The organism is Flavobacterium humi (genome assembly GCF_004745595.1).
GTDB lineage: Bacteria > Bacteroidota > Bacteroidia > Flavobacteriales > Flavobacteriaceae > Flavobacterium > Flavobacterium humi.
In genome coordinates this window covers 56,199-171,541 of sequence record NZ_SRLH01000004.1, presented here as the reverse complement: position 1 = coordinate 171,541, position 115,343 = coordinate 56,199, and the positions used below count along the sequence as shown (strand labels likewise).

103 protein-coding genes (2 of these 103 cut by a window edge) are annotated in these 115,343 nt (G+C 41.5%); 61 read left to right on the top strand and 42 right to left on the bottom strand.

Annotated elements, in window-relative coordinates; genetic code table 11:
• The 4 genes from secA to E4635_RS08350 form a co-directional block, all read left to right on the top strand.
• Positions 1–1,279: the end of a preprotein translocase subunit SecA gene (gene secA / locus E4635_RS08365; protein WP_135526184.1), read on the top strand. 2,072 nt of this gene lie to the left of the window's left edge; 1,279 of the gene's 3,351 nt are visible here — the last part of the coding sequence; its start codon lies off the left edge, out of view; its stop codon occupies positions 1,277–1,279.
• Positions 1,280–1,487: 208 nt separating this feature from the next.
• Positions 1,488–1,883 carry a hypothetical protein gene (locus tag E4635_RS08360; RefSeq protein ID WP_135526183.1) on the top strand — a complete coding sequence of 132 codons (396 nt, stop codon included), beginning with the start codon at positions 1,488–1,490 and terminating at the stop codon, positions 1,881–1,883.
• A gap of 224 nt (positions 1,884–2,107) precedes the next feature.
• A complete protein-coding gene (locus E4635_RS08355) occupies positions 2,108–4,348 on the top strand; it encodes a cation:proton antiporter domain-containing protein (protein WP_135526182.1) in 2,241 nt (746 codons plus the stop codon).
• A 115-nt stretch (positions 4,349–4,463) separates the two neighbouring features.
• Positions 4,464–6,119, top strand: coding sequence for a S41 family peptidase (locus E4635_RS08350; protein WP_135526181.1), 1,656 nt, complete (start codon positions 4,464–4,466; stop codon positions 6,117–6,119).
• 84 nt (positions 6,120–6,203) lie between these two features.
• Here E4635_RS08350 and guaB read toward each other — a convergent pair whose 3' ends face one another.
• The 7 genes from guaB to E4635_RS08315 all read right to left on the bottom strand — a co-directional run bounded on the left by guaB (position 6,204) and on the right by E4635_RS08315 (position 16,057).
• On the bottom strand, positions 6,204–7,676 hold the full coding sequence (gene guaB / locus E4635_RS08345; protein ID WP_135526180.1) for an IMP dehydrogenase: 1,473 nt from the start codon (positions 7,674–7,676) through the stop codon (positions 6,204–6,206).
• Between the two features lie 80 nt (positions 7,677–7,756).
• The gene (locus E4635_RS08340) at positions 7,757–10,207 is read right to left on the bottom strand and encodes a TonB-dependent receptor domain-containing protein (RefSeq protein WP_317133526.1); all 2,451 of its coding nucleotides are present in this window, start codon (positions 10,205–10,207) and stop codon (positions 7,757–7,759) included.
• Positions 10,185–11,552 carry an HTTM domain-containing protein gene (locus tag E4635_RS08335; RefSeq protein ID WP_135526179.1) on the bottom strand — a complete coding sequence of 456 codons (1,368 nt, stop codon included), beginning with the start codon at positions 11,550–11,552 and terminating at the stop codon, positions 10,185–10,187. Before E4635_RS08335 ends, E4635_RS08340 begins: the two co-directional genes overlap by 23 nt.
• A 2-nt stretch (positions 11,553–11,554) precedes the next feature.
• Positions 11,555–12,703 carry an imelysin family protein gene (locus E4635_RS08330; protein WP_135526178.1) on the bottom strand — a complete coding sequence of 383 codons (1,149 nt, stop codon included), beginning with the start codon at positions 12,701–12,703 and terminating at the stop codon, positions 11,555–11,557.
• An 84-nt stretch (positions 12,704–12,787) separates the two neighbouring features.
• A complete protein-coding gene (locus tag E4635_RS08325) occupies positions 12,788–14,002 on the bottom strand; it encodes a DUF4856 domain-containing protein (RefSeq protein WP_135526177.1) in 1,215 nt (404 codons plus the stop codon).
• Between the two features lie 114 nt (positions 14,003–14,116).
• On the bottom strand, positions 14,117–14,980 hold the full coding sequence (locus E4635_RS08320) for a hydroxymethylglutaryl-CoA lyase (RefSeq protein ID WP_135526176.1): 864 nt from the start codon (positions 14,978–14,980) through the stop codon (positions 14,117–14,119).
• A gap of 39 nt (positions 14,981–15,019) precedes the next feature.
• Positions 15,020–16,057, bottom strand: a complete 1,038-nt coding sequence (locus tag E4635_RS08315; protein ID WP_135526175.1) for a quinone-dependent dihydroorotate dehydrogenase — start codon at positions 16,055–16,057, stop codon at positions 15,020–15,022.
• Between the two features lie 1,253 nt (positions 16,058–17,310).
• Here E4635_RS08315 and E4635_RS08310 point away from each other — a divergent pair.
• From E4635_RS08310 to E4635_RS08290, 5 genes are all read left to right on the top strand, one after another.
• On the top strand, positions 17,311–18,180 hold the full coding sequence (locus E4635_RS08310; protein ID WP_135526174.1) for a class I SAM-dependent methyltransferase: 870 nt from the start codon (positions 17,311–17,313) through the stop codon (positions 18,178–18,180).
• A gap of 122 nt (positions 18,181–18,302) precedes the next feature.
• Positions 18,303–18,779, top strand: coding sequence for a DinB family protein (locus tag E4635_RS08305; RefSeq protein ID WP_135526173.1), 477 nt, complete (start codon positions 18,303–18,305; stop codon positions 18,777–18,779).
• 67 nt (positions 18,780–18,846) lie between these two features.
• Positions 18,847–19,326, top strand: coding sequence for a group II truncated hemoglobin (locus E4635_RS08300; RefSeq protein WP_135526172.1), 480 nt, complete (start codon positions 18,847–18,849; stop codon positions 19,324–19,326).
• Between the two features lie 26 nt (positions 19,327–19,352).
• Positions 19,353–20,456 (top strand): DNA alkylation repair protein, encoded by a 1,104-nt coding sequence (locus tag E4635_RS08295; protein ID WP_135526171.1) that lies wholly within the window; start codon positions 19,353–19,355, stop codon positions 20,454–20,456.
• A 32-nt stretch (positions 20,457–20,488) separates the two neighbouring features.
• Positions 20,489–21,271, top strand: a complete 783-nt coding sequence (locus E4635_RS08290; protein ID WP_135526170.1) for an alpha/beta fold hydrolase — start codon at positions 20,489–20,491, stop codon at positions 21,269–21,271.
• Positions 21,272–21,335: 64 nt separating this feature from the next.
• Here E4635_RS08290 and E4635_RS08285 read toward each other — a convergent pair whose 3' ends face one another.
• The gene (locus E4635_RS08285; protein WP_135526169.1) at positions 21,336–23,528 is read right to left on the bottom strand and encodes a M12 family metallo-peptidase; all 2,193 of its coding nucleotides are present in this window, start codon (positions 23,526–23,528) and stop codon (positions 21,336–21,338) included.
• Between the two features lie 258 nt (positions 23,529–23,786).
• Between E4635_RS08285 and E4635_RS08280 the strand changes: the two genes are divergently transcribed.
• From E4635_RS08280 to E4635_RS08250, 7 genes are all read left to right on the top strand, one after another.
• A complete protein-coding gene (locus tag E4635_RS08280) occupies positions 23,787–24,269 on the top strand; it encodes a hypothetical protein (protein WP_135526168.1) in 483 nt (160 codons plus the stop codon).
• 93 nt (positions 24,270–24,362) lie between these two features.
• Positions 24,363–24,587 (top strand): DUF2798 domain-containing protein, encoded by a 225-nt coding sequence (locus E4635_RS08275; RefSeq protein ID WP_135526167.1) that lies wholly within the window; start codon positions 24,363–24,365, stop codon positions 24,585–24,587.
• The gene (gene ribB / locus E4635_RS08270) at positions 24,584–25,264 is read left to right on the top strand and encodes a 3,4-dihydroxy-2-butanone-4-phosphate synthase (RefSeq protein WP_135526166.1); all 681 of its coding nucleotides are present in this window, start codon (positions 24,584–24,586) and stop codon (positions 25,262–25,264) included. The genes E4635_RS08275 and ribB overlap by 4 nt, the downstream gene beginning before the upstream one ends.
• The gene (locus E4635_RS08265) at positions 25,242–25,814 is read left to right on the top strand and encodes a Crp/Fnr family transcriptional regulator (protein ID WP_169630226.1); all 573 of its coding nucleotides are present in this window, start codon (positions 25,242–25,244) and stop codon (positions 25,812–25,814) included. Before ribB ends, E4635_RS08265 begins: the two co-directional genes overlap by 23 nt.
• 68 nt (positions 25,815–25,882) lie before the next feature.
• The gene (locus E4635_RS08260; protein WP_135526165.1) at positions 25,883–26,335 is read left to right on the top strand and encodes a DoxX family protein; all 453 of its coding nucleotides are present in this window, start codon (positions 25,883–25,885) and stop codon (positions 26,333–26,335) included.
• 61 nt (positions 26,336–26,396) lie between these two features.
• The gene (locus E4635_RS08255) at positions 26,397–26,888 is read left to right on the top strand and encodes a DinB family protein (protein WP_135526164.1); all 492 of its coding nucleotides are present in this window, start codon (positions 26,397–26,399) and stop codon (positions 26,886–26,888) included.
• Between the two features lie 30 nt (positions 26,889–26,918).
• Positions 26,919–27,350 (top strand): GNAT family N-acetyltransferase, encoded by a 432-nt coding sequence (locus E4635_RS08250; RefSeq protein WP_135526163.1) that lies wholly within the window; start codon positions 26,919–26,921, stop codon positions 27,348–27,350.
• A gap of 45 nt (positions 27,351–27,395) precedes the next feature.
• Here E4635_RS08250 and E4635_RS08245 read toward each other — a convergent pair whose 3' ends face one another.
• The gene (locus E4635_RS08245; protein ID WP_246020730.1) at positions 27,396–30,719 is read right to left on the bottom strand and encodes a VIT domain-containing protein; all 3,324 of its coding nucleotides are present in this window, start codon (positions 30,717–30,719) and stop codon (positions 27,396–27,398) included.
• A gap of 217 nt (positions 30,720–30,936) precedes the next feature.
• Between E4635_RS08245 and E4635_RS08240 the strand changes: the two genes are divergently transcribed.
• The 7 genes from E4635_RS08240 (at position 30,937) to E4635_RS08210 (ending at position 37,285) form a co-directional block, all read left to right on the top strand.
• The gene (locus E4635_RS08240) at positions 30,937–31,818 is read left to right on the top strand and encodes an SDR family oxidoreductase (protein ID WP_169630225.1); all 882 of its coding nucleotides are present in this window, start codon (positions 30,937–30,939) and stop codon (positions 31,816–31,818) included.
• Positions 31,819–32,073: 255 nt separating this feature from the next.
• Entirely contained in the window at positions 32,074–32,838 is a 765-nt protein-coding gene (locus E4635_RS08235; RefSeq protein ID WP_135526162.1) for a ParA family protein, read from the top strand.
• A 7-nt stretch (positions 32,839–32,845) separates the two neighbouring features.
• The gene (locus E4635_RS08230) at positions 32,846–33,748 is read left to right on the top strand and encodes a ParB/RepB/Spo0J family partition protein (RefSeq protein ID WP_135526161.1); all 903 of its coding nucleotides are present in this window, start codon (positions 32,846–32,848) and stop codon (positions 33,746–33,748) included.
• On the top strand, positions 33,748–34,308 hold the full coding sequence (locus tag E4635_RS08225; RefSeq protein ID WP_135526160.1) for a DUF5683 domain-containing protein: 561 nt from the start codon (positions 33,748–33,750) through the stop codon (positions 34,306–34,308). Before E4635_RS08230 ends, E4635_RS08225 begins: the two co-directional genes overlap by 1 nt.
• 32 nt (positions 34,309–34,340) lie before the next feature.
• Positions 34,341–35,045: a 4-hydroxy-tetrahydrodipicolinate reductase gene (dapB, locus tag E4635_RS08220; RefSeq protein ID WP_135526159.1), complete on the top strand. Its 705-nt coding sequence runs from the start codon at positions 34,341–34,343 to the stop codon at positions 35,043–35,045.
• Between the two features lie 67 nt (positions 35,046–35,112).
• Positions 35,113–36,669 (top strand): signal peptidase I, encoded by a 1,557-nt coding sequence (gene lepB, locus E4635_RS08215; protein ID WP_135526158.1) that lies wholly within the window; start codon positions 35,113–35,115, stop codon positions 36,667–36,669.
• Between the two features lie 4 nt (positions 36,670–36,673).
• Entirely contained in the window at positions 36,674–37,285 is a 612-nt protein-coding gene (locus E4635_RS08210; RefSeq protein ID WP_135526157.1) for a WbqC family protein, read from the top strand.
• Positions 37,286–37,442: 157 nt separating this feature from the next.
• Here the strand turns inward: E4635_RS08210 and E4635_RS08205 are convergent, their stop codons facing one another.
• From E4635_RS08205 to E4635_RS08165, 9 genes are all read right to left on the bottom strand, one after another.
• Positions 37,443–38,495, bottom strand: a complete 1,053-nt coding sequence (locus tag E4635_RS08205; protein WP_135526156.1) for an endonuclease/exonuclease/phosphatase family protein — start codon at positions 38,493–38,495, stop codon at positions 37,443–37,445.
• 60 nt (positions 38,496–38,555) lie between these two features.
• On the bottom strand, positions 38,556–39,440 hold the full coding sequence (locus tag E4635_RS08200; protein ID WP_135526155.1) for a rhomboid family intramembrane serine protease: 885 nt from the start codon (positions 39,438–39,440) through the stop codon (positions 38,556–38,558).
• A gap of 16 nt (positions 39,441–39,456) precedes the next feature.
• Positions 39,457–40,260, bottom strand: coding sequence for a rhomboid family intramembrane serine protease (locus tag E4635_RS08195; RefSeq protein ID WP_135526461.1), 804 nt, complete (start codon positions 40,258–40,260; stop codon positions 39,457–39,459).
• Positions 40,260–42,107, bottom strand: a complete 1,848-nt coding sequence (gene mutL, locus E4635_RS08190) for a DNA mismatch repair endonuclease MutL (RefSeq protein WP_135526154.1) — start codon at positions 42,105–42,107, stop codon at positions 40,260–40,262. The genes E4635_RS08195 and mutL overlap by 1 nt, the downstream gene beginning before the upstream one ends.
• Positions 42,108–42,295: 188 nt before the next feature.
• A complete protein-coding gene (locus tag E4635_RS08185; RefSeq protein WP_135526153.1) occupies positions 42,296–42,772 on the bottom strand; it encodes a hypothetical protein in 477 nt (158 codons plus the stop codon).
• A gap of 38 nt (positions 42,773–42,810) precedes the next feature.
• Positions 42,811–44,322, bottom strand: coding sequence for a SusD/RagB family nutrient-binding outer membrane lipoprotein (locus E4635_RS08180; RefSeq protein WP_169630224.1), 1,512 nt, complete (start codon positions 44,320–44,322; stop codon positions 42,811–42,813).
• Positions 44,323–44,333: 11 nt separating this feature from the next.
• A complete protein-coding gene (locus E4635_RS08175) occupies positions 44,334–47,387 on the bottom strand; it encodes a SusC/RagA family TonB-linked outer membrane protein (protein ID WP_135526151.1) in 3,054 nt (1,017 codons plus the stop codon).
• 173 nt (positions 47,388–47,560) lie between these two features.
• A complete protein-coding gene (gene ribH / locus E4635_RS08170) occupies positions 47,561–48,133 on the bottom strand; it encodes a 6,7-dimethyl-8-ribityllumazine synthase (RefSeq protein ID WP_135526150.1) in 573 nt (190 codons plus the stop codon).
• A gap of 72 nt (positions 48,134–48,205) precedes the next feature.
• On the bottom strand, positions 48,206–48,997 hold the full coding sequence (locus tag E4635_RS08165; RefSeq protein ID WP_135526149.1) for a tetratricopeptide repeat protein: 792 nt from the start codon (positions 48,995–48,997) through the stop codon (positions 48,206–48,208).
• Positions 48,998–49,137: 140 nt separating this feature from the next.
• Here E4635_RS08165 and recF point away from each other — a divergent pair, with 140 nt between their 5' ends.
• From recF to E4635_RS08120, 9 genes are all read left to right on the top strand, one after another.
• Entirely contained in the window at positions 49,138–50,217 is a 1,080-nt protein-coding gene (recF, locus tag E4635_RS08160; protein WP_135526148.1) for a DNA replication/repair protein RecF, read from the top strand.
• Positions 50,218–50,246: 29 nt separating this feature from the next.
• Entirely contained in the window at positions 50,247–50,942 is a 696-nt protein-coding gene (locus E4635_RS08155; RefSeq protein ID WP_135526147.1) for a rhodanese-like domain-containing protein, read from the top strand.
• A 1-nt stretch (position 50,943) separates the two neighbouring features.
• On the top strand, positions 50,944–51,618 hold the full coding sequence (locus E4635_RS08150; protein ID WP_135526146.1) for a DUF2461 domain-containing protein: 675 nt from the start codon (positions 50,944–50,946) through the stop codon (positions 51,616–51,618).
• Between the two features lie 29 nt (positions 51,619–51,647).
• The gene (gene murB, locus E4635_RS08145) at positions 51,648–52,661 is read left to right on the top strand and encodes a UDP-N-acetylmuramate dehydrogenase (protein ID WP_135526145.1); all 1,014 of its coding nucleotides are present in this window, start codon (positions 51,648–51,650) and stop codon (positions 52,659–52,661) included.
• A gap of 297 nt (positions 52,662–52,958) precedes the next feature.
• Entirely contained in the window at positions 52,959–54,152 is a 1,194-nt protein-coding gene (locus tag E4635_RS08140) for a tetratricopeptide repeat protein (RefSeq protein WP_169630223.1), read from the top strand.
• Positions 54,153–54,186: 34 nt separating this feature from the next.
• Positions 54,187–54,798 (top strand): FMN-binding negative transcriptional regulator, encoded by a 612-nt coding sequence (locus tag E4635_RS08135; RefSeq protein WP_135526143.1) that lies wholly within the window; start codon positions 54,187–54,189, stop codon positions 54,796–54,798.
• Positions 54,799–54,880: 82 nt separating this feature from the next.
• Positions 54,881–55,993, top strand: a complete 1,113-nt coding sequence (locus tag E4635_RS08130) for a glycosyltransferase (protein ID WP_135526142.1) — start codon at positions 54,881–54,883, stop codon at positions 55,991–55,993.
• Positions 55,984–56,532: an RNA polymerase sigma factor gene (locus tag E4635_RS08125; protein ID WP_135526141.1), complete on the top strand. Its 549-nt coding sequence runs from the start codon at positions 55,984–55,986 to the stop codon at positions 56,530–56,532. Before E4635_RS08130 ends, E4635_RS08125 begins: the two co-directional genes overlap by 10 nt.
• Positions 56,533–56,682: 150 nt before the next feature.
• Positions 56,683–57,489: an energy transducer TonB gene (locus E4635_RS08120; RefSeq protein WP_135526140.1), complete on the top strand. Its 807-nt coding sequence runs from the start codon at positions 56,683–56,685 to the stop codon at positions 57,487–57,489.
• Positions 57,490–57,558: 69 nt separating this feature from the next.
• Here the strand turns inward: E4635_RS08120 and E4635_RS08115 are convergent, their stop codons facing one another.
• Positions 57,559–58,353: a hypothetical protein gene (locus tag E4635_RS08115; RefSeq protein ID WP_135526139.1), complete on the bottom strand. Its 795-nt coding sequence runs from the start codon at positions 58,351–58,353 to the stop codon at positions 57,559–57,561.
• Between the two features lie 267 nt (positions 58,354–58,620).
• On the opposite strand from E4635_RS08115, the gene lipA reads away from it, so the two are divergent.
• The 3 genes from lipA to E4635_RS08100 all read left to right on the top strand — a co-directional run bounded on the left by lipA (position 58,621) and on the right by E4635_RS08100 (position 62,794).
• On the top strand, positions 58,621–59,493 hold the full coding sequence (gene lipA / locus E4635_RS08110; RefSeq protein WP_135526138.1) for a lipoyl synthase: 873 nt from the start codon (positions 58,621–58,623) through the stop codon (positions 59,491–59,493).
• 62 nt (positions 59,494–59,555) lie between these two features.
• A complete protein-coding gene (gene gap, locus E4635_RS08105; RefSeq protein WP_135526137.1) occupies positions 59,556–60,557 on the top strand; it encodes a type I glyceraldehyde-3-phosphate dehydrogenase in 1,002 nt (333 codons plus the stop codon).
• A gap of 35 nt (positions 60,558–60,592) precedes the next feature.
• Positions 60,593–62,794 carry a tetratricopeptide repeat-containing hybrid sensor histidine kinase/response regulator gene (locus E4635_RS08100; RefSeq protein WP_135526136.1) on the top strand — a complete coding sequence of 734 codons (2,202 nt, stop codon included), beginning with the start codon at positions 60,593–60,595 and terminating at the stop codon, positions 62,792–62,794.
• Here E4635_RS08100 and E4635_RS08095 read toward each other — a convergent pair.
• Entirely contained in the window at positions 62,781–63,593 is an 813-nt protein-coding gene (locus E4635_RS08095) for a purine-nucleoside phosphorylase (protein WP_135526135.1), read from the bottom strand. The genes E4635_RS08100 and E4635_RS08095 overlap by 14 nt on opposite strands.
• The gene (lpxK, locus tag E4635_RS08090; RefSeq protein ID WP_135526134.1) at positions 63,565–64,584 is read right to left on the bottom strand and encodes a tetraacyldisaccharide 4'-kinase; all 1,020 of its coding nucleotides are present in this window, start codon (positions 64,582–64,584) and stop codon (positions 63,565–63,567) included. Before lpxK ends, E4635_RS08095 begins: the two co-directional genes overlap by 29 nt.
• Positions 64,585–64,648: 64 nt before the next feature.
• Between lpxK and E4635_RS08085 the strand changes: the two genes are divergently transcribed.
• Genes E4635_RS08085 through E4635_RS08070 form a run of 4 tightly spaced genes read left to right on the top strand, consistent with a single transcriptional unit; the run spans position 64,649 to position 68,262 of the window.
• A complete protein-coding gene (locus tag E4635_RS08085; RefSeq protein WP_135526133.1) occupies positions 64,649–65,458 on the top strand; it encodes a hypothetical protein in 810 nt (269 codons plus the stop codon).
• Positions 65,459–65,469: 11 nt separating this feature from the next.
• Positions 65,470–66,585, top strand: a complete 1,116-nt coding sequence (locus E4635_RS08080; RefSeq protein WP_135526132.1) for a Nif3-like dinuclear metal center hexameric protein — start codon at positions 65,470–65,472, stop codon at positions 66,583–66,585.
• Positions 66,586–66,588: 3 nt separating this feature from the next.
• A complete protein-coding gene (locus E4635_RS08075) occupies positions 66,589–67,368 on the top strand; it encodes a zinc ribbon domain-containing protein (RefSeq protein WP_135526131.1) in 780 nt (259 codons plus the stop codon).
• A 45-nt stretch (positions 67,369–67,413) separates the two neighbouring features.
• Positions 67,414–68,262 carry an alpha/beta fold hydrolase gene (locus E4635_RS08070; RefSeq protein WP_135526130.1) on the top strand — a complete coding sequence of 283 codons (849 nt, stop codon included), beginning with the start codon at positions 67,414–67,416 and terminating at the stop codon, positions 68,260–68,262.
• An 8-nt stretch (positions 68,263–68,270) separates the two neighbouring features.
• Here E4635_RS08070 and E4635_RS08065 read toward each other — a convergent pair whose 3' ends face one another.
• Positions 68,271–69,938 carry a S8/S53 family peptidase gene (locus E4635_RS08065; RefSeq protein WP_135526129.1) on the bottom strand — a complete coding sequence of 556 codons (1,668 nt, stop codon included), beginning with the start codon at positions 69,936–69,938 and terminating at the stop codon, positions 68,271–68,273.
• Positions 69,939–70,058: 120 nt separating this feature from the next.
• On the opposite strand from E4635_RS08065, the gene rluF reads away from it, so the two are divergent.
• The 9 genes from rluF to E4635_RS08020 all read left to right on the top strand — a co-directional run bounded on the left by rluF (position 70,059) and on the right by E4635_RS08020 (position 75,150).
• Positions 70,059–70,886, top strand: a complete 828-nt coding sequence (gene rluF, locus E4635_RS08060) for a 23S rRNA pseudouridine(2604) synthase RluF (RefSeq protein ID WP_135526128.1) — start codon at positions 70,059–70,061, stop codon at positions 70,884–70,886.
• A gap of 9 nt (positions 70,887–70,895) precedes the next feature.
• The gene (locus E4635_RS08055) at positions 70,896–71,351 is read left to right on the top strand and encodes a GNAT family N-acetyltransferase (protein ID WP_135526127.1); all 456 of its coding nucleotides are present in this window, start codon (positions 70,896–70,898) and stop codon (positions 71,349–71,351) included.
• An 83-nt stretch (positions 71,352–71,434) separates the two neighbouring features.
• Positions 71,435–71,791 (top strand): MmcQ/YjbR family DNA-binding protein, encoded by a 357-nt coding sequence (locus tag E4635_RS08050; RefSeq protein WP_135526126.1) that lies wholly within the window; start codon positions 71,435–71,437, stop codon positions 71,789–71,791.
• A 16-nt stretch (positions 71,792–71,807) separates the two neighbouring features.
• Entirely contained in the window at positions 71,808–72,527 is a 720-nt protein-coding gene (locus tag E4635_RS08045) for a hypothetical protein (RefSeq protein WP_135526125.1), read from the top strand.
• A 37-nt stretch (positions 72,528–72,564) separates the two neighbouring features.
• Positions 72,565–73,116: a hypothetical protein gene (locus tag E4635_RS08040; RefSeq protein WP_135526124.1), complete on the top strand. Its 552-nt coding sequence runs from the start codon at positions 72,565–72,567 to the stop codon at positions 73,114–73,116.
• Positions 73,117–73,243: 127 nt separating this feature from the next.
• Positions 73,244–73,663, top strand: a complete 420-nt coding sequence (locus E4635_RS08035) for an SRPBCC family protein (RefSeq protein WP_135526123.1) — start codon at positions 73,244–73,246, stop codon at positions 73,661–73,663.
• The gene (locus E4635_RS08030; RefSeq protein ID WP_135526122.1) at positions 73,660–74,109 is read left to right on the top strand and encodes an EVE domain-containing protein; all 450 of its coding nucleotides are present in this window, start codon (positions 73,660–73,662) and stop codon (positions 74,107–74,109) included. The genes E4635_RS08035 and E4635_RS08030 overlap by 4 nt, the downstream gene beginning before the upstream one ends.
• Positions 74,081–74,545 carry a MarR family winged helix-turn-helix transcriptional regulator gene (locus tag E4635_RS08025; RefSeq protein WP_135526121.1) on the top strand — a complete coding sequence of 155 codons (465 nt, stop codon included), beginning with the start codon at positions 74,081–74,083 and terminating at the stop codon, positions 74,543–74,545. Before E4635_RS08030 ends, E4635_RS08025 begins: the two co-directional genes overlap by 29 nt.
• Before the next feature lie 20 nt (positions 74,546–74,565).
• Positions 74,566–75,150: an HD domain-containing protein gene (locus E4635_RS08020; RefSeq protein ID WP_135526120.1), complete on the top strand. Its 585-nt coding sequence runs from the start codon at positions 74,566–74,568 to the stop codon at positions 75,148–75,150.
• A gap of 2 nt (positions 75,151–75,152) precedes the next feature.
• Here E4635_RS08020 and E4635_RS08015 read toward each other — a convergent pair whose 3' ends face one another.
• From E4635_RS08015 to E4635_RS07985, 7 genes are all read right to left on the bottom strand, one after another.
• On the bottom strand, positions 75,153–75,950 hold the full coding sequence (locus tag E4635_RS08015; protein ID WP_135526119.1) for a mechanosensitive ion channel family protein: 798 nt from the start codon (positions 75,948–75,950) through the stop codon (positions 75,153–75,155).
• 42 nt (positions 75,951–75,992) lie between these two features.
• Positions 75,993–76,490, bottom strand: coding sequence for a GNAT family N-acetyltransferase (locus tag E4635_RS08010; RefSeq protein WP_135526118.1), 498 nt, complete (start codon positions 76,488–76,490; stop codon positions 75,993–75,995).
• A gap of 3 nt (positions 76,491–76,493) precedes the next feature.
• Entirely contained in the window at positions 76,494–77,378 is an 885-nt protein-coding gene (locus E4635_RS08005) for a bifunctional 5,10-methylenetetrahydrofolate dehydrogenase/5,10-methenyltetrahydrofolate cyclohydrolase (RefSeq protein WP_135526117.1), read from the bottom strand.
• Positions 77,379–77,478: 100 nt separating this feature from the next.
• Positions 77,479–78,828 carry a signal recognition particle protein gene (ffh, locus tag E4635_RS08000; protein WP_135526116.1) on the bottom strand — a complete coding sequence of 450 codons (1,350 nt, stop codon included), beginning with the start codon at positions 78,826–78,828 and terminating at the stop codon, positions 77,479–77,481.
• 385 nt (positions 78,829–79,213) lie between these two features.
• Positions 79,214–79,678 carry a DoxX family membrane protein gene (locus E4635_RS07995; protein ID WP_135526115.1) on the bottom strand — a complete coding sequence of 155 codons (465 nt, stop codon included), beginning with the start codon at positions 79,676–79,678 and terminating at the stop codon, positions 79,214–79,216.
• A 7-nt stretch (positions 79,679–79,685) separates the two neighbouring features.
• Entirely contained in the window at positions 79,686–80,771 is a 1,086-nt protein-coding gene (locus E4635_RS07990) for an HmuY family protein (RefSeq protein ID WP_135526114.1), read from the bottom strand.
• 12 nt (positions 80,772–80,783) lie between these two features.
• Positions 80,784–82,889 (bottom strand): TonB-dependent receptor plug domain-containing protein, encoded by a 2,106-nt coding sequence (locus E4635_RS07985; RefSeq protein WP_135526113.1) that lies wholly within the window; start codon positions 82,887–82,889, stop codon positions 80,784–80,786.
• Positions 82,890–82,999: 110 nt separating this feature from the next.
• Between E4635_RS07985 and E4635_RS07980 the strand changes: the two genes are divergently transcribed.
• Both E4635_RS07980 and E4635_RS07975 read left to right on the top strand, forming a co-directional pair.
• Positions 83,000–83,899, top strand: a complete 900-nt coding sequence (locus tag E4635_RS07980; protein ID WP_135526112.1) for a DUF6607 family protein — start codon at positions 83,000–83,002, stop codon at positions 83,897–83,899.
• Between the two features lie 7 nt (positions 83,900–83,906).
• On the top strand, positions 83,907–84,254 hold the full coding sequence (locus tag E4635_RS07975) for a DUF6686 family protein (protein WP_135526111.1): 348 nt from the start codon (positions 83,907–83,909) through the stop codon (positions 84,252–84,254).
• A 65-nt stretch (positions 84,255–84,319) separates the two neighbouring features.
• Here the strand turns inward: E4635_RS07975 and argS are convergent, their stop codons facing one another.
• Positions 84,320–86,095 (bottom strand): arginine--tRNA ligase, encoded by a 1,776-nt coding sequence (argS, locus tag E4635_RS07970; RefSeq protein WP_135526110.1) that lies wholly within the window; start codon positions 86,093–86,095, stop codon positions 84,320–84,322.
• A 208-nt stretch (positions 86,096–86,303) separates the two neighbouring features.
• Here argS and E4635_RS07965 point away from each other — a divergent pair, with 208 nt between their 5' ends.
• Together E4635_RS07965 and E4635_RS07960 are read left to right on the top strand one after the other, a co-directional pair.
• Complete coding sequence (locus tag E4635_RS07965) at positions 86,304–90,608, top strand: T9SS type B sorting domain-containing protein (RefSeq protein WP_135526109.1); 4,305 nt, start codon at positions 86,304–86,306, stop codon at positions 90,606–90,608.
• Positions 90,609–90,773: 165 nt separating this feature from the next.
• Positions 90,774–93,287: an outer membrane beta-barrel family protein gene (locus E4635_RS07960; protein WP_135526108.1), complete on the top strand. Its 2,514-nt coding sequence runs from the start codon at positions 90,774–90,776 to the stop codon at positions 93,285–93,287.
• A gap of 55 nt (positions 93,288–93,342) precedes the next feature.
• Here E4635_RS07960 and E4635_RS07955 read toward each other — a convergent pair whose 3' ends face one another.
• The 4 genes from E4635_RS07955 to E4635_RS07940 all read right to left on the bottom strand — a co-directional run bounded on the left by E4635_RS07955 (position 93,343) and on the right by E4635_RS07940 (position 96,715).
• Positions 93,343–94,350, bottom strand: a complete 1,008-nt coding sequence (locus E4635_RS07955; RefSeq protein ID WP_135526107.1) for a 3-oxoacyl-ACP synthase III family protein — start codon at positions 94,348–94,350, stop codon at positions 93,343–93,345.
• A gap of 130 nt (positions 94,351–94,480) precedes the next feature.
• On the bottom strand, positions 94,481–95,425 hold the full coding sequence (locus tag E4635_RS07950; RefSeq protein WP_135526106.1) for an ABC transporter ATP-binding protein: 945 nt from the start codon (positions 95,423–95,425) through the stop codon (positions 94,481–94,483).
• A 103-nt stretch (positions 95,426–95,528) separates the two neighbouring features.
• Complete coding sequence (locus E4635_RS07945) at positions 95,529–96,224, bottom strand: OmpA family protein (RefSeq protein ID WP_135526105.1); 696 nt, start codon at positions 96,222–96,224, stop codon at positions 95,529–95,531.
• Positions 96,225–96,235: 11 nt separating this feature from the next.
• Complete coding sequence (locus E4635_RS07940) at positions 96,236–96,715, bottom strand: lipocalin family protein (RefSeq protein ID WP_135526104.1); 480 nt, start codon at positions 96,713–96,715, stop codon at positions 96,236–96,238.
• Between the two features lie 181 nt (positions 96,716–96,896).
• On the opposite strand from E4635_RS07940, the gene htpG reads away from it, so the two are divergent.
• From htpG to E4635_RS07920, 4 genes are all read left to right on the top strand, one after another.
• Positions 96,897–98,783, top strand: coding sequence for a molecular chaperone HtpG (gene htpG, locus E4635_RS07935; protein ID WP_135526103.1), 1,887 nt, complete (start codon positions 96,897–96,899; stop codon positions 98,781–98,783).
• Positions 98,784–99,122: 339 nt separating this feature from the next.
• Entirely contained in the window at positions 99,123–100,973 is a 1,851-nt protein-coding gene (locus tag E4635_RS07930; protein WP_135526102.1) for a tyrosinase family protein, read from the top strand.
• Between the two features lie 20 nt (positions 100,974–100,993).
• Positions 100,994–102,031, top strand: coding sequence for a hypothetical protein (locus E4635_RS07925; RefSeq protein WP_135526101.1), 1,038 nt, complete (start codon positions 100,994–100,996; stop codon positions 102,029–102,031).
• A gap of 6 nt (positions 102,032–102,037) precedes the next feature.
• A complete protein-coding gene (locus E4635_RS07920) occupies positions 102,038–103,216 on the top strand; it encodes an SCO family protein (protein WP_135526100.1) in 1,179 nt (392 codons plus the stop codon).
• A 93-nt stretch (positions 103,217–103,309) separates the two neighbouring features.
• Here the strand turns inward: E4635_RS07920 and E4635_RS07915 are convergent, their stop codons facing one another.
• From E4635_RS07915 to E4635_RS07895, 5 genes are all read right to left on the bottom strand, one after another.
• Positions 103,310–104,269 (bottom strand): HTTM domain-containing protein, encoded by a 960-nt coding sequence (locus E4635_RS07915; RefSeq protein ID WP_135526099.1) that lies wholly within the window; start codon positions 104,267–104,269, stop codon positions 103,310–103,312.
• A 9-nt stretch (positions 104,270–104,278) separates the two neighbouring features.
• Positions 104,279–104,851, bottom strand: coding sequence for a hypothetical protein (locus E4635_RS07910; RefSeq protein WP_135526098.1), 573 nt, complete (start codon positions 104,849–104,851; stop codon positions 104,279–104,281).
• 80 nt (positions 104,852–104,931) lie between these two features.
• Positions 104,932–105,582 (bottom strand): hypothetical protein, encoded by a 651-nt coding sequence (locus tag E4635_RS07905; RefSeq protein ID WP_135526097.1) that lies wholly within the window; start codon positions 105,580–105,582, stop codon positions 104,932–104,934.
• A gap of 270 nt (positions 105,583–105,852) precedes the next feature.
• Positions 105,853–106,824 carry a toxin-antitoxin system YwqK family antitoxin gene (locus E4635_RS07900; RefSeq protein ID WP_135526096.1) on the bottom strand — a complete coding sequence of 324 codons (972 nt, stop codon included), beginning with the start codon at positions 106,822–106,824 and terminating at the stop codon, positions 105,853–105,855.
• Positions 106,825–106,902: 78 nt separating this feature from the next.
• On the bottom strand, positions 106,903–109,446 hold the full coding sequence (locus E4635_RS07895) for a fibronectin type III domain-containing protein (RefSeq protein WP_169630222.1): 2,544 nt from the start codon (positions 109,444–109,446) through the stop codon (positions 106,903–106,905).
• A 521-nt stretch (positions 109,447–109,967) separates the two neighbouring features.
• Between E4635_RS07895 and E4635_RS07890 the strand changes: the two genes are divergently transcribed.
• Genes E4635_RS07890 through E4635_RS07880 form a run of 3 tightly spaced genes read left to right on the top strand, consistent with a single transcriptional unit; the run spans position 109,968 to position 111,952 of the window.
• Entirely contained in the window at positions 109,968–110,396 is a 429-nt protein-coding gene (locus E4635_RS07890) for a hypothetical protein (RefSeq protein ID WP_135526094.1), read from the top strand.
• Between the two features lie 18 nt (positions 110,397–110,414).
• On the top strand, positions 110,415–110,768 hold the full coding sequence (locus E4635_RS07885; RefSeq protein WP_135526093.1) for a hypothetical protein: 354 nt from the start codon (positions 110,415–110,417) through the stop codon (positions 110,766–110,768).
• Positions 110,765–111,952, top strand: coding sequence for a hypothetical protein (locus E4635_RS07880; RefSeq protein ID WP_135526092.1), 1,188 nt, complete (start codon positions 110,765–110,767; stop codon positions 111,950–111,952). The genes E4635_RS07885 and E4635_RS07880 overlap by 4 nt, the downstream gene beginning before the upstream one ends.
• Positions 111,953–111,995: 43 nt before the next feature.
• Here E4635_RS07880 and E4635_RS07875 read toward each other — a convergent pair whose 3' ends face one another.
• Positions 111,996–112,583, bottom strand: a complete 588-nt coding sequence (locus tag E4635_RS07875; RefSeq protein ID WP_135526091.1) for a murein L,D-transpeptidase catalytic domain-containing protein — start codon at positions 112,581–112,583, stop codon at positions 111,996–111,998.
• A gap of 137 nt (positions 112,584–112,720) precedes the next feature.
• Here E4635_RS07875 and E4635_RS07870 point away from each other — a divergent pair, with 137 nt between their 5' ends.
• Positions 112,721–113,167, top strand: coding sequence for an SRPBCC domain-containing protein (locus tag E4635_RS07870; RefSeq protein WP_135526090.1), 447 nt, complete (start codon positions 112,721–112,723; stop codon positions 113,165–113,167).
• An 89-nt stretch (positions 113,168–113,256) separates the two neighbouring features.
• Positions 113,257–113,895 carry a GH25 family lysozyme gene (locus tag E4635_RS07865; RefSeq protein ID WP_135526089.1) on the top strand — a complete coding sequence of 213 codons (639 nt, stop codon included), beginning with the start codon at positions 113,257–113,259 and terminating at the stop codon, positions 113,893–113,895.
• A gap of 14 nt (positions 113,896–113,909) precedes the next feature.
• Here the strand turns inward: E4635_RS07865 and E4635_RS07860 are convergent, their stop codons facing one another.
• Positions 113,910–114,290 (bottom strand): nuclear transport factor 2 family protein, encoded by a 381-nt coding sequence (locus E4635_RS07860; protein ID WP_135526088.1) that lies wholly within the window; start codon positions 114,288–114,290, stop codon positions 113,910–113,912.
• A gap of 51 nt (positions 114,291–114,341) precedes the next feature.
• On the bottom strand, positions 114,342–115,343 hold the 3' portion of the coding sequence (locus E4635_RS07855) for a voltage-gated chloride channel family protein (RefSeq protein ID WP_135526087.1). Its footprint extends 315 nt past the window's final position; 1,002 of the gene's 1,317 nt are visible here — the last part of the coding sequence; the start codon falls outside the window, past its right edge; the stop codon is at positions 114,342–114,344.

Below are 115,343 nucleotides of genomic sequence, written 5' to 3'. Positions count from 1 at the left end.
CGATATCAAACTGACTCCGGAAGTTAAAGCTGCCGGTGGTTTGGCCATCATTGGTACGGAACGACATGATTCGCGTCGTGTTGACCGCCAGTTGCGTGGTCGTGCGGGACGTCAGGGAGATCCGGGAAGTTCCCAGTTTTATGTTTCGCTGGAAGACAACCTGATGCGTTTATTTGGTTCTGAAAGAGTAGCCAAAGTAATGGACAGGATGGGATTGAAAGAAGGAGAAGTAATCCAACATTCGATGATGACCAAATCTATCGAACGTGCCCAGAAAAAAGTGGAAGAGAACAACTTCGGTGTGCGTAAACGTTTATTGGAATATGACGATGTGATGAATGCACAACGTGAAGTGGTGTACAAACGCCGTCGCCACGCTTTACACGGAGAACGCCTTAAGCTGGACATTGCCAACATGATGTATGACACTTGCGAGGTAATCGTGGAGAAAAACAAATTAACGAATGATTTCAAGAATTTCGAATTTGAACTGATCCGTAACCTTTCCATCACTTCTCCGGTAACGGAAACGGAATTTGCAAAACTGACCGAAATCGAGCTGACCGGGAAAATATACAAAGCGGCCTTACAATATTACAATGAGAAGATTGAGCGAAATGCAGAAGATGCTTTCCCTATCATCCGTAATGTGTACGAAAATCCGGGGAACCATTTTGAGCGTATCATCGTTCCTTTCTCCGACGGAATCAAATCCCTTAATGTCGTAACGGACCTGAAACGCGCTTACGAAAGCCAGGGGAAACAACTTATCGCTGATTTTGAGAAAAACATAACATTGGCTATTGTTGACGAAGCCTGGAAAAAACACTTACGTAAAATGGACGAATTGAAGCAATCTGTGCAATTAGCCGTCCACGAACAAAAAGATCCGCTGCTTATCTATAAATTCGAAGCGTTCAATTTGTTCAAGGCGATGATTGACAATATCAATAAAGATGTCATTTCGTTCTTGTTTAAAGGGGATTTGCCACAACAGAACAATAACATCCAGGAAGCGAAAGAAGTCCGCAGCCAGGAAAGATATACAGAAAGCAAAGAAGAAATCCTAAACAGTGACGAAATTGCGGAACGCAACCACGAAGCCGGGCAAACGCAACAGCGTCAGGTGACCGAAACTATTGTGCGTGATGCACCGAAAATCAACCGTAATGACAATGTGACCATCAAACATGTGATGAGCGGGAAATCGGAAACCATGAAATACAAAAAAGCCGAAAGCATGTTAGCTACCGGGGAATGGGTTATCGTAAACGAATAAATCCCGCCCTGACGCAAAAGCTTAAAAGCATTATATTTTACATCCCCGGTTATGTTTTATAATCGGGGATTTTTTTAAACCTGTCAAAACAAAAGCCTGGTTTTTGTAATCGTTTTATTCGGAATAGTTGTTATTTTTGTTGTCCCGAAACACGAATAAGGAACTACCGCTAAAAATGAATACCCGGGATATTAAACAGATACGATACATGATTGACAATCCAACTTTTACGGTTCTTTTCGATGCTTTCAAAGAAAGTATTTCCAACGGTACTTTTGCAAAACTGACACTGGCCAAAACCATTGGAAACACGCCATTGATGAATATCTACGTCAAGACTGTAATGGTTGACGGCCAATTGCTGCTTGCTTTACGATTCCGGTACCAGACCGAAGAGGAAATTACAAATTACACCATAGAAGAAGCAATTCCCGTCTTGATTTCCTATATCAACAATCCTTTTTTAACAGTGTTGCTGTTTACCACAGAAGCGGATGTTACCATGAAACTCAATAAAAAAAGGAATGCCACCATAACCGAACAACCGGCTACTTTCAAAAACCCTGACCCGGTTTTACTGGATTTCCTAAACCAATCCAAATAGTTTTCTAACTAATTCCAGTCTTTTTGCCCTGCTCACTATCGCTTGGAAAATCAGGCGGTAATTTTCCGTATACCTTACGGGTTTCTTTTCATGCCCTGCTCCAATTCATATCAATTAGCTCAAAATCAATGCTATTTATGGAACGAAACGCATATTTTACCTCTTAAAAACTTGAAAAACCGGACTTTTTTTAGTATTTTACACCATACAATTTTTATAGGCCTATGCTACTAACTGCCGCAACGACACAAACCACACAACATTTGTACCCTTTGATCAGCGATTTGGGATTAATCCTGATGACAGCAGGCGTAGCGGTTTTACTATTTAAGAAAATCAAGCAGCCTCTTGTTTTAGGCTACCTTATAGCCGGTTTCCTGGCAGGCAAGCATTTTGATTTTTTCCCTTCGGTGAAAGATGTACATAGTGTTGAAGTTTGGGCGGAAATAGGGATTATTTTCCTTTTGTTTAGTTTAGGCCTGGAATTCAGCTTCAAAAAACTGATGAAAGTAGGCGGAACAGCCTCCATCACAGCTATTACTCAAATTATTATTATGGTCATCGTCGGTTATTTCGCCGGCCAGCTTATGGATTGGGGGAAAATGAACAGTATTTTCCTAGGCGTGATGCTTTCCATTTCTTCCACCACCATTATCCTTAAAACCTTTGATGAATTGGGCGTTAAATCCCAGAAATTTGCCGGAAATGTTATCGGTGCTTTGATTGTCCAGGACATCGTAGCCATTTTAATGATGGTCTTGCTTTCGACCATTGCAGTAAGCCAGCAGTTTTCAGGAACCGAATTGTTGCTTTCCGTTCTCAAATTAATCTTCTTCCTGACCATTTGGTTTATCGGAGGGATCTTTTTTATTCCAACTTTATTGAAAAAAGCCAAACACTTGCTCACGGATGAGATGGTTTTAATTATCGCGATCGCCTTATGCCTGATGATGGTTATCCTGGCTTCCAATGTAGGTTTTTCACCAGCTTTGGGCGCTTTCATCATGGGATCGATCATCGCTGAAACCACTCAGGCCGAGCATATTGAGCATTTGGTAAAACCTGTAAAAGACCTGTTTGGCGCTGTATTTTTTGTATCGGTCGGAATGCTGATCAACCCGCATACCCTGGTAGAATACGCAATGCCGGTAGCCATCCTGACTTTGGTCGTTATTTTCGGGCAATCCATCAGTGCGGCAATTGGGGCGTTGTTTTCGGGGCAACCGCTGAAACAATCCGTACAAACAGGGATGAGCCTTTCCCAAATTGGGGAATTTTCATTTATCATAGCAACCCTCGGAAGCACACTCCATGTGACCAGTGATTTTCTGTACCCGATTGTGGTGGCCGTATCGGCAGTAACTACCTTTACCACTCCTTATATGGTAAAACTCGGTACGCCTGTGGCAATTTTCCTGGAAAAGAAATTACCCCGGAAATGGGTCAAAGCCTTTGAACAATATAGTGCCAATGCCGATGCGATCAAAACCGTGAGTACCTGGCAAAAAGCGCTCCGAAGCTACCTGATGCAGATCGTGCTGCATTCCATTATTATTATTGCCATCGTACTGTTGTCGACCAAATATATATTGCCGCTTGTGGAAGGTTCTACATTCGGTCACAGTATGGCCGCCTTAATCACATTGGTACTGCTTTCTCCTTTCCTTTGGGCGCTGTCGTTCAGAAGGATAGCAGTAGAAGAAGTAACCGAGTTGTTTCAAAACCGGAAATACCGCGGCCCTATAGTCATGCTTATTTTCTTCAGGATTGCCCTTGGCTTGTTTTTTATCGGATTCATCCTCAACAACTTCTTTTCCCCTATTACCGCACTCATAGCACTGATTGCCTCCCTTATTGTTTATTTCCTTTTCCCAAAACGGTTGCAGGCCCGCTACCATCGCATTGAAAGACATTTCCTGAGCAACTTCAATGAAAGGGAAATTTCCAGGGAGCGCCAAACACGCCGCGACCTGACTCCCTGGGACGGCCACATGGCTACTTTTGATATTGCCTCCGCTTCCAATCTTACCGGAAAGACATTAGAGGAATTGCACCTTCGTGAAAAGATGGGGATCAATATTGCTTTTATCAGGCGTGGGGACATCATGATCAATATCCCGAGCCGCAACGAACGATTGTTCCCCGGTGATGAAATTTGCGTTATCGGTTCCGATACACAGGTTAAAAAATTCAAAAAATACCTGGATCAAAACGAAATCGAAGCGCCCGAATTTGTGGCTGAAACCGATATCGTATTACAGCATCTGGAGCTGAAAAACGAATCTTTCATTGGCAAAAGCATCCGACAATCCCAAATCAGGGAAAAAACAAACGGTTTGGTGGTAGGCATCGAACGGGAAGGAAAGCGCATGCTCAACCCCGATTCGCATCTTATTTTGGAAGAAGGGGATATCCTTTGGGTTGTAGGAGACAGGAAACTGATGGCCGGGCTGTTTAAAAAATAATTTAATGGCGGTTTCACAAAGTTTTCATAATGTCTCCTAAAGTTTTCACAAACGAATTCTTACATTGGAAGAATAAGAATATTTTCGGCCAACAATTAAAAAACCGTTATTCTTTATGAAAATTTATTTTCTTTTATTCTTTTCAGTTCTTATTGGAAGCCAAACCTGTTTAGCGCAGGAAAAACTAACCGAAACCGAAAAATTGATCTGTACTGCTAAAATTTGGGGATTTCTAAAATATTACCATCCCAAAGTCGCCAATGGAAAATACGATTGGGATACGCAGCTTTTTGAAATACTTCCTAAAATTGAAAAAGCGCAGGATAAAACAGCACTTTCAAGCGTATTCAGTCAGTGGATCGCATCTCTTGGAGAAATTAGCAGGTGTAATTCCTGCGGAACTGATTCCAAAAAGGAATACTTTACTAAAAATTTTGATTTGAATTGGACACAAGACCGGAATCTGTTTTCAGATGAAGTATGCAAAAAACTGAAGGATATTGAAGAAAACAGGTTTCAGGGAAAACAGCATTATGTATCTACAATCAATAATGTGGGTAACATTCAAATTGAAAATGAACCCGAATACAAAAATTTCGATTGGAATAATAAAAATTTAAGGATTCTTTCCCTTTTCAGATACTGGAATACCATTGAATATTTTTTTCCTTACAAATACCAGACAGATCAGAAATGGGATTTGGTCCTTACTGAAATGCTTCCTAAGTTTCTACATCCGGAAAACAAAGAGGAATATCATTTGTGCATGCTAGAATTAGTAGTAAAAATCAATGATTCGCATGGTTTTTTTATCACCCCGGAAACGAATGATTATTTTGGCCTGAAATGGTTGCCTGCAGATTTTTCAATTATTGACGATAAGGCCATTGTTACTAAGTTTTACAATGATAGCTTGGCACAGAAAGATGATTTGCGGATTGGCGATGTTATAACAAAAGTAGATGGAAAGCCTATTTCGCAAATCCTGGAAAAAAATTATAAATACATCAATGCCTCAAATGCTTCTTCAAAATTAAACAACGCTAAATATGCTATTTTCAATGGTTCAACCGATACCGTAAAAATAGAATATATAAGAAATGGGACTACGGAATCCAAAACCGTTAATCGGTACTTTTTTAAAGATTTCAAATATAAATTCTCTTGGGGAAAAGATAAATGGAAGATTTTGGATGGAAATATTGGCTATGTGAATATGGGCACCGTGACCAATAAGGAAATCCCGAAAATGATGGAAGACCTTAAAAACACAAAGGGAACCATCTTTGACATCCGAAATTACCCCAACGGAACCCTCTATCAGATCGCCAATTATATAAACCCTACGAAAGCAGATTTTTATAAAAAAATCATCCCTGATTTAAGCTACCCTGGGAAATTCATTTGGGGAGAAAGTGGGAAATGCGGCAACAACAGACATGAAAAATATACCGGGAAAATTATAGTCCTCGTTAATGGGCAAACCCAAAGCCATGCCGAATTTACAACCATGGGTTTTCAAGCCAATAAAAATGCCATGGTTATAGGAAGTCAAACCTCCGGTGCCGATGGAAATATAAGTCGTTTTGAACTTGTTGGCGGTTTTAAAACAATGATGTCGGGAATAGGGATATTCTATCCTGATGGAAAAGAAACACAAAGAGTTGGAATTGTTCCAAATATAGAAGTGAAACCAACCATTTTAGGAATCCAGAAAGGTCAGGACGAAGTATTGGACAAAGCCATTGAAGTCATAAATACCAAATCCTGATAAGGCAAAAATCCAAATCAACAAAAAGCCCATTTCAAATTGAAACGGGCTTTTTTATGTTTAAAAACTATTATTTTTTTTGAATTATCTCGAATAATTAGGAGCTTCCTTGGTGATGGTTACATTATGCGGATGGCTTTCCCCTATCCCGCTGGCCGTAATCCTGATAAAACGCCCTGTTTCCTGTAATGTTTCGATATCTTTGGCACCGCAATACCCCATTCCGGCACGAAGGCCTCCAATGAATTGCTGCATACTTTCGTTCAGGTCTCCTTTATAAGGGACACGGCCAACGATTCCTTCGGGAACAAGTTTTTTGACATCGTCTTCCACATCTTGGAAATAGCGGTCTTTCGATCCCTCCTGCATGGCTTCTACCGAACCCATCCCTCTATAGGATTTGAATTTCCTTCCTTCAAAAATAATGGTTTCCCCTGGTGATTCCTTTGTACCGGCCAAAAGCGACCCTAACATAACGCAATTCGCACCGGCAGCAATCGCTTTAGGAATATCTCCCGTATACCGGATTCCGCCATCTGCAATTACAGGAACCCCGCTTCCTTTTAATGCGGCAGCCACTTCCAATACTGCTGAAAATTGAGGAAACCCGACACCGGCAACTACACGTGTGGTACAAATGGAACCTGGCCCGATTCCTACTTTAACAGCATCGGCACCGTTTTGGGCCAAATATATTGCCGCTTCCGGCGTAGCGATATTGCCTACTACTACGTCAAGGTCTGGGAATTTGGCTTTCACCAACTTCAAAACATCAACCACTCCTTTTGTGTGCCCGTGTGCGGTGTCAATAATAACAGCATCTACTCCTGCATTTACAAGGGCAGTAGCTCTTTCAACAGCATCAGCAGTTACACCAAGTGCAGCAGCCACACGCAAACGTCCGAATTTATCCTTATTTGCATTGGGTTTTTGTGTCAGTTTGGTTATATCCCTGAAAGTAATGAGCCCGATGAGTTTGTATTCTGCATTGACCACAGGAAGTTTTTCAATCTTGTTTCCTTGCAAAACCACTTCAGCCTGCTCTAAAGAAGTGCCTTCAGATACCGTAACCAGGTTTTCGCTGGTCATTACCTCTACAATTGGGCGGGCATTGTTTTTCTCGAAACGCAAATCACGGTTGGTTACAATCCCTTTCAGTATTCTTTCTTCATTTACTACCGGGATTCCGCCAATACTGAATTCACGCATCAATTGCTTGGCATCGCCTACGGTCGCCGTTAATGGCAAGGTAACCGGATCGATGATCATTCCCGATTCGGCACGTTTCACCCTACGGACTTTAGCCGCTTGCTGCTCGATGGTCATGTTCTTGTGCAAAACGCCTATGCCTCCCTCCTGGGCCATGGCAATTGCCATAGAGCTTTCGGTAACGGTATCCATAGCTGCGGATACAATCGGGACGTTAAGGGTAATGTTTTTCGAGAATTGGGTTTTGATGCTTACTTCGCGCGGAAGTACTTCAGAATAATTGGGGATCAGAAGAACATCATCGTAGGTTAATCCTTCTCCGATAATTTTAGCTGTATGTGCTTTCATGTTGCAATTTGTCGTTGTAGTTAAATTGCATGCAAATATAACACAATTATCTCTCTTATAAAAACCGTTTTAACTTATCTTTAAAAAACAAATTCCAAAGTGGTATAAAACACCCTTGGCTCTGAAGGGATAATCCCCGGCCCAGGATAACCGGTAGCCCTTCTGGTAAAGTACCAATTGTTGGTCAGGTTGTTTACCCCGGCCTCCAATTTGAACTTACTCCATTTGTAGGAAGCGGAAAAATCCATTACATAATAAGCCGGAATAGGCCCGGTAACACCGCCTTTGTCTGAAGGTGAATTTAAAGCATCGGTAAATTGAGATGAAACATACGTGAGCTGCAAACTGGATAAAAAGTTCTTATACCCAATGCCCGTACCGGTCTTAAGGTTGAAAAGCGGTACGAATTCCACTTCATTGCCTTTGAATTTGATAACGTTCCCGTTCCGGTTTACTACCGAAGCATTTAAGTATTGTGAACCGGTAATGGCCAGGTTCGAAAATAAATTCCAGCTCAGGTTTTCTTTTTCTTTTAAAAATGTTTTGGCCACATTCCAATCGAACATGGTTTCGAATCCATAGGTGAAAGCCGTACCGATATTATCCCTGTACCGGACCAAAAAGGCATTGGCCCCTTTATCATTGTATTCCCCTATTTTATCGTTATAGTACAATCCGAAAATACTGGCATCAAAACTCAATTTATCTTTTATTTTTCCCCGGATACCAAGATCGGAAGTATATCCTTTTTCATCTGTAATGTCCGCGGCAATTTCCTGGCTCGGGTTGGCAGTCCTGATATCATTAAAGGTGATGGATCGGTAATTTTGCGCCACGTTCCCGTATATTTCGATACCGTTTAAAGGCTTGTAACTCACTCCCACTCCCAATAACAGCAATTGCCTGTCTTTTACATTATTCTCGTAAACGGTTATATCTTCATTGATTCCTCCGGCCAAATCAAGGCTTATTTTCCTGAAATAACCTTCGGCTCTTGTTTTGATTTTTTCAAATCGGAATCCCGGCGTAATGGAAAACGAAGGGGAAATCCTGAATATGTTTTCCCCGAAAAAAGCAAAATTCAAATTCGGGAACTTATAATCGGATTGGTTCGCGTACAAAGGGAATTCATCAGTCGCCAGATGGAAATCCGCGTTGCTTCCTGAACTTCCAGGCCCCTGGATTCCGGTATTTTCCGATTGGTAGTATTTTCCGCCAAGCAATAAAGCATTGGTATTCTGGCCCATTTTGTATTTTTTCAGATAACGGGCTTCGGCGCCCCAGTTGACAAAATCCCCCAAGATCAGGTCTCTTTCGTTTCCTGGCTTATCACTGTTATTGACACGGTTGGACCGGTATCCTAAGGCTTTCCTGCTGGCATCCAAACCAAATAATTGCAAGGAAAATTCGGCATCATGCTCGAACTTGTGCTTCAACCGCAGCGAAAATAAATTCCAGTCAACAGCAAACCAGTTCCTGTCCCGGTTGCTTTGCGTAGGATCCTGCTCGAACATGCTATCGGTTAAACCTCCCGGCTGTTTGGCCAGATAATTGAAATACGTATAATCGAAATGCAGTGAAGTCCTGTCGGTAAACTGGTAATTCAGATTGGCAAAATAGGTTTTGGCGTCAAACTGGGAATTCGGACGAAATCCTTTTCCTTGTTTGTAATTGTAAAAAGTATAATAACTGAATTTCCCTTTGGTCCCGGAAAGGCTTGTAAAATTCGTAAACAGGTCGTAAGAACCGCCGGTAGTCCTGTTGACCAATTCTATTTCTTTCTTGCTTGGGGTTTTCAACTTGAAATTGATCATCCCGCCAAACTGTGTCCCGTATTGCAGTGAAGCCGCCCCGCGTACAATCTGGATTTCTTCCAAAGCTTCTGTTGGCGTGGCGTAATAACTTTCGGGGTAACCCAAAACATCGGCACTGATGTCGTATCCGTTTTGACGTGTGTTAAAATTTGAGGTACGGTTCGGGTTCAGCCCACGGCCCCCGACTGATAACTGTAGGCCTCCGTCGCTATTCTCATTGATGGTAAGCCCTACCACCTGTGAATAAATCTGGCGGGCATTGTTGGTCGCTTTGTTAACGGTAAGTTTGTCCAAAACCACCACTTCCGATTTTCTTCCGGCGTAAATGGCCGTTTCCTCCACATCCTTTAATTTCCTGACCGCTGACAATTGCTCTCTCTGCCTGTTGATGACAACCTCTGATAATTCTTTGCTTAACGACTGTAACACGATAGCTTCATAATTAGTTTTTCCTGAAATGGCTATCTTTTTTTCTGCCATGGCATAATTCTCGGAAAAAAAGACAAAAACATATTCACCGGGGTTTTTAAGCGTGATATCAAAAGCCCCGTTGGCATCAGACGTTGTCATATTGCCGCCGGTTTTATTGTATATTTCCACTCCGGACAGTTTTTTCCCGTAGCTATCCGAAACCGTTCCCGAAAAAGTATATTGGGAATGGGCGCTGATAGTGCATAGCAGCAATACAAAATATTTAAAATCCTTTAATTTCATCATTGAAGGGAAGAATCCAGTTTTTGTGTTTGAATGAATCATTTTCTTTGGCAAGATTTATATTGGGGTCAATGTATTTTTGGCTCAGCCTTCCGTTGAGCGCTACATAACTTTCTGTTTTTACAATAGGATCGGCGTAACCTGAATTCTGATAATAATCGTGCAGGAAATGAGCATATTCGACTATAAAATCAGGCTGGAAAGACATTTGTTTCTCCTGGAACGGTGTCAGGAAATCATTATTATTGATATGGATTGTTTTCCCGGTAACGGCGTCGGTAACCGTAAATTGGGTATAGCCAGCCTTTTCCATCAACATCACCCGCCATGAAAAACGATAACCTTCTTCTGTCCAGAACAATTCATCCGGATAAAGCAGGTAACGAAACGGAAAAGCTAATTGGAAAACCATAAAAACACCTAAAACACTTAATTTCAGATAATTTGATGTATTGTTTGTGCTCTTTTCGGGCAAATTGTTTTCCCATACGGCCGGATTGATCCTCAAAAACCTTGAAATCCAAACCAGGCATTTCTGATGGAAATCCCCGCCAAAAAAGATCAAAGTACTAATGATCATCACATACGGGAAAACCCCGATCGGGAATAATATTTTAGTCAGTATATGGAAAACAACCACTGCGGCAAATGCAAAAATCCTGGTCCTTCTGTACAAAAGCAAAAAAGGGATTGCCAGGTCATACAAGGCTCCTGTCCAGCTAAAGGCATACTGGACCCATATCTTATTTAAGTAATACCCAATGATAGGCAGGTCCATATTGGCCGGCAACCAGATCCTGAGCGGCATGGCTTCGCACAACCAGTCGGAGTTTAGTTTGGCCAGCCCGGCATAAAAATAAACAATGGCCAGCATCAGCTTGAGTATGTCGATAGTCCAGCTTGGGACATTCTTGCTGGCTATTTTTGGGTTTTTCCAGGCATCTACCGAAAAAGCAGCATTGGCCGGAAGGAAAATAAGGATGAAACTCACTACCGAGATGAAGTAATAATGATTGAGATAGGTTGTTTTATCCAGCAATTCAATATAGGAAAAAGTCAGGAAGAACACACAAATTGCCATTCTGTATTGGTAACCAATTGCCACCAGAAAGGCGGCCAGCCCGCAAATAAAGAACAACAGGTAGGTGTAATCTCCGAGGGGTTTTACCCAACTGAATCCGTAATAAGTAAAATGAAAGAGCGGCTTAAGGTACAGTTTTTCAATCCAGCCATACGTGGCAAAACGGACAATACTGAAAAGCATCATTAAACCAAACGCCAGCCTAAAAAAAGCTAGCGTTGCGGCATTTGAATTCTTATGAAGATATTTATCTATTCCGAGGTTCATTACTAATCTCCGTCACTATCCACATAATCAACAGAAATATTCAGGGCCTGCATCATATCCAGTTTGAAATAAACCACATTTTGCTGCATCGCGTTAAAAGCACTAACCATTTTAGTATTATCTGCTGTTATCTGCTGGGAGAAACTGGAATTTAAGACATTGTTGGCGGTATTGATTGTCCCGAACTGATTGTTGATGACAAGGCTCAGTTTTTGGCCGTCCCTAACGGTATTAAGGTAATCCAGGTAGCTTTTTAAGCTTTGGCCTTCTGTGGCACTGTTGAAATGCTTTCCGTTGAAAAAATCCTTAGACGCCTGAATTGCTTCATTTAGCAAGATTTTGGAAACATCATTTTTATAATACGCTTCTACTTTACCTGTGAAGGTCGTTCCGCTGGAATATATCCCGGCAGGTATCCCCACTTTTCCGGCACGGATATCCTTTTCATACACTTTTACAAAAGTATTAACCGTTACATTGGTAGCGCTGTTCACCGAATTTCCGTTACTGCCAATATAGGTATTCCTGAAGTTTGAAGTCCAGTCGGCAACAATAGCATCACTAATTGTTTTAAGACGGGTAGTTAAGGCCAGAAGATATTGTTTGTAACCTGCGGCATTTCCATTGGTGGTATAAAACCCTACAATAGCAGCATTGTCAGCTCCCAATCCGTTGATCATGTAATCCAAAGCCGGGAACCCTTGTTCGTCGGCACTGGAAATCGTTGTCAGGCTATAGGTTCCCGAAGCGATATTCTCATTCACGCCACTGGTATCTCCGGTATCAACATTAGGGCCTGTTTGTACAGGATAGGTGTTAGAGAACATCCTAAGGCTGTATATATCTTCCGTTGCTTTGCCTATTTCAAAAATGGCAACGTGCTGGTAAGCTTTGTAGGCTTCGAGCCAGTTGGTTCTTAGCGTTTCCAGGTTGGCGTCATTTGGGGTAGTTGTAAAAGCAACTGATGCAGTTGAAAGCGCATTGACTTTCGACTGGTAATTTTGAAAGGAAGGAATAATTATATTATCGGCCCAATTGGTAAGCAGGGCTGTTTTATCAAAACCGTTATTTTCTTCAGCCGGATTATCGCTACTGGAAGAGCAGGATGCCAGAATTGCTATGGAACCCAGAAATAAAAGTATTTTCTTCATCTTTCTTTATTTTTTTGCAAAAGTACAAAAAAGCAGAAGAAATACATCTCCTACTTTTTTGTAATTTCATGTTATTGAATACTATTAACCTTGAGCAGCGTCAGCTACTGTAAAACCGAATTTATTGGCAACCTGAGTTGAAATCTCGTCAATTTTTGCCCCAAGGTGGTCAACATCCCATAATCCTGGCTGAGAAGCAGTACCTCCGTTTAATTTGCCCAACATCACATCTACTTCAGCTTTAGTGAAATAGGGAAGGTTTGTAGCCGGATTGTTTGTATATCTCAATGACATGATAAATCCGTATCCTTCTGATAATCCGTGGAAAGCAGCCATACCGTTAGCCAGGTTTGTTTTACCTTCTTGCAAATAGTGGACACCTCTAATGGCCGCCACTTTAGAAAAACTTGCTTTGATGATGGCGATTTGCTGGTCTCTTACTGCGTAATCATTTCCTGTGATAGCTGCTCTACCTTTAATGAAAGCGTTTAGGATGTCTGTTTTTAATGAATTGAAAACAGCAGTCTGAGCACTTACTTGATTGATGTAGCTACTCCAGAATTTTACGGTAGTACCAGAATCCAAACCGTAGATGTATCCATATGCCTGATCCCAAGCATGCTCCATTTCAGTGTAGTTTTTACCGGCAACCAATACTTTGTTTGCATTATCCAAACGATTGTTTGCAGCGTCCAAAACCGTTACGCTTAAGAAATTATTCAACACCTGGTCCATCATGTGTGCACCCATCATCCCTTTTTGGATTACCTGAGCAGGCTCAAGCCCGTTAGCGGCAAATAGTCTTTTGCTTCCTGTTGCAGGAGTATATAACCCGGCAACACCAGCTGCAGCAACAGCACCGGTCTGGCTAGCAGCTACGGCATCGGTAAAGGCACCTTGGAAAACATTCTGAACAGAAGTCGATTCTGAATTCCCTCCATTAAAATAAACAATTGAAGTAGCGGTCTTATCTTTTAAGTTGATAGAAACCGGAGCCGTTACAGTTGTAAATTGAGCATTCGTATTGGCATACATGTCTGTCAATTTTGAAGCTGTTAACGGAGTTGTTGTACCACTACCAACATAACTACCTATTTCGGTCAACATTTTAAGACGTGTGTTCTGATCTTCAAAACCTACAGAAGTTGCAGTGTTTCTTGAAAATTCATACGTAGTTGGTACGGTATAAGGTAATACTGTGATTTGTTCACCTTGAGGCTCATCGTTATTATCCGAGCAAGAAGCAAAAGTTAACATCAACACAGGTAATGCTGCTAAAAGTACATTTTTAAATTTCATAATGCCTAATTTATTTAGAATGAATTAAAATAATTTCGAGTGCAAATATAATTACTGATTCTAAATGAGGCAAATTTATTTAGATTATTTTTAAATAAGAAGGCGGGATTTTCATCAATGGTAGACCGTAAATATTTTAAGAGCTTCATTGTAAGCACTTTCAAAGCTCATCGGGCTTAAATTGGTGTCCGCTTTTTGGGCAGTAAAATACGACAGCATTTTTTCGGTAGGCATATTCCCTGTTAAGTCATCCTTGGCCATCGGGCATCCGCCAAAACCCTGGATAGCGCCATCAAAACGACGGCAGCCCGCTTTATAAGCAGCGTCAACTTTTTCAAACCACTTATCGGGAGTGGTATGGAGGTGCGCCCCAAATTCGACATGCGGGTATTTTGGGATCAGGTTGGAAAAAAGGTAGTCAATTACTTCGGGTGTAGAACTCCCAACCGTATCGGAAAGCGAAAGGATCTTAACGCCCATATTGGCAAGCCTTTCGGTCCACTCGCCCACTATCTCTACATTCCAGGGATCTCCGTAAGGATTTCCGAAACCCATGGAAATATACGTTACTACTTCCTTTTGTGTCTTGTCTGCAATGTTGAGGATTTCCTGAAGTGTTACCAACGATTCGGCAATGGTCTTGTGGGTATTCCGCATCTGGAAGTTTTCCGATATGGAAAAAGGAAACCCAAGGTATTGTATCTCTTTATGGACAGAAGCGTTTTCGGCTCCCTGCGTATTGGCGATGATGGCCAATAATTTGCTTTGTGTCTGGGACAGGTCAAGTTGTGCCAATACTTCGGCGGTATCCTGCATTTGCGGAATGGCTTTCGCCGAAACAAAACTCCCGAAATCTATGGTATCGAACCCTACACGCAATAACGATTGGATGTATTGCACCTTTTTATCGGTAGGAATAAAATCCTTGATCCCTTGCATGGCATCCCTTGGGCATTCGATAATCTTGACTTTTTCCATTACAGGTACTACAGTTGTGAGTGGCTAAGGTAATAAGATTTATAGTTTTTCTAAAATCTTTTTGTTAATGGCTTTCACCAGCGCCGGCCCTTCGTAGATAAAACCGGTGTAAAGCTGCACCAGGCTTGCTCCTGCTTCAAGTTTCTCCAGGGCATCTTCGGCCGTATGGATACCGCCCACACCAATAATCGGGAACGCTTTATTGCTCTTTTCAGACAGGAAACGGATCACTTCGGTGGCTCGTTTGGTCAATGGCTTGCCGGATAATCCTCCTGTTTCGTTTTGGTTGGAAGATTGCAAGCCCTCACGGGAAATAGTGGTATTGGTCGCGATTACGCCCGCAATTTGGGTTTCTTTGACAATATCGATGATATCCAGCAATTGCTCATCGGTTAAATCCGGAGCTATTTTAAGTAAGATAGGCTTTGCCTTTTTACCTGCTTCCGTTTTATGCCGGGCTATATTTTTGTCCTGAAGGGTCTGCAGTAATTTAGTGAGAGGTTCTTTGTCCTGCAATTCCCTTAAATTAGGTGTATTGGGAGAACTTACATTGACCACGAAATAATCGACATAATCGTACAAGGCATCAAAGCACAGTTCGTAATCCCTGACCGCATCTTCGTTTGGAGTCACTTTATTTTTACCGATGTTGCCACCGATAAGCACGCCTTTGTTTTTCTTTAGCCGTAGCACCGCCTGATCGATCCCGCCGTTATTGAAGCCCATACGGTTGATGATGGCCGAGTCTTCCTTAAGCCGGAACAAGCGCTTTTTAGGGTTGCCTTCCTGGCCTTTTGGGGTCAATGTCCCTATTTCTATAAAACCGAAACCGAAATTGGACAGCTCCTTATACAGTTTGGCATCTTTATCGAAACCGGCAGCCAGCCCAACGGGGTTCTTGAATTTAAGCCCGAAAACCTCGCGTTCCAGACGTTTGTCATTGATATGGTAAACCGATCGGAAAAGAGATGGGAAACCGGGAATCTTATTGAGGAATCTTACCGCCGAAAAGGTAAAGTGGTGTACTTCTTCCGGGTCGAACCAGAAAAGTACCGGGCGAATGAGTTGCTTGTACATGGTTTTGTTGTGTTGTGGTGCAAAAATAAAAAATAGTAGGGAGATATGGGGTATGGAATGTGAGAATATTTTGAAAGGCCTAAGACAGAGGCAAGAAGAAAGAAGAAAGAAGCAAGAGGCAAGAAACAAGAATTCAGGACCTTGCTCATGGTATAATGGAATGGCGCATAAGGTGTGCTGCACTCTAGCTGCACTCTAACTGCACTCTGACTGCACTCTGACTGCACTCTAAGTGCACTCTAGAGAAATTGAAAAAGCTTTTTCTTTTGTCTTGATACACAAGAAACAAAAAATCAAGCCTGCAAAAACAAAAGCGCAAAAACTACCTTGAAACGCCGCTCCGCGTCCCGAGCCGCTCGTCGTTCCTCCTCGATTTCGCGGAACGCTGCTGCTTTGCTTCTTCGTTGTTTTTTATGCTTTTCTTTTTAAGGGCGTTGTGGAGGGCTTGGAAAGATAACGTGGAAAGATTGGGGAGATCCCTCCTTCGTCGGGATGACAAACGTTAAAGCAAAATTATACCTGACAGCCACTGGCTGTCCTCCTTTTAATTTCAAATGTCGGGATGACAAACGTTAAAGCAAAATTATACCTGACAGTCACTGGCTGTCCTCCTTTTAATTTCAAATGTCGGGATGACAAACCTTAAAGCAAAATTATACCTGACAGCCACTGGCTGTCCTCCTTTTAATTTCAAATGTCGGAATGACAAACGTTAAGATAAAAGATTATGTATAGGCTAAAGATTACGTAATCTTGTCATGTTGACGAAGGAAACATCTCCGCTAACTTTTCTTGTACTTTGCCTTGGCACAAACCGAAGCATGAGGTTCAACCTGATATTCGTTTGTGGCAAAATTTTTTGAAACTATTTTTTTGCCACAAAAGTTGTGGCAATTTTTTCTGTTATATTTTTTTTGCCACAGTTTTTGTGGCAAAATTATTTGGGATTGCTTTTTTGCCACAAAGAAAATGCTAACAGCGGTTTTACTTGAAAAGATTCCTCCTTCGTCGGAATGACAAACGTTGAGACAAAAGATTGGACAGTAAAATTATCCCTGATTTTGTCATTCCGACAAAGGAGGAATCTCCACAAACATATTTCTTTACTCTTGTCTCTTGATTCTATTTTCTCTTTACAATTTATATAAGTATTTTTGTGTAAACCTGGCATCAACCAATGTAACAAATAAAGCAGGATCAATAAGATATCCTTTATGGCAACCAGCGGATATGTACTTTAAAACCATCAAAAAATGAAAATCGACAAAGCAAGCAGGACAGCACAATATATGGCTTTATTCCGGGCCTTGGAAACCCGCCGGAATCCGGATGACAGGCTCTTTACGGATCCTTATGCGATTCATTTTCTGGACCGTGGCTTGAGAGTCGTGGCCAGGGCGTCGAAAATACCTGTTGTGAGGTCATTTATTACACGAACCATACAGAAAAAGATTCCCGGAGCGTTTTCTTCCGGATTGGCAAGGACAAAATATATAGACGAATTGTTGCAGCAAAATATTTCGGGCGGTACGGAGCAAGTGCTGATTTTAGGCGCAGGCTTTGACACAAGGGCCATGCGGCTTGATTTCCTCAAGCAGGTTCCTGTGATTGAAATTGACCACCCTAACACTTCCAATTTTAAAATAGGGATATTCCGGCAACGCATGAATGCCTTGCCCGGAAACGTCACTTTCTGCCAGATTGATTTCAATACCCAAAGCCTTGACGAATTAGCGGCAACGCACCATTTTGATTTCACCAAGCCGACCACGATTATCTGGGAAGGCGTAACCAATTACCTGACCGCTGAAGCTGTGGGCCATACCTTTGCTTTCCTGTCGAAATTCCCGAAAGACAGCGCTGTTATTTTTACCTATGTCCATCAGCAGGTATTGGATGAGCCCGGCTCCTTTTTAGGTGGGGAAAAATTACTGAAAGACCTTGAAACAATTGAGGAACGTTGGACTTTTGGTTTCCTCCCAAAGGATCTTGCCAGTTATTTAAGCCAATATGGTTTTACCCTTGCAGAGGATTTGGGCGCAGCTGAATACCGGAACAACTATTTGCCAAAACGCAATGAGGAAGGTTATGAGTTTTATAGGGTTGCGGTTGGGAAGAAATAATTTCTAAACAGTTAGGCGTAGCAACCTGCTATTCTTTTGCAAAATAAGTCATATAGATCTGGACAACTGATACAGGCACTGTAAAAGCTTTTGAAATAATAAAACTTTATAGCATAAACAACATGGAATCAAGCGAACAAATGGCCAACCGTTTCCGGGAAGTTATCCTAAACGGCACCTGGATTGCCAACACGAACTACAAAGCACAGCTGGCCGATGTAGATTGGGTACAGGCGACTACAAAAATAGCGTCTTTCAATACTATTGCCGCCCTGACTTCCCATGTCCATTATTATATTGCGGGCATCCTGAATGTCCTGGAAGGCGGTTCGTTGGCTATACGGGACCAATACAGTTTTGATTTTCCACCCATAACATCACAAGAGGATTGGGAAAAAGTTTTGTCGCGGTTTTGGGAAGATTCCGAAAAATTTGCCCATTTGGTGGAGCAGCTTTCTGAAAGTATGCTAAAAGAATCTTTTACGGACCGGAAATACGGCTCCTACCAACGTAATATCGAAGGCATGATCGAACACAGCTATTATCATTTGGGGCAGATTGTACTGGTAAAGAAAATGACGCAGGAAATACATCGGTAAAAAATACTTCCCGGATAATAATGTATACTTTTTACTACATTTACCATCTATTACGATAGTACAAACCATGAAAAAAACACCTACTTTATTTGAACGGGCAGGCGACCACCAGACCTTTGAAATCCTTTTCAGGACTTTCTATGCCAAAGTTTTACAAGACGATTTATTAGGAGATGTATTCAAGGACATGTCACCGCACCATGTACAGCTCGTGGCACATTTTGTTGCGGAGGTTTTTGGCGGGGATAAACTGTATACGGACCAGGACAACGGAAGCCATGCGGCTATGATTGGCAAACATATCGGGAAAATGCTTACGGAAGAAAAACGCCAGCGTTGGGTACAGTTGCTGCTCCAGACCGCTGATGAAATAGGCCTGAAAAACGACCCCGAATTCCGTTCCGCCTTTGTCGGTTATATTGAATGGGGTACCAGGCTGGCTGTGATCAATTCGCAATTGACCGAAAACCCCATGGACACTAACGAACCGATGCCTGTTTGGGGCTGGGGAGAAACCGGCGGGCCTTATCTTCCGGAAGAAAATTAAAACACTAAAAAAAACACGTTCTCAACATGAGCACTTTATTAAAAGATATTTATTCGCCGGTTTTTTATGAGAAATTCTCTGCCATTGCCAGCGAAGCCCTTCCATCTTTTGACAGGCAGAAATTCATCTCTTTGCTTTTTGACGAAAACTGGAAAAAAAGGGAACTGAAAGACCGGATGAAACATACTTCGGCGGTTTTAAACCAATTCCTGCCCAAAGACTTTGAAAAAGCCGTACCTGTCCTGGAAAAGATTATTACCCTGATCCGTCAAAAGGATTTTAAGGAAACCAGTTTGGTGTTTATGTTTTTCCCGGATTATATCGAAACGTACGGGATAGACCACTATGAAACGTCTGTAAAGCATATCGAATTTGTAACGCAGTTTACCAGCTGTGAGTTTGCCGTGAGGCCTTTCATCCTGAAATATGGCGAAAAAATGCTGCAGCAAATGCACCATTGGTCGCTGCATGAAAACCATCATGTCCGAAGGCTGGCAAGCGAAGGTTCCCGGCCAAGGCTGCCCTGGGCAATGGCCATTCCTGAGCTTAAAAAAAATCCGGGCCCTCTTTTGCCTTTATTGGAAAACCTCAAAAACGATCCTTCCGAATATGTCAGGAGAAGTGTTGCCAATCATTTAAACGACATCTCAAAAGACCATCCGGGTGTTATGCTTGCCATTGCCGAAAAATGGAAAGGAAACGGGAAAGAGACGGATGCTATTATCAAACACGGCAGCCGTACATTGCTAAAGCAGGGAAACCCTGAGATATTGCATTATTACGGCCTTACAGACAGCCTTACTATTGGCATTGAGGGTTTTAAAATCCTGACACCAACGGTACAGATTGGGGATGCCTTGTCCTTTTCGTTTACCTTGCAAAATAATGAAGAAATACCGAAACCGGTCCGGATTGAATACGGTATTTATTACTTAAGGCAAAATGGACAGCTTTCCAAAAAAGTATTTAAGATTAGTGAACGCCAAATCCGGCCGGGCGAACAGTTGAAAATAGAGAAAAAGCAAAGCTTCAAAATTATTACCACCCGGAAATTCTACAAAGGACCGCAACAGCTTTCTATTATAATCAATGGAACAGAACGTGGAATAATGGCCTTTGAGCTGGCCTAAAGCCACAATTACAATACTTAAAAGAAAATGCTATGGACAATTTGAATTTCAGCAATGGGTATTCCGAAGTAAACGGGATCAGTATGTATTATGAAATGTACGGAAATGGAAAGCCGCTCGTATTGATTCACGGAGGCGGTTCTACAATACAGATCAGTTTTGGGAAAATCATACCTCAACTGGCCCAAAGCCGGCAAATCATCGCCATGGACCTGGAAGCACACGGAAGGACAAACAGCCGTAGCACACCGTTGGCCTTTGAACAGGATGCGGATGATGTGGCCCAGCTCCTGCACAACCTGGGTATTGGCAAAGCTGACTTCCTGGGCTTCAGCAATGGCGGGAATACCGTAGTGGAAATAGCGTTGCGCCATCCGCAATTGATTGGTAAATTGATCCTTTGTTCTTCCCTTTACAAACGAAGCGGTACATTCCCCCAGTTTTGGGAAGGCTTCGACCATGCTTCTTTCGATCAGTTGCCGCAGCCGTTCAAGGAGGAGTTTTTAAGGGTGAATAATAATCCCGATGCACTCCTCAATATGTTCAACAAAGATGTAGCGCGCATGAAAGCATTCCAGGATTGGACAGACGGGCAATTAGCTTCCATACAGGCACCTGCCTATATCATAAACGGCACCCAAGATGTAGCCACTCCCGAACATGCAGTGGCCATGTACCGGCTTTTCCCGAATGGCGAACTGACAATCCTGCCCAGCAACCACGGGGAATACATAGGCCAGATGGATCCGCAGGCCGGCGAGAGTGCCTTACCCGGAATGACTATCGGACTGATTGAAAGATTCCTGGACAAATAACCGGAACGGCTTTCATCCAAAATAAAAAACCCGCCCCTTTGTAAGAACAGGGCGGGTTTTGTTTTTATAGTTTCAGGATTTTAAAATTGACGACCTGGTTGTCTATTTTCATCTTAAAGAAATAAGTCCCTGCTGAGAAAGCAGCAATATCGACCTGTGTATCAAGGCCGTTTACTTCGCCTGAATACAACAGCCTTCCTTCGATATTATAGACTGAAACGTCTGAAATCGTGTTTTTGGCATTAATGGTCACTATTCCGTTGGTTGGATTCGGATAATAGGCATAATCGATATAATGGTAATCATCAACCCCTAAACTGGCCAGGCACGAAGTCGAAGCCACCCAACCCTGATCGGTCACGCCGGCATCAGAGAAAAAACGAAGGGTTAATGCGCCGTCCGGTGCAGTAGACTCAAATGGACCCGGAATCGAATTCCCGGTAAATCCGTCCGGATTGAAAGAATCTGCCGAGGTGCTGGAACCGTCATATACATACAAATAATCATAATCCTGTTCCAGGGCGAAAGCGGAAAATTCCAGTTTGACTTTCTTATTTGGAAGATTCGGGATCAATGTCCTTACGAATTGCTGGTTATTGCCATATTGCCCTGCAGCACCTCCGGTATCGGTAAGGGTAATGACGTTGCAATAATTTGCCGGGGTCAGGAAGATATATTCTTTCGTTGTTGGGGTCAAACTGCCGCAATCGGGTTTCACCCTAAATTTGTAATAGGTATTTGGCGAGAGCCCGTTGGCGGTATAGGTGTTGGCCGTAACCGAATTCCAAACCGGGGTATTGCTGGCAAAAGGCAGCACGGCAACCTGCCAGGTGCTTTCACCCGAAACATCGTTCCAGCTAATGGTTGCGCTGGTATTGGCTGTATTGAAAACCGGATCGATGGAACTTACTCCGTTTACACAAATGTTGATACAATCCGTACTTAAACACGTCCTGGCATTGACAAAATTTAAAATAGCCGTCGTTGGCTGAGGGCCGAAACCGTTGCTCAGATTGATACCGATACCACCTACCAAATGGCAGTAACTCATAATGGAACCGCCAGCCCCGCCAGTTGGGAGCGTTGCCGGATTTGTCATGCAGGAATAGCCTTCGGCAGTAGCGCCTATAGCATATGGAGCACAATTGTCTATTGCCGTATTGTTCCCGTTCCAGGCGCAGGCATGCGTATGGCGTGAGCCCACATTATGCCCGAATTCATGGGTAACCACCTGAACTGTCCAGGAATAGGTAGGAACGCTTGCATAACTTAAATATACATCCGAATACACATAATTATCAGCGGTACATAGTTTCCCGATTCCCATGGAAACACCGCCCATTCCTCCGGGATCGATTCCGACCAATTGCCCTACATCGCCATCAAATGCCGGGCGCACTTCCTTGAACTTATACAGGTAAGCCCCTGAAGTAGTACCTATTCCGTCGTATGGGTCCTGAGTGGTCCAAATGTATGTGGATTTCATCGCTACGGTTATCCCGTCATTGTTATAGAGTGTCTGCATATTATTAAAAACCGACGTCATCCAATTTAACGTAGTGGTGGTATTGCTTCCGTTTGCCACGTATAGGTTGTTATCGATTTCGAAATAAGTGGCTACGCATTTAAGGCTTTCCGGGGATTGCATTTCGTTGGATTGTTTTCCGAAATCTTCATCAACCTCATCAGAAGTATTACAAGCAGCATCATTGGCTACTTTCATTTTCTGGTCTTCGTAGATAATATACTGCTCTTTATTGCCCGGTTCATCAATTTTCCCGATGACCATATTGCTTAAGCCCGGACTGGAAACAATAGCATTGACCTCATCCCTGAAAAAATTAAACGATACCAGGGAATGCGGCTCATCTTTGATAATCCCACGGTAATAAACTCCGGGAGTATAGGCGATGTTCTTCTGCCTGTCGGTATCGGCGTGAAAGCCTTGTGCGAACAGGTTCTCTTTATAAAGCTGTACTTTGATAACGGTGCCGTGGTATGGGATTTCCACTTCGATAAAATCATAGGCCTGCGAAGCTACATCCGCAAGTACCGGAAACTTGATGGTTGCCAGCTGTGCTTCTGATACGGTATTCTGGATTTTTGCATTTGGAGTATCCTGGCTTGCCTGAAAAGGTGCAATACTCACAAATTGGGTTTGTGAATCCTGCAATACCTGGATTTTCTGGGCTACTTTCCCTTGTGCAAAAATGCAGGCACAAGAAAACAAGACTGCTAAATGGGTTAGTCTTTTCATTTTTTTAATTGCTTTTTGGTTGAGCCAAATATATTCAATAGAATTTTAATATTCTAATTTTAAAACACTTAAAAAAAATTTAATCCGAAAATATTTACAGATGTTATTTTCAGTCTTAAAGCCTCTTGCGATAAGCCCCAAATTGATGGTACTTGAATAAAACAAACCAGGAATTATCGCCGTGTTTCCTTTAGTATTTGCGGTTTTATGCTTATTTTTATCTAGCAAAAACAAGACAAACCCAAACAACTAACGGAAATGAAAAGAACAATCGTAACCATTGCGCTGCTCATCGGCGTGACTATTGTTTCCTGCAACACCAAATCGGAGGAAAAAATCCCTGAGGCCGTGATTCCGGCTTCTGTGGCAACCGATGTCCCGTATACGGAAGCCCGGAATTATTTTGTTAAGAATTCGTTCCGGGAAGCACAACTTTCCAACCCGAAAATAAGTTCCCAGGAAAAGTTTGAGGCTATTTTCGGCATGGCCAGGACAATGGCAAAGGACGGCATCCCCACTCCCATCGATTTTAGCAAACAATATGTGATTGCTATTATAAACCCCGTAACAGATATTACCACCACGTTGTCAGTGAGCACTTTAAAGCAAAAAGACAATGCCATTATCCTGAATTATGATGTGGAAGAAGGCAAAAAACAGTCTTTTTCGACCCAGCCCTTTTTGTTATTGGTGGTAGATACAACGTATCAGGGGGAAATAATTACAGAACGGAATATGTAAAAAACATCTTCCCTGTTTTAATGACATATATCAAACTTTAAGAATAATGACCGTCGCATCTTTGCAGGGTTATTAATTTTAAACGATTTGAAAATGAAACAAAAACATTTCAAGTACATCAACACTCTTTTCGTGGTTATTCCGATGACGCTCATCATGGCCTTTGTAGGATTGATGCGAAATTATGGTTTTGGGGAAGACTGGTTCCTGAAATTCCTAAAAGCCTGGAGCGTAATGCTTCCCGTGGCGTATGCTTCGGCCTTCCTGATTATTCCAAGCGCAAGAAAATTTGCCGAAAAAATGGTGCTTCAAAAATGACAGTAAATCCTCTAAACCCAGTAGGCAATGCCAGCAAAGAACGCGTGGAAATTGCCATTAGGCAACTGCAAAACGGAAAAGGCATCTTACTCACTGACAACGAAGAACGGGAAAACGAAGCTGATCTTGTGTTTCCCGCCCAAAGCATGACCGTGGCCGACATGGCACTCATGATCCGGGAATGTAGCGGTATTGTCTGCCTTTGCCTGACCCATCACAAAGCCGATACTTTACACCTGCCTTACATGGTTACGGAAAACACCAGCCATTACCAAACCCCTTTTACTGTTTCGATTGAAGCTAAAAAAGGGGTAACAACCGGTGTTTCAGCTGCCGACAGGCTTCAGACCATCCGGTCGGCCTGCAACGGGAATGCTCAGCCTTCGGATTTAGCACGGCCTGGCCATATTTTCCCGCTACGGGCGAAAGACAACGGCGTACTGGAACGCAACGGCCATACCGAAGGAAGTATAGACCTTATGAAACTGGCAAAATTAAAACCCCAGGCGGTTTTATGCGAATTAATGAATGCTGACGGCACGATGGCCAATCAAACCGAAATAGGTATTTTTGCGGCACAGCACAAACTGCCCATCGTATCCATAGCCGATATTGTGTATTACCGTAAGTTTGTCAGGGACTATAAATTAGTATATGATACAGCAACAGCTTTCTAATTACATCAAAAAAAAGATCACTATTTCGGAGGAGGAATTATCGGTTATTCTTTCGTATTTCAAACCCCTGAAACAGAAAAAAAACGATTTCCTGCTGGAACAGGGACAGGTGAGCCAACGTACATTCTTCGTTGGCAAAGGCTGTTTACGGATTTTTTTTATCAATGAAGAAGGCAAGGACGCTACGCGCTATATTGCTTTTGAAGACCAGTTTGCCACAGCATTGGTCAGTTTTATAACCGAATTGCCTTCCACTGAATTCATCCAGGCCATAGAGCCTTCCGAACTTTTATACATCAACCACCAGGATTTCCGCCATTTGATGGAAACCATACCGCAATGGAACCAGTTTTATTGTAAATACCTGGAAAAGGCTTATGTGAATAATACGAACAGGCTCATGTCTTTTACAACTTTGAGCGCCCTGGAACGGTACAACCAGCTATTGAAAGTAAATCCTACGGTCGTAAAACGGCTGCCCAACAAAATTGTGGCGTCTTACATTAATGTGTCCCAGGAAACCTTAAGCCGCCTGAAATCAAAATCCTGATTATTATTTTGCCGGATGACGGTTTAATTGATACATTTGGTGGGCTAAATTGCTTAAAAACAACAACCATGAAACCATTATTCCTCCTGCTTGTGGCTTTCCTTCTGGCTTTTTTGAGCCAGAAACTCTTCCTTGGCCAATACGGATTCCCTTTATCGGGCAGGATTGCCATGTGTGCGATGTTGTTTTTTACAGCCATAGGGCATTTTGCTTTTACCAAAGGAATGACCATGATGATTCCCGGCAACCTTCCTTTCAAAAAAGAAATGGTGTATCTGACAGGAGCTTTGGAGGTTTTCCTCGGGATAGGATTGCTTTTCGAGCCAACCCGGAATTATGCCGCGTGGGCACTGCTGCTTTTTTTCATCCTGATGTTGCCTGCCAATATCTATTCGTCCCTAAAACATATTGATTACCAAAAAGGCACATTGGATGGCCCGGGACCAAATTATTTGTGGTTCCGCATTCCTTTGCAATTGTTTTTTATGGCTTGGGTGTATTGGTTTTCGATACAATACTAAAAAAGAAACTGGTTCCCCGCCTTCTTTTCCTTACATTTACCAAAACCAATCCTTACACCCAATGGACGCATCTCTAAAAGAATCATTGTGGAAACAGTTCGGGGCTACTATCGATATGCTCGAAAACGCGATCAGGCTTTGTCCTGAAAGCGTATGGGATTCAGAGCTTAAATATTGGTATTCTGCCTACCACACGATTTTCTACCTGGATTATTATTTATCGTATGACCCTGAAAATTTCAGGCCTCCCGCTCCTTATACCTTATCGGAATTTGATCCTGACGGTGCTTATCCGGACCGGGTGTACAGCCAGGAAGAATTATTGGAATATTTGGAGTTTGCCCGGGAAAAATGCTTTACCCTCATTACTACCTTGACAGAAGAAAAAGCAAAATACAGGTTTGTAAACCCGTACCGCGATTACAGTATTTTTGAAATGCTGCTCTACAATATGCGCCATGTCCAGCATCATGTGGCGCAATTAAACCTGTTGCTCAGGCAAGACATTGATGATGCGCCCAAATGGGTCTCGCAAACCCAAAAAACATATTGATTTCTTTCTCTACCAAAAATCAAAACCAAAATGGAATTACGGATACGAAATGCCGAAACAAAAGACAGCGAGGCTATAGCAAACCTTTCCGGTCAGTTAGGGTATGAAAGCACTGAAAGCCAAATCCGGAAAAGGCTAGAAATACTATTGGCAAGCAAAGATCATTGTGTTTTGGTTGCTGTAGAAGATGGCATTGTTGCCGGATGGATCCACGCTTTTCATTCCGTGCAGGTCGAATCAGGCTTTTTTGTTGAAATCGGCGGGCTTGTCATTGACGAAAACCACCGCAGGAAAGGCATAGGGCAATTGCTTATGGAGCGGGTACTTCCGTGGGCAAAATCCAGGGGATGCCTTAAAATAAGGGTACGCTGCAATACCAAAAGGGCTGCATCCCATCTTTTTTATCGTTCTATAGGGTTTACGGAAACCAAAGAGCAAAAAATATTCGATAGGGAAATATAATTGCAAAAAGCGCGGATGGGTTGTCCGCGCCTTTTGTAAAGATTCCTAATCAATGATAATTTCCGCCAGGTTCTGGTTTTCCTTGACTTTCCCCAATTGAATGGTTTGCAACTTTCTCTCTGTTACGCCATTAGCTTTGGTAGTGTAAATTTCTACCATTACCGTGGTCGGCCCGCTTTCGGTAAGTGCCCTTTCGCCATAATAATTGGTCTTGACAAGGAATGTACCTTTTACAGCATTGCGCAGCAAATATTGTTCAGGACCGTAGCCTTGGGTAAAATCTTTGGAAAAACGTGCTCCGGCCTGCGTATCGACATGCCCGTAATAGCACTCCTCTCCGGTTGGTTCTATGACATGCATATCTATATCAGTATCCATCTGGTTCCAGTTGAGGATGATACGGACGGCAACAGGCATTTTTTTGGTGTATTTCTTATCCAGTTTCCCGGTCTTGATACTGCTATGCTCGGCAATCATACGGTTAATGTCCATTAGGATGATGTCTTCAACCCCTTCGTACTGGCCTCTCATTTCTCCAAAATAATTGGTTTCCAAGGCTTTGATCAATTCATCAAAAGCAGCCTGGTATTGTTTGTTGTCTTCCAATGCCAATGCCAAATCCCTATGGCTCTGCGGTTCGTGCTCTCTCCATTTTGCGACTTGTTTTGCCGTAAACAAAGCATCTTCAGTAGCTTCCCACTGGCGCAATTGGTACGTAAGGGATTTATACAATTGATGGTTTTCAAGGCCTAAATCTGCAATGTTGCTTAAAATCAGTAATCCTTTTTGCTTGTCGCCGTTATTGTAAAAATGGTTCGCTACATCAAAATAAAAGCTGGGATTGTTAGGCTGTTCTTCCCGTAACTGCAGGTAAACGCTGTATTTCTTATCCTGTGGTGCGGCTTCTATAGCTTTCAGGTAAGCCCTGTCAGGATTCCATTGTTTTACTTGGGTGCCGTTTGCATCCATGAACCCTGAATTCCTGTTATTTGAAATACTGTCTGTAACCCTGCTGATGGGTGCGGAAGCCATTCCTTCTACCGAAACTCCTGCAACCCTTCCTTGCAATGCCTGGTTACTATTGCCAGTTCCTGGAGCAGATTCCAGTTCCTTTGCGGTAACTCTTGTTGTCGAATACGAAACTGATGATTGTCTTCTTCTTACCTGATTATCATCTTCGTCTTCTTCCATATCTTCCCTTCCCCTGTCACTTCTATTCGAATATCCTTGTACCACGACTTCTGAGAGCTGGGCGTTGCTGTCTGTTAGGAATACCGTATAAACCCCGCTACCCCTTACGGTAAATTCTTTGGATTCCATCCCTAAAAAAGACACTTGAATAACCTCTCCCCGGGTCGCGTTGATGGAATATTCTCCGTCAAAATTAGTCTGCACGCCTCTGGTGGTGCCTCTTACCAAAACATTCGCGCCGGGAATAGGCCCTGAAGCATCCATGACTTTTCCTCTTACATTGGCCGCCGTACTGGTTTGCTCTCTTGGATTGTCTTCCCTTATTTCAACCGGCCTTCCCGTCGTACTGCTTTGACGGTTAACGACATCCCTGTTCCTTCTTCGGGGTTCTTTGACTTTTTTAGGCTTTATGTATTTTGTGTCCCTGTTCCACCAGTTTGTCAATTTATCGTGATAACTCTCTACATTTTCCCAATTGCTATGTGTTTCGGCCAATGCAGATTCTCTTTGTTCTTTCATGATACGGTCAAATTCCGCCCTTAATTCTGCCGGAGGGACAATATCATACTGGATATAATCATGGATATCTTCCAAAACAATAAGAGACGTATTTTGGGTTACAATCCCGTATTTTTTCCCTAACGTTTCTATTTCTGCTGCATTTTTCTGGTACTGAATGTCCAGGTTGGCCATTTTCTTTTGCGCCCAGAGCTTCTCAATATTAACATCGTTTGTGTTTTGGCTTTTAGCATCAATAAAGAGTTTTTTCTCTAAGATGGCTTGGTTTCCGTATCCAAAAAGCAGCACTACCTCGTTTTCGGATTTTAGCGAAATCCCGGCAACACTGAAGCTTCCGGAAGCGGCTGTGCCTGGCATGGGAAACAATTCTGTTACTGTATAATTGTCTTTAATTCCTAGAAATTTCAATTTTTGATACAACAACTGCTCTACAGCTTTGGCCCTATCCGACTGGTTCAGGTTGATGAAATTCCCGTTTGTTTTCAAGGCATTGTAATTCAGGAAAGCATAATCTGAAGAAGCTGAAGAAGTAATGGTGTACACCGGCCTGTTTATTTTCTCCAGCGTATTATCGCTTAATGACGAAAGCCCGTCTGTAAAGAAAAGGTATTCGTCGTGATTGCCAGGTTTGATTTTGGAGAAACGGGTCCCGCCATCATATACCGTATTTTCCAGTTGGGTTTTCAGTCCGGACCAATTTCCGTTGCTAATGGTAAAAACCTGTCCTTTTTCAAAAGTATAGTTTAGGTAGTACAAAGTTACCTGCGTGTTTTTTATTTCTTTAAAATAATCCTCCAGAAGCTGTAATTCTTTCCGGATGTCCCTGTTTTTGCAGCTCAATGAATTATCCCATAGCAATCCGATGGTACTGGGGCTTTTCTTTAGTATTTTGGTATTTTCAAGGAATGTATTGGCATAAAAATAATGCTGGCTGTTTACCGATTGCACCACAACCCCCGGGATTTCCTTCGGGATAGGAATAGTAACCGATATTTTTTCCGATGGCTGGTAACCTGTCTTTTTGATGGCAGTATGATAGGAATGGTTCCAGGATGTTTCGGTAAATTTTTCCACTGAAGCTATAGCGGATTCATTTAGCAACGTAGGTTCTGAAGCAGCGCCCATCACATTGATTTCCAACTCAAACCGGTCCAGCTTTTGCGGGAAACGGCTCACCAGCTGATACATCAGGTTGTTTTTGTCAAGACCTTGCAATTCCTGTTCGTAGCCTATGATTACAATTCTTTCTTTTCCGGGAAGTATCGGGTAAATACGGGTCCTGAAATTATTTCCCGCTACTTTTTCCAGCAGCCCGGGATCGACCCTTCGGTGTTCAACGGCTTCAAATACCTGCTTTCCTTTGTTTTTGTCAACAGGCACGGCTTCCCGCATTTTACCGTTTATATCGATGGCGTATCGGGAAACGGAAACGCCTTCCGGGAGCGGGAACAGCAATTCGGCTTCCATTTGGCGCGTGGCCGAATTCGCAAAATGCATTTCGGCAGTGGTATAGGCGATATTCCCCACCACTTTGACACTAACCAGCAACTGGCTCATTTTTACCCGGGCAGAATCTGCTCCTTTTACGTTTAACTGCGGGCTTTGGGCATACACAAAATGCCCAACTAAGAATAGGATAACAAGGCGTACATTTTTCATAGTTTATTTTTTTGGTTTCAAATTCCTTATATCCTTATAGAGTGCCTTTGGGCGGAAAAGGTTGGGAAAGATTCCCGTTTTTTTTCAGCTTGACTGCAAATACAGGCATTCGGAGCTTAAAAAACAAAATATCATCATTAATTCCTGAAATATTTTTTTATTATGCATGCATACCAAATTATTTTAATTACTTTTACTTTTTCTAAAAAAATAAACTATGAATTTTTCAGCAAAAATGCTTCGTGATAATGCACTTTCAGATAAAGTTATTGTAGTAACCGGTGGAGGAAGCGGTTTGGGTAAAGCCATGACCAAATATTTCATGGAATTGGGCGCCAAGGTGGCCATCACTTCCCGCGATTTGGAAAAACTGCAAACCACTGCTTCAGAACTGGAAACTGAAACCGGTGGGAAATGCCTGCCGCTGCAATGCGATGTCCGCCATTACGACCAGGTGGAAGCTATGCTGGCCGAAGTTTTGAAAGCCTACGGAAAAGTGGATGTTTTACTTAATAATGCTGCCGGGAACTTCATTTCCCCAACTGAAAGATTGTCTGCAAATGCATGGGACACCATAATAGATATTGTTTTGAAAGGATCCAAAAATTGTACGTTAGCCTTTGGTAAACACTGGATTGATGCCAAACAAACCAATTGCAACGTTTTGAATATTGTTACCACTTATGCCTGGACCGGTTCGGCGTACGTAGTACCGAGCGCTACGGCAAAAGCTGGAGTTTTGGCCATGACCAGGAGTTTAGCTGTTGAGTGGGCAAAATACGGAATCCGTATGAATGCTATCGCTCCGGGCCCATTTCCGACCAAAGGGGCATGGGACAGGTTATTGCCGGGTGATTTAAAGGAAAAATTTGATTTGTCTAAAAAAGTACCTCTGAAACGTGTTGGAGACCATCAGGAATTGGCCAATTTGGCTGCTTACCTGGTTTCCGATTTTTCAGCTTATATAAACGGGGAAGTGGTCACAATCGACGGAGGCGAATGGCTACAGGGGGCCGGGCAGTTCAATTTGCTGGAAGCTGTTCCTGATGAATTATGGGACATGCTCGAGATGATGATCAAATCGAAAGGAAACAAATAGTTCCTTCAGGTTTTACCAAGAATTTTAGTTACTAGTTGATAGGAAAAGGCTGGAGTAAAGAAATTTAGTCCGGCTTTTTTTATGAAATTTCCTTTCTGATGAAAAACCGTGTAAAACTGCGCCGGATTTCAGCATTCTGCAAACAGGATCCAATTGCGGATCGCCTGAAAGCAAAGTTTACACAATTGTTAACAAATAAGATTTTCAAAACCCATAAATAATTGTATTTTTACGGCTCAAAATTTCAAAAATCAAATGGGCAAAATCATCGCAATCGCTAATCAAAAAGGTGGTGTCGGGAAAACGACTACTTCTATAAATTTAGCTGCATCACTAGGTGTTTTAGAGAAAAAGGTCTTATTAATAGATGCTGACCCACAGGCCAATGCCAGTTCGGGACTGGGCCTTGATATCGACAGCATCGAAATAGGCACCTACCAGATCCTGGAACACAGCCATAAACCGGAAGAGGCTATTTTAAAAACAACGGCCCCTAACGTGGACCTGATAGCAGCCCATATTGATTTGGTGGCCATCGAAATTGAATTGGTCGACAAGGAAAACAGGGAATATATGTTGAAACAGACCTTGGCTTCCATTAAAGACCAATACGACTACATCATCATCGATTGTGCCCCGTCATTGGGATTATTGACATTGAACGCGCTGACTGCCGCAGATAGTGTCGTGATTCCTATCCAATGTGAATATTTCGCCTTGGAAGGATTAGGAAAATTATTGAACACCATTAAAAGTGTGCAGAAAATACACAATCCGGAACTGGACATCGAAGGCTTATTGCTAACCATGTACGATTCCCGTTTGAGATTGTCGAACCAGGTGGTGGAAGAAGTGCAGAAACACTTCAACAATATGGTTTTTGAAACCGTAATACAAAGAAATATCAAGTTGAGCGAAGCGCCAAGTTACGGCGAAAGCATCATCAATTACGATGCGACAAGCAAAGGAGCAACGAATTATTTACAACTTGCAGAAGAGATTATTAAGAAAAACAGCTAATTAATATATGGCACAAGCGGTGAAAAAACAAGCAATGGGAAGAGGATTGTCAGCTTTACTGAAAGATCCTGAAAATGATATTAAATCAGTAACCGATAAAAATGCAGACAAAGTAGTAGGGAATATCATCGAACTCGAAATCGAGTCTATCGAGATCAACCCTTTTCAGCCAAGGACGAATTTCAATGAGGAATCATTGCAGGAACTGGCTACTTCTATCCGTGAATTAGGTGTAATACAACCTATTACGGTTCGTAAGATGGACTTCAACAAATACCAGTTGATTTCCGGAGAACGTCGTTTGCGTGCCTCAAAAATCGTCGGGTTAAAAACCGTGCCTGCTTATATCCGTTTGGCTGATGATAACGAATCCTTGACTATGGCCTTGGTGGAGAACATCCAACGCCATGACCTTGACCCAATTGAAATTGCCTTATCATACCAGCGCCTTATTGATGAAATCCAACTAACACAAGAGCAAATGAGCGACCGTGTAGGAAAAAAACGTTCTACTGTTGCCAATTACCTGCGTTTGTTAAAATTGGACCCGATTATCCAGACCGGAATCCGTGACGGCTTTATTTCTATGGGACACGGGCGTGCCATTATCAATGTGGAAAGCCATGACGTCCAGACCGATATCTACCAAAAAATCGTGAGCCAGAACCTATCGGTGCGTGAAACGGAAGCTTTGGTTAAGAATTACCAGGAAGGAGCCAAGCCAAAAGCAGCTTCTGCGACAAGGGCTACTTCTTCTTTTGAAGTTGACGATATGGAAGTACAATCGATCAATGATTATTTCGGTGCTAAAATAGACGTTAAGATTGCCGGGAACGGTAAAGGAAAAATCAGCATCCCTTTCCAGTCGGAAGAGGATTTCAACCGTATAATCAAACTGATAAAAGGTTAGTGAAGAATTGGTGCTACATATTGCTCTTCTGTATCATTTGCGGGAATTTTTCCGGATTTAGCCAAGATGAGATCAAACTGATTGCCACTGACACCGTCCATACCGAAATTAACCCTTTGGCTCCGGCCAAAGCTGCATTCTTTTCGGCACTTTTACCGGGGTTGGGGCAGGCATACAACAAAAAATACTGGAAAATCCCTATCGTCTACGCGGCGATGGGAACAGGTATTTATGCCTATGCCTGGAATAAGAAAAAATACAACGAATACCGTGATGCCTACAAACAGCGCCTTCTTTTGGGTGATGCCAGTACGGACCAATTCCAGGGAATCCTATCGGAATCAAGATTGGTCGATGCGCAAAAATTCCATCAGCGGAACAAGGACCTCTCTTTGCTGATTACTGCGGGATTGTACATTTTAAATATTATTGATGCGAATGTCGATGCCCATTTGCAGCAATTCAACGTTAACGGAAAACTGACCGTAAGGCCTGAAATCCAGCAAAACGACTTTACCTATAAGCAAAACCTGGGACTAACCCTCAATTATCAATTTTAGCATCGGCAGATCAATTCAAAAACAGAGAATAAATGAAAATCGCACTTTTAGGATATGGCAAAATGGGGAAAGTAATCGAAAGGATTGCTTTGGAACGCGGTCATGAAATCGTCCTCAGAAAATCAAGCACTGATTCCTATGACGGCCTATCCGATGCTGATGTAGCTATTGATTTCAGTGTTCCCGACAGCGCAGTAGATAATATTTCCGCCTGTTTCAAAGCCAACGTCCCTGTGATTTGCGGCACAACCGGATGGCTGGAGCATTACGACGAAATGACTGCTCTTTGCCAGGCCACCAACGGAAGTTTCATATACGGTTCCAATTTCAGCCTTGGCGTTAATATCTTCTTTGAATTGAATGATTACCTGGCCAAAATGATGTCCCGTTTAAAGCAATACAACGTTTCCATGGAAGAAATCCACCATACGCAAAAACTGGATGCCCCAAGCGGAACTGCTATCTCCTTGGCCAAAGGGATTATCGAAAATTCCGGTTATAACAACTGGACAATGGAAAAACCTAAGTCAGGCGAAATTTACATAGATGCCAAAAGGATTGAAAATATCCCGGGAACCCACAGTATATTCTACGACTCTGAAGTAGATCAGATTGAAATCAAGCATACCGCCCACAATCGCGAAGGTTTTGCCTTAGGCGCCGTAATCGCAGCGGAATGGCTTCAGGACAAAAAAGGGGTTTTTACCATGAAAGATGTTTTGAACCTAAACAAATAGGCTTTTTAGGTAACAATTAAACAACCAACTCTACTAATAAACACATAAACGATTAAATTTTTCAAAAATGACACTATTCCAATGGTTTGTATTTTTCCTGGCGCTTCAAATCGTACATTATCTGGGAACATGGAAATTATACGAAAAGGCAGGCAGGAAATCATGGGAAGCGGCTATTCCTGTATATAACGCGATTGTTTTGATGAAAATCATCAACCGCCCTACCTGGTGGACAGCGTTATTATTTGTACCGGTGGTTAATTTAATCATGTTTATTGTCGTTTGGGTGGAAACGTTGAGGAGTTTTGGCAAAAACACAACAAAAGACACACTTCTTGGCGTCCTGACACTTGGATTTTACATTTATTATATCAATTATTTTGAAGAGGTTACCTACAAAAGGGACCGCAGTTTAGTCGCTACGACCAAAACCGGGGACACTATCAGTTCCGCATTGTATGCTATTGTAGTGGCGACGATTGTCCATACATATGTAATACAACCTTTTAACATACCTACTTCATCGCTGGAAAAATCATTGCTAATTGGCGATTTCCTGTTTGTTAGCAAATTGCATTACGGGCCGAGGACACCAAAAACCGCTGTGGCCCTACCTATGGTCCATGACAGTATTCCGTTTGTAAAGGCCAAATCCTATTTGAGTTGGCCGCAATTGCCATCGTTCCGTTTTCCGGGCTTTGACGAAATCAAACGCAACGATATTGTTGTTTTCAACTGGCCGGCCGATACGGTATACCAGTTCCGCGATCCTTTAAAAAGACATATTGACAAACCGCTGGACAAACGTTCCAACTATGTAAAACGCTGTATTGGAGTTCCTGGCGATAATGTCTCGATAAAAAACGGCGTTGTCTATATTGACAACAAAAGATTGGCTTTCCCGGAAAGGGCAAAACCTCAATATTCGTATACAGTCGTGACAGATGGGTCGTCCATAGACGGGAATTACCTGTATGATCTGCAGATTACGGACGGTGTTTATCCTACCGGCCGCCCGAATGAATATTATTTTGTGGCCGTTACGGAAGAATCCGCAGCAAAATTAAAGCAAAACCCTATTGTAAAATCGATTGTAAAGAATATTGCAACAGAAGCGGACAAAAGGCTTTTCCCGCACAACCAAAACTGGAGCCAGGACAATTACGGCCCGATTTACATTCCGGCAAAAGGGAAAACATTGGCCCTGAACAAGGAATCGCTGCCATTTTACAGAAGGTTGATTACCGTATACGAGCATAACACCCTGGAAGAAAAAGAAGGCCAGATTTATGTAAATGGCAAACCTGCCATCAACTATACTTTCCAGCAGGATTATTACTGGATGATGGGAGACAACCGCCATAACTCGGAGGATAGCCGCTATTGGGGATTTGTCCCGTACGACCATGTTGTGGGCAAACCGGTCTTCATCTGGTGGAGCATTGACCCTAACCTTAACTGGGGAAGCCCTATGAAAAAAATCCGTTGGAACAGGTTGTTCTGTACGGTTGGCGGAGACGGACAGCCGGTTTCCTACTTTAAGTATTTCCTTATTCTTTTAGCGATTTGGTTCGGTTTTGATTATTTCAGGAAAAAGAAAGCATCCAATACACCAATTGATTAATACCATGGACATTTTAGTACATCCTACTTATTTCCCGTCAATAAGCCATTTTGCGGCGATGGCAAAAGCTGATTCGGTTACTTTTGAAATGGAAGACAATTTCCAGAAACAAACCAACCGGAACAGGATGTATATTTACAGCCCAAACGGCATCCAACTATTGAATATTCCTATCAAGCATTCCAAAGAGTTGCATCAGAAAACAAAAGATGTACGCCTGGAGACTGCTTTTGACTGGCAGAAACAGCATTTCAAATCATTGGAGGCCGCCTATAGGACTTCTCCTTTTTTTGAATATTACGAAGATACTATTGCGCCTATCTTTACCAAAAAGCATACTTTTTTGATGGATTTGAATTTTGAAACCATAGAAGTGGTATCCAAATGCCTCGGTTTCAAATTTGAAGGTCAGAAAACAATGGAATATTTCCATGAAGTTCCAGGTTTCAAGGACTTCCGCCACTTGGCCAACGGCAAAAAAGACACTCATGTATTTGAACCTTACACGCAGGTTTTTGAAGAAAAACACGGTTACCTGAATAATCTCAGCATCCTTGACCTGTTGTTTAACGAGGGGCGTTTTGCCCTGGATTACCTCAAGAATCAAAGCCTTTAATTCCTTTTTCGTTTTAATGTAAAGAATTCGTTTGCACAGCAGTGGCCGCGTTAGGGATAGCAGTGGAAATCCTGGTATTGCGGAAGGCTCCGCCGTACGCAATGGCAGATTGCAACGAATAGCCCGCCCGGAGTTTACGGAGGGAACGCCCTGATTATTATTCGATAGCCAATCTGGTCATGACCGGCAAATGGTCTGAATTGACGAAATCCGGGAAATTGGTAAAGCTTTTGACCCTCATGTTATTGCCGGCAAAAATATAATCGATGCGCGCCGGGTAATACCTGAAATTATAAGTTTGTCCAAAACCTTTTCCGGCCTGTTCGAAACAATCCTGGAGATCGCCCTTGATGCCTCGGTATACATAGGAAAAGGCGCTGTTGTTCATGTCTCCGCAAATAACCAACGGGTATTTACAGCCTTTTTTATGGTCCATGATGATCTCTGCCTGCTGCTGTTGCTTTTTGAATGCTTCGCTGATCCTTTTGAAAATCTGTTGTGATTTTTGCTGGTTGATTCCTTCTACGTTCTCGGATATTTCACTGACATCCGGCGAAATCTTGATCGATTGCAAGTGGATGTTATACACCCGCACAAGGTCTTTCCCGATTTTGATATCTGCAAAAATCGCATCGTTATTGGATTTTGGGAACTCTATTTTGCCTTCATTGACAATCGGGAATTTCGAGAATATGGCATTCCCGGTTTTTATTTTATCGCCTTTCATAAAAATCGCCCGGTAGGGGTATATTTTCAGGTCGATTTTGGCCGAAGCCGAAGTGGAATATTCTTGTATGCAAAGGATATCAGGGTTATTCTCGTTTACAAAATGCAGGATGTCTTCCGCAACGTTATCTCTTGGTATCCAATTAAATAGATTCAATAAACGAACATTATAACTCATGACGATAAAATCCTTATCGGAGGTTTCAATGTTTTTGGAAGAGAATTTATAAAATTTGTTGATAAAAGTAATCCCCAAAAGAAGCACTAGTCCCGAAAGGATCATCTGCCGCTTGAACTGGATGAACCAATACATGAAAAACAGGGCGTTGAGTATTAAAAACAAAGGCAAAATAAGTGTCAATACCGATAAAAACGGAAACCACGTAGGTGCCAGGAATGGCAAAACATACGCAAGGAAAGTTAATACAGTAAGTACTATATTACAGAAAAAGGCGAGCTTATTAAACCAGGAAAGGTTCTTCATTATTCTTTACTTTACTGAATATCAGTACAAATTAATGATATTTTGGCAAAAATTAAAACATTACTTACCGGCTTTGAAAAGGAATTCCTTCTCATCTGCCGTCAGGCTGTCGTAACCGGACTTGCTTATCTTGTCCAAAATTTCGTCAATTTGTTGCTGGGTTTTGTCTTTTGTTACAATTTTACCAGTAGTTTTCGCAGGTTTAGCCGATTTGGGGTTTCGGTGTACTTTTGTGAAAGGGGTAGATTTCCGGGGAGAAAATAATGTGGCAAACCAATCCAATATCGCGTTGAATCCGCTGGACAGGTCTGTTCCGTTTTGCAATGCTTTAGTATAAATGAAGCCAAATAGCGCTCCGCCAAGGTGCGACAAATGCCCTCCGGTATTCTCTAATGGCAACTGGATCAGATCGAGTGCCAGGAACACCAGGGCAATATGCCAGAGTTTGACATTCCCGATAAGGGCCAGCCTCAGGTTCATATGGGGTTGGTAGGTTACCGTAGCTATCAGGACCGCCATTACCGATGCAGAAGCGCCAACCAGCAATGTATTCTGATTGGCCAAAGCCGGCAAAAAAAGGTAACTGGCGATGTAAACGATTCCTGCTACCACACCTCCCAAAACATACAATCCCAACAATTGCTTTTGCGTGAAAAACGTAGTGAACAATTTTCCTGAAAAATTGAGCATCAGCATGTTAAAAAGAATATGAAAGAAATTGGCATGGAAAAACGAATAGGAAATAATCGTCCAGGGCTTTTGGAGCAAATCGGAAGGATCGTTGGTAAGCCCGATAAAATCGTAATACGAAATATGGATGTTAAACAATTTCAGTAAAGAAAAAAATACTTCCGGAATAGCAAACAAGAGGACGTTCCAAAAAATCAATTTGGTCGTCATATCCCCTATTCTGTATTGCAATTTTAAATCGTTAAGTATGTCCATCTTACATTATATTGAATTAATTCCAGCGCTTGTGGTTGAATTTACTGTTTTTCCAATACAGCATGAGCAACAATCCTGTTAATGCTCCTCCAATATGCGCAAAATGAGCTACACCGGTACTGAATCCAAACATAGAACTTCCGAAGATACCAAAAAAACCATCATACAGGAACATATAAATGGGTACGAAATATTTGGCTTTGAGTGGTATCGGGATAAAAAGCAGCGACAATTCAGCATCCGGGAACATGAAAGCAAAGGCAATCAGCAATCCGTAAATAGCGCCCGAAGCACCTAATGCAGGTGTTAAAAAGTCAGGTAGTGCCTGGGTTAAGGCATTAAATTGTTCCTGAGTACAATGCGCATTTTCCAGCATTGTTTTGACAGGCCCTGCTACCATCTGCCCATTATCATCAAATAATTGCCCCATATTGGCGTTGAGTACCGTAATCATCTCTTCCTTGGATAAATTCAGCCCTGAAATATTGTCCAGGATAGCATGGATTTGATAGTAATTTACACCGGTGTGTATTAAAAAAGCACCAATACCGCAGGATAAGTAAAAAAACAAAAACCTCTTCCAGCCCCAAAAATGTTCCAGGATAGACCCGAAGGAAACCAAAGCAAACATATTGAAAGCAAGATGAGCGATTCCTCCGTGCATAAACATATGCGTGATAGGCTGCCAGAACCTGAAGTTATCATTTTCAAAATAATACAGGGCCAAGTAATGCTCTGCCTCGGGAACTGCCCAGCTTCCGAGGAAAAATAAAATATTAATGATAAGCAACTGCTTAACCGTCGGAGTCATATTATTCATCATATACTGAATTTTTTATCCAAATCTTCCACACTCAACGTAATGAAAGTAGGTTTATTAAAAGGCGAAACCGAATTTTCTTTGCAGGCAAACAGGCTGTTGACCATATTTTCCTGTTCTTTTTCGGTAAGGTACGTTCCGGTTTTTACAGCCAAGCTCCTTGCCATAGATTTTGCCATACTGTCCATCTGGCTGAAACTGCTGTCGGGGATTTCGTCCTGCAAATCAGAGATCAATTGTTCCAAAACGATGGGAACCTCGCTCTCGGTAATGGCCACAGGCACACCGGAAATCACTACCGAATCCAGGTTCAAAGCTTCAAATATAAAACCTGTGCTTTCCAAGGATGGCTTCAATTCCTTCAATATGGCCATTTCATTCCCGGAAAAATACAGGGTCAGCGGGAACAGCAATTGTTGGCTGCTGGCCTGGTGTACTGTAATATTGGTCAGGAATTGCTCATACAAAATACGCTGATGGGCCCTTTGCTGGTCAATAATCAGCATTCCTGATTTAATAGGGCTGACAATATATTTTTTATGGATTTGATAGGTTGATGTAGGGGCTTTTTCCACTTCATGATCAGAGAACAAAGAACTCGTTACCGCTTCTGATTCAAAATGCATTTCCTCCGGCTCAAAATTCTCTTTCAGGCCTACATACAGGCTTTCCCATTGTGGCTGGGCTTCTTTTTTCGGCTTAAAGCCAAAAGACGAGCCTGTTGCCGTTTTTTTCTCTTCCTGGAACGGATTGAAATTACTGTCGATTTGTATGGTTGGCGTTTCGGCTTCTTTATTTTGGTAGCTATACGGGGTATCAAGGTTAAAATCCCTTTCGAAATCCAGGATTGGTGCCACATTGAACTGGCCTAAACTATGTTTGGTCGCAGAACGTAAAATCGCATACAAAGCATGTTCGTCATCAAACTTGATTTCGGTTTTTGTGGGATGGATATTGATATCGATCGTATGGGTAGGCACCGTCAGGTATAAGAAATAGCTGGGTTGCAGGCCGTCACGCAGCAAACCTTCATAGGCAGACATTACCGCATGGTGCAGGTAGGAACTTTTGATGAACCTGTCGTTTACAAAAAAGAATTGCTCGCCGCGGTTTTTCTTGGCAAATTCAGGCTTCCCTACAAAACCCTGAATAGACAGGATTTCGGTAGATTCCTGGATGGGCACGAGTTTTTCATTGGTTTTACCAGAAAAAATATTGACAATCCGCTGGCGTAAATTCGACTGGGGCAAATTGAATAATTCGCTTCCGTTATGGTACAAGGTAAAATGAATGTTGCTGTGCGCCAAGGCAACACGCTGGAATTCATCAATAATATGGCGCAATTCGACCACATCCGATTTTAAGAAATTACGGCGTGCCGGAATATTAAAAAACAGGTTCTTGACCGAAAAAGAAGTTCCTTTAGGCAAAACAGAAGGTTCCTGTGCCATAAATTTACTTCCTTCAATGATAATATGGGTGCCCAGTTCTTCCTGGTCCTGCCTGGTTTTCAATTCTACGTGGGCTATGGCTGCAATAGAAGCCAATGCTTCTCCCCGGAAACCTTTGGTATGCAGGTCAAATAAATCTTCCGCTTTACGGATTTTGGAAGTCGCGTGGCGTTCGAAACACAAACGTGCATCGGTTACACTCATTCCTTTTCCGTTATCGATAACCTGGACAAGGGTTTTCCCGGCTTCCTTACAAATCAGTTTAATGTCACTGGCTCCCGCATCGATGGCATTTTCCAATAGTTCTTTGACTACTGAAGCCGGGCGTTGTACAACTTCTCCTGCGGCAATTTGATTCGCAACGTGATCAGGAAGTAATTGGATTATACTTGACATTAATTTATTTTGTGGTTAACTTGTTATTCTTCTGACTGGTCGGATTAGCAGACCAGAGTTCACAAATTTAAGGAAAAGGTTTTGGTTTTAATAGCCAAGATATTCTTAAAATAAAAAAATACTACTACAAAAAGAGCCGCCCTGATTTTGGACGGCTCTTTCTTTTCTTAATCGATCAAAAAAAATAATTAATCGTTGATTTTTACATTTACTGTTTGGTCGATTACTGCTCTTCCCTGACTGGCACTATAAAATTTCAATGTTAGTGTTTCAGTCCCTTCCGGCATGGCATCGGCTATTGTTTCGATATCCAGTGTCGCTGTCGTTTCGTCCGGGTCTATGACAAAAAAGTATCCGTTCCCTCCAAAAAATCCGCCGCCGGCATCTTCCATGGTATCCAGGTCGAATAGGAAATCATCCTCGTCTGTAGCGGTACCTCCGGCTACTTCAATCCTGATGTGGGTTTCCGCCGGAATAGCATAACTTAATTTAAAATCCAGGGTAATCGGATCGCCTTCGGTCACCGTGATGTCTTTTTGATCTATCGTCACAGTAGGTTTACCGGTACGTTGCAGTAGGTCGTCTTCCTTCTCACAAGAGAATAACAATAACCCGCATAAGGACAGTGCCGTTAATTTTCCTATGTTTTTTATATAATTGTCCATTTTTCTTTGTTTTTGATTAGACTTTTAATGTCTGTGAATTAATTATCCCAAAATACAGGGCTGGTAAAAGCATCCGCAGCTGTTTGGTTAGGCACGTTATTGGTGTTCCCCGAATATTCGGAAGCCGGGTACAACAATCGGATAGGCCTTGTCGCGCTGTTTGTGGTCAAAGGCAATGGCATTCCGGAAGGGAATCCTGTCCTGGTCAGTTCAATCCATGATTCGATACCATTGATACAGTTATTGGCAATCCATTTTTGGGTGATAATGGCTTCGATTTTATTGGCAGAACCAGTCCATCCAACGGTATTGACACCCTGGCTCAAAGTAATATAATTAGCGGCTTCCGTAGGAGTTGATCCCAATATTGCAAATGAAGCATTGATACCGTTTTCAAATAAAGCCTGCGCATTGCCCGCAAGATAGCCTCTTTGCGCCGCTTCTGCCTGAAGAAATAAGCTTTCGGCAGATTGCATGATGATCATATCCTGATTGGAACCTTTAATGATTGCCGGCCCTAAACGGGAAGGCCTTCCTGTGCTAGCTCCCTGCGCAACTCCTGTAATGGTTGTTGATCCCGCAGTTCTCGAAGTATAAAGACGTAACCTTCTCGGATCAACCACACTTCTTCCAGGAAGTAAACCACGTAAAAAATCAGCAGTGAATTTTGACGGCCCTACCAAATTGTTTGTAGATGTGGCATCTCCCTGCGGATCCCTTCCATACGTTGCATAAAAAGGATTCTGTTTCCCATCCGAATTCAGGTATCCCGGATTTATTGTCACGTCTTCATTGGCCGCTAAAAATTGTGCTCCCGAATTTTGAAGATTGGCAAACTGCTGTGTCAGGTAGGTTTGCGTATCGGCATCGGCTAATTGCGACTGTCTCAAAAGGATACGGAGTTTCAGGGTATTGGCAAAACGTTTCCATTTCGGCATATCGCCATGCATCATAACATCAAAGGCAACTACAGAACGTACAGTGGTATCATCGGTATTGTCTATCAAATTGATGGCATCATCCAATTGTGTGATCAATAATCGGTACGTTGCCTTATCGTCATCGTATTTAGGAAAAAGGAAATCAGTGCTGTTGTGGATTTGAGTATACGGTAAATCGCCATACAAATCAACAAGATACTGAAAATAAAAGCTTTTCATAATCTTGGCAATCGCTCTATGATGGTCCCAATTTTGCCCGTCCTGGTATTTTTCGATATGGGAAAAATTAGAGGTCCTTTGGTACAGGTTATCCCAAATATCATCGTAAAAAGTAGTGGTGACATTGTATTTGAACTCATTGATAAAAGGACTGGTAAAATCAGTCGCATTTGCAGACCAGCTCACGGACATCAGGTTCCCAAGTTGGTTCATCCTTGTCCCGAAGGTAGTTGCCGTAGTGGTTTGTGCCCCTGGCAGGATGTTGTCGGGAGTCAATTCTGAGACTTCCGGGCTATTCGGGTCTTTGTTAACATCAATATAATCTTCACAGGACACAAAGAACGTTGCGATTATAGAGAATATCGTTATTTTTCGTATTGCTTTTTTCATTTTGTACATTTTTAGAAGGCAAGATTAATACTGAAAGTATAGAATTTCGTTGGTGGCGTAAAGCTATAACCCGCTATTCCGTTACCTGTTTCAGGATCGTTATAATTCCTGTTGGCTTTTGGCAATACGGTCAGCAAATTCCTGCCGCTGATTCCCACATTAAAGCGGCTTAAACCCACTCTTGAAATGATGTTTTTGGACAATTCGTAATTCAAGGCTACCTCACGAAGTTTGAACGCGCTGGCATCCATAACGAAATTCTCATCAAAATAACCGTAATTATCCGTTACATAACTTTGAAAATCAGCATAGGAACCGTCTCCTCCGGTAGTTTGTGTCGTATTTGTTACCCCTGAACCTTCAATAGTAGAATTCGGGAAAATAAAAGGCTGCCTTCCTCCTTCGGCAGATTCTATAGATCTTCCCTGTCCGTTAAGCTGTTCCGCCACACCCGAATAGAAAACATGGCCTGTCCTGTAATCCGCTACAGCACTTAAAGTTATGTTTTTATATTTGAATTCTGTCGAAAAGTTTAAAATATAGTCCGGTGTCGTTTTGCCTAAAATTTGCAATTGAGAGCTTTTTATCGGGTCACCATTAGAATCCAGCACCACTCTTCCCTGATCGTCCCTTGTATAGGCATATCCTCTGATTAAAGGAAACTCTTGTCCTTCTACAGCATAAATACCAGGCGTCCCGGATCCTACGATATCAGAATCATCCGTCACTTTTACAACAGTTGTTTTGAATGTGGAATACGAAACCCTTCCGCTCCATTCTATATTGTCCGTTTTAAAAGGCGTAAAACCTAAGTCTACTTCAAACGCTCGTGATTTGGTTTCCCCTACATTGATCAGCGCATCCCCCAACCCTGTTGTACTGGATACTGTTGTATTTAGCAACTGGTTTTCATTTCTGGAAATGGTGGCAGCCGCATCAAGTGTAATCCTCGGTACTCTTCTGTTCAGGAATTCCAGGTTGACATTAAATTCCGCAGATTTCACAAATTCGTTTTCGATATCCTTATCTACTTTGGAAGTGTTCAGTATGAATGAATTTAACGGTGTCAGGAAATACGGATAGCCCGGAGCTTTTATTCCCGTATTGTTCAAGGCGTGCGGTGCCAAAGCACTTGCATTTCCTACTTTTACGTAACTGGCCGAAAGTTTTGCCTTGTGCAGCACATTTCCTTTCAACCCTTCAAAAGCTTTGGTCGGGATGAATGCTATACCCGCCGAAGGGTAGAAAAAGCTCGTATTTTTCCTGTTGATGGTTTTTAAAGCCGAATTCCAATCGTTTCTGCCCGTAAGGTTTAAGAATAAATATTCATTGTAACCTAAATCAACCTGCCCGAAAATACCGGCTGTCCTTTGTCTTGATTTAAATTCAGACGGATTCTGGACATTGGAGATATTATCCAAATCGTAATAATCGGCAAGGCTTAAATCACGTCCTGAAGAACCTACCGAATTGAATTTATCATCAGTGGCGTTTAAACCCAAATTCGATTTGAAGGTTATTTTTTCCGTTAAATCGTAATTGAAATTCACCAGGAAATCAGTATAGATCACCCTTCTGTTTGAATTGGCCTGACTGTAAAAAGAACGGATTTTCCTATCGGTACCCGTCAACTGGAGCAAATCGATGTATTCGTTGGTAAAGGAAGTAGTATTGCCGGAAGTATTCCTTACAGAGCTCCTTAATACAAAATCAATATTCTTGTTTAACGAATACTGTGCCTCACCCATAAATTCGTTGATATTATTTTCGATATCCGTCCTGTCGTTTTTCAATTTCCAGTACGGGCTGTCATCATACAATGTCCAGTGGTCGCCATTATTACCCGAATTGAACATTTGAACAGGGATATTACCGGCCGTATTGGCAAGCGTCTGGTATGTATTCCCGTTTACCCTTGATGTTTTATCGTTTGAATACCTGGCTATCCCTGACAGCATGAACTTCCCTACTTTTTTTCCGCCGCTTAAGTTGAAAAAGTTTTTTGTTTTTACATCGGAAGGGATAACTCCTTTGAAATCCTGCCGGTTTAAATTCAAGGAAATATATCCGGTATCGACATTGCCTGCCGCAATTGTAGCACTGTTCTGCAGGTTGATGCCTGTATCGAAGAAAGGCTTGATATTGTCTTCAATATGTTCGTAAGCGCCAAAACGCCAGTCTGTTGCCGTTGGATACGGAATACCGACAACCTGCGTTGACCCGTCATATTCCGGCCCCCAGGAACCTTGATCTGTCCAGTCGAAATCCCCTTGCCATCCCTGGCCGTACCTGTTTTGGGTTTCCGGAAGGTACGCTATGGATTCGGTTGTAACCGATGACGTAACGTCAACAGTCATTTTTTCTGACTTTGTTCCTTTTTTGGTGGTCACAATGATGACACCTGTAGCCCCTCTTTCTCCATATAATGCGGCACCATTGGCCCCTTTGATCACATTTATGGATTCGATGACGTTAGGGTCAATGGAAGAAAGAACAGAAGCGCTCGAGACAATGTTATCAATAACAACCAATGCCTCGTTGTTTCCCGAAATTGATTTCGCCCCTCTTAAAACGATACTCACGCCGGGGTTCAATCCGGTTGAAGTGGTGCTCACCTGAAGTCCTGAAACCTTTCCTGCCAAACTCTGAATGGCGCTGGGATTGCTGGCCTGGGTCAGTTCCCTTGTTTTGACTACCTGGTTGGAAGTGGTGATTTCGTCCGGTTTCCGTTTGATACCCAACGCGGTGGTAACGGTCACTTCGCCTAACTGCAGGGCATCTTCGGTCAATTTGACATTCATGTTTGCCGATGCACTTACTTCTTTGGTTTGCATACCCATAAAACTAAATACGAGTATTTCGCCCTGCGCAGCCTGGATTTTGAATTTACCGTCAAAGTCTGTTTGCACGCCTCTTGTGGTGCCTTTGACGACTACATTAACTCCTGGTAACGGGAGCCCTTTTTGATCTGTAACAACACCTGAAGCGTTCCTCTCCTGTGCCAGTACCAATTGTGATATTAATGCTAAAAACAGCACTAAAAATCGATTAAACGTTAATTTCATAGGATAATTTTATTTGTTTTAACACAAATATGAGAATATTTTTATTTTATTACTAATAAAAATCTTACAATTATTTTTGTGAAATCAAATTATCCCAATAAAAAACGGTCCCTTATTCCTAAAATTTAGTTTAGAAATAAGAGACCGCGCGTAAATTGTCCTGGCTTTATATTTTATTTTTCAAGCCGCTTTTTGCCTTCTTCAATTTGGTACTGATGTTCCGATAATAATTTTTGGGTATCAAAATGGAAACGACTGTTGGCCTGTTGCCTTAAAAAAGCCATTTTTATGGCCGCAATGGCAGCTTCAGTGCCTTTGTTCCCGTGGATTCCTCCACTTCTGTCAATAGACTGCTGTTCGGTATTATCTGTCAGCAGGCAAAAGATAGTAGGGACATCGGAGAGGACATTTAAATCCTTGATTCCCTGGGTCACACCTTCACAAACAAATTCGAAATGCATCGTTTCCCCTTTGATCACGCAACCGATGGTAATGACACAATCCACATTTTGTGTTTCTATCATTTTTTTGGCCCCGTAAATCAATTCAAAACTTCCCGGTACATTCCAGCGGATAATGTTCTCAGGTGCCGCTCCACAATCCAATAAGGCGAATTCCGCCCCTCGGAATAACCCTTCGGTAATTTTATCGTTCCATTCAGAAACAACAATCCCAAACCGAAAATCTTTCGCGCTTGGGATTGCATTTTTATCGTAATCTGATAAGTTTTTATTTGCTGTAGCCATAATTTAAATAGGAATTTGAATTACGAATTTAAACATTTAAAATCCTTAATCCTAATTCTCTAATTCAAATTATTATTGGGCTAAACCTATTAAAGCCTCAATGTTCTGAGCTTCAGGAGCCGTACTGAAATTATCTTTAATATCAGTAAAGTATTTCAAAGCGTCTGCTTTTTTGTTTAAAGTCAAAGCGGTTTGCCCTGCTTTTAATAAGAAACGCGGTGTTGTCATTCCATTTTTGTTGCTTTCAGCAGCTTTTACGTAAAACTCCAATGCCTGCTCCGGTTTTTTCAATTCGGCATATGCATCTCCTGTAGCTCCAATGGCAATAGCATTGGCAAAAGCATCATCTGATTTGAATTTTGCCAAATGATCGATCGCTTTCTGGAATTGTTTTGTATTAAGGAAAGACATTCCTGCATAGTATTCTGCCAGGTTACCGGCATCCGTACCGGAATGAGATTCGATTATATCAAGGAAACCTTGTTTGCCTTCTCCACCATTCAAAGCCAGGTTGTATAAAGAATCGTTAGCCACGGTTCCCTCAACAGCTTGTTTGAAATATTGCTGTGCCTGGAACATATCGCTTGCCGCTTCGTTTTCCTTTGGCCCGGAAACAAATTTGCTATACAATAAATAGCCTGCAACAACCAAAGCTATACCACCAACTACTGAAAGGATGATATTTTGGTTTTTTGCAATAAACTCTTCGGTACGTGAAGCCGTTTCGTCAAGGGTGTTAAATACGGTAGCCGTAGTACTGTCCTTCTCATTAACATTGATATCTTGTTCCAGATCTTCAACATTTTCTAACTTCTCGCCTTCAGGTTTTGGAGCTTTATACCCTCTTTTATTATAAGTTGCCATTTATATTTAAATTAGTGAGGTGCAAAAATAAAATTTTTATTGAAAAACAAAACAAGTTTTCACTATATTTTTAATAATTTGCGGCCACAATAGAAATATCCGTTTACATATTGCCGTAAACACTCAATCACCAGTATTTTATGTACTTAAAAAAAATCTCATTATTTAATTTCAAAAACTTCAGCGAAGCTAATTTTGAGTTTGAACATAAAATAAACTGCTTTGTCGGCAAAAACGGCATTGGCAAGACCAATGTACTGGATGCCATTTACCATTTGGCCTTTGGCAAAAGCTACTTCAACACCCTTGCCGTACAGAACATTAAGCACGGTACCGATTTTTTTGTCATTGACGGGGAATTCGAGAAACAGGGCCGGACGGAAAGCATCCTCTGCAGCCTGAAAAAAGGACAAAAGAAAATCCTGAAACGCAATGGGAAAATATACGAGAAGTTTTCGGACCATTTAGGGTTCATACCTTTGGTTATTATCTCGCCAACCGATGCCGACCTGATACGGGAAGGCAGCGAAACCCGGAGAAAATTCATAGACAGCGTCATTTCGCAGCTCGACAGCCAGTATTTACAGGAACTGATACAGTACCAAAAAGTGCTGGGCCAGCGCAACGCCTTGCTGAAATATTTTGCGGTCAACCGTGTTTTTGAAACCGGTACACTGGAAATTTACAACGAACAACTGAATGTTTTCGGGCATAACATATATACGAAAAGAAAGGAATTCCTGAATGATTTCATTCCGATCTTCAATGCTTTTTACCAAAACATCTCCAATTCTTCCGAAACGGTCCAACTGGAATACGAAAGCCAGTTAAGCCAGCAGGACCTGTTATCGCTTTTGCAGGAAAACATCAATAAAGACAGGGCTTTGCAGTACACAAGCGTTGGTATCCATAAAGATGATTTATCTTTCAATATAGGACATCATCCCATTAAGAAATTTGGTTCGCAGGGCCAGCAGAAATCCTTTTTGATCGCCCTGAAACTGGCCCAGTTCGAATTCGTAAAAAAACAGAGCGGCGAAAAACCCATCTTGCTTTTTGACGATATTTTTGACAAACTCGACGAAACGCGGGTCGAAAAAATCGTGGCTATGGTCAACAATGATGATTTCGGGCAGTTATTTATTTCGGATACGCATTCGGAAAGAACCGAAAATATCGTAAAATCAACGCATCAGAGTTATAAAATATTTAATCTTTAATTCTTACTTTAGCTATAAAATTCAGCATCATGAAAACATTTATCCTACAATTCTTCTCTCTTTGCCTTTTATTTGCGAGCTGTCAGGGACAAAACGCTGAAACCGTGCAAACCATTGAAGCCAAAGACTTTGCCGAAAAATTGAAATCTTCGGACCATCCGCAATTGTTGGATGTCAGGACTCCTGAGGAATATACTGCCGAACATATTGAAAATGCCGCGAATGTAAATTGGAATGGAGATGATTTTGCAGCAAAAGCGGAAAAATACGACAAAACCAAACCCGTTTTCGTATACTGCAAAGTAGGAGGACGAAGCGCGCAGGCAGCCCATAAACTGCAAGAATTGGGTTTTACAAAAGTGTACAACCTTGACGGCGGCATTATGAAATGGAATGCGTCAGGATTATCTGCCCCAAGTGATAAAATTATCGGGATGTGTTCCCAGGAATTTGATGAATTGCTCCAATCGGACAAAAAGATAATGATTGATTTTTATGCCGAATGGTGTGCCCCATGCAAAAAAATGACGCCTTACATTACTAAAATGCAGGAAGACCTGAAAGGCAAAATGACCATTGTCCGGCTAGATGCCGATAAAAACAAAACTTTGGTTAACAGCCTGAAATTAGACGGTTTGCCTGTCATTATCATGTATGAAAACGGAAAAGAAACCTGGAGGAATACCGGTTATATTTCGGAAGAAGACCTAAAAAAACATTTGTAGCATGATTTCTAAAGAAGCTATTCAGTTTATTGACGACCTAAAAGCCAATAACAATACCGAATGGATGCACGCCAACAAGAAGCGGTACGAAAATTACAAGAAAGAGTACCACAAGTTCATTGCTTCGGTTTTGGATGAAATGAAACCCCTTGATCCTTCATTAGAGTTATTGGAAGTCAAAAATTGCACGTTCCGCATTAACCGGGACATTCGTTTTTCAAAAGACAAATCGCCGTACAAAACCAATATGGGTGTTTGGCTGACCACCAATAAAAACAGGAAAAACAGCCCCGGCTATTACATCCATTTTGAAAAAGGGAGCTCGTTTATTGCCGGCGGTGTCTGGTGCCCGGAAGCAGAAGAGCTGAAAAAAATACGAAAGGAAATTGCTTTTTTTTATGACGACCTGGAAAGAATTGCAACTGATCCTGCCTTCCAAAAAGAATTCGGGGAGATTGACCGGGAAGAAAACAACGTATTGAAAAAGGCACCGAAAGGTTACGAACCGGATCATCCGGCTATCGAATTCCTGAAATTAAAAAGTTTCACCTGTTCCCGAAAAATTGATGACAAATTATTTTCAGACAAGGATTTCTCCAAAAAAATTGCCCAAAAACTAATCCTGATCAAGCCGCTCAACGAGTTTTTGAACCGTGCTTTGGAAACAGAAGACTAAATATTAAATTTTTAAATGCTGATAGTTACATGCAGATCCAAAATCATTTTTCCTTAAAAAAATACAACACTTTTGGCATCGAAGCCAAGGCCCGGAAATTTGTAGCCGTCCATTCCATTGCAGATTTGGAAACTGTTTTGGAAGAGAACCCGAACGAGAAGAAATTCATCCTGGGCGGCGGAAGCAATATGCTCCTTACACAAGATGTAGACGCGCTGGTCGTACATATCGACCTGAAAGGAAAAAAAATCCTGAAAGAAGACGATGATTTTGTCTGGGTGGAAGGCCAGGCCGGCGAAAACTGGCATGAATTTGTGCTTTGGACCATTGACAAGGATTTCGGCGGATTGGAAAACATGTCGCTCATTCCCGGGAACGTAGGCACTACGCCTGTTCAGAACATAGGGGCGTACGGAACCGAGATAAAAGACACTTTTATTTCCTGCGACGCCATGAATATCGCTTCACGCGAAATGAAGACCTTTACCAAAGAAGAATGCCGTTTCGGGTACCGCGAAAGCATCTTCAAACACGAAGCCAAAGACCAGTACATCATCACTTCTGTTATTTTCAAACTGACAAAAAAGAACCATAAAATCAATATTTCCTACGGTGATATTGCCAAAGAACTGGAAAACAAAGGCATTTCAAACCCGGCATTAAAGGATGTGAGCAATGCGGTAATTGCCATCCGCCAAAGCAAATTGCCAGACCCTAAAGAATTGGGAAACAGCGGAAGTTTTTTCAAAAACCCAATCATTTCCAGGACATTGTTCAACCAGGTAAAAGAGAAATTCCCAGAAATAAAGCATTATGACGTTTCTGAAACGGAAGTCAAAGTCCCGGCTGGCTGGCTCATTGAACAGGCTGGTTTCAAGGGAAAACGTTTTGGCGATGCCGGAATCCATAAAAACCAGGCGTTGGTCCTTGTCAATTACGGCAACGCGACGGGCCAGGAAATCCTGAATGTTTCGAAAGATATCCAGAAAACCATTTTTGAAAAATACGGAATCGCGATTGAAGCGGAAGTAAATGTGATTTAATATTAAAATAAAGACATGAAAAAAAACATTTCCATTCTAATCCTATTGCTATTTTGGTCATTGACAAGTTTTTCCCAGAGTTTTAACAGACGCATATTTGATTATCCTGCATTGGAAAAGGCGTATATAAAATGCGATGATTCTATTTTAAATGAACTCAACAAGGTAATAATTTCGTTGCAGGAAAACAATAGCGCAAAAGCGGTAATGCAATCCAAAGAATTGTTTGAAAAGAACCAAAAATGCCCGGAAGCCTTTGGTATTTATGGCCTTTCTCTTTTCAGGAGTGGAAAATTATTGGACGGCCTGAATATTATTGAAAGTGGGATTGATATGTTTGGCAGTGTTCCTGAATTGATAAAAGGGCGGTACCAGCTAAGCCTTGAGTTATACCAAAATGGGATTGGCAAAAAAAACATAGATGGAAACAGCATTTACCTCTCTCAAAATGAAAAACTAAAATTTGATGACACTCAATTTAAAGAAGAAAATCTAAAATCCGCTTTAGCAGATTTAGAATATCTTACACATAAATTCCCGGACAGTAATGAGGAATTATTCATTATTGCCAAAATCCATCAGCTAAAGGGAGCTTTCGAAAAATCGAACCAGGCATTTGAAAAACTTTCAGCTCTGGACGAATTTAATGATGAAGCAACATTCAATATTGCTACTAATTATGTTCAGCTCAAAAAATACGATGAAGCTGAAAAATATTTAATGAAGTTATTATCAAAATATCCCAAAGAACCTCAAATCCTCAACAAGTTGTCCGAACTTTATGAACTTTCAGGCAACAAAATAAAGCAGGATGAATTTAACAAAAAGGCAATTTTTAATAATCATGTTCCTTATTTTTCAAATATTGAATATAACGACAAGAATTTTGAGGTAGTGACTTTCTTCAGTTCTGAACAAAATGATGCAAAAGCAAAATTATCGAAATTGGATAAAATCCAAAAATCCGAAAGTGAAGATTATACAATTGATATTTGTTTGACTATATTAAAAATCCATACAAATCATGGCAATGGAGTTGAAGAAAAAGCCACTGAGATCTTAGCTAAAATAGGAAAACCGGCCTTGGAAAAAACACATAAACTTTTCAACACGGACGTATCAACTTGCACGATTACAAACCTTTCTGAAATTATGTCAAAAGTAAAAGATGAAAGCTCCTGGCAGATATTGGTAGAATACCTACCCAAAATTGCCCATATGCCAATGACTATGATGCCACCCAATGTCCCTGAAGAAATTATACGATTCAATGAAGAAAAAGGCGCAAAAGAAGTCCTAAAAGTGGTAAAGAAACTACTCAATAAAGAAAACACCGACAGTGAAGACCCTATGGCGCAGTTGGCTGGCTTTAGCGATTATATTTATTATTCTCCTTTAAAAAAGATTAGCAAACAAAAATTGAAGAAGTATACTGCTGAATTAAATTTTACGGAAGAAGAGATAAAAAAGTTAAACGAGAAACTCAACTAATAAACGAAAGTTTAGAACTACAATTTTTGCCGATATGTACATCCCTGAAATCTACAAAAACGAAAACCGCGAAGAAATACAGCATTTCATCCACGAAAACGGTTTTGCTATTTTGATCAATCAAACCGACGGAAGGCCTTGTGCCACGCATATTCCTTTGATTTTGGATCAAAACCCGAACGGACGGGATATTTTGGTAGGGCATATTTCGAAAGAAAACCCGCAGGGAAAAAGCCTTGCGGCAAATACGGAAGTCCTGGCTGTTTTTTCCGGGCCGCATTCCTACATATCGTCTTCCTGGTACGATCATGAAAATGTCCCGACCTGGAATTACCTTGCGGTACACGCCTACGGGAAGATCTCTATTTTAACCCCTGAAGAAACAATACTTTCGCTCAAAAAATTAGTGGACAAGTACGAGAAAAATTCTGAAAAACCAATCCGGGTGGAAGATTTGTCCGCAAAAACCATGATGCAGGCCCGCGGCATTATCGCTTTTGAAATTGAAATCACTTCACTCGAAGCGATAAAAAAACTATCCCAAAACCGGGATGCGAAAAACTACCAAAACATCATTGCCAAATTGGAAAATTCAGACGATCATAACGCGAAGCAAATTGCCCTGGAGATGAAAAAAAACAAATAATATACGAATTTATAATTACAAATTATCAATTGTACATTGTCAATTAATAACTACATTTGCTCCATTATTTTTTACTGGTTTTATGGAGCAATTTTTACTCGTTTTACTTTACATTTTTTCCGCGATTACCCTCATCCAAGTGGTGTACTATGGCCTTATTTTTGGTAAATTTTCATTTCTGAAACCACAGGCAAGCACCCCGAAACACCTTTCCGTTTCTGTAATCGTATGCGCTAAAAATGAAGAAGAAAACGTAAAAAAATTCATTCCACTCCTGGCCGACCAGAATTATTCCAATTTTGAAATCATCCTGATTGACGACGCTTCAAGGGATGAAACACTGGAAGTTTTTGAAGAATTCGAAAAAAAATACGCCAATGTAAAACTGGTAAAAGTAGAAAACAACGAAGCCTTTTGGGGCAATAAAAAATTCGCCCTGACACTTGGGATCAAAGCCGCTACCAAGGAATACCTCCTTTTTATCGATGCCGATTGTTACCCGAATTCCAGGGAATGGATTTCTGAAATGACATCCCATTTCACCTTGCATAAAACCATTGTTTTAGGATATGGAGCTTACGAAAAAGAACCTGGTTTCCTGAACAAAATCATCCGTTTTGAAACTTTACTGACTGCAACGCAGTATTTTTCGTGGGCAAGATTGGGCAAACCGTATATGGGAGTCGGGCGGAATTTAGCCTACAAAAAAGAAGAATTTTTCAATGCAAACGGCTTTGTACACCACATGAAAATCCGTTCGGGAGACGATGATTTATTTATCAACGAAACCGCTACCAAGGAAAAAACCGCTATCGCTTACAATGAGGAAAGTTTTACCTATTCGAAGGCCAAAACAACTTTCGGGAGCTGGTTTATGCAGAAGCGCCGCCATGCTTCCACTGCAAAGCATTATAAATCCTTTGACAAGACACAATTGGGACTATTCTATGTTTCCCAATTCTTATTTTTAGTATTGCCTATTATATTATTGCTATTCCAATTTGAATGGATCATTGTCCTGGCGCTGATTTTCTTCCGATACCTGATCAGTTGGATGTCGTTAGGATTTTCTGCAGGCAAACTAAAAGAAAAAGATGTAATGTATTGGTATCCAATTATCGAAATAATACTTATATTCACACAATTAAATGTGTTTTTTAGGAATATTTTCTCAAAACCAGTCACTTGGAAATAAAAAATCAAATAGAAAAAGCAAAATTAGGCGATCAGGTTGCTTTTACTTTTCTTCTCGATAAATATTGGAATGAAGTATACGGCTTTATGCTGCAACGTACTGAAAATGAAACAGATGCAGAAGACATTACCATTGAAACCTTCTCAAAGGCTTTTGACAAAATAGCTACTTACAATCCTGAATTTCAATTCAATACCTGGCTTATCGCTATTGCCAAAAATGTACATATTGATTTGCTCCGGAAAAAGAAATCTTCGCTTTTTATCGATATTACAGACGAAGAAGACCATATTGCCTACAATGTTGCCGATTCCTCTCCTTCTGCAGAAGACAAATTGATTACGGAACAAAATTTATCACGTTTGCTTCAGTTTATCAAAGAATTGAAACCGGCTTACCAGGAAGTAATCCAAATGCGTTATTTCCAGGAAATGAGTTACCAGGAAATTGCCGACGAAGTCAACGAACCACTCAACAACGTAAAGATCAAATTGTTACGGGCAAAAAAATTATTAGCCGAGATCATTACCCGATCTTAAATCTTTCTTTTACCATCATTTCGAATTACGCAAAATGCAATCTTTTTATTAATATTTTGTTTTATTTCCTGATTTAACAAAATTTTGGCACGGTTTTTTCTTCCTATTCTTTATAGCTATAGAAAATTATTAATTATAAACCGAAAAATTATGTCAAAGTTAAACATTAACAAAAACGAATGGCTGGAGCTGGTTTTTGAAGGAAAAAACAAAGAATACGGTGCGTACAAATTACGCCAGGAAGATGGTAAAACCACAATGAAGGCTTTCTTTAGCGCATTGGCCCTAATGGCCGGGCTTGCTGCATTGCCGATGATCTTAAGCTCATTCGACAAACCCAAAGTAGTAGAACCCATTGATCCCGACTGTGTATTAAGGACGGTTGATGTAAAATTTCAGCCTAATATAAAACAGCCTAAATCTCAAACAGCAGTCGCGAATACGGCACCAAAAGCGCCGGTACAATTTGCCACTCCTGTAGTAGTAAAACGAGAAGATGCCACACCAACGGAAATCCCTACAAATGCAGATTTGCCAACAACTCCTTCCACCAATACCAGTACTACAGGAACGGGAACGGAAACTGGCGGGAATACTGGAGGAACAGTAACTGATCCTGGGCCTGAAGTAGATCCTACGGCAATCTTGCCATCAGTTGGCCTGGAAAGAAACCCGAATTTCCCTGGAGGAATAGCCGAATTCTTAAGAATCGTAGGCAACAAATTTGAAGCACCTTCTATTGATGAAGAAAAAACAGTAAAAGTTATCGTTTATTTTGTAGTAGAAAGAGACGGAAGCCTTACCAACATTACTGTTCCAAGAAGCCCTGGATATGGTTTGGATAAAGAAGCCATACGGGTTTTAAAATCGATTAAAACCAAATGGGAACCGGGAATTTACAAAGGAAAACCGGTAAGGACTTCTTATTCACTACCGATAGTTGTTAAAATGCAGTAAGTTAGCAACCCAAATAAAAAAGGTGTTTGAATTTATCAAACACCTTTTTTTTATGATTTCAATCCGTTGTTATTCAGACCAATAAACCAAATTAACGATGATCACTCCATTAGCGTTTACCAAACTATCGGAAAGTGTTACTTCTTCAGAAGAAGTTCCGCTCCAGTAGCCATCATAAGAATCAAATCGGTAAGTTCCCGGAAGCAAATTCTCAAAACAATTCCCTTCCTGGTTTGTTGGATAAATATATTCTCCGGTAGTCATATTTTGAGCATAAAAACCACGCAAATCGGAACCCGGAACCGGATTACCTAAATAATCAACAGTCTGTATACAAACATTATACCGCTTAACCGCTTGTTTTATCCATTCGATTTTAGCAATAACCTGGCCCGCTTTATCGTTCTGTGAAGCCAAAACATCCCGAACCTGAGGAACAAGGGAAAGCGCTCCATCGTTATTGTTATTGTTCAAAGCCTCCACGATTTGGTTGGTATAATACATCAATTCGTCATTCAGGCTTACCAAGTCAAATGTCAGCACGTCAATTTCCTGAGTTGAAAAAGGAACAGCAGAAGCATTCTTGGCCAAATCCATAAAATAAAGCACATCATCTGAATTGTTTTGTACCGATGCTACCTGAGCGTACATTTTATCATTAAAAAGTTCCGCATTGGGAGTTCCAAGTATCGTAATCTCTTTTACCAGCTGATTTACAGCTTTACCGGCCGTTACCCCATTCTGTTGGATTGTCACGGCAGATTGGATACCGGAATTAAGGTGTTGTTCTGTGGTAGATTGTGCAAAAACGTTTCCAACGGCAAAAAAAGCCAATGCAAAAACGTAAAAAATAGTTTTTTTCATAATTGAAATTTATAGGTTAATATTCCTACAAATTTAATTGAATTTTTCTATTTCCCTACGACAGCTCATTTATTAAATCATTAAATCCCGCAAATGATTTTCTTATAATTTAATCCCCGGAATCATTTTTGATAATATAAAAGTAACTAACCTTGGCGCATCTGGATTTGGCCCGGGGCAGAACGTCAAAATATTCATAAAACTCAAATCAATAATCTTTTAATCATCAATCTTTCTTTATCTTTGCATTGCAAAAACAGCATTTTTATGGAAACTGTTACAGAATCAAATATACTTCCTACAGGAAAACCAAAATGGCTGAAGGTAAAACTTCCCATTGGTCAAAAATATACCGAATTGCGCGGCTTGGTCGACAAGTACAAATTAAACACGATCTGTACTTCCGGAAGCTGCCCGAATATGGGAGAATGTTGGGGTGAAGGGACAGCAACTTTTATGATTCTTGGAAATGTATGCACCCGTTCCTGCGGCTTTTGCGGTGTCAAAACCGGCCGCCCGGAAACCGTAGATTGGGACGAACCAGAGAAAGTGGCGCGCTCTATCAAGCTTATGAATATCAAACATGCGGTGATTACCAGTGTTGACAGGGATGATTTGAAAGATATGGGATCGATTATCTGGATCGAAACCGTCAAAGCCATCCGAAGAATGAATCCTGAAACCACGCTTGAAACATTAATTCCTGATTTCCAGGGCTCTGAAAGAAACCTAGACCGTATCGTCGCTGCAAATCCTGAAGTTGTTTCCCACAATATGGAAACAGTGCGCAGGCTGACCCGTGAAGTCCGGATCCAGGCAAAATACGACCGAAGCCTTGAAGTGCTACGTTACTTAAAACAACAAGGCATCCGCAGGACAAAATCCGGGATCATGCTCGGATTGGGAGAACTGGAAGAAGAAGTAATCCAAACCATGCAAGACCTTCGCGATGCAAATGTAGATATCGTGACTATCGGTCAATATTTGCAGCCGAGCAAGAAACATTTGCCCGTAAAGGAATACATCACCCCTGAACAATTCGAAAAATACGAAAAAATAGGGAAAGAAATGGGCTTCCGCCATGTAGAAAGCGGTGCTTTGGTCCGTTCTTCATACCATGCGCAAAAGCATATTTTATAATTTTCAGGATAGAAAAATAACGGGTTCTGGTTTAGCTATCACTATTAAAATTACCATTTACATTGAAAAAAACACAAATTGCCATTAACGGTTTTGGAAGGATCGGAAGGAATTTATTCCGGTTGTTGCTCAACCATCCTTCAATTGAAGTTGTAGCAATTAATGACATTGCAGATAACAAAACAATGGCGCACCTGTTGAAATACGACAGTATCCATGGCGTGTTGCCCAATATCGTTTCGCATGATGAAAATTCGGTTTTGGTAGATGGCAAACCGTATTTTTTCTTCCATGAAAAAGACATCCGGAACCTGGATTGGAAATCACACGATATCGATTTTGTCGTGGAATCAACCGGAAAATACAAAACATACGAAGAGATTTACCAGCATATAGAAGCAGGTGCCAAAAGGATAATTTTATCCGCACCGGCTGAAGTGGAAAACATCAAAACTGTGGTTTTAGGGGTAAACGAACACATCCTTGACGGAAGCGAACTGATTATCTCCAATGCCAGCTGTACCACAAACAACGCTGCTCCAATGATAAAAGTCATCCAGGAATTATGCGGCATCGAACAGGCTTATATCACAACGGTCCACTCCTACACCACAGACCAAAGCCTGCACGACCAGCCCCATAAAGACCTGCGCAGGGCAAGAGGTGCCTCGCAATCGATTGTCCCAACGACTACCGGAGCTGCCAAAGCACTGACCAAAATTTTCCCGGAACTTGACGGAAAAATGGGTGGCTGCGGTATACGTGTCCCGGTTCCGGACGGTTCGCTGACCGATATCACTTTTAATGTAAAACGGGAAGTTTCCATTGAAGAGATCAATACAGCCTTTCAAAAAGCTGCTGAAAATCAACTTAAAGGGATTTTGGCCTATACGGAAGACCCTATCGTTTCGGTTGATATTTTAGGAAACAGGAACTCCTGCCTGTTCGATTCGCAGCTTACTTCAGTCATCGACAAAATGGTAAAAGTAGTAGGCTGGTATGACAACGAGATAGGTTATTCCAGCAGAATTATAGACTTAATAACACTTATTGACAAAAAATAATTATATTTAGGCTGTTTTTTATTGAATTTCCAAAAATGTTTAAAGGCTTATTTTTTGTTTTATTTTATTTGACGGCATGCACTGCTTTTCCTCAGGATAGCGGCTTGTTCGTATCAAAAATAGACAGTTGCCTTTTTTACAACGAAACGGCCATTTACAATAAAAACCACAAAGTTTTCGACAAGGCGCTGGAAAATGCCAACAAGTCTATCACATATGGCCTGAAAAGCAAAAACAACCTATCTGTGGCGAATGGGTATTTTACCCTGGCCATCATTTATATCGATTTAAAGAAATACAATGATGCCATCGAAAAACTTATCCGCTCCGTTTCCATTCTAAATGCTGCGGAACCCAGCGCAAAACTTGGCCTTTGCTATTACAACCTGGGTTTGTGCTACATGCAGAAGGAGAATTTTTCAAGGGCTGAATCCTATTTCGAGAAATCAATTTCAGTCTATGAAAGCATCGACCTGACCAATGCAAAAAACACGGTAAAACTTCAAAAAGCCTTATTGTACCTGGAAAAGAACGAAGATTCCGTTGCCGAAAAAACACTGGAAGAATTAGTCCATCTATCAAAAAACAAAGACACTTTTAAGCTGCAATCGGAGGCCTTGTACCAATTAGGGCAAATCAAGGCAAAAGGGAAAGTGAACAACCTGGCCCTGAATTATTTTACAAGAGCTTATGAATTAAGCGTCGAGAACAACGATTTGGAGCAGCAATCGAAGATTTCGAAGAAAATGAGCGAGGTTTACGACCAATTATCGGAAACCAAAAATTCGCTTGCTTACTTAAAAATCCATACGAAACTGAACGATTCCATTCAATCCATTTCCAAATTCCAGTCCCAAAACACTGTATCTGAAAGGGTGAAAGTAGACGAAATGATGCGTTCGATGGAAAAACTCGACAAAGAGAAAAAAGAACAGGAAAAAGCCGGCAAATTCTCCAAACTTATCAATATCCTGAGTATCGCCCTGATTACGATCCTTTCGCTGCTGAGTTTGTCTTTGTACAAAAACAACATCATCCGGAATAAATCGAACGAATTGCTGCGCGAAAAAAACAATGAGCTTGAAATTGCCAAAGAGCGCATCGAAAAAGCATCCAAGGCGCGGTCGGAATTCCTTTCGACGGTAAGCCACGAATTGCGGACTCCTTTGAACGCCATTAACGGGATTTCCCACATCTTACTGGAAGACAAACCCAAAGCGAGCCAGATCGAATACCTGAAATCCCTGAAGTTTTCCGGAAATTATTTACTGACTTACATTAACGAGATCCTCGAAATAAACCGAATTGAATCAAACAACATCCAAATTGAAAAAATAAGTTTCGATATCAAGGAGTTGCTACATAACATCCAGAATTCACTCAAGGAACAAGCCAGCCAGAACAATAACGATTTCATTTTATACCTGGACAAAGATGTGCCTGAATTCCTTATTGGAGATCCGACAAAATTATCGCAGATTTTCATCAACCTGATTAACAACGCTTTAAAATTTACCGAAAACGGAACCATAACCGTAAATACGAAACTCATCCACCGGAACGACAAAAACTGCAGCCTGAAATTTGAAGTCCAGGATACAGGGATCGGTATCCCGAAAGATAAGTTGGAATCCATTTTTGAAAGTTTTTCACAAGGTTCTGTCGAGATCAACCGGAAATACGGTGGCACAGGCTTGGGGCTGACTATTGTAAAACGCCTTGTTTCGCTGATGGGCGGAAGGATAAATGTTTCCAGCGAAATCGGGACGGGCTCTGTTTTTTCTTTTAACCTCGATTTTGAAATAGGCGAAGAAATAGCCAAACCGACAGATTTCATCATTAAAAACCCGAAAATATTCATCAATAAAAAAATCTTGCTGGTAGAGGATAATAAAATCAATCAGATGATTACCCGTAAAATCCTCGAGAAAAAACAGATTATTTGTGAATTGTGCGAAACAGGAGAAGATGCCATCCTTAAGTTAAAACTCAATAAATACGATTTGGTTTTGATGGATGTGCATTTGCCGGGGATTAACGGAACCATTGCTACTGAAGAAATCCGGAAATTTGACAAACGGACACCTATTATTGCGTTAACGGCCATTTCTTTGGATGAAAACCGGGAAATGCTTCTTTCTTTTGGGATGAATGATGTGATTACCAAGCCTTTTAATCCCGACAATCTGTATAAGATCATCGAGACTAACCTGCTGGTTGAAACTAATATTGCGTAATCAATTCCTTGATTAAATTCCTGACATGAGGTTCGGCTTCTTTGGCCGCTTCCAAAACTTCTTCGTGTGTAATGGTATCGATGCTTTCTTCGTTGCCCATATCGGTAATAACGGAAATCCCGAAGCATTCCAGGTTCATATGGCTTGCCACAATTACTTCCGGCACGGTCGACATCCCGACGCAATCGGCACCTAAAATCTTAACCATCCTGTATTCGGAAAGGGTTTCAAAAGTAGGCCCTTGCAGCCCGAGGTAAACTCCTTCTTGTACTGAAATATTCAAATCGGAGGCAATTTCTTTGGCTTTTAACCTCATTTTCCGGCTATACGGCTCGCTCATGTTTACAAAACGAGGGCCGAACCGTTCGTCATTTGCGCCTCGCAAAGGATGTTCCGGCATGAAATTGATATGGTCTTTGATGATAACAATCGATCCTACCTTATAACTGGAATTTACACCTCCGGAAGCATTGGAAACAATTAGTTTCTCTATCCCGAGGTTCTTCATTACCCTAACGGGAAACGTAACCTGTTTCATGTCATAGCCTTCGTAATAATGAAAACGGCCCTGCATCGCTACTACCTTTTTCCCTTTGATCGCCCCAAAAACCAAAGCACCTGTATGGCCTTGCACTGTTGAAACCGGGAAATTAGGGATTTCGCTGTAAGGCAAAATATGCTCCACTTCCATGTCATTGGTAAACCCTCCAAGCCCCGAACCTAAAATCACACCGTATTCCGGGCTGAAATTGGTCCTTTCCATAATAAAATCAACTGTTTCCTGAACCTTTTCCCACATAATCTATAATTGTTTTATTGAATTCATTTTCATTGTTTATAAAAGCGCTCTTTATCGGCAGATAAAACAGCTGTTCCGCTGGCAATTTCCCTTCGAGCCGGACAAAATCCTTTTCTGTGGTCACAATCATGCGGTTTGCCGCTTTTTCCATGACTGATTCGATATCCTGTCCCGTAAAATTATGATGGTCCGGGAACACCATCGTTTTGTTTTTTGCAGCCTGCAAATATGCGAAAAAAGGTTCCGGTTTTGCAATTCCCGCCAAAAGAATTTTATCTACAGTTTGTATTTCACTAACGGCCAGTTTTTTATCATTTGAAAACACCGCATCGTCATAGTCTATATACGTAAAGAAAACAGGCATATCCTTACTGATTTTCGCCTTTACCTGCTTTTGTTCCGCTTCAGGAATGGAAGCCGGGCATTTGGTCACAATTACAATATCAGCTCTTTTGGCACCGCTCCTGCCTTCGCGGAGATTTCCCGTGGGTAGCATAAAATCATTGTAAAACAAATCATCGTATGCCGTGAGCAGGATATAAAAACCGGCTTTTACCTTTCGGTGCTGGAAAGCGTCATCAAGCAATACCACGTCCGGTTTTACGGGTTGGGAAAGCAATTGGGTGATACCGTTCCTTCTGTCGGCATCAACGGCAACCTGTATATTTTTGAATTTCCGGAAAAACTGAAAAGGCTCGTCCCCTATTTCTTCCGCATTGGTATTGGCACCGGCCAGAATAAAACCCTCCGATTTCCTTTTGTAACCGCGGCTCAAAACCGCTATTTTATAGTTTGGGGATAACAACCGGATCAGGTATTCTATCTGAGGGGTTTTTCCTGTTCCTCCTACGCTGAGATTCCCCACGGCAATAACAGGGATAGCAAACGAATAGGATTTTAAAATTCCTTTATCATAGAGGAAATTACGGATCCCGGTTATAAAACCATATAAAACCGCAAAAGGAAAAAGTATTTTTCTTAATAAATTCATGATACGAATGTAGGTAATTTTTATCTTTGGTTCAAATTCGCATCATTCAACGCTAGTATCAAAAATGCACAAACCGATCACTTTCCTTCTCCTGATTTTAACATTCGCCGCTTGCAGGCAAGAAAAAAAACAGGCCGAAAATACCCCGGCCAAAACCGGAACAGAGACTATCCAGGATCCTTCTCCATTTGCTTTTGACGGTTTGGCGGTTTATGAATTATCGAAGAACACCATGGCCATTACTTACGAATTGAACGTTTACGGCGAAGAAAACACTCCCCTGAATGCTGTTTTTGATAAAATAGGTAAAAAAGATTCTTTGACATTATTCGGGCAACAACCTAAAAATGTACACTATTTAGATACAATCGGTCATTTCAAATTGATGAGGAACCTTGAACTCGAAAATGAAGTGAAAAAAATAACCGCTCCTTATTATTATATTTATGGGACGAAAAGCTTTCAAAGAGTCAAAATTGAAAACGTTTTATATTCTTATGACGAATGCATTTCCAGTATCCTGGCATTTCCCATTACAGAATATGATATGGAAAAATGTGGGCATCCGCTGATTTGCTCGAAAAAACCTTTGCCTCTTACCTATGGGGCAAATTATACAAAAGAACAGGAGAAGATAAACCAATATATTGACAATCAGAAACATGATTATTCAAATAAAACTGTAAAAACAAAAATTTTCGCCAATATCGGCTCCCGTTTCCTGACCTATAATGACGATTTCATTTGGGGAGTTTCGCCTTCAAAATCAGAGAATTACTTTCCTTCAAGAGCAATTTATACTATAAACGGCAAAGGCACCGTAACGGAAACCTGGGGCAAATGCCTCGATTTATTTGGAGTGGCCTGCGACTAAAGACTATACTTATGAAAATCAAAGAAATACTTGCAATCTTAGAAGAAATGGCCCCATTGGCCTATGCCGAGGACTTTGACAACGTCGGGCTCCTGGTCGGAAATTCCGATTTGGAAACTACCGGGGTCCTGGTGTGCCACGATGCACTCGAAAATGTTATCGACGAAGCCATCGCCAAACAATGCAACCTGGTGGTTTGTTTCCATCCTATCCTATTTTCCGGGCTTAAGAAAATTACCGGCAAGAATTATGTGGAAAGAGCGGTAATCAAGGCCATTAAAAATGACATTGCCATTTATGCTGTCCATACGGCATTGGACAACCATCAGGACGGAGTAAACAAGATTTTCTGCGATGCGCTGGGCTTGACCAAAACCAAGATACTGGTTCCTAAACAACATTTCATACAGAAATTAGTGACGTATACGGTACCCGATAATGCCGATAAGGTCCGCCAGGCAATATTGCAGGCCGGTGCCGGAACGATTGGGAACTATGACAACTGCAGTTACAACTCGGAAGGCTTCAGCACGTACCAGGGCAATGAAAAAAGCAATCCTTCGGTGGGAAAGAAAGGCGAATTAACTTCCACCACTGAAATCAAGGTCGAAGTTATTTTTGAAAAACACCTCCAAAGCAAAATCCTTAAAGCACTATTTAGCAGCCATGTATACGAAGAAGTAGCGTACGAAATATACGACCTTCAAAATTCCCACCAACAGATTGGATTGGGAATGATCGGTGAATTTGAGACTGCAATCCCCGAGGCTGATTTCCTGCAAATGGTAAAGGACAAAATGCTTTGCGGAGGCATTCGGCACAGTGCATTTTTAGGGAAACCCATCCGGAAAATTGCCGTATTGGGAGGTTCGGGAAGCTTTGCCATTAAAAATGCCATTCAGTCAGGAGCCGATGCCTACCTGACCGCAGACCTGAAATACCACAACTTTTATGAAGCCGAAAACCAATTGCTCCTGGCCGATATCGGGCATTTTGAAAGTGAAAGATTTACAAAAAACCATATAGTTGATTATCTTACGAAAAAAATTGCTAATTTTGCACCTTCCCTGTTGAAAAGCAGGATCATTTTATCTGAAGAAAATACAAACCCAGTTAAGTACTTATAAAATATGGCTACTACAAAAGAATTGAGCGTTGAAGAAAAGTTAAGAGCGCTGTATGATTTACAATTAATCGATTCAAGGATTGATGAAATTAGAAATGTAAGAGGGGAATTACCTTTGGAAGTGGAAGATTTGGAAGATGAAGTGGCTGGATTAAGCACCCGCTTGGAAAAGTTGAAAAGTGATTTGGAGACTATCGAAGAGCAGATCAAAGAGAAGAAAAATGCTATCGAAGGGCATAAGGAATCCATCAAAAAATATACGAAACAACAAGAAAGCGTTCGTAACAACAGAGAATTCAACTCTTTGACAAAAGAAGTGGAATTCCAGGAATTGGAAATCCAGTTGGCTGAGAAGCATATTAAGGAAATGAAAGCTTCCATTGAACACAAAAAAGAAGTGATCTCACAATCCAAAGAAAAATTAGAGGCGAAATCTTCTCATTTGAAACATAAAAAATCAGAATTGGACGCTATCATGTCCGAAACGGAGAAAGAAGAAAATTTCCTATCTGAAAAATCGGAAGAATTCCAGGCACAGATAGAAGAGCGTTTATTAGTGGCTTACAACAGGATCCGTTCCAGCGTAAGAAACGGATTGGCAGTGGTTTCTATTGAAAGAGGCGCTTCTGCAGGTTCTTTCTTCACTATTCCGCCGCAAACACAAATGGAAATCGCTTCACGTAAAAAAGTGATTACTGATGAGCACAGCGGAAGGATTTTGGTTGATGCTGCTCTTGCTGAAGAAGAAAGAGAAAAAATGGAACAATTATTTGCAAAAATATAGTTAACTTAAAGCTCCCAAATACGGGAGCTTTTTTATTGGATTCCTATGCAAAAGTTATGCTACCTTTTCCTGGCAAAATCACTTGGTTTATACCTTAACTTATTGAGTTTTGTATATCCCAAAAAGGCTTCGCAGCTTGCGTATGCCTTTTTTAGCGAACCAAGGACGGGTAAATTATCCAAAGACAAACTTCCGGAAGTCCTGAAAGAAGCCCGCACGGAAAGCTTTAAAAACGGCGAACACACCTTCCAGTCGTATACCTGGCAAGGGAAAGATGTGACCATCCTGCTGGTCCATGGCTGGGAGAGCAACGCTTCCCGATGGGAAAACTTTATTCCTTACCTCAAAAAATCAGGCTGTACCATTGTTGCCATTGATGCACCGGCTCACGGGTTGTCAAGCGGCAAAGAATTCAGCATCCCGAAATACGCAGAATTTATACATATTGCCGTAAAAAAATTCAAGCCACAATACATCATCGGCCATTCGATAGGTGGAAAAACCTGCCTGTATTACCATTATGCCTACCCGGATGATGCAGTCCAAAAAATGGTTATTTTAGGAGCACCAAGTGATTTTCAGGTTATACTCCAAAATTATATCGCGATGCTGAGCCTGAACGCCAAAATCACGAAAACGCTGGAAGATCATTACCTGGACAGCTACAAACAAAAGATTGAGGATTTTTCGGGAAGGAAATTTGCCGCTACTTTTTCCATTAAAGGCTTGATCGCCCATGATTCGGATGATGATGTGGTATCGATAAACGAAGGGAAAAAAATTGCCGAAGCCTGGAAAACAGCTCAATTTATAGAAACCAAAGGTTTAGGACACAGCATGCACGACGACACATTGTACCAAAACATTTACCAGTTTTTATTTGAAACCGAATAACTTCCCTCCTATTGCTTCACAATTTTCCTGACTGATGTTTTTCCGTTGTTTGTTATCTTGACGAAATACAAGCCGTTTTGAAAATTTGCTAAAGAAACCTCATTCTTCCCTGAAATGATAGGCGTAGTGTACACTATTTGGCCGAGCGAATTGCTGATTTCCATTTTGGCCGTAGCCGTTACCTCTTCTTCAATAGTGATAGCAATCCTATCTTTTACCGGATTCGGGAACACTGTAAAAACGACCCTTGCATTTTCAGGAGTGCTTAACAAAGCATTAATGTGCTGGATCGCAGCCTGCATATTGGGCAATGGGCCGATATTTCCACCCGTACCTTGAGGAATCCCGGTCAGTTTCAGTAAATCCCTCATCTGGATACTGGTCAGGTAATTCCCGGACAAACCGTGATAATACGACTGGAGCACCACAGCACAGGAAGCCACAATAGGTGTAGCCGAACTTGTGCCTGAGAAATTGGTGTATTGCTGGTTGAAATCTCCTCCGAAAATACTATAATCGCCATAACCGGTAGCCCTTACATTGGTTCCCCAACCCTGGACATCCACCCTGCTGCCATAAGTACTATACGATAATTTCTGATGGCTTAAAGAAGCCGAACCCGCTCCTACAATGATAGCGCCTGAATCGCCCCTGTTCCTGTAAGCAGTATAGTAAGCTCCGTCAAGGTTCTCATTTCCGTTCCCGGCAGCAGCCACTATTATGATACCGGCATCCGTAGCCGCTTTTGTCAGGTCCCAAACGGCAGCATTAAATTCGGCTGGAACATAATTGCTGTTTTGCCCTCCGGTTTGCATTTCATAAATGATTACATCTCCGGCAATGGAATGCGCAACTGCCTGAGCCACCGCATTTACCCTATTGTAACCTATTTCCTGCCATTCCGGGAATTGTACCATTTCCTGGGCACCATAAGCCATCCCGGAAATCCCGTACGTTCCTTTATCTGCATAAACAATTCCCAATACAGCTGTGCCATGCTCAGTATAATCAACTGATGCAGATGACGAAACAGTCATTCCTGCTGCAATAGACGCATTGACATCGGCTAAATCTTCATGGTTTTTATTGAATCCGTATTCCACATCCCGAATCCTGATCCCGCTTCCCGTTAAACCCAATCCCCAGGCATAGGACATATTTACGCCCGGGTTAGCCTGTAAATAGGTCTGGTTCGGTTCATAGTTGGTAGTCGTTGGCGTAATATCTGCCGGCGGCGGCACAGGCATTGTGGACATCAGGCTGCAATACCTTACCTGCGGCAATTTTTCGAGTTTTGCCGATAAAACCTGGAGCCTTTCATTGGTTGGATTGTCGATTGTTACTTTCAGTATATTCCTCAACTTCCTAACCGATTGACTGTTTTTTGAAATACGGACTGCTTCACTTTCCATAAAATTAAGCTGTTCGTCTGAAATGGCAATTCCTTTTTCGCACTGCAGATGGAATTCCTGTTCTATAACTTTCATTTCGGGAATAGAACCCAAAAGCGTTTCCTTATAATTTGGACCGTCAAAATGAACTTCTTCTGAAAAAGCAACATACAATTCATGGCCGGTATCCGCCAAAGACGGCTGGGAACCTTCAATTTTATTCTGAGCCTGGCCCATTATCGAAAAAAAGAACAACAAAATGCAGGAAAGTAGTTTTTTATCCATATCAATTATTTTTAACTTCCCAAATATAAGGATATTAGGATTTGAAATCCCAGTAGGGTAAAAATTATATTTCACGGATTTTGTGGCTCCCGTTTTTCAAATTAATAGTATTTTTGCTGCATGGAAGAAAACTTAACCCGTATCAATAAATTCCTTTCCGAAACAGGATTTTGCTCCCGCCGTGAAGCCGACAAATTACTGGAAGAAGGACGTATTACCATCAATGGCGTCGTTCCTGAAATGGGGACCAAAGTTTCCCCTGACGATGAAGTGCGTGTGGATGGGAAACTGGTTCGTGAGAAAACCGAAAAACCTGTTTACCTGGCTTTTTATAAACCCGTTGGCATTGAATGCACTACCAATCTTGAGGTTCGGAACAATATCGTGGACTACATTAATTACCCAAAACGAATCTTTCCCATAGGAAGGCTGGACAAAGCCAGTGAAGGCCTGATTTTCATGACCAATGACGGAGACATCGTAAATAAGATCCTGCGCGCCCGCAACAATCACGAGAAAGAATATATCGTAACGGTAAACAAACCTATAACAGATCGTTTTATACAAAGAATGGGCAGTGGTATTCCTATTTTGGATACGGTAACCAAAAAATGTAAGGTAGAGCAAATCAGCAAGTACGTTTTCCGGATCATACTGACGCAAGGGCTCAACCGTCAAATCCGCCGGATGTGCGAATATTTGGGTTATGAAGTGACAGCATTGAAACGCATCCGGATCATTAACATTTCGCTGGACGTTCCGGTAGGCCGTTACCGGGAACTGACCGATGCTGAAATTACCGAATTGAATACGTTGATAGAACCTTCAAGCAAAACCGAAGAAGCAAGTTTCCCGAAAGCGAACCCGCAGGCAGCGCCCCGGAAAGATTACAGGAAAGCGGCACCTCAAAGACCGGACCGCAGCAACAGGAATTTCAGAAAAGAATAAAACCAATCTATGATACGCTGTACCAGGACTGATTCGGAAGATAACGATTTCCAAAAACTTGTGGAACAGCTCGATGCGGAATTACGGCTATTGGACGGGGAAGAACACGCATTTTTAGGTCAGCTGAACAAAACCGGTGCACTAAAACATTGCATTGTTGCTTATGAGAACCAGGTTCCTGTAGGATGCGGTGCCCTTCGTGAATATTCCGCTGGTGTGATGGAAGTAAAACGGATGTATGTCCCTGAGGACCATCGCGGTAAAAGAATCGCTTCGGCTATACTGACTGCCCTGGAGGTTTGGGCCAAAGAACTGGATTATACGAAATGCGTCCTGGAAACAGGAAACAAGCAACTGGCCGCCATGGCTTTATATCATAAAAGCGGGTACCATATCATTGCTAATTTCGGGAAATACCAAGGCCTTGCAACCAGTGTTTGCTTTGAGAAAACACTTGCCGTTTAGATTCTTTTTCATTTCCGGCTTTTTGAATGTATGTTTTTTTGTGCTATATTTACATATCATCCAAGGAGTTACCAACCAAGACCATGATTGAAATAGAAACTTTTAGAAAACTGGCTCTTTCCTTTCCTGAAACTTCAGAGGAACCCCATTTTGAAAAAACTTCTTTCCGGGTAGGAAAAAAAATATTTGCCACGTATGACCTGAAGACCAGCCTCGCCTGCCTGAAACTGTCTGAAGCGGACCAGGACATCTTTTCTGTTTCCGATAAGAGTATCATTTATGCTGTTCCCAACAAATGGGGGAAACAGGGTTGGACAAATGTAGATTTAAACAAAGTACATCCTGATTTATGCACAGATGCTTTAAAAACAGCCTATTGCGAAGTTGCTCCTAAAAAACTATCAAGCCAAATCCGATCTGATTTTGACCAAGAATCCTAATCCGAAAATCTTACTATTGAAAAAACAAGTAGCCATAGCTGCCTTGTTGCTTGTATGGAATACACATTCCGCCCTTTCCCAGGAATGGAAAAACCTCAAATGCTATCAAAAAGAAACCGGGAATCTAACCCTTCAGCAAGGATGTTGGCTGAAAAAAGACCGGAAGAAGCAAAACGATGCCTGGAAGCAGGCGAATGCTTTCAATATTTCTGTAGAAAACGGCAACCTGAAATACAAAACCATCAGTCAGATCCGGGATTTCTATGCCTGGTTCGATGCCGAAAGAAAAAGACAAGGGCATGAAATACAATGGATCAGTGTTGCCGGAATAGTCACCAGGCAACTTTCAAAATTAGATGCCGGCATTATTCGATTCCTAATTGTCAGAAACAAAGAAGTAGTGGCATTTGGCAATGAAGGCTCCCAAAAAGTGTTTGAATTTGCCTATCCGAGATTAAGAGAAGTATATTTTTCCAAAAACCTTATTACAGGAACCGATGCGGACCAATGGGACCTGGCTTACGGAACGGCAGAACAATGCGACATCCTTGAACCGCTATACCGGAAACTATCGCCCCGCGCCTTACGCAAGCTCGACAGGATGGCAAAAGGCAAAGGCCTATTCACCTTTGGCGTACCCAAAAAAATGAGGTATGTAGGAAGCATAGAGGATTGCCACGACAGGGTTCAACATGGCATGGACAAAATATTGCCGTTAAGCCCTTCATTCGAATAAATCATCACTATAACAAAATTAACCAATCTATATTTTTATGGACAGAACTCTCAAAGTGTATACGAAAACCGACCATCTTTTTGCCGAATTTGTATTCCGTTACGACCACGAACGTCAGGCGAATGCCCATTATACCCAATACCGAAGGCTGTATAATGATGATGAAGAAGATGAAGGTAAATCAGTATATCCAGGCTTTGATATGGATATTCATTTGCAATACCGGGAATTTGATTCGATTGACCAGATCAAGGCCCATGATATAGAAGTAGTCAAAAATAATTTGGGAAGAGATATGACTGACCCAAGAGGCTATACCTATGTATATGATACAGCACCTGTCCTGCTCCGCTATGTAGTGGCCAATCATATTGGATGCATTGGAATGGTCAATGTGCTGTTCAGTTTTATTGACAATACCAAAGAAGTAAAATTCCTTTCGGCTACAAACCCGCGATTCGATTTCGACCTCACTTCCAACAGCTTGGAAACAAACGTATCCTGTATTCTTAAGATACCTGTTTATACAGACCGTGACATCAGCCAGATAAGCACTTATGACTTAAAAAGGCTGCCGGAATGGTATTAAGTTTCTTTTTCATAACAAATAGCAAGAGCCTTATATAAGGCTCTTTTTTTTATCCTTATCAAAAATAATTTGCATATAATAAGTGTACATATTATATTTGTACTTATAATTATAAAAAAACAAAATTATGTGGACAAGATCTTACTCAATGGTGACGAAAGAGGTGACGAAAGAACAGCTTTGGCAGCTTTTTGCCGATGTTAATAACTGGCATACCTGGGACGAAGGAATTGAATACGCCAAACTGGATGGTGCTTTTACAGCCGGGAATTATTTTACGCTTCGCCCGAAAGACGGTCCCAATGTCAAAATAAAAATACTCAAGGCAATCGAAAACAAAAACTTTACAGATCTTACCGTATTCCCTTTAGCCAAAATGTACGGGGAACATCTTTTGGAAGAAACAGAAAACGGGCTTACCATAACAAGTACTATTACCGTTAAAGGCATCCTGGCTTTTCTTTGGGTAAAATTGGTGGCACAAAAAATCACAGACGGTTTCGCTACTGACATGGAAGCTCAAATTAAAGCGGCGTCGAAATTATGAGTGCTGCACGATATTGGGTAGCTGCCATTTCAAAAACACATACCCAACGTGGCGTGGAAGGTGGTTTTATCCAAGTTTGCCATGGGAAGCCGGGACCGCTTAAACGGATGAAAAAAGGAGATTTCCTATTGGTGTATTCTTCAAAAATCACAATGGAGGGCTCCGAAAAATGCCAGGCGTTTACTGCTGTGGGAAAAATAAAGGATGACGAAATATATCCTTTTCAAATGACTGAAGGCTTCCGTCCGTTCAGGAGGAACGTAACGTTTCTGGATAGCACCGAAACATCCATCCTGCCACTTATCGAAAACCTGGAATTCATTACCGATAAAAAATCATGGGGTTATCCGTTCCGGTTCGGTTTCTTTGAAATCAGCCAAAATGATTTTATCTTTATCGCTTCAAAAATGAGTAAGGATGAGTACATCACCAGACAATACATTTAGTGTAGCAAAAGCAGAAGACAGTTCGGGATTCCTGTTATGGCAAGTAACAAGCCTCTGGCAAAGGCAGCTCAAGAAAGCATTGGAGCCTTATGGGATAACCCATTCCCAATTCGTGCTTATGGCCAGTATCCATTGGCTTACATTACATAAAAAAGAAGTCACGCAGATCGTTTTGTCTTCGCATACCAAGATCGATCCCATGACTACTTCAACCGTATTGCGGACATTACAGCAAAAAGGGCTCGTTTTACGGCAGGAACATCTTACCGATACACGGGCGAAAACCGTCGGGCTTACCGATAACGGAAAGGAAATCGTTAAAAAAGCGGTGGTTACCGTTGAAAATTTTGACAAACAATTTTTTTCGGCCCTTGGCGCATCGACCGGAGAATTTAATAGGCAATTAATAGAATTGCTTTCGGCAGAAAACAAGTAAAAAGCTAACTATTATTTACAATGGAAGATTTAAAGAAACAAATCGCGTTTATAACCGAAATCGACAAACTGAAATACATCCTTAGGAAAACAAAACTCATCAACAGCGACAGACAAGAAAACGATGCGGAACACAGCTGGCACCTGGCCATGATGACCATTGTTTTGGCAGGGCACTCCAACGAACCGATTGATGTTTTGAAAGTGTTGAAGATGGTTCTCATCCATGACATTGTAGAAATCGATTCCGGGGACATATTCCTATACGATACTTCCAAAAACCACACCAATACTGAAGAAGAAACCAAAGCAGCCCAAAGGATTTTCGGGATTTTGCCAACCGAGCAAGCCCAGGAATTGATAGCCGTCTGGGAAGAATTCGAACTGGGCCAGAGTGCCGAGGCTAAGTTTGCCAAAACGATGGACAGGCTCGAGCCGCTTCTTCAGAATGCTTCCAATAACGGTGGCACCTGGAAGGAATTCGACGTACCTTACCAAACGGTCCACGACAAGAAAAAGGTCATGGCTTTGGGCTCATCCGAAATCTGGAAATACGCAGAAGGTATTTTGAATGACAGTGTGGAAAAAGGAATCCTGAAAAAATAAGGCTATACTTTTTTCTCCAGGACAATCCCGGCTTTATTCAACTCTATTTTACAATTTTCAAGGACTTCCGCACACATTTTGGAATAGTCTTCATTTGTAGCCCAGGGTTTGATGCTTAACCGTACTCCTGTTTCCGTCAAGGCCGTAACATCTACCGCCGGAGCAGGTTCCTGGAGTACTTTTTCATTGGTATTCAATATGGATAAAATAATCTCTTTTGCCTTTTTCAGGTCATCATCATAGGAAATCAAAACCGGTAAATCTGCACGGCGTGTACCTTCCAAAGAATGATTGATGATATTCCCATTAGACAATGCCCCGTTGGGAATGAAGATTACCTGGTTGTTCGAAGCGGTCAGTTTGGTCACAAAAATCTGGATTTCGGCTACAGTTCCCGAGACACCCTGTACTTCAATAGAATCTCCAACTTCAAAAGGCTTGAACAAAATAATCAGGATACCGCCGGCAAAATTAGATAGCGATCCCTGAAGGGACAATCCGATGGCTAAACCCGCCGCTCCGATAATCGCCACGAAAGAAGCCGTTTCGATTCCTAATTTTGATATAAAAGTGACAAAAAGCAGGACTCGCAAAAGCCACGTCCCGATATTGATCAGGAATTTGGATAGCGTAAGGTCCAGCTCTCTTTTTCGTACTTCCCTGTTGGCCAGCCTCCTGAAAAGGTTAATAGCATAATGACCGGCAAAAAGAATAAAAAGGGCCGTCAGCAGTTTTGGGGAATATTCGATAAACGCATCTACATTATCTGAAATGTATTTTATGGTTGCAACTGGTGTCATGGGGCTTTAAAATTGTATTTTTTGTATAGTTAACGCGAAAAACTAGGATAAATTTTTCTCCATCACATAATCTTCCATCAGGTAGCCATGGCCGATCTCGATATTTACTTCATCTACAACGGTAAAACCTTTGTGCTTATAAAATTCCAGGGCATTGTTGAACCGGTTTACATTCAGGATCAAATGTGTATTTCCAGCCTTTCTGGCGGCATTTTCTACGGTTTCCAGCAATAATTTGCCCACACCTTTGCCTTGTGTTTCAGGTAAAACGTAAATTTTATGGAGCTTTGTTTTTTGGCTGTTATCGATATTGAGTTCGTATGCACAAAAGCCCAGGTATTTTCCTTGGTCTTCGATTAACATAAAAACCTGGTTTTTCTCTAGCATCTGTTCTTCAAGCGAAGCGGTACTGTAAAATTTATCCAGCATGAAATCCAACTGTATTTTCGAGAGGATTTTTCCGTAGGTATCAGGCCATATTTCATAAGCCAGCCTTTGAACAATACTTAATTGTTCTTTTGTAGCAACTGTAATTGTCATATTTTAACTATTCAAACGTCTTTGTTCTCTGGCCAATAAGGTATTTTTAAGCAGCATGGCAATGGTCATGGGCCCAACTCCGCCGGGAACAGGGGTAATAAAGGAGGTTTTTTTGGATACATTCTCAAAATCAACATCTCCGGTAATAACATAGCCTTTTTCCAAGGATTTGTCTTCCACACGGGTGATGCCCACATCGATGACAACTGCTCCGTCCTTGACCATTTCGGCTTTCAGGTAATTAGGCACTCCCAATGCCGTGATGATAATATCGGCCTGAGTCGTAATCTGGGCAATATTCTTGGTATAACTATGCGTTAGGGTCACTGTTGAATTTCCCGGGAAACCTTTTCTTCCCATTAAGATACTCATCGGGCGGCCTACAATGTGGCTCCTTCCGATTACCACGGTATGCTTTCCTTTGGTCTCCACACCATAACGCTCCAACAGCTCCAGTATCCCAAAAGGAGTCGCCGGGATGAAGGTAGTCATATCCAAAGCCATTTTCCCGAAATTCTCCGGATGGAAACCATCTACATCCTTGCTTGGGTCAATAGCCATAAGGACTTTTTGTGTATCAATCTGGTCCGGCAACGGTAACTGGACTATAAATCCGTCGATATCGTCATTTTCGTTAAGTGCTTTGATTTTTTTAAGCAATTCGGTTTCGGAAGTGGTGCTTGGCATTTTTACCAGCGTCGATTCGAACCCAACCAATTCGCAGGCTTTTACTTTGCTTCCTACATAGGTAAGGCTGGCGCCGTCGTTACCTACAATGATCGCGGCAAGGTGCGGTACTTTCTCGCCATTGGCCTTCATTTTGTTTACCTCGGCAGTGATTTCCGTTTTAATGTCTTGTGATGTTTTTTTTCCGTCTAGTAGTTGCATTCCTTAAATATTTGTTGTGTAGTTGTTATGTTGTAATGCCTTAAAGGCAAAAGTCTTAAAGACATTACGACTTTAAGACTTTCGGTTTTTTTGACTAATCTTATCTCATTCCGGGCATGCCGCCTTTCATTCCTCCCATCATTTTCATCAGGTTCTTGCCTCCTGGCCCTTGCATCATTTTCATCATTTTGCTCATTTGGTCAAACTGCTTCATCAGCTGGTTCACTTCTTCGAGTTTTCGTCCGGAACCTTTGGCAATCCTGTTTTTACGTTTGATATCGATAATGGACGGTTTGCTTCTTTCCTGTGGTGTCATCGAATGGATGATGGCTTCAATATGCTTGAACGCATCGTCCTCGATTTCAACATCTTTCAGGGCTTTCCCGGCACCCGGGATCATTCCTACAAGGTCTTTCATGTTACCCATTTTCTTCACTTGCTGGATCTGGCTTAAGAAATCATCAAACCCGAATTCGTTCTTGGCGATTTTCTTTTGGATCTTTCTCGCTTCTTCCTCATCGTACTGCTCCTGCGCTCTTTCCACAAGGGAAACCACGTCTCCCATGCCCAGGATACGCTCTGCCATACGCGAAGGGTAGAAAATATCGATGGCATCCATTTTTTCTCCCGTACCGATAAACTTGATAGGCTTGTCTACTACCGATTTGATAGAAATTGCAGCTCCACCACGGGTATCACCATCCAATTTGGTCAGGATCACTCCGTCAAAATTCAAACGGTCGTTAAAGGCTTTGGCCGTATTTACCGCGTCCTGCCCTGTCATAGAATCGACTACGAACAACGTTTCCTGCGGCTGGATTGCTTTATGCACATTGGCAATTTCGGTCATCATTTCCTCATCGACAGCCAAACGACCGGCCGTATCGACGATGACAACATTATATCCTTTGGCCTTGGCGTGTTTGATTGCGTTTTGGGCAATTTCCACCGGGTTCTTGTTTTCCGGCTCCGAATATACTTCTACACCAATCTGCTCTCCGACCACATGCAACTGGTTGATCGCTGCAGGACGATAGATATCGCACGCTACCAATAATGGTTTTTTGTTCTTTTTTGTCTGAAGGAAATTAGCCAGTTTCCCGGAAAAAGTCGTTTTACCGGAACCTTGAAGACCTGACATCAGGATCACCGACGGATTCCCGGAAAGGTTTACCCCGGCTGCATCGCCCCCCATTAATTCAGTCAGTTCGTCCTTAACGATCTTTACCAGCAATTGACCCGGCTGTAAGGTTGTCAATACATCCTGCCCGATTGCTTTTTCTTTTACACGGGTGGTGAAATCCTTGGCAATCTTGAAGTTGACATCGGCATCAAGCAAGGCACGACGTACTTCTTTAAGGGTATCCGCAACGTTTACTTCGGTTATTTTACCGTGGCCTTTTAATATATGGAAAGCTTTATCAAGCTTATCGCTTAGATTATTGAACATAATTTTATTTTTCTAAATGTGATGCAAAGATAATATAAAGTCGCAAAGCCGCAAAGTTAGTGAGGTGCAAAGTTTTAGTATTTTATGCGAAGGCTGGTTCTATTATTGCAAACATGCTTCATTTTTGATAACAGCAAAAAAACCTGAAGCAAAAAATCACTCCAGGCTTTCCTTAAAAAACAAAAAATTACTCTTATTATTGAAAAGTTAAAAATTCCATTTTATAAATTTAATAAGATTAATACTACAATTATACTTTACAAATAAGACATAAAAAAGTAGTTAGGGCAACTTTTAACAAAAAGAACGGATTTCCCATAACGAAAAAAACTGCCGGGAAACAAACCCCGGCAGCTTTCATATAATCAAATAGTTAGAGAGATATTTATGACGCCAGTTTCAGCGCCTGCTTATCGTATAAAAGCTGTTTCCATATTTTATACGTAAATCCTATGAGTGCTATATTGGCTGCAAAAAGCGCGAATGTTAGCCCCAGTTCTCCCAATTCTTCCGACTCCAGGAACAAATGGAACAAAAATATATTGATGGTTAGCGGTAAAGCTATGATAGCGCCTATCCTTGCCAAAACCTGGCTGAAAAGCAACAAGCCTGCCAATAGTTCGGCAAAACCTAAGAACTGCCAGAAATAATTGGTTTGCTTCATGCCGAAGATGTAGTTTTTGATCATCAGGACTTCAGTGCTCGGGGCTACTTCTTCTCCTTTTTGGACTTGTTCTATAATCGAGTTGGGCGCAGGGATCGGTTTTGTAAATTTCCCTATTCCGCCGTAAATCATAAATCCGCCAACGAACAGGTTCAGGACGATGATCAGGATTTTAATTGTTTTCATACCCGGATTATTTTAAGATTGCGTATTCTACTGTTGGGTTTCCTCTTACACCTGCTTCGTTTGTCATGGCCAGGAACCTTAATTTGTAATAGTTTCCGGCTGCATCTTTCAAAACATAAAAACGATCATCCCTGATACTTGGCAAAGTTGTTGGGCCACCGCCGTTTCTCCAATTGGAACCGATTTTTCTTTGGTCTGTAGCCGAAGCATCGAAATTTGCCTCTACAATACTTGCTTTAACGAAGTTAGCATAGGTGCTTACGGTATTCAAAACCTGGTACACTTTGGTCCCGCCTTTCATATTGGAAACGATAAAATCAGAATAGCCATACGTTACTTCAGAAGGCATGCTAACGTAATTTGTAAACGTAGTAAAACAAATATCCCAGTTTGCTTTTTTAGGCTCAACAGCCACTGTCGCACCGGAAGCCATGCTGAAGAATGTAAAGTTGTACTCCGCGTCTTTGGAGATTGTTTTCTCCTGGTAAGTCGTTGAAGCCAAATCTGCGTACTGGATTTTGTAACCGTTCCCGTTGCGTAAGATCCTTACTTTTTTCCATCCTCTGTCTGCTCCATCAATACTTACAGAACCTGCACTTGGTGTTGTTGTAGACACTGCAAACCCAAGGTTTACCAAGTATACTTTATTATCGGCATCTGTAGCAGAAATCTCAGCAATAGCCGTTCCGATACCTGCACCTCCTCCAGCTAAAACACCTGTAGGGTTATCACAATACCCATTGCTTGACGCTTTTTCACCTGCGCCAACAGCCACATCAGTATCAGCTGTTTGTGCCAAAGTAATATCAGAAGTTGCCAGTTTTTTAACTGCCATTTTTAGCGATCCGTTGATGACAACCCTGAATTCTGAGCCTGAAGAGAACCCGAAATCCCAAGAGCCTCTGTTGATGAATGTGGAAGATTGACCGCTGAAGTCTACATATACTTGGTTAGGCTGGTTTGGGCCACCTACAGACGGTTTTACAGTAGCCCCGTTTGAAATTGTTTCTTCAGTACCGGAAGTATTGTCATCACTTGAACACGATGCTAGTGTCAGCAAGGCAATAGTTAAGGATAAAAATGTTTTTTTCATGATATTTATTATTTAGAAATTAAGGTTATACGTTAGTTTAAGGAAATAGGACCGGCCGTACGCCAGCATGATTTGTGAAGAGGTGGCATGCCCTGCCCCTTCATTGGTCCTGGTTTGGTTGATGCTGGTTACGTTCAGCAAGTTCCTGGCACCCAAGGTAGTTTCGAGTTTGCCTTTGAAGAAATTTTTACGGACAGAAGCATCCAGCCAGTTGCTTGCTTCTATATCCGAAATGACATAGGCTCCGTCACCTTGCACAAATTGCTGTGACTTTCCATTGTACTTGTAATAAGCAGATACAACAGCGTCCCATTTCGAAATGGCATAAGAAACACTGCTGTTGATAGTAAAAGAATACAGGTATTTTTCGCTTGACGTAAATTCCTGGTTGTTTATTTTCTGTGAAATACCAATCAAGGCCGCACCTAAATTGAAAGACCAGTTTTCTTTTTTGAATTGGTTGGTTGAGGAAAAATTCCACACGTTGTACTTGTTGATATTGATGTATTGGTATTTACTTGGGTTAACTGCAATCAGGGCACTTTGTATTTTGTCATCTACATTTAAAAAACTTCCTGAAAAAGTATTTGAAATTTGCAACCCCGAACTCAGGGCGGTTGCTTTTTTAAGGCTTATTTCATAGGAGGTGCTGGTTTCCGGGACAAGGTTTGGATTCCCTACAAAATAATGGCTGTCAAAAACCATCTTATAATACAGTTCTTCAAAGGTTGGCGTCCTGAATGAATTGCCATATGATCCGCGAAGTTCCAATCCTTTATCGAATAAATACCGCAAACCAAGTGACGATGCATATTGTTCCTTGAATTTGGATTGAACGGAAAAACGCAATCCGGGACGGATGGAAAGCCTTTCAGTGGCCTTGATTTCAGAAGAAGCAAAAAAATCATAGTTTTCCAACGTTTCAGCCACAGCCGTCCAGGTATTGTTCGCTTCCTGAACTACGGAAAACCCTCTGTTGTGCACAGTTTCATATCCTAATTGTAAATCAACCGATTTGTCTGAAAAGAAATTACTTAGCGTTCCTGTGGAATACAGCACTTCCATCGACTGGTCTTTTGCGGTAACATTCATGGTTTCCTTCCTGCTGCTTAGGTTATACCTGAAATCCTCAACATTGCGTTCCTGCTTCTGGTGGGAAAGGGAAGCGGTATAATTTATTTTCGAAAAAAGCTTGCCGGCAACATTCAAGTTGTGGAAAAAACGGTTCACCAGGTACCGTTTGTCATCCGCGTACCGATACCCTCCGAACTGATCACTGAAACCTGATTGCACGGTACTGTTGTAGAAATCTGTCGTTTCATCCAGGTATTCGAATTTATAGAAGGCCCGGAATTGTTTTTTCTGGTAACTGATTAATGCCGAAGCGTTTATTTGTTCCTTCGGAAGCCATCTGTAGCCTCTTGCCTGGTCATTCTCCTTATGGTATTTCCCTTTTTTATCATCTAAAAACCCTTGAAAATCATTCCGGTTGCCACCAATGCTGACAAACCAGTTATCCGCAAGGGAATGCGACACTTTAAGAGATTGTATGTGCCGGCCCCGGTCGAAAAAGGAGAATTCGTTTTTAACGGTTTCCTCTTGGGAAGTTGCGCTGATGCTCCATTTCTGTACCGATGATTTTTTAGTGATGATATTCAGGATGCCGCTCACCGCATTGGCTCCATGGGTAACGCCCATAGAACCTTCAACGATTTCGATCTGTTCTATGTCGTTCAAATTGATTTGGGACAGGTCCGTATTGTTCCCCAAACCGGCTTCGTTGACCAAAGGCACATTGTCTACCAAAATTTTAAAATATTGGGAATCAAGCCCGAATAAAGATACTGTAGAGCGCCCATCGGCACCGCTTGGCCTTACCGTAGTATTCAAATACTGGTTCAACACATCAGACAAATTATTAGCCGCTAAATTTTGAATATCCTTACTGGTAATCAGCCGGACGTTAAAAACCGATTTTTTTACAGATTGCGGTTCAAACTGGCCTGTCACCACCACTTCATTCAACGCATTCGATTTAACGGAATCCAATTGTTTCTGTTGTGCCAGGCATAAGGAAAAAGGACATATAAGTACTATGGAAAGTATTTTTTGCTTCATTATTTAGATTGGGTCTTAATAATTTTTTTGCAAATATATACGTTATTTTTAATTGTTCTAAATAAATATAATATATTTGCCAAAGAAAAATCAAATCTAATTTTATACTAATGAAAAGAATCATTTTACTTATTTTGGTAACAGGCTTTGCAACAATTGGTTATAGCCAGGACAAGAAATCACAGGACATAAAAGCCATTAAATCAATGTGCGGCTGTTATGAGGTTAAGTTCAATTTTGCAGAAACTTTTAAGTATTCAAAAGACACCCTAAACTACAAACCGTCCAAAACAAAACACGATTACGGATTGGAATGGGTCGAATTGGTAGAAGACCAGCCCAACAAAATCGTAATGCAGCATTTATTGATCGTAAACGACCAAACCATCATCAAACACTGGAGGCAGGATTGGATGTTCGAGAATACCAATTTTTATGATTTTTACAAAGACACCAGCTGGAAATTCAAAAAGTTGCCTTCCAATGCAGTAAAAGGCCAATGGACTCAAAAAGTATATCAAGTTGATGACAGCCCGAGATACGAAGGGACAGCAACATGGTCGCATTATGACGGAAGGCATGTATGGGAAAACACTACCGACGCACCGCTTCCAAGAAGAGAACATACGGTTAGGAATGATTATAATGTACTAAAAAGGACTAACGTACATGAGATAACCGCTTTCGGATGGATCCACGATCAGGATAATGACAAAATCGTTAGGGCAGACAACACCCCGGATGTTTTGCTTGCTCAGGAAAAAGGGCACGATGTGTATACAAAAGTAGACGATTCGAAGTGTAAAGCAGCTCAAAACTGGTGGAAAGAAAACAATCAGCTTTGGAAAAAAGTGAGAGACAAATGGGAAACTGTTTTTGCTCAGAATAAAAACCTGAATTTGGAAAAAACCGTTAACAAACAACCGCTTTTTATGACTCTTTTTGATCTGAAACCGGATACTTCAAAAGAAGAAATCAACACGATAATAGATAGTTACATTATAAAATAAACGCAATATGTGTCAGAGAATCAAATACTTAAACCAGACTCAAAACGGGCTTTTGATACGTTGTTCCCATTCTGAAAATTACCAACTCTCCTTTAAGAATTTGAATTTCAACCTGACACCTGACGAACTGGATAGCTTTATCCATTTCCTTTTAAAGATTGATGTTTCGTATTGGGAAAAGGAATATGAAAATTCGGTTTTCGAGAAAAAAATCCCGATCCCAACCTTACAGACTAATTTTATCATCCTTATTGATAGGTATGAATTGAGCGAACTGATCTGTTTGCTGGACATCACTAAAAAGAAAGAATACCTGACGTACAAAGACATCAGGTATCCGCTAAACTTTAATTAAAACTTTGTTTGTTTGTTTAAAAATCCGCCGAGTTCCCATCAAACGAGGCGGATTTTTTTATGCTTTTACATTCTTTCAGGAACACTGATCCCTAATAAACTGAAGGCTGATTTTATGGTATCGCTCACTTTTTTGGACAATTGCACACGGAAGATTTTTTTGACCAGGTTTTCCTCCCCGAGTATGGAAACCGTTTGGTAAAACGAATTGTATTCCTTAACCAAATCATAGGTGTAATTGGCAATCAAAGCCGGGCTGTGGTTCGCAGCAGCGTGCTGGATCACCTCAGGGTACATCTCGATTTGTTTGATTAGTTCTTTTTCTTTTTCATGCAATGTTTCGGTGATATCTACATTCAGGTCAAAGTCGGCTTTACGAAGGATCGATTGGATGCGGGCGTAAGTATATTGGATGAAAGGACCTGTATTTCCGGCAAAATCAACCGATTCTTCAGGATTGAACATCATCTGTTTTTTAGGATCGACCTTAAGCATATAATATTTTAGTGCGCCAAGCCCAATGGTTTTGAAAAGGGATGCTTTTTCTTCTTCGCCATAACCTTCCAGCTTTCCTAATTCTTCTGAAATCTGTCGTGCCGTTTGGGTCATTTCTTCCATAAGATCGTCTGCGTCCACTACGGTTCCTTCACGCGATTTCATTTTACCGGAAGGTAATTCAACCATTCCGTACGATAAATGGAACAAGTTCTGTGCCCAGTCGAAGCCTAGTTTCTTGATGATCAGGAACAACACTTTAAAATGGTAATCCTGCTCGTTCCCAACGGTATACACCATTCCTCCTACGTCCGGGAAATCCTTGGAACGCTGGATGGCAGTCCCGATATCCTGGGTCATGTAAACAGCCGTCCCGTCCGAACGAAGGACAATTTTCCTGTCCAGTCCTTCCGCCGTCAGGTCAATCCATACGGAACCGTCCGGGTCTTTTTCGAAGATCCCTTTTTCCAGGCCAAACTGGACCACTTCCTTCCCTAACAAATAGGTATTGCTCTCATAATAATACGAGTCGAAATCAACGCCTAAATTCTTGTAAGTGATGGCAAACCCGTCGTAAACCCATTGGTTCATTTTTTTCCAAAGTGCCACTACTTCTTCGTCGCCTGCTTCCCATTTTCGAAGCATTTGCTGGGCTTCCAGGATAATTGGCGCCTGTTTTTTAGCTTCTTCTTCTGTTTTGCCCTGCGCAATCAGTACATTGATTTCGGATTTATAGACTTTATCGAATTCCACATAATATTTCCCAACCAGCTTGTCGCCTTTCAGCCCTGAAGAAACCGGCGTTTCGTTGTACCCGAATTTCAGCCAGGCCAGCATCGATTTACAGATGTGGATCCCACGGTCGTTGATAATCTGTGTTTTATATACTTTTTTTCCTGAAGCCTTAAGTATTTCTGCTACGGAATACCCCAAAAGGTTGTTTCGGACATGGCCCAAATGCAACGGTTTATTGGTATTTGGGGATGAATATTCGACTAAAACCGCCTTTCCTCCTTCTTTTGGAGTAACAAACCCGAATTGTTCGTCGTTTTTGATCTGGTTGAAAAAATCCAGGTAATACGCATCTGAAATCACAATGTTCAAAAACCCGGCCACTACATTGAAACGTTCCACTTCTGCAACATTTTCGGTTAGGTAATCCCCGATTTTTGTCCCGATTTCCACAGGATTCCCTTTTATAAGTTTCAACAACGGAAAAATAACCATAGTGATATCACCTTCAAACTCCCTGCGAGTTACCTGAAATTCTACTTTTTCGAGGGAAACATCAAATAAAGCCTGAACAGCTTTCTGGATTTGGGGTGTAAGAATCTGCGATAGTGTCATGATAATTTATTTTGCAGGCAAAGATAAACTTATTCGCCGAATAAGGCAATCTGCTCTTGGGCAATCTCAAAATTAAAACTCTAATATTAACAATTAAATATTTACATTTCTCATAATATTTAAAATAACTTTTTAAACCACAGTTCTTTACTTAATTTATTTCGTAAATTTAGTATACATTTGCCCGCTCGAAATTTAGCATAAATCCATGAAAAGAATTCTATTTTTTTTTATACTGGCCACCAGCCTGCCGATGCTCTCCCAATCGATTACGATCAATAGTACCGCGTACAGCGAGGATGAATTGGTAAAAGATGTTTTGGTAAACAGCCCTTGCGTAAATGCACGTGATGTAAGCTTCAGGACAGGGACCAATTTCGGATCTTCAAATGGGATTGGCTATTTTGAAAACACAAATCCTAATTTTCCATTGCAAAATGGCGTAATCCTGACGACAGGGAATATTTTCAATTCTCAGGGACCAAACACTTCCGAGTTAAGCGACGGCAGTATGGCCTGGGATGGCGATGCGGATTTGGAAGCGGCACTTTTGGCATCGGGCATTACGCTTAATTCCAAAAACGCCACGGTCCTGGAATTTAATTTTACGGCACTTTCGCCCAATTTTAATTTCCAATTTCTTTTTGCTTCTGAAGAATACGGGGCGTACCAATGTTTGTTTGAAGACGCTTTTGCTTTCTTACTGACCGATTCCACAAACGGAACAACACAGAATATTGCCGTTGTGCCTAGTACATCCACGCCAATTTCGGTTCGGACCATCAGGAACATAACGTATAATTCCGGGTGTCCTTCTGCCAATCCGCAATACTTCGGAAGATACAACGGAGGTGCGGCTGCAACTACTTCAGCTACGAATTTTAACGGGCAGACGGTTTTAATGAATGCTTCTTCCACGCTGGTACCTAACAGAACGTACCATATCAAACTGGTAATTGCAGACAGGGGAGATAATGAATTTGACTCTGCCGTTTTTTTGGGCGGGGGCAGTTTTGACTTTGGAGAAGATATTTTAGGGCCCGACTTGACCATTGCCAACAACACAGCGCTATGCGACGGAGACACTTACACCATAACTTCCGGATTAGATCCTAACCTGTTTGATTTTGTATGGAAAGATGAATTTGGCAATCCTCTGCCTGGCGAAACCGGCCCAAATTTGACCATAAGCAGCCCAGGAACATACCAGCTCACTTATTATGTGCAATCCAGTCTTTGCGAAGTTGCCACCAATGATATCGTAATTGAGTATAACGCTACTCTTACCACCCCAAATCCTCAATTTTTATACAAATGCGATTCAGGGCAAGCCAATTACACCTTTAATTTAGCATACAACAACTTAATCGTCGATCCTACAAGTTCCAATCAGGTTAGTTACCATGAATTGCAATCGGAAGCGGAATCCAACACCAACCCTTTGCCATTGAGCTATACTGTTAGTGCAGGAAGTTTGCCTAAAACCATCTGGGTAAGGATCCAAAACCCTGCCGGATGCCATGCTGTCAAATCTTTCGAATTGCAACTCGTACCACCGCCTGCACCGGCACCGGCCTGGAGTTTCAGCATGTGCGAATCTGTAACAGGAGGCGGGACCGCGTCATTCGATTTGCCAACACAAGATCCTACTGCATTGAACGGTTCTTCCGGAATGATTTTTAATGTGACTTATTATACCAGTTTATCCGATGCAAATGCCGGCATAAACAATATAAATACGACTTCCTTCTTTGTTTCTGGTAGTACGGTAATTTATGTAAGGGTGCAAAACAAGACCGATCCGGGTTGTGCAACCGTATCAAGCCTAAATCTTGTTGCCGTCCCAAACCCTATGATTCCTCAGATTGCAGATCAATATGTATGTACCAGCTATACTTTAGGCCATTTGACACAGGGAAATTATTTTACGGGTGCCAACGGGACCGGTACACCGCTTTTTGAAGGGGACGTCATTACGACAGAACAGCATATTTATGTGTATTATGAAACCGGAGGTATTCCCAGCTGTAATTCTGAAAGCGATTTCTTTGTCTGGTTGGTAGATCCGAGCGATTTATCTCCAGGAGATACACAATGCGATCAATTCATATTACCGCCGGCTCCAATCCCAGGATCTCAATATTTCACACAGGCCGGAGGTCCTTCCACTCCTGGGAATACAGAATTGCTCCCTGGTTATGTGGCTGCTGTCGGAGAAGTGATCCATGTATATTTTGTTTCCATGGAAACGCCTCCTTGTATCCTGGAAAGCAGCTTTACCGTCCATGTTGATATTACACCGACAATAACCGGGACATTCCCGGACCTATTTGATTGCAACCCGATCAATTCCCTACCTGCTTTGAGTGTTGGGAATTATTACACACAGGACATTCTGGGAACGTATCATTTGCTTACTTTCCCAATCAATACTACAACCGATATTTATGTTTTTGCGGAGAATAACAATTGTAGGACACCTATTATTCATTTTACCGCTTACATAGACCACATCCCGATGCCTAACAGGGATGTTTGTACTTCTTATGTTTTAACTGCCCCTCCAATTGGAGAATACAGGGATGCCCCTAACGGAGGCGGGAATATCATTCCGCCCGGGATCATAACAGCTCCTGTGGGTTCAAATACGAGGACCATCTATTTCCATGTGGCAAGCGCCAACTGTACTGATGATGATTCATTTGTGGTTACATTCCACAAACCAATTATAGCCGACCAGCCGGATTATACCAACTGCGGGAATTTTGTCCTGCCTATAAATCCTGACGGTGCGGATTACTATACTTTATCCGGAGGACCTTCAGTAACCGGGAATGTGAAGCTCATACCGAATGTTTCTTTTGTAGCTACCTCTGCCACCATATACCTTTACAAGGAATCGACGGCTCTGACAGGCTGTTTTACAGAAAAACCGTGGAGGATCAACATCAATACCAAGCCTGTGATTGATGGATCTGCAGACCAGGTGGTTTGTTACAATTATACTTTATTACCGCTGACAAACGGGAATTACTATGACGATCCGATGGGCGTAAATCCGATTACGGACCTTTTTATCGACATCACAGACCTGAATGCCAATGACGATTTGGCCAACAGGACCAAAATAATTTACATCTATGCCGAAAATCCTAACGATCCAGCTAACTGCTATACTCAAAGTATGTTCAAAATAGCGATTGACGGGATAGAAGCTGTCGACTTAGGCAATCAGACAGCTTGTGACACTTATACCCTTCCGGTCTTGCCACCGCAAAATCATTATTATACTTTATCAGGAGGACCTACCACACCTGGAAACGTTGAGTTGATAACTGCTTCACAAAGAACCTTTACTTCCTCGACTACTTCTCCGATTTATATTTACAGGGAAACCAGCAACCACCTGAATTGCCAGGATGAAAACCTGGTCAATATCATCATCAACCATTCCACAACTGCCTTTTCGCCAACTGCTATTAGCGAGTGCGATACTTTTGCAGCAAATGATGGTATCTTTTCATTTGACCTGACCCAAAGGGAATCTGAAGTTTTGGGTACACAAACGCCTGCCTCGGATTATTCTTTTAGTTATTATACCTCTTTGGCTGATGCCAATAATCCGCTGGCAACGCCAATAGCCAATCCTTCTGCGTATCAGAATGACAATCCTTTTAACGATAGTGTTTGGGTGAGGATCATCAACAATAATAACATTCCGGCAAATTCCTGTTTTGGCGTGGCCGAATTGTCTTTAATCGTAAAACCGCTGCCAAATCCCGTTTTACAACCGGAATATTCCATTTGTACGGATTACGAAACCGGCGCATTGGTCAATCCGGTACTTTTAGAGCCGGGAGTTGCGGCAGCCAACCATACTTTTGAATGGACTTTGGCACCAAGCCCGACAATTATAAGCACCAGTCCGACCCATATAGCGGCAATTGACGGCACATACAGCGTAAAGGTAACGGATGTTACTACGGGCTGTTCCAAAACAATAACCACAACTGTAACCGAATATGCTCCTTATATAGAGATAGTGTACAGTGATGCTTTTGAATCGCCTTCTTACATTACCATAAATGTTTTGGGTTCCGGATCCGGCAATTACGAATACCAGCTGGATGAAGCCGATTTCCAGGACAGCAACGTTTTTTACGATGTTGCTCCGGGAGAACATACGGTAACGGTACGGGACAAGGACGGACAATGTTCTCCGGCACCTGCCACGGCAATCATTATAAACTATCCTAAATTTTTCACCCCAAATGGTGACGGATACCATGAAACCTGGAATATTCCTAATTTAAGACCTTCCAATCCGGATGCCCCGATATTCATTTTTGACAGGTTTGGAAAGCTAATCAAGCAAATCACACCATCGTCTGGAGGATGGGACGGTACATTCAACGGGAAACCACTGCCGGCAACCGATTATTGGTTTGCAGTGCATTATCTTGAAAAAGGGACCTCGAAAACTTTTAAAGCGCACTTTACCCTCAAGAGATAGACTGCCGCCTGAAATACAAAACCTCGCCATACCCAAGCATGGCGAGGTTTTTTTTTATTTTCCTCCCGATGTTAAACATTTCTTAAAATTGTAACAATCCCTGCAAAGGATAGTCTACTATGCATTGCAATCATCAATCGCAACAATAAACAAACAAACAGTAGTATGAAACTCAAACTTTTTCTCATTTGCCTGCTAACGCAGTTCGTTAGTATGCAAGCACAGACATCTGCCCCCAACAATTTTATAAACCCCGGAAGCATTTCCGGGAAAATAGTCGACAAGAAAACCAGTGAACCAATCCCGTACGCCACCATTACCATCAAGGATGCCGGAAAAGTGATCTCGGGAGCAATTTCTAAAGAAAACGGAACATTTACAGTAGGAAACCTGGAATTAAAGAACCTGACCATCGAAGTGCAGTTTATGGGCTATAAGACATACCAAGGTAATTTCAACTTATCTTCCGAAAACAAATCAGTCGCTCTTAAAACGATTGCTCTTGAAGAAGAGGCGACCATGCTTGAAGGCGTTTCTGTTGTAAGGGACCGTTCAACCATCGAACAGAAAATTGACCGTAAAGTGGTGAATGTCGGAAAAGATTTAGTGGCTTCCGGAACGAATGCTTCTGAAATCCTGAACAATGTACCGACGGTAAGCATCGATCCGCAGACCAAGGAATTGAGTTTAAGAGGGAATTCAAACGTGCGCGTACTGATTGACGGGAAACCTTCCAATGTTGATGCGGCGCAGCTTTTGCAGCAAATCCCTTCCGCATCGATCAAACAAATAGAATTGATCACCAATCCATCGGCGAAATACAACCCGGAAGGAATGAGCGGGATCATCAATATCATTTTGCATAAAAATGCGAATATCGGATTCAACGGTTCTATAAATACCGGGGTAACTTTCGGGAAAACACCAAAAACAAACTCTTCTGTAAATCTTAATTATAAAGTTGGAAAGGTAAATTTCTATACCAATTATGGCTTCAACCATGGTAGAAACGCCAATCACGGTTATGTAAACAGTTCAAATCCAGGGTTGGAAAACCTTCAGAATTTTGAATTCAATAATTTAAACAATTCCCATTTGGTGAAGTTTGGTGTCGATTATTATATTAATGACAAAAACACTTTTTCGGTATATACCAACCAAAGTATAAACCATACGGGCGGAACCGGAAAAACGATTATCGATTATTCAGGGCTTGGCAATAATGACAGCAGCCAATATTTCAGAAATAGAAATAAAAACAATTCCCAGACCTACGATGCGGCTTTCAAACATAATTTTGACAAAAAAGACGAGGTTTTGGATGTTGAGGTAAATTATTCCAAAACAAAAAACAGCGAAGACACGCATTATGATGACAGTTCTACCGAATCTAACGGGAGTTTGGCATCGGATTTCGATACAAGGAATGTTATTAAAGGTGTGACCGATTATACCCAAATTAATATTGATTATACCAATCCTTTAACCGAAAAAACAAAACTGGAGCTTGGTGCGGAAACAAGGATTCAAACGACAAAAAACAATTTCAATTCCCACAAGGACGGAACTCAGTTTAGCGCGCCTTACGATCTTGTTGAAAATGCCGACAACAGATTCAGCTTCAACAGAAACATCAGCGCCGTGTATGCCAATTACGGTACGGAATGGAGCAGCAAATGGAGTACGCAGTTAGGCATCCGAATGGAATATTACGATATTTCAGGAGATTTTGACAAAAGCGAAACGAAATTCAAATCGGATGAAACGCCTCAGAATACAAGCTCGAATGAAAGTGACAGGGTAACGGATAAAATCTTTACTTTTTACCCATCTGCTTTCGTAACGTATACTTTAAATGAGAAGAATTCCTTCAATTTTAACTATTCCAGAAGAGTTGACAGGCCAAGTATAGGGCAAATCAGCCCAATCAGGGAATGGTCAACCCCTTTGATCGAATCCAAAGGAAATCCGGAATTAAAACCGCAGTTCACGAATTCATTCGAGGTGAATTATACCCGAAACATGAAGGTAGGATCTGTAACTACCGGCGTATTTTACAGAAGGATCAATGATGAGATTTCGAGAGTGATTTTCAATGACCCGAACGACCCTTCAAACAACCGTAAAATCCTTTCTTTTGACAATTTCAATGACAACAATGCTTATGGTGTAGAAGCTTCGGCCAATTTAAAATTCACAAAATGGTGGTCTGCCAATGCGAGTGCCGATGCCTATTTTAAAACGGTCCGCGGAACGATCCAAAATGCGACTACGAATGCTTTGGAGAATGCCGAAATTGACGTGACTTCTTTCAATGCAAGAATGAACAATACCTTTACGGCGACTTCCAAACTGAAATTCCAATTATTCGGGATGTACAGAGGGCGTGACCTGAGCCTTCAGTTTGAAAGAAAAGCGATGTACAAAGCAGATGTAGGCTTGACATACAGCGTATTAAAAGGAAAAGGAACCGTTACAACACGTTTGAATGATATTTTTGACACGATGCATTTCGCTTTCGACGGAAACATTCCTTACAGACAATACGGTGCTTTTTACTGGGAAAGCCAAACTTTTTACGTAGGTTTCAACTATGTATTCGGAGGAGGAAAAAACAGAGCGCTGCAACGCAAACAACGTGATGCCAACGAAACCCAAAGCGGTGGCGGATTACTATAATAGCTAAAAAAAGCTCCATGTTTATGGAGCTTTTTTTATTTTGTAACTGTAAGGATTACCATTTGATAATAACGCTTCCCCAGGTAAAACCGGAACCGAAAGCGGCAAGGACCACTATGTCTCCTTCTTTTATTTTCCCTTTTTCCCAAGCTTCTGTCAAGGCAATCGGAATAGAGGCTGCGGTTGTATTTCCGTAGTCCATGATATTGTTGTAGACCTGATCATCCGTCAGTTTGAATTTCTGTTGGATAAATTGTGAAATCCTCAAGTTCGCCTGGTGCGGAACCAGCATATCGATATCCGAAACGCCCAGGTTGTTTGCTTCGAGCCCTTCATTGATTACTTCACTGAAACGGACAACAGCGTTTTTAAACACGAACTGCCCGTTCATGTATGGGAAATAACTTTCATCGTCAGGATCTGCATCAGCAATGATATCGGTTACCCAGCGTTGCCCCATTCCCGGTGCTTTCACAATCAATTCTTCGGCATGCTGCCCTTCTGAATGCAAATGAGTGGAAAGGATTCCTTTGGTCACATCCTCTTCCCTGCTCAAGACTGCTGCTCCTGCTCCGTCGCCAAAAATCACTGACACGCTGCGGCCACGGCTGGTCATATCCAGTCCGGTAGAATGCACTTCCGAACCGATGACAAGGATATTTTTATACATTCCGGTCTTGATATATTGGTCTGCAACAGAAATCGCATACACAAAACCCGAACACTGATTGCGTACATCAAGCGCCCCTACTGTCCTTAAGCCAAGGTCGCGTTGCACTAAAACTCCCGGCCCAGGAAAATAATAATCCGGGCTCAACGTGGCAAAAATGACAAAATCGATATCTTCTTTGGCAATTCCGGAACGCTTAATGGCAATTTCCGCTGCTTTGACTCCCATGGAAGTCGTGGTATCTTCACCTCTTATAATGTGGCGGCGCTGTTTTATCCCGGTTCTTTCCTGGATCCATTCGTCGCTGGTATCTATAATTTTTGATAAATCATCATTGGTCACTACATTTTCCGGCACATAATATCCTAAACCCGTTATTTTAGAATGAAACATATTTTACGTTTTTAATTAAAAATGAATTGCAAATTTACATTTACAATAAAACAATGCAATACAAGTTAAGGTTTTTTTCTGATTAAACAATTTTTAATGGTTGCATCTCCCAAAAAGCCTTCAAGCACCATTACGCTATCATTAAGGTAACTTCCAGGTTTAGTGGCAGTTCCTCATCATGTTCGAAAAAGATGACTTTTTTATCAAAAACCGCTTTTACAAGATAATGGTTCCCTTTAAAGTAACATTGTTTGACTATTGCTTTCAGCAAGCCGTTTTCCACAACCTTTAACTGACTGGGATACAATAAAATGGATTCGTCCTCACCTTCGGTAAACGTAATCTGGGACAATTTCAATTCGTTTACTTCCCCAAAAAGAGAGGCCACATATTTATTAAGCGGGTTATTGTAGATATCCTTGGAAGGCGCTTTTTCCAAAATCCTCCCTTTATGCAGGACAATGGTTTCATCTGCAAACGAAAGCGCATCGGTACTGTCATGCGTAGCAACGAAAACGGTAATCCCTTTTGATTTCAAATACGCAAATAAATTACGCCTCAGGGCATTTTTCCTAAAATTATCAATATGGCTGAAAGGTTCGTCAAGCAGCAGTACTTCCGGTTCCAACGCCAAAACCCTGGCCAGGGCGACACGTTGTTGCTGTCCGCCACTTAAGTATTTGGCCTTCACGTTTGCATATTCGGTCATTTCGACGATTTCTAGCAATTCCCAAATGCGTTGCCCTTTTTGTTCCGGATAAAAATTGGACAGGAACTTGCCTACATTTTCAGCTACTGTAATGTACGGCATAAGGTCAAAATCCTGGGCGAGGTATTTCATAAAAGGCATTCCCGGAACCAAATGGGCTTTTGGCCCTAAAACTTCAGTCCCATTCCATAAAATATGGCCTTCATCCAGGTCATACAAACCGTAAATAAGTTTGAGCAAAGTACTTTTCCCACAGCCGCTTTCTCCTAAAACAGCAATGTTCTGTCCTTTTTCAACTGAAAATTCTATATGTTGGATAACTGGTTTTTCGGTATAACCGAAAGTAATATTCTTGACTTGGAGCATGCTATTATTTTAGAACGACAAAACTACGAAGTTTATTTAAAAACAAAAAAGCCGTTCCTTAGAAGAAACAGCTTTTTTAATGAATTTATAACGTAACGAAATCTTAATTTCCAGCTTCTTTTTTGGCATCCTGAACCATTTTCTCATTAGCGGTAATGGCGAATTCCACTCTTCGGTTTTGAGACTTGCCTTCTGCCGTTTCGTTGGAAGCGATAGGATCAGCCTCCCCTAATCCTGTTGTGGAAAAACGCGAATTTGCCAAACCTTTCCCTGACAGGTAACTTCTTACCGAAGCAGCTCTTTGTTCAGACAATTTCAAATTGTAATCATCGGCGCCCGAACTGTCGGTATACCCGTAAATCTGGATATTGGTATCCGGGTATTCGTTGAAAACAGCTACCAGCTTGTCCAAATTTGATTTGGCAGTTGGAGTCAATGTTGATTTGTTGGTATCAAAACGGATGGAATTTTCACCCAGCGTAAGTTTGATCCCTTCCCCAACTCTTTCCACTTGGGCACCAGGCAATGTCTCGCTGATTTTACGGGCCTGTTTGTCCATCCTGTTACCGATCATCCCACCGGCAACACCTCCTACAACACCACCAAGGACCGCACCAAGCGCTCCTTTGCCTCCTTTTCCGAGATTGTTCCCCAGGACACCTCCGATAACGGCACCACTCACTGCTCCGATGGCAGCACCACGTTGCGTATTATTTGAATTCTTAACAGACTCACAGCCGGTTATCACTGTTCCCGAAAGAAGCACCATCGATAAGAAATATATAATTGACTTTTTCATAATACTGTATTTTAATTAGTTTTTCTGAATTGGTAGACAACATTGGTTAACTTCCCTCCGATATTGATATTGTCTATTAACTTGAATGACTCCATGGTTTGATCGTCAATCCTTAAAATGTAGCCTACCTGTTGTTTTTTGGCTTTTACCCCTTCTCCCAGAAATTTCAAAACAAACTGGCTGTCCTTATTCACATACCACTTGATTGGCGAGCTGAAAGCCGGGCAACCTGCCTGTGTCAAAGCCATTTCCCCCGTATCGTTGTTGGATACAAATTTCCAGGTACTGCCTTCGAAACATTTGGCATCAGCAATATCAAAAGATTTAACTTTAAACATATCCGAACCCGGATACGTAACGGAAACTATAGTCCAGTTGCCTTTAATAGCTACCTGAGACCTTCTGTCTACGGTAGTACTTGCAGCTGGTGCGGGAGTCTTGCAAGAAACTGCCAAAATAACCAACGTAAATAATAAAATTATCTTTTTCATATTTTAAAGTTTAATAGATATTCTTACAAAAATACGAATTTTGCGTACACAAAGCCTAATAAAAATAGAATAATTCGCCTCAAAAGAAGGCAAAGGCCAATGCGCCAATTTGTCATTTGAGGAATAATTGGTATCTTATTTGAAAGAAGACAAACCATATTAAATTTAAAATCAAATACCTATGACAACAGGAAAAATTAATGTTTCGGTAGAAAATATCTTTCCCTTAATCAAGAAATTTCTATACAGCGACCATGAAATCTTTTTACGTGAATTGATTTCAAACGGAACTGACGCCACTTTAAAATTGAAGCACCTGATCAGCATCGGCGAAGCCAAAGTAGAATATGGCAATCCTATAATCGAGGTGAAAATTGACAAGGAAGGTAAAAAACTGCACATTATTGACCAAGGCTTGGGGATGACGGCAGATGAAGTGGAAAAATACATCAATCAGGTGGCTTTTTCCGGTGCCGAGGAGTTTTTGGAAAAATACAAGGATTCTGCCAAAGATTCAGGCATTATAGGCCATTTCGGATTGGGCTTTTATTCTGCTTTCATGGTCGCTTCAAAAGTGGAGATCATTACCAAATCTTACAAAGACGAACCTGCAGCACACTGGACTTGCGACGGAAGCCCCGAATTTACTTTGGAACCGGCAGACAAAACGACACGCGGTACAGAAATAATCCTGCATATAGCAGAGGATTCTTTAGAATTTTTGGAAGATTTCAAAATCAAGGAGTTACTGAACAAGTACAACAAATTTATGCCAATCCCGATTAAATTCGGAACCAGGCAAGAAGCTTTGCCAAAACCTGAAGATGCTCCTGAGGATTACAAAACAGAATATAAGGAAGTAGACAACATCATCAACAACCCAAATCCGGCGTGGACAAAACAACCATCCGAATTAAACGAGGAAGACTACAAAAATTTCTACCGCGAGCTGTATCCGATGCAGTTTGAAGAACCGCTTTTCAACATCCACCTCAACGTAGATTATCCTTTTAACCTGACAGGGATTTTATATTTCCCGAAACTGGGTGCTGACATCCAGATCCAGAAGGACAAAATCCAATTGTTCCAAAACCAGGTGTATGTTACCGATAACGTGGAAGGCATTGTCCCTGAATTTCTGATGATGCTTAAAGGTGTGGTGGATTCGCCGGATATCCCGCTGAACGTTTCCCGTTCCGGATTACAGGCGGATAGCGAGGTGAAAAAAATCTCGAATTACATTACCCGTAAAGTGGCCGATAAATTAAAATCCTTATTCAACGAAAGCCGTGAGGATTTTGAGCAAAAATGGAACGATATTAAAATCGTTTTGGAATACGGAATGCTTTCGGAACCGAAATTCTACGAAAAAGCCGGTGCTTTTGTATTGTACCCAACGGTAGATGGACACTATTTTACCTTGGAAGAATTAAAAGAGAAAATCAAAGGCAACCAGACTGACAAAGACGGCAAACTGGTGGTTTTATATGCCGGGAACAAAGAAGCGCAACACAGTTACATTGACATTGCCAAAGACAAAGGCTATGAAGTACTGTTGCTGGATTCTCCGATTATTTCCCATTTGATCCAAAAACTGGAAGCAGACAACGAAAACCTGACTTTCACCCGCGTGGATTCGGACCATATTGACAATTTGATTAAGAAAGAAGAAAACGCCATTTCCAAATTATCGGAAGAAGAACAGGCCAGTTTAAAGACTGTTTTGGAAAACCTGGTGCCAAAGCAAAATTATTCGGTACAACTGGAAGCCTTAGACAGCAATGCGGCCCCGTTTATCATCACGCAGCCGGAATTCCTGCGCCGTATGAAGGAAATGAGCCAGTCCGGCGGCGGCGGTATGTTCGGGATGGGCAATATGCCGGAAATGTACAACCTGGTAGTCAATACCAATTCTGACCTGGCATCGGCCATTTTAAACACGACAGAAGCCACTGCACAGGAAAGCCTTGTAAAACAAGCCCTTGACCTGGCAAAACTATCTCAAAACCTTTTAAAAGGAGAAGAACTGACTGCTTTTGTAAAAAGAAGTTTCGAACTGATCCGATAACATACGGCACCTGCCAAAATGATACAACCTGTGAAGCCATTGTTTCACAGGTTTTTTTATGGATTCATCCTAAAATAACCAGTGCGATCCATACCTGAAAACCTTCTTGATACGTTTTAATTATTGCCTACATTTATAGGTTAGCAGGCATTATTTTTTGGGGTTGCGAAAAAAAGGGAAATACCTTGTTAAAAAAAGGGGAAATACCCTGTACTCGTATCAAACTAATAATCAAACCTTTACATCATAATAATTCTAAAGCCGGCCCGCTTCTGAAAGCCCTTTGAAAAGGCATAAGAAAAGCTTGCTTTGGAAATAAACAATTAAAAAATAAATTATATGAAACATTATTATTTTATCTTCTGTTGTGTTATTATGGTATTGTTTGCCAATAGTTGTGCTGTAATCCCAACTTGCCCAAACTCCAGAATGCCTATTATTGAAATTCAAGTCAATAATACAGAATCGAACCACGATGATTACATTGGAACATCAGGATTTATCCAATGCAGAGCCAGGATTACAAATTTCAACAAAGACTTCGGAAGCGGCCTGCAGTTTCCCGGCGGTGTTGAAGTCGAATTCAGAAACAAAAGATTAAGCAGCGATTTGTTTATCTCCACTACCAATTCAGGGGTTACAACATCGTTTTTTACGACCTTGCCCGGAAATGGCGGCTGGTTTAATTTTTTTGTAAAAGGGAACAGCCTCTCCGCTGCAGATAAGGCAAGCATTATAGAAATTGCTACTGCCGGAGCCAGCTGTAACGAAGTTGTCATAGCCCGAAAAGGCCTGATGGTCAGCAGTTCTCCAGGACCTATCCCGAATACGCGTCCTCAGGTTGCCATAGAAGTGGGCAGCATTACCACTATTGATGATTATATTGCCTGGAATCCCGTTTCCTGCAGGATCAAATGGCTAAATCCAAGTGCACCGGGCGCTACGCTTAATATTACGCTTAGGAATATGCCTTCTTTAAACCGCTTACGATTTGCTACCGGAACGCTGGCAGCAGGGACAACGGCCACAAACCTAACAGAAAACCTGACGCTTAGCGGAGATGGTTCATGGGCCAGTTTTAAAATTGCCGGAAATCAAAATAATGCCAGTGTAGAAGACAAGGACGCTGTTTTTGAAGTCATGCAGGGAGCAGACCTGCTGGCCCGTGAAGCAGTAATGGTCAGAATCCGGAAAAATGCCAATACGTTATCAACACCGGAACGTGACCGATACCTGGAAGCCTTGCGGGAAATCCATCAAACGTATAACTTCTACGAATTATTTAAGAATTCCCATAGCGGCAATGCTTCCGGTTTTAATGTTATCGCCCACAGGCAAGCCCACGTTGGTTCTGCATTTTTGCCTTGGCACAGAGCCTTCATGCTTCATATCGAGCGGATACTGCAGGCCAGCGATCCTAGCGTAGCACTTCCTTACTGGCATTTTGATATGTCGTCTCCTAATATGTTCAATGCAGATTTTATGGGCGCAAACCCAACTGCTCCAGCTGCAGTGGCAATCATCAATCCTTCCAACCCAATAAGCACCTGGCAAATAACCGGGCAAGCTGCAGGGATAAGAAGAAGAACACCTTACGGGAATAACGGAATTCCTAGCAGTGTAATGGGGACTGGTACCGGAGTAGCAACAGAAGCCGCAACATTTGCTTTAGGTGCCAACTATTCCAGTTTTAAAGGAATGGAAGGAACCACGCACAATGGCGCTCATAATAATTCAGGCAATAGCGTTTCCTGGATAGCCGGAAGCCCTCACATTGCCCCACAGGATCCATTATTCTATTTTCTGCATGGCAATATCGAGAGGCTGTGGGCCAAATGGCAATGGTTGAATAACCGCTTCGATGCTACACAAAGCAGTACGTATGACCTGCAGGGCGGACACTCGAACAGTCCTTCTTCGCCACCGGTATTTACAACCAATCCCGGAAACCCGAACCAAATTACCTCCAACAGGACTTTTGGCCAGTATGTGGAAGATTCCTTATGGCCTTGGGACAATAAAACAGGCGTTTCACAAGGCACAGGCACATTAGAACGACCTGCTACGGCTCCGCTGACTCCTTTCCCGATTGTTGTGGGAAGTATTTTCCCAGGTGCCCAGCCAACAATTAAAACGACTATCGATTTCAGGCTTATGAATTACGGGTACGATGATTTTTTTCCTTATTAACAATTTAAAATCCAAAATAAATGAAAACATATATCATATTGACATTATTGCTCTTTAGTTCAGCAGTTGTTTTCCCGCAACAGACCAAAAGAGATTCCATCCTTAGAAATGTAGAAGAATACAAAGGAAGGGTACTTAAAGATGCAGCTGTTTTTATCAATACTTCAAATACGACCGAACAGCGGATAAAAGCCATACAAAAGCACGCCATTATTTATGATGACCAACAAAAGGCAATGTTCAAGCGTATTGTCCTTTCGGAGAATGAAAAACCGGAAATAAGGGCTTTGGCCTTAAACAAGATTTATGCGGAAGCCGATAAAGACAACGAATTCCTGAATCAAATCATGCGTTGGTTTTCCAATCCTCAAACGCCTAAAGCATTGCGGGATGAAACACTGAGTTTGATAGGAAACCTTTCGTTTTCTTCTATGCCCGGGATATTGGAACCGTATCATAAAATGGTAGAAGACCCAGATGTGGCCTTCCGGGAATTCGCTTTCAGTAAGTTAGTCCTGAACGGAGATGCAAGGGCCCAACAATTGCTGATCAGGGGTTTGGAAGGCCAGAATACAAAACCGTTGGACAATCTTACGGCTATCAGGATCCTTTCTTCCGCGCCTAAAAAAGATTTTTATCCCGCCGTTTATAAAATACTGCTGGAAACCCAAAACGAAGACGAGCGGCTATTGGCGATCCAGACTCTTGGGGGCTATCCTGCTGCAAAAGAGAAATTAGCATCTATTTTTATGTCAAGGGAAGAAAAATCGAAATTCAGGGAAAACGCCTTGATTTCCTTTTACAATTACAACAAAAGGGAAACTGTTACTTACTTAACGGAAATCCTGGGTGATCCATCCGCTTCCGCAGATTTGAAGATCATTGCCATACAACTTGCCATCAATGAAAGAAAAGCCATATCCTATCGGAAAAAAGCCAAAAAAGCAGACAAATTAGACACTCTGATACGTGATATATCCAATGGCCGCAACGATGCCGACAAGGAATTGACTGCCATCGCGAAGAAATACCTTTTATTAGTAAGACCTGTTTTTTAAACGATTATGAAAAAGTTATATGCCATAGCATTGCTTTTTACTGTTTTCAATGCTCCGCTGTATTGCCAGATGAAAGACGGCGATGGAAGTACCAATACGGCGGGTCTTGAGACCAGCGAGGAGGCATTGGCAAAATACATTAAAAATGCCAACGGGCAGGATTCGTTTGCCCAATTAGCGGCTTTGACAGAAACGGCAAAGGCAAACTTCAGCGACTCTGCTTCAATTACGGAGAACCTATCGTTTTGGCTGGCAGAAAACCATCCGATATACGATGGCAAAGGTTTTAACGAAGCATTACAGTTCCGGGCTTATTTGCTGCATTCCTTTTCTTTTTTCCCGGCTAATGACAGGATACTTGGCTACCTGATTTCTGAATTGACTTTTTCCGACAACCAGAATATCGTGTGCGCTGCTGTTTTTACAAGCAAGAAATACCATGACAGCAGGCTCATACCGCTTATTGAAAAACTGGCTACGGATGCCTATCGCACGACCGTGAATTTTTCTGATTTCCAATACAATACCGTTTACAATTATAAGACAACCATTCAGGAAGAAGCCAAAAAGGCCCTGGATGCTTTAAAGACGGAAGAAGTGCCTGCAACCAGTCATAAACCATCGTGTTGCTCTTCTAAAATGGCCATTGGGAAAGAAAGTCCTTCCAAATTGATCGGGAAAAAAGACAGAATGGTAAAAGACCTCAACATTACCTTTTTGGATCAGGAAAATGACTTTATCAACCTGAAAAACACTCATGGAAGTCCTTTTATCGTCACTTTTTTCTATACCAGCTGCACCAATCAGAACAAATGTGCCGCCACGATTTCCAAATTATCCGAGTTGCAAAAAAGCCTGGTGGGAAAGAAAAACAAATTTAAAATTTACGCCATCACGTATGACGAGTATGTGGACAAGCCCGATGTACTGAAAAAATATGGCGGTTCTTATAATTTCATGTTCGACAAAAACAACAAGTTCCTGCTTTCTGCCGATAAAGAAGAAAAAGAAAAGATGGACCAGCTCTTCAACACCACGGTAAATTACGGGAATGGCATTGTAAACCAACACGGGATCCAATTGTTCCTGTTTGACAAACACGGCAAAATTGCTTCCGTAATAGAAAACGAGAACTGGACCGTACCTTCCGTTTCGGACAAGATAAATACCTTGCTGGAGGAATAAAGAGAAAGCTCCGTTTCCGGTAAAAAATAAGCCATCATACTCAATGATGGCTTTATTTATTATTTGTTTTGGCCGATTGCTGATTTTCAAATATTACACTTCAATCGGAGCGGGTTTCCTGTAAAACAAGCGTTTAAGGACTGGAAATGTTACCGGAACGGATTCTTTTTCAAAATAAAAATTAGCCAGGTTCCAGATGATCATAATCGCAGAAAAATAATACAGGTTGAGTACCAAAGCAATACCCAGGTGCATGGAAATAGTTAGTAGCATCCAGGTTTTGCGGGTTTTGGGAATCCAGACAAAAACCGGATACAACATCTCTATCATTACTGTGGACCAGCCTAATATAACTAAAATATAAGAATGATCTGCCATCCAGGAGAAATCAAAATTAAAATCCCGGTTCGCATACGGCAAATGAATGGCTTTCCAGATGGATTCGCCGTTTCGCCAGTTGTAGCCCAGCAGTTTATCTAATCCTGAGAAGAAATAGGCAATGCTGATATGGATTTGAAACATTCTTTTAACCGGCATATAACTTACGTTTTTTGTTTCCTTTTTGAAGAAGAACCGGCGGAGGGAAAAATCAGCATCTGAAGGGAATAAAATCAGGTAAAATAAGGACATGCTCGTAAAAAAATCGACTCCGTAAATAAAAAATGAGCTTCCTTTGAGCAGCGCAACCTGCAAAATCAGTAATAAAAAGGCGCTAACCCGCGAATAAAACCCGGTAATGATGGCAACGCACAAGGTGATGAAGGTTATTTTGGTCCCTAAAATCACGGTGCTTTCGGTTATTCCGTAAGAATCGAAAAAAGCGGTAATCTTAGAAAATGTAAGCAGCCAGCCCGGATGGAAAACAGACATGATATCCTGAGGCACAATACTTTTACTGGAAAAAAACATATCAAAATCCGGAATAATCGATACAAAATGCAACAATACCATCGTTCCTATCGAAATCCGGAAAAAAACCAAAAATTCGGCTGTGCCTTTGTTCTCAAAAAAGAAATTTTCAATCTTTGTATATAAAATGGCGGCTTTTCTCATAGTGTTCTTTTATTTGATTTGACTTACCAAAATCAGGTTATCTGTTTTTTCTCCTCTTTTGTACCTGTCCAAAGTCGGGTAATCATACAAGTATAGTTTGGCAGTACATTTTGCAGCTTTATGATTTTCTTTCAGCACGCTTTTAGCAATTTGTTTCAGCACAACATCCAGGTATTCATGGTATTGCGAGTCGTTTTTCTTTTTAGAAGAGACTACTTTATCCATAAACATATTAAAAACAGAAGTATACCTTACAATGCCTTCCTTGCTTTTGAATTCTGGCATGATCCGCTCTTCCAGGATATTGCCCCGGGCGTCCCGAAGCTCAAAAAGCAGTACGAAATCACTGGCCACGTTGGGTGCAAAGAAACCATATCCGGTATCAAATCCGGTATAAGCCGTAAACAGGCTCACCGGCCCGAGTTCGACTATTGTATTGGAAAGCTCGTAAGCCAACGGTTTTTCGTAGTCGTCTTTATCATAATAAAACCCATAATAACCGTCAAAAGTCCCTTTTAAGCCAATGGTAAACACTAGAAGCAATAAAAGGAATATCCCAAAAAGCTGTCCTTTTCTTTTCATTTTGTCTTTGATTTGATTACTGAAACTCTTGTTTTGTAAAACAAGGACAAATCATAACGACTGCCCTTGTTGTTTTGCTATTATTTCTGGTATTGCTTGATCACATTGATCACCTGTTGGTTCAGGTTTTCATCAAAAGGTGTTCTTGTAGTCCTGATCAGCATCCTGCTGAAGGCTTTTGTACCCATGTAATCGTTGCAGATATTATTCTCATCGATACCTACTACGGAAAGCCTGTTGAAAGTAGCCATATCCTGTTCGGATAATTTGGCTGCATTTACCACGATTTTATTCGCAGTAATGGCAACATTGCCATCCAGGGAAGCAAATTGGTATTTGGACAATATTTTATCCAGCCTTACTTTAATATCCCCAAAAGAGTTCCAATCGATATCGGCTCTTTCGAAACAACCTTTATGGATCATGTTCAGTTTTGTGAATTTAGCCACATGGTCCCAAGTCTGGATTTGCGCGATGTGCTGGATTCTTTGGGTATTGACGATGTAATTCAAAAAGCCGGTACCTCCGATTTTTGTGTATTCCTTGTCCAGGGCAATAAGGCTTTCAATATCCGTCCTGGACATTTCCTTGGCGTCCTTGATCAGGAAATTGTTGTCAACAATAAAGTTTCCGTCTTCATTGTAGACCAGCATTTTCTTTGGTTTGCATTGGGAAAATAGCACTAACCCCAAAGCAATAACACCAATAAGTAACAGTGTTTTTGTTCTCATAATTTTAATTTTTTTTGGTACCTACTCTTTTTTGGCTTTTCGGCTTCCTCCATTTGAATGCTTGATTTTTATACTTGACATAAAATTACCTTCATTTAAAACAATGATAAAGAGGACAATACCCCTTTTTAAAAGGGTGTTTTCGCCCCTGTTGAATATGGTTTTACCGTAAAAAAACCCTCACAAATACTATTTTGCAAGGGTTGAAAACTATATTTTTATAGCTGGAAGTATTTTTACCGTTTTAGCGGCACATTATTTCAGGCTCGGTTAATACTGTAAAATGCTTGTTGGTTTTTCAAATTGCTTTTTCAGGATTTGTTTTCCTTTCTCGTCATAAAATTTCCACAAACCGGTTTTTTGCCCCATAAAATAAGCGCCTTTTTCTTTTTTCTTTCCATTTTCAAAATAAACGACCCAATAGCCGTTGGTGAGGTCTTTTTCAAAAATACCTTCGGAATAAAGCGTGCCGTCTTCAAAATAAAAAGCATATTCCCCTTGTTTTTCTCCATCCCTATAATTGGCCATTTCCTGTATGTTTCCGTTTTTATAATAGGATTTCCATAAGCCCGTTTTCATTCCGCCTTTATAAAATTGTTCTGCCAATATTTTTCCCTGTTCATCATAAAAATACCAGGCTCCTATTTTCATATCACGGTCAAAAGTGCCTGTTTCCTTGATTTTCCCGTTGGGATGGTACGTAATAGCCTCTCCTTGCTGCATGTCATTTTCATACGTTACTTCAAAGAATAATTCCCCGGTCTCATACCATTTTTTCCAATGCCCGGTTTTGGTATATTCTTTATGGTATTCTTCCCTGAAAGGCTTTCCGTTTGGGTAATATTCCATCGCTTTTCCGTATAAAATACCATAATCGAAGTTTTTTTCCGATTGCAGCATACCATCTTCATAATAGCTTTTGAATAGCCCGTTTTCTTTATTTTGGTCATAGTTCCCTTCCGTACATGTAGTGCCGTTTTCAAACCATGAAATGTATGGGCCGTGCAATGTGCCATCAAGATAAGTCCCTTGCGCCGCTTTTCTCCCATTGGAATAATAAGTGGTCCAAAGCCCTTGTTTCATGTTGTTTTTCAGCTGTCCTTCCTGACACATCTTTTTTGTCCCTTCAAAAAAAAGCGTGTCTTTTGCTTCTTTGGGCAACAGGACGCTGCTTTTTTGTGCCATAAGCCCGTTTGTCAAAAGGAATAAGGCAATCCATACTGTTATTTTCATTTTTACCATGCTGACTTCAATTTAAGATATAAAACCACAAGAACTTTCACCGAAGTAGGTTCCTGTGGTTCGTTTCTTTATGGAATACTATATTTTATTATTAATCAATACCTGGAATGTTTCGTTGGCAGTATCAGAAGCCAAAGCCACGATATACATGCCCGGGCTCAATTGGCTGTTGATATCCCAAAGGATTGTTTGCGTGCCATGGCCCAGGCTTCCTTTGAAAATGGTTTCGACCGTTTTTCCCGACATATCCTTCAATTCAATTTTCACATGCTCTGAGGCTTGGGGCAAGTCGAATGAAATTTGTGCCTGTGAAACCGCCGGATTAGGGAAAACCTTAAGTTTATTCTCTTTTTCGGAAGCAGTTGCATACGATTTCGTGCTGAGCGTAGCATTGTATACAAAAGCCTTTTCTGCAGACCAGGAACTCCATTTCAGGTTTTCGTCCCTGTAACGCACTCTGTAATAATAGGTTTGCCCTGTAACAAGCCCATATGTCGAGGCATTCAGTTTCGAAATATTCAAATTGGCATTTTTGTTTATTGGCGTATAATTGGGCGCCCTGGTATCATCGTAAATATTGTATTTGTCCTGCTCTTTATTGAGTAACAAAGTCGTGTAATTCCCGGAAGTTGCTGTTACCTGAAAATGGCATGTTTGCGGCAAATCGGCACCTATCATTGGTGAAGCCACCAGTGTCGTTTGGTTTTCTATCCCAAGGGCAATAGGGGTTTGCGGTTTTGCCTGGTTTAAATTCAGATGGAATTCATCCACCAGTTCGTTGACCACAGGCCTGTTGGAATTTCCGAAACTGAAGGTCTTGGCATTAAACGATTTGTTATCCACATCAATATCCAACAATGTCCAGGAATAAATATCCTTGCTTACTTTTATTTCAGGATAATCGGTTTGGTTGGCATACATGCCCCAACGGTCTAAGGCAGATCCGGCGCCTCCCGACAACTCCAGGTACATGTCGTGGGTTCCCGAGGCAATATCGGCTACACCTCTTTCATAATTATGGGAATGGCCGTAAGTTAACAATGCATTTTTAGGATATTGTTTTAATTTGGGAAGAATACTGTTCTGGACAAAAACCTCATTACCGTCAGGCCATATCTCACTATGCCCTGGATGGTGCAAAAAGGAGAACACAAAGTCAATATCTGGATTGCTGTCCGATTCCTGTAACCGGGCGTCAATCCAGTTGATCTGGTCGCTTACCTTATATCCCGAATTACCGTTAACTGCTAAAATCTGGGTATTCCCGTAGCTGTAATTGTAAAACTTTTCATTGAAGGAATGGCCTGCAGGATATCCGTTGGTCAACTCTTCGTATTTCATATATTTGAAAAAGTTGGAAGAATCCCCTTCATGGTTCCCAATGCTGATCATCGTTGGGATGGAAGCCGTCAAAGGTGCAAAAGGCGTAAAATATTCGTCCGTGTATTGACTGATCACCGAACCCGAGGTTACAATATCCCCGCAATTAAGGATCAGATCCACGGAGTTGTAAAAATTGGGCCCGTACAATTCCGTTAGCTTGCTTTTTATCTGCTGTACATTTTGTGTCGTTTTGGCCACATCGGTCCGGTTATCGCCTAAAATGACCATCCTGATATGCTGGTTTGCGGCGTTCCGTAACGAAGGTGTCCGGAAAGCATTCACTACAGAAGCCGTCGTGCCATTGTAACATTGGTAAAAATATTCTGTATCAGGCTGTAAACCGGTTAGCTTAACCGTATGCCAATAGTAATTTGCCGATGCATTTATCCGTTCCCAGGTTCCTGTTAGGGTTTGATTGAGGTTTGTGCTGCTCGTCCCGAATTTTACCACAGGATTCTGGGCCGTGTTCGTGGAATGCCAGGAAATGTAAACAGAAGTTGGTGTCGCAGTCTGCAAATACGGATTCATTCCGGTAGATACAGGTGCCGGAGTATGCCCGTAACCGCCGATAGTAGCCACTTCTGCTGCGGTCAGTGCCTTGTTGAACACGCCCATGGCGGCAACATCCATCTGGTTGTCTTCTCCGTTGTCATCTGCCAGCAATAATAACAAAGGGTCTAAGGCATAACGTCCGTTTAAGGTGTTGGGCAAGCCGGGATTCCATAATTGGCCATCAATATACATTTTGATTTCATTGCCTACATCGGCCGTAATAACCAATCGGTACCATTCATTAGGCAAAACGGCGGAATTTGAATACGTCAAAGCCGTCACCCCTATTTTCCCTGCCGGATTGATAAACAAATCGCCATCGTTGCTGTTCCCTTGGTTGGTCTGGAGAAAGCTGTAATATTGTCCTGATGAAGGTACTTTAAAATCAATCATCACCGAATATTTGTTCGGATAGGCCTGCCCATAATTAGGAACGCCATGTGTGCATTTGAAATAATTCCCGACAGTTTTGCGCACGGCAAAATTAGAAGCCGTTGGCCCGGCAACTTGCGTAAAACTGCCTTGTGCTGTTAAATTGGTTCCTACTTGTGCCTGGACAAGATTGGCATTGTTGTCAAAATTCCAGTACCCGGACAAGGCACCCGCCCAATCTCCCGGGATAAAATTTGTTTGCGACGTACCGATATAAGCAATCAGTACCAGCATTACTGTGAATACTTTTTTCATTGTGTTTATTTTTTTGTTGGTCAGGCCGCAAATATTCCACTTTTCCTTCAATTGGAAGTCTTGCATCCGATATCTTAAACCAATCATAACACAATTACTATAAATAGCTCTATTTCGGCATATTAACGCTTTTTTATTAATTTTCAATTAACGATAACATAATATAAATGTAAGATTTTTTTCACTAAAATCACATTCGGTAAAAGTAAAATGTACTGAAAAGCTCTTTCAAAACAAAACCAAAAAACTTAACAAATTGCATGGAAAAACCTTCGCCTTCTTTTTTATATATCACTATTTTTATGTGGTTATCAGCATACAATCCTTCGGCTGAAAAATGGAAAGGCTTAAAAATTTCCATTATTTGTAAATTATTTCACACATTTGCATTTAATAGTATCATATCTTTAGCATAACATTCCTTTTTCGGGCGAAGCCTACTTTTAAGATCAAAATACAGTGGGATTGAAAAGGGAACCATTATCAAAAAACTAAAAACAACTGAAGCGAAACAAACCAATATGACCCGGGAAATAAAAACAAGCAAAGACGTCAGGGACCTTGGAGGCAATCCGAAAGACGCCGATAATTATAAAGAAAAACTAGTAAAGCTGATTCCTTCCGAGATCATCACGGCCTATGTAACTATTTACGGTTTGGTTACAGGCCTTAAAAGCCAGCATGAAAACATTATCCTTTGGATTGTTATCGGCATATTGTTTTTCATAACTCCTTTATATTCAGTCAAAGTATCAAGGGTAACCAAGAAAAGCCAAATCATCTATACCACTTTCGGTTTTTTGATCTGGGCTTTTGCGACCGGCTCCCCAATCAAGGAGATAGATACGGTTCCTGTTTCCTTCATAGCATCGGTCATCTTGATCTTATACACGTTGTTCATCCCTATTGTGTATATGGAAAACCCTGTGAAACCAAATTCCGAATTATAACACCAACCAATACCCATTATGGCAACTTCATACTATAAAAAACAGGAAACGTACACCTTAAAAACCAAAACAGCGGATATCCTCATCTCGGCAGAGAGCGGTAACGGCGAAGGAGGCAGTTATGTCATTTTCAAAGGACAGAAATTACTGGGCGCAAACGAGACCATTAATGCCGGAACTGCAGATTCGTGCGATGGAAAAATCATAAAAATCATTGCAACGATACAAGACAAACTGCCGCAAACCAACTGGACAAACCTTACGGTTACCATTACCGAAAACGGAGTAAAAACATCGTATGATTATGCCGAGGAATTACCTGCAGATTTAGATACGGCCTGCTATATCATCAAAATAACCATGCAAAAATGAGAACGAGAAACTACCTTTTTGCCGTAATGGCGCTGTTGCTTTGCTACGGATCGTTCGGCCAGGATTTGCGCATTCCCAATACTCCGGCTTTCAGTATATTGGATTACGAACCGGCTTCTGTCATGCGTCCGACTTCTGCCAAAAAACTATCGACCGATTTACTGAATTCCTTCGATAAAGATGGGAACCTGATTATGAACATGGGGCTCGAAGTAACACCATATTGGCTCAAAAGCAGGCCAAAACTGAGCCGTGAACAATATTTGCATCCCGATACATTCCAGACGATTCTGCAAACCTTATCCCTTTCCGCCGCGACGGTAAAAGATACGGTAAACGGCAGCAACAACCTGGGGCTTGGCCTTCGGTTCGAAATTGTAAAAGGTGCATTGGACAATCAATTCAAAATCCTGGAAAACCAAATGCTGCAGCTGGAAACCATCAACAGTATGATCGTGAATGCAAAAACCGATGATTCCTTCGACACAAAAGACAAAGCAATTGTAGCGATTGTAGGCTGGCTGAAAGAAAATACCAATCCAAAGATCGATGATGCCAAAATTACGGATTTTCAACAGCGGGCTGAAGATTTAAAGAAAAACTCTTCGCCGGATGTACCTGCTTTTTGCGAAGCATTGGCCACATCCTACCAGGACGAAAGAAAAGAATTGGCCGGCAGGATCATAGAAATGGAAAACAAACGGATCGGTTTTAGCCTGGAAGCTGCTGCCGCTTCAAAATTTATCAATACCACCGGAAGCCGTTCCTTTCAGAAAGCCGGTTTTTGGGTCAATGCCAATTATTATGTAACCGAAAAAGATGCTTGGACCGCTACCGCAAGATTGATGACTTCCAGAGGAGACACTACTTCTGTCAATTCCGATCTGGGATTTAGTTATATCAGGCTGGAAAAGGATTTCAACATTTCCATAGAATCAATGATCCGTTGGTACCGAACCGAATTTCCCGACCTTAATATGAGCGGAACCAAAATAACCCGGCTTGAAAAAAGTTTTACGTATCGTATCGCGGCCCAGTTTTCGTATACCATCGCCCAGGACATCAGCCTTAACCTGAGCATCGGTAAGGAATTTGATGATCCGGTATTGAAAAAAACCGCTTTCTTCTCGATACTCGGGGTCAATTATTCGATATTCAACCGGCAATTCCAGAAACTGAACTGACGACTATATAAAACAAACCCCGTGATGCATCCGGGGTTTGTTTTTATTCGATAATCCATAGCAAAACCGGTTTTTTTGCCGCCTTGAGCCTGTTATCCAACTTTTTCATAAAATCATTGGAAACCGCCGGGCAGCCCCAGCTTAACGGGCTATAATCTGGGAATATCTCCTTATCCGCCACAGCGTCCCAGGAATGCAGCACCACTACGCGTTCTACCGCATTTTTATTCGATTCGTCCAGGCCGTCCAGCCAATATTTCACATGGATGCCCCACGAACTGTAATCCCTCTTCCCTATTTTGTATTTCCCTTTCATAGAACAATGGCTATCTGTCCTGTTGCTGAATTTTGCCTTTTGGTATTTGTTCAGGTTGGCATCAAAATGATCACAGGCGCCGTGGGTAACCAGGTTTTCATCCAAAACCTTGCCTTCATTGAAACTGTACACATAAAACCTGTTTTTCCCGGAATGGACGCTCAAATCCACAAGGAAGTAAAAATCTTCATTGAACCGGTTGTCTTTGCAATACTTCAGGGCATTGGAATGATAACCGGCATAGGTTTTTTTTTCGTCTTTTGCATTGTTGCAGCAAATAAAAGACAAAGCCAGCATAAGCAGTGTTTTTTTCATAAAATTAAGGAGAAAGTTTCAGGATATGAGAGGCACAAAATCTATGCCATTGCCGTTTGGGTTTTCCAAAACAAACGGCAATAATTTCCTTATGAAGGCATTCTAAAGTTTCGTATATTTGAATAAATTCTTACATTATGAAAAAGCTGGAATTCAAAATAGCAATCGAAGCACCTGCTGCCATCGTATGGAAAGCCTTGTGGGAAGATCAAAACTACAAAAAATGGACAGCCGTTTTCTGTGAAGGTTCTTATACCAAAACCGATTGGAAAGAAGGTAGCAGGGTACATTTCCTTTCGCCTTCCGGAGAAGGGATGTACAGTACCATCGAAAAAATGGTCCCTAATGAAAAAATGTATTTTACCCACATTGGCGAGATGAAAAATTTCGAAGAGCAGCCGCTTACGGATGAAACCCGCAAATGGAGTGGTGCCCGGGAGAATTATACGTTATCTGAGAACAACGGCACCACTACGCTGTTGGTCGAAATGGATATTACGGAAGACTACCAGGATTATTTCAATGAGGCTTTCCCGAAAGGCTTGGCTTTGGTTAAGGAAATGGCCGAACAATCAAACGGGTAGCTTTCATTTTATTAAAAAAGTAGTTTTTTTAGTACAAAAAATGTCTTTTTCATATATTTGACTTACAAACATCCAAAAGAATTGTAGCCATGGACCAGAATAATACACAAAGCGTTTTCGGGATCGATATCTCAAAATACCAAGGGAATGAAATTGCCTCACTCGACAAAGCAACCGACGGGCTTACTTTTGTGATATGCAAAGCCACTGAAGGCATTACTTATACAGACCCTGATTTTACAACCAATTGGCCTTTGATCAAATCAAAAGGTTATGTTCGGGGTGCGTATCATTTTTACCATTGCGATGATGATCCGACGCAGCAGGCAACACATTATTTGGCGGTTATCGGCACGCTTGAACAAACGGATTTCCCTCCTATTGTGGATTTTGAGGAAGGAAGCATCGATGCCGGCATCAACAAAACCGAAATACAGCCTAATTTATTGCAGTTTTTGACTCTTTTGGAACAAAAAACAGGCCGGAAACCGCTGTTATATACTGACAACAATACGGCAAATACCTACCTTACAGATACTGCTTTTGCCAATTATGATTTATGGATTGCCGATTATAACACAACCTTGGCAGTGCCCTCTTTATGGAAAACGAAAGGCTGGACACTATGGCAAAAATCCGAAAGCTATGCATTGGACGGTACTACTAATGATTATGATGTGTTTAACGGAGACAGCGATACTTTTGCAACATTTATGCAATCGAGTTAAGAGTTAAGTTTCGATTATAGAGCCATGCAACTCCCGGCAATGACTTTCCAGTGGTTTTCGGATAATCTCCAAACACGGACATATTTAAATTTCCCTTCAATGGGCTGATTGAGCATTTTCCCTTTTGTTTCTATTGTTACGATAGCAACAGCAGTATCTTCTATGATATTTACCATATCTACAACAGAAACTATATAGTCTATAACCATATTCCCGGAAGCATGCGAAGCCAGGTCCATTGCTTTTGTAAGCACTTGCCCATCCGGGGTAATGAATAGCAGATCATCGTGGAGCAAAGTGTCCAAGGCCTTGACATCACTGGATTTTATGGCGGCTAAAAGCCGGTTTTCCACTTCGGTAATCTGTTTTTTTACATTCAAAAGATTTGTCTCCATACTGTTATATCTACTAACGTAAAGATATATTATTTTGCTTTGTATCCCGGTTTATTTTCCGACTTCACTGATGCTCTTCCCGATATGGTTTTTATAGGCCTTGTATTTGGCTTCCCCAATAATCTGCCTGCCGTAAATACCGGTATGCCCCGAAAACAGATACGAGACAATGCAGGCAATGGCGGCATATACACCGCATTCGGCCCCGAACAGCTCCATGGCCATCAGGGAACAAGCCAAGGGAGTATTGGTCGCTCCGGCAAAAACGGCTACAAACCCCATCCCGGCTAAAAGTGCAGTTGGTAAAGGTACAATCAATGACAAAGCGCTTCCTAGGGTTGCCCCGATGAAAAACAAAGGCGTTACTTCTCCTCCTTTGAATCCTGAAGAAAGAGTAATAATGGTAAAGGCCATTTTGAGGGCGAAATCGTACCAAAGCGTCGGTTCCCCGAAAGATTCGACAATGGCAGGGATGCCCAGCCCGATATATTTTGTGGTCCCGATAGCCAAAACACCCAAAGCAACGATACTGCCTCCAAGGAAAGGACGAAGCGGCGGGAAAGCAATCCTGGATGTAAAAAAAACAGTTGCAGTATGTATAATTTTACTAAAAGAAGCGGCGCACAGGCCAAAAACAATCCCGGCCAAAACACTGTAAACAATAGGAAACGCTTCGATTTTAGGTATAAAACCAATGTGGTAATGTGTGTGGTTGACCTGCAAAAGGTTTGTAACGAGATCTGCGAGGATTGCAGAAACAAAAGCTGGAAAAATAGCATTATACGTAATCCTGCCCAACAGGAAAACCTCTAACCCAAAAAGCGCGCCTGCCAGCGGTGTCCCGAAAACAGATCCAAATCCTGCTGCAATGGCTGAAATGAGCACTATTTTACGTTCATTCTTATCAAGTCCTAAAGGTTTTACAAACTGGTCTGCGATAGCGCCGGCCATTTGCAATGCTGTGCCTTCACGCCCTGCCGAACCTCCGAAAAGATGTGTTGCCAGAGTCCCGATATACACAAACGGCGCCATACGGAAAGGGATAATGTCTTT

Coding starts and splice junctions, on each gene's coding strand:
- E4635_RS07955 (WP_135526107.1), bottom strand. CDS start 94,350: ATGTTTCATTCTAAAATAACGGGTTTAGGATATTATGTGCCGGAAAAT.
- murB (WP_135526145.1), top strand. CDS start 51,648: ATGCAGATCCAAAATCATTTTTCCTTAAAAAAATACAACACTTTTGGC.
- E4635_RS08320 (WP_135526176.1), bottom strand. CDS start 14,980: ATGGAAAAAGTCAAGATTATCGAATGCCCAAGGGATGCCATGCAAGGG.
- E4635_RS07980 (WP_135526112.1), top strand. CDS start 83,000: ATGAAAAGAATCATTTTACTTATTTTGGTAACAGGCTTTGCAACAATT.
- E4635_RS08165 (WP_135526149.1), bottom strand. CDS start 48,997: ATGGCAACTTATAATAAAAGAGGGTATAAAGCTCCAAAACCTGAAGGC.
- E4635_RS08005 (WP_135526117.1), bottom strand. CDS start 77,378: ATGCAACTACTAGACGGAAAAAAAACATCACAAGACATTAAAACGGAA.
- E4635_RS07930 (WP_135526102.1), top strand. CDS start 99,123: ATGAAACATTATTATTTTATCTTCTGTTGTGTTATTATGGTATTGTTT.
- E4635_RS08230 (WP_135526161.1), top strand. CDS start 32,846: ATGGCACAAGCGGTGAAAAAACAAGCAATGGGAAGAGGATTGTCAGCT.
- ffh (WP_135526116.1), bottom strand. CDS start 78,828: ATGTTCAATAATCTAAGCGATAAGCTTGATAAAGCTTTCCATATATTA.
- recF (WP_135526148.1), top strand. CDS start 49,138: ATGTACTTAAAAAAAATCTCATTATTTAATTTCAAAAACTTCAGCGAA.
- E4635_RS08055 (WP_135526127.1), top strand. CDS start 70,896: ATGATACGCTGTACCAGGACTGATTCGGAAGATAACGATTTCCAAAAA.
- E4635_RS07875 (WP_135526091.1), bottom strand. CDS start 112,583: ATGAAAAAAACACTGCTTATGCTGGCTTTGTCTTTTATTTGCTGCAAC.
- E4635_RS08335 (WP_135526179.1), bottom strand. CDS start 11,552: ATGAACCTCGGAATAGATAAATATCTTCATAAGAATTCAAATGCCGCA.
- E4635_RS08035 (WP_135526123.1), top strand. CDS start 73,244: ATGTGGACAAGATCTTACTCAATGGTGACGAAAGAGGTGACGAAAGAA.
- lepB (WP_135526158.1), top strand. CDS start 35,113: ATGACACTATTCCAATGGTTTGTATTTTTCCTGGCGCTTCAAATCGTA.
- E4635_RS07965 (WP_135526109.1), top strand. CDS start 86,304: ATGAAAAGAATTCTATTTTTTTTTATACTGGCCACCAGCCTGCCGATG.
- E4635_RS08315 (WP_135526175.1), bottom strand. CDS start 16,057: ATGTACAAGCAACTCATTCGCCCGGTACTTTTCTGGTTCGACCCGGAA.
- E4635_RS07900 (WP_135526096.1), bottom strand. CDS start 106,824: ATGGTAAAAATGAAAATAACAGTATGGATTGCCTTATTCCTTTTGACA.
- E4635_RS07940 (WP_135526104.1), bottom strand. CDS start 96,715: ATGAAAAAGATAATTTTATTATTTACGTTGGTTATTTTGGCAGTTTCT.
- argS (WP_135526110.1), bottom strand. CDS start 86,095: ATGACACTATCGCAGATTCTTACACCCCAAATCCAGAAAGCTGTTCAG.
- E4635_RS08300 (WP_135526172.1), top strand. CDS start 18,847: ATGAAAAAAACACCTACTTTATTTGAACGGGCAGGCGACCACCAGACC.
- E4635_RS07985 (WP_135526113.1), bottom strand. CDS start 82,889: ATGAAGCAAAAAATACTTTCCATAGTACTTATATGTCCTTTTTCCTTA.
- E4635_RS08285 (WP_135526169.1), bottom strand. CDS start 23,528: ATGAAAAGACTAACCCATTTAGCAGTCTTGTTTTCTTGTGCCTGCATT.
- E4635_RS07865 (WP_135526089.1), top strand. CDS start 113,257: ATGGACCAGAATAATACACAAAGCGTTTTCGGGATCGATATCTCAAAA.
- ribH (WP_135526150.1), bottom strand. CDS start 48,133: ATGGCTACAGCAAATAAAAACTTATCAGATTACGATAAAAATGCAATC.
- E4635_RS08295 (WP_135526171.1), top strand. CDS start 19,353: ATGAGCACTTTATTAAAAGATATTTATTCGCCGGTTTTTTATGAGAAA.
- E4635_RS08205 (WP_135526156.1), bottom strand. CDS start 38,495: ATGAAGAACCTTTCCTGGTTTAATAAGCTCGCCTTTTTCTGTAATATA.
- E4635_RS07895 (WP_169630222.1), bottom strand. CDS start 109,446: ATGAAAAAAGTATTCACAGTAATGCTGGTACTGATTGCTTATATCGGT.
- E4635_RS08280 (WP_135526168.1), top strand. CDS start 23,787: ATGAAAAGAACAATCGTAACCATTGCGCTGCTCATCGGCGTGACTATT.
- E4635_RS07910 (WP_135526098.1), bottom strand. CDS start 104,851: ATGAAAAGAAAAGGACAGCTTTTTGGGATATTCCTTTTATTGCTTCTA.
- E4635_RS08210 (WP_135526157.1), top strand. CDS start 36,674: ATGGACATTTTAGTACATCCTACTTATTTCCCGTCAATAAGCCATTTT.
- E4635_RS08330 (WP_135526178.1), bottom strand. CDS start 12,703: ATGAAGAAAATACTTTTATTTCTGGGTTCCATAGCAATTCTGGCATCC.
- E4635_RS07975 (WP_135526111.1), top strand. CDS start 83,907: ATGTGTCAGAGAATCAAATACTTAAACCAGACTCAAAACGGGCTTTTG.
- E4635_RS08250 (WP_135526163.1), top strand. CDS start 26,919: ATGGAATTACGGATACGAAATGCCGAAACAAAAGACAGCGAGGCTATA.
- E4635_RS08310 (WP_135526174.1), top strand. CDS start 17,311: ATGAAAATCGACAAAGCAAGCAGGACAGCACAATATATGGCTTTATTC.
- E4635_RS07945 (WP_135526105.1), bottom strand. CDS start 96,224: ATGAAAAAGTCAATTATATATTTCTTATCGATGGTGCTTCTTTCGGGA.
- E4635_RS08015 (WP_135526119.1), bottom strand. CDS start 75,950: ATGACACCAGTTGCAACCATAAAATACATTTCAGATAATGTAGATGCG.
- E4635_RS08255 (WP_135526164.1), top strand. CDS start 26,397: ATGGACGCATCTCTAAAAGAATCATTGTGGAAACAGTTCGGGGCTACT.
- E4635_RS08040 (WP_135526124.1), top strand. CDS start 72,565: ATGGACAGAACTCTCAAAGTGTATACGAAAACCGACCATCTTTTTGCC.
- E4635_RS08025 (WP_135526121.1), top strand. CDS start 74,081: ATGAGTACATCACCAGACAATACATTTAGTGTAGCAAAAGCAGAAGAC.
- E4635_RS08185 (WP_135526153.1), bottom strand. CDS start 42,772: ATGGACAATTATATAAAAAACATAGGAAAATTAACGGCACTGTCCTTA.
- E4635_RS08265 (WP_169630226.1), top strand. CDS start 25,242: ATGATACAGCAACAGCTTTCTAATTACATCAAAAAAAAGATCACTATT.
- mutL (WP_135526154.1), bottom strand. CDS start 42,107: ATGTCAAGTATAATCCAATTACTTCCTGATCACGTTGCGAATCAAATT.
- rluF (WP_135526128.1), top strand. CDS start 70,059: ATGGAAGAAAACTTAACCCGTATCAATAAATTCCTTTCCGAAACAGGA.
- E4635_RS08175 (WP_135526151.1), bottom strand. CDS start 47,387: ATGAAATTAACGTTTAATCGATTTTTAGTGCTGTTTTTAGCATTAATA.
- E4635_RS08355 (WP_135526182.1), top strand. CDS start 2,108: ATGCTACTAACTGCCGCAACGACACAAACCACACAACATTTGTACCCT.
- E4635_RS08120 (WP_135526140.1), top strand. CDS start 56,683: ATGTCAAAGTTAAACATTAACAAAAACGAATGGCTGGAGCTGGTTTTT.
- E4635_RS08115 (WP_135526139.1), bottom strand. CDS start 58,353: ATGAAAAAAACTATTTTTTACGTTTTTGCATTGGCTTTTTTTGCCGTT.
- E4635_RS07950 (WP_135526106.1), bottom strand. CDS start 95,425: ATGCTCCAAGTCAAGAATATTACTTTCGGTTATACCGAAAAACCAGTT.
- ribB (WP_135526166.1), top strand. CDS start 24,584: ATGACAGTAAATCCTCTAAACCCAGTAGGCAATGCCAGCAAAGAACGC.
- E4635_RS08240 (WP_169630225.1), top strand. CDS start 30,937: ATGAATTTTTCAGCAAAAATGCTTCGTGATAATGCACTTTCAGATAAA.
- E4635_RS08195 (WP_135526461.1), bottom strand. CDS start 40,260: ATGAATAATATGACTCCGACGGTTAAGCAGTTGCTTATCATTAATATT.
- E4635_RS08350 (WP_135526181.1), top strand. CDS start 4,464: ATGAAAATTTATTTTCTTTTATTCTTTTCAGTTCTTATTGGAAGCCAA.
- E4635_RS07990 (WP_135526114.1), bottom strand. CDS start 80,771: ATGAAAAAAACATTTTTATCCTTAACTATTGCCTTGCTGACACTAGCA.
- E4635_RS08340 (WP_317133526.1), bottom strand. CDS start 10,207: ATGATGAAATTAAAGGATTTTAAATATTTTGTATTGCTGCTATGCACT.
- E4635_RS07925 (WP_135526101.1), top strand. CDS start 100,994: ATGAAAACATATATCATATTGACATTATTGCTCTTTAGTTCAGCAGTT.
- E4635_RS08305 (WP_135526173.1), top strand. CDS start 18,303: ATGGAATCAAGCGAACAAATGGCCAACCGTTTCCGGGAAGTTATCCTA.
- E4635_RS08245 (WP_246020730.1), bottom strand. CDS start 30,719: ATGAAAAATGTACGCCTTGTTATCCTATTCTTAGTTGGGCATTTTGTG.
- E4635_RS08050 (WP_135526126.1), top strand. CDS start 71,435: ATGATTGAAATAGAAACTTTTAGAAAACTGGCTCTTTCCTTTCCTGAA.
- E4635_RS08065 (WP_135526129.1), bottom strand. CDS start 69,938: ATGGATAAAAAACTACTTTCCTGCATTTTGTTGTTCTTTTTTTCGATA.
- E4635_RS08360 (WP_135526183.1), top strand. CDS start 1,488: ATGATTGACAATCCAACTTTTACGGTTCTTTTCGATGCTTTCAAAGAA.
- E4635_RS08180 (WP_169630224.1), bottom strand. CDS start 44,322: ATGAAAAAAGCAATACGAAAAATAACGATATTCTCTATAATCGCAACG.
- dapB (WP_135526159.1), top strand. CDS start 34,341: ATGAAAATCGCACTTTTAGGATATGGCAAAATGGGGAAAGTAATCGAA.
- htpG (WP_135526103.1), top strand. CDS start 96,897: ATGACAACAGGAAAAATTAATGTTTCGGTAGAAAATATCTTTCCCTTA.
- E4635_RS07870 (WP_135526090.1), top strand. CDS start 112,721: ATGAAAAAGCTGGAATTCAAAATAGCAATCGAAGCACCTGCTGCCATC.
- E4635_RS08075 (WP_135526131.1), top strand. CDS start 66,589: ATGGCTACTACAAAAGAATTGAGCGTTGAAGAAAAGTTAAGAGCGCTG.
- E4635_RS08080 (WP_135526132.1), top strand. CDS start 65,470: ATGAAAATCAAAGAAATACTTGCAATCTTAGAAGAAATGGCCCCATTG.
- E4635_RS08235 (WP_135526162.1), top strand. CDS start 32,074: ATGGGCAAAATCATCGCAATCGCTAATCAAAAAGGTGGTGTCGGGAAA.
- E4635_RS08010 (WP_135526118.1), bottom strand. CDS start 76,490: ATGACAATTACAGTTGCTACAAAAGAACAATTAAGTATTGTTCAAAGG.
- E4635_RS07905 (WP_135526097.1), bottom strand. CDS start 105,582: ATGAGAACAAAAACACTGTTACTTATTGGTGTTATTGCTTTGGGGTTA.
- lpxK (WP_135526134.1), bottom strand. CDS start 64,584: ATGAATTTATTAAGAAAAATACTTTTTCCTTTTGCGGTTTTATATGGT.
- E4635_RS08150 (WP_135526146.1), top strand. CDS start 50,944: ATGATTTCTAAAGAAGCTATTCAGTTTATTGACGACCTAAAAGCCAAT.
- E4635_RS07915 (WP_135526099.1), bottom strand. CDS start 104,269: ATGAGAAAAGCCGCCATTTTATATACAAAGATTGAAAATTTCTTTTTT.
- E4635_RS08275 (WP_135526167.1), top strand. CDS start 24,363: ATGAAACAAAAACATTTCAAGTACATCAACACTCTTTTCGTGGTTATT.
- E4635_RS07995 (WP_135526115.1), bottom strand. CDS start 79,678: ATGAAAACAATTAAAATCCTGATCATCGTCCTGAACCTGTTCGTTGGC.
- E4635_RS07880 (WP_135526092.1), top strand. CDS start 110,765: ATGAGAACGAGAAACTACCTTTTTGCCGTAATGGCGCTGTTGCTTTGC.
- E4635_RS07920 (WP_135526100.1), top strand. CDS start 102,038: ATGAAAAAGTTATATGCCATAGCATTGCTTTTTACTGTTTTCAATGCT.
- guaB (WP_135526180.1), bottom strand. CDS start 7,676: ATGAAAGCACATACAGCTAAAATTATCGGAGAAGGATTAACCTACGAT.
- E4635_RS08325 (WP_135526177.1), bottom strand. CDS start 14,002: ATGAAATTTAAAAATGTACTTTTAGCAGCATTACCTGTGTTGATGTTA.
- E4635_RS08130 (WP_135526142.1), top strand. CDS start 54,881: ATGGAGCAATTTTTACTCGTTTTACTTTACATTTTTTCCGCGATTACC.
- E4635_RS08095 (WP_135526135.1), bottom strand. CDS start 63,593: ATGTGGGAAAAGGTTCAGGAAACAGTTGATTTTATTATGGAAAGGACC.
- E4635_RS08155 (WP_135526147.1), top strand. CDS start 50,247: ATGAAAACATTTATCCTACAATTCTTCTCTCTTTGCCTTTTATTTGCG.
- E4635_RS07885 (WP_135526093.1), top strand. CDS start 110,415: ATGGCAACTTCATACTATAAAAAACAGGAAACGTACACCTTAAAAACC.
- E4635_RS07960 (WP_135526108.1), top strand. CDS start 90,774: ATGAAACTCAAACTTTTTCTCATTTGCCTGCTAACGCAGTTCGTTAGT.
- E4635_RS08070 (WP_135526130.1), top strand. CDS start 67,414: ATGCAAAAGTTATGCTACCTTTTCCTGGCAAAATCACTTGGTTTATAC.
- E4635_RS08100 (WP_135526136.1), top strand. CDS start 60,593: ATGTTTAAAGGCTTATTTTTTGTTTTATTTTATTTGACGGCATGCACT.
- E4635_RS08020 (WP_135526120.1), top strand. CDS start 74,566: ATGGAAGATTTAAAGAAACAAATCGCGTTTATAACCGAAATCGACAAA.
- E4635_RS08085 (WP_135526133.1), top strand. CDS start 64,649: ATGCACAAACCGATCACTTTCCTTCTCCTGATTTTAACATTCGCCGCT.
- E4635_RS08290 (WP_135526170.1), top strand. CDS start 20,489: ATGGACAATTTGAATTTCAGCAATGGGTATTCCGAAGTAAACGGGATC.
- E4635_RS07890 (WP_135526094.1), top strand. CDS start 109,968: ATGACCCGGGAAATAAAAACAAGCAAAGACGTCAGGGACCTTGGAGGC.
- E4635_RS08260 (WP_135526165.1), top strand. CDS start 25,883: ATGAAACCATTATTCCTCCTGCTTGTGGCTTTCCTTCTGGCTTTTTTG.
- E4635_RS08030 (WP_135526122.1), top strand. CDS start 73,660: ATGAGTGCTGCACGATATTGGGTAGCTGCCATTTCAAAAACACATACC.
- E4635_RS08135 (WP_135526143.1), top strand. CDS start 54,187: ATGTACATCCCTGAAATCTACAAAAACGAAAACCGCGAAGAAATACAG.
- lipA (WP_135526138.1), top strand. CDS start 58,621: ATGGAAACTGTTACAGAATCAAATATACTTCCTACAGGAAAACCAAAA.
- E4635_RS07860 (WP_135526088.1), bottom strand. CDS start 114,290: ATGGAGACAAATCTTTTGAATGTAAAAAAACAGATTACCGAAGTGGAA.
- E4635_RS08200 (WP_135526155.1), bottom strand. CDS start 39,440: ATGGACATACTTAACGATTTAAAATTGCAATACAGAATAGGGGATATG.